This is a genomic window from Microbacterium sp. NPDC055599 (assembly GCF_053618975.1).
Window position 1 is genome coordinate 132618 of sequence record NZ_JBSHIM010000004.1, and the last position, 92500, is coordinate 225117.

The 92500-nt window shown below is 70.4% G+C and carries 82 protein-coding genes, 5 tRNA genes, 1 other RNA gene and 1 pseudogene (1 of these 89 running past the window's edge); 48 read left to right on the forward strand and 41 right to left on the reverse strand.

Going from position 1 to position 92500, the window contains the following annotated elements:
• Positions 1 to 1345, reverse strand: the 5' portion of a protein-coding gene (gene yczR, locus ACWGQ1_RS05170; RefSeq protein ID WP_452312482.1) for a MocR-like transcription factor YczR. 59 nt of this gene lie to the left of the window's left edge; only the first 1345 of its 1404 coding nucleotides appear in the window; its start codon is at positions 1343 to 1345; its stop codon lies beyond the left edge, outside the window.
• A 95-nt stretch (positions 1346 to 1440) separates the two neighbouring features.
• Here yczR and yczE point away from each other — a divergent pair, with 95 nt between their 5' ends.
• Positions 1441 to 2103 carry a membrane protein YczE gene (yczE, locus tag ACWGQ1_RS05175; RefSeq protein WP_452312483.1) on the forward strand — a complete coding sequence of 221 codons (663 nt, stop codon included), beginning with the start codon at positions 1441 to 1443 and terminating at the stop codon, positions 2101 to 2103.
• A 69-nt stretch (positions 2104 to 2172) separates the two neighbouring features.
• Here the strand turns inward: yczE and ACWGQ1_RS05180 are convergent, their stop codons facing one another.
• From ACWGQ1_RS05180 to aceE, 6 genes are all read right to left on the reverse strand, one after another.
• The gene (locus tag ACWGQ1_RS05180) at positions 2173 to 3411 is read right to left on the reverse strand and encodes a beta-ketoacyl-[acyl-carrier-protein] synthase family protein (protein ID WP_136030217.1); all 1239 of its coding nucleotides are present in this window, start codon (positions 3409 to 3411) and stop codon (positions 2173 to 2175) included.
• Between the two features lie 93 nt (positions 3412 to 3504).
• Positions 3505 to 3753, reverse strand: a complete 249-nt coding sequence (locus ACWGQ1_RS05185) for an acyl carrier protein (RefSeq protein ID WP_136030219.1) — start codon at positions 3751 to 3753, stop codon at positions 3505 to 3507.
• 69 nt (positions 3754 to 3822) lie between these two features.
• Positions 3823 to 4824 carry a beta-ketoacyl-ACP synthase III gene (locus tag ACWGQ1_RS05190; protein WP_136030221.1) on the reverse strand — a complete coding sequence of 334 codons (1002 nt, stop codon included), beginning with the start codon at positions 4822 to 4824 and terminating at the stop codon, positions 3823 to 3825.
• The gene (locus ACWGQ1_RS05195) at positions 4821 to 5741 is read right to left on the reverse strand and encodes an acyltransferase domain-containing protein (RefSeq protein ID WP_452312484.1); all 921 of its coding nucleotides are present in this window, start codon (positions 5739 to 5741) and stop codon (positions 4821 to 4823) included. Before ACWGQ1_RS05195 ends, ACWGQ1_RS05190 begins: the two co-directional genes overlap by 4 nt.
• 94 nt (positions 5742 to 5835) lie before the next feature.
• Positions 5836 to 7032, reverse strand: coding sequence for a PucR family transcriptional regulator (locus ACWGQ1_RS05200; RefSeq protein ID WP_136030264.1), 1197 nt, complete (start codon positions 7030 to 7032; stop codon positions 5836 to 5838).
• Between the two features lie 31 nt (positions 7033 to 7063).
• Complete coding sequence (gene aceE / locus ACWGQ1_RS05205; RefSeq protein ID WP_136030225.1) at positions 7064 to 9790, reverse strand: pyruvate dehydrogenase (acetyl-transferring), homodimeric type; 2727 nt, start codon at positions 9788 to 9790, stop codon at positions 7064 to 7066.
• A 153-nt stretch (positions 9791 to 9943) separates the two neighbouring features.
• On the opposite strand from aceE, the gene ACWGQ1_RS05210 reads away from it, so the two are divergent.
• The 3 genes from ACWGQ1_RS05210 to ACWGQ1_RS05220 all read left to right on the forward strand — a co-directional run bounded on the left by ACWGQ1_RS05210 (position 9944) and on the right by ACWGQ1_RS05220 (position 11949).
• A tRNA-Val gene (locus ACWGQ1_RS05210) sits at positions 9944 to 10016 on the forward strand.
• Between the two features lie 28 nt (positions 10017 to 10044).
• Positions 10045 to 10932 carry a TIGR01777 family oxidoreductase gene (locus ACWGQ1_RS05215; protein WP_136036163.1) on the forward strand — a complete coding sequence of 296 codons (888 nt, stop codon included), beginning with the start codon at positions 10045 to 10047 and terminating at the stop codon, positions 10930 to 10932.
• A gap of 63 nt (positions 10933 to 10995) precedes the next feature.
• Positions 10996 to 11949 carry an L-lactate dehydrogenase gene (locus ACWGQ1_RS05220; RefSeq protein ID WP_136036162.1) on the forward strand — a complete coding sequence of 318 codons (954 nt, stop codon included), beginning with the start codon at positions 10996 to 10998 and terminating at the stop codon, positions 11947 to 11949.
• 32 nt (positions 11950 to 11981) lie between these two features.
• Here the strand turns inward: ACWGQ1_RS05220 and ACWGQ1_RS05225 are convergent, their stop codons facing one another.
• Positions 11982 to 12746, reverse strand: coding sequence for an SDR family NAD(P)-dependent oxidoreductase (locus ACWGQ1_RS05225; protein WP_452312485.1), 765 nt, complete (start codon positions 12744 to 12746; stop codon positions 11982 to 11984).
• A 100-nt stretch (positions 12747 to 12846) separates the two neighbouring features.
• Between ACWGQ1_RS05225 and ACWGQ1_RS05230 the strand changes: the two genes are divergently transcribed.
• Entirely contained in the window at positions 12847 to 13683 is an 837-nt protein-coding gene (locus ACWGQ1_RS05230) for a helix-turn-helix transcriptional regulator (protein ID WP_136030234.1), read from the forward strand.
• Between the two features lie 12 nt (positions 13684 to 13695).
• Here ACWGQ1_RS05230 and ACWGQ1_RS05235 read toward each other — a convergent pair whose 3' ends face one another.
• Positions 13696 to 14535, reverse strand: coding sequence for an aldo/keto reductase (locus tag ACWGQ1_RS05235; protein ID WP_136046137.1), 840 nt, complete (start codon positions 14533 to 14535; stop codon positions 13696 to 13698).
• Between the two features lie 72 nt (positions 14536 to 14607).
• On the opposite strand from ACWGQ1_RS05235, the gene ACWGQ1_RS05240 reads away from it, so the two are divergent.
• The 6 genes from ACWGQ1_RS05240 (at position 14608) to rnpB (ending at position 18799) form a co-directional block, all read left to right on the forward strand.
• A complete protein-coding gene (locus ACWGQ1_RS05240) occupies positions 14608 to 15132 on the forward strand; it encodes a PadR family transcriptional regulator (protein ID WP_136036159.1) in 525 nt (174 codons plus the stop codon).
• Positions 15133 to 15157: 25 nt separating this feature from the next.
• Complete coding sequence (locus tag ACWGQ1_RS05245; RefSeq protein ID WP_452312486.1) at positions 15158 to 15535, forward strand: hypothetical protein; 378 nt, start codon at positions 15158 to 15160, stop codon at positions 15533 to 15535.
• Positions 15535 to 15915, forward strand: coding sequence for a YchJ family metal-binding protein (locus ACWGQ1_RS05250; protein ID WP_452312487.1), 381 nt, complete (start codon positions 15535 to 15537; stop codon positions 15913 to 15915). Before ACWGQ1_RS05245 ends, ACWGQ1_RS05250 begins: the two co-directional genes overlap by 1 nt.
• 36 nt (positions 15916 to 15951) lie before the next feature.
• Entirely contained in the window at positions 15952 to 16686 is a 735-nt protein-coding gene (locus ACWGQ1_RS05255) for a zinc ribbon domain-containing protein (RefSeq protein ID WP_136030244.1), read from the forward strand.
• 22 nt (positions 16687 to 16708) lie between these two features.
• Positions 16709 to 18409: a bifunctional 3'-5' exonuclease/DNA polymerase gene (locus tag ACWGQ1_RS05260; protein WP_452312488.1), complete on the forward strand. Its 1701-nt coding sequence runs from the start codon at positions 16709 to 16711 to the stop codon at positions 18407 to 18409.
• Between the two features lie 23 nt (positions 18410 to 18432).
• Positions 18433 to 18799: RNase P RNA component class A (gene rnpB / locus ACWGQ1_RS05265), an RNA gene on the forward strand.
• A gap of 58 nt (positions 18800 to 18857) precedes the next feature.
• On the opposite strand, the gene ppgK is transcribed toward rnpB, so the two are convergent.
• Entirely contained in the window at positions 18858 to 19604 is a 747-nt protein-coding gene (ppgK, locus tag ACWGQ1_RS05270) for a polyphosphate--glucose phosphotransferase (protein WP_136036155.1), read from the reverse strand.
• Between the two features lie 81 nt (positions 19605 to 19685).
• Between ppgK and ACWGQ1_RS05275 the strand changes: the two genes are divergently transcribed.
• Genes ACWGQ1_RS05275 through ACWGQ1_RS05290 form a run of 4 tightly spaced genes read left to right on the forward strand, consistent with a single transcriptional unit; the run spans position 19686 to position 25220 of the window.
• The gene (locus ACWGQ1_RS05275; protein ID WP_136030250.1) at positions 19686 to 19928 is read left to right on the forward strand and encodes an SPOR domain-containing protein; all 243 of its coding nucleotides are present in this window, start codon (positions 19686 to 19688) and stop codon (positions 19926 to 19928) included.
• Positions 19929 to 19930: 2 nt separating this feature from the next.
• A complete protein-coding gene (gene glnA, locus ACWGQ1_RS05280) occupies positions 19931 to 21268 on the forward strand; it encodes a type I glutamate--ammonia ligase (RefSeq protein WP_136030252.1) in 1338 nt (445 codons plus the stop codon).
• 8 nt (positions 21269 to 21276) lie between these two features.
• The gene (locus tag ACWGQ1_RS05285) at positions 21277 to 24252 is read left to right on the forward strand and encodes a bifunctional [glutamine synthetase] adenylyltransferase/[glutamine synthetase]-adenylyl-L-tyrosine phosphorylase (protein ID WP_452312489.1); all 2976 of its coding nucleotides are present in this window, start codon (positions 21277 to 21279) and stop codon (positions 24250 to 24252) included.
• 47 nt (positions 24253 to 24299) lie between these two features.
• Positions 24300 to 25220 (forward strand): diacylglycerol kinase family protein, encoded by a 921-nt coding sequence (locus ACWGQ1_RS05290; RefSeq protein ID WP_452312490.1) that lies wholly within the window; start codon positions 24300 to 24302, stop codon positions 25218 to 25220.
• On the opposite strand, the gene ACWGQ1_RS05295 is transcribed toward ACWGQ1_RS05290, so the two are convergent.
• The 3 genes from ACWGQ1_RS05295 to glnA (ACWGQ1_RS05305) all read right to left on the reverse strand — a co-directional run bounded on the left by ACWGQ1_RS05295 (position 25221) and on the right by glnA (ACWGQ1_RS05305) (position 29656).
• Positions 25221 to 26366, reverse strand: a complete 1146-nt coding sequence (locus ACWGQ1_RS05295) for an AI-2E family transporter (RefSeq protein WP_136030295.1) — start codon at positions 26364 to 26366, stop codon at positions 25221 to 25223.
• 96 nt (positions 26367 to 26462) lie between these two features.
• Positions 26463 to 28052, reverse strand: coding sequence for a protein kinase domain-containing protein (locus ACWGQ1_RS05300; protein ID WP_452312491.1), 1590 nt, complete (start codon positions 28050 to 28052; stop codon positions 26463 to 26465).
• A 179-nt stretch (positions 28053 to 28231) separates the two neighbouring features.
• The gene (gene glnA, locus ACWGQ1_RS05305) at positions 28232 to 29656 is read right to left on the reverse strand and encodes a type I glutamate--ammonia ligase (RefSeq protein ID WP_136030300.1); all 1425 of its coding nucleotides are present in this window, start codon (positions 29654 to 29656) and stop codon (positions 28232 to 28234) included.
• A 148-nt stretch (positions 29657 to 29804) separates the two neighbouring features.
• On the opposite strand from glnA (ACWGQ1_RS05305), the gene ACWGQ1_RS05310 reads away from it, so the two are divergent.
• The gene (locus ACWGQ1_RS05310) at positions 29805 to 30233 is read left to right on the forward strand and encodes an RDD family protein (protein ID WP_372490597.1); all 429 of its coding nucleotides are present in this window, start codon (positions 29805 to 29807) and stop codon (positions 30231 to 30233) included.
• Between the two features lie 24 nt (positions 30234 to 30257).
• Here the strand turns inward: ACWGQ1_RS05310 and ACWGQ1_RS05315 are convergent, their stop codons facing one another.
• Complete coding sequence (locus ACWGQ1_RS05315) at positions 30258 to 30746, reverse strand: ATP-dependent zinc protease family protein (RefSeq protein WP_136030302.1); 489 nt, start codon at positions 30744 to 30746, stop codon at positions 30258 to 30260.
• 18 nt (positions 30747 to 30764) lie between these two features.
• Here ACWGQ1_RS05315 and ACWGQ1_RS05320 point away from each other — a divergent pair, with 18 nt between their 5' ends.
• Positions 30765 to 31952 carry a RimK family alpha-L-glutamate ligase gene (locus ACWGQ1_RS05320; protein ID WP_136030304.1) on the forward strand — a complete coding sequence of 396 codons (1188 nt, stop codon included), beginning with the start codon at positions 30765 to 30767 and terminating at the stop codon, positions 31950 to 31952.
• A 50-nt stretch (positions 31953 to 32002) separates the two neighbouring features.
• On the opposite strand, the gene ACWGQ1_RS05325 is transcribed toward ACWGQ1_RS05320, so the two are convergent.
• Positions 32003 to 32713: a DUF4191 domain-containing protein gene (locus tag ACWGQ1_RS05325; RefSeq protein WP_136030306.1), complete on the reverse strand. Its 711-nt coding sequence runs from the start codon at positions 32711 to 32713 to the stop codon at positions 32003 to 32005.
• 160 nt (positions 32714 to 32873) lie between these two features.
• Here ACWGQ1_RS05325 and ACWGQ1_RS05330 point away from each other — a divergent pair, with 160 nt between their 5' ends.
• Positions 32874 to 34310 carry a hypothetical protein gene (locus ACWGQ1_RS05330; protein ID WP_452312492.1) on the forward strand — a complete coding sequence of 479 codons (1437 nt, stop codon included), beginning with the start codon at positions 32874 to 32876 and terminating at the stop codon, positions 34308 to 34310.
• An 8-nt stretch (positions 34311 to 34318) separates the two neighbouring features.
• On the opposite strand, the gene sucB is transcribed toward ACWGQ1_RS05330, so the two are convergent.
• The 3 genes from sucB to ACWGQ1_RS05345 form a co-directional block, all read right to left on the reverse strand.
• Positions 34319 to 36094: a 2-oxoglutarate dehydrogenase, E2 component, dihydrolipoamide succinyltransferase gene (sucB, locus tag ACWGQ1_RS05335; RefSeq protein WP_452312493.1), complete on the reverse strand. Its 1776-nt coding sequence runs from the start codon at positions 36092 to 36094 to the stop codon at positions 34319 to 34321.
• Between the two features lie 66 nt (positions 36095 to 36160).
• Positions 36161 to 37534, reverse strand: coding sequence for a dihydrolipoyl dehydrogenase (lpdA, locus tag ACWGQ1_RS05340; protein WP_247981745.1), 1374 nt, complete (start codon positions 37532 to 37534; stop codon positions 36161 to 36163).
• A gap of 5 nt (positions 37535 to 37539) precedes the next feature.
• Positions 37540 to 39015, reverse strand: coding sequence for a leucyl aminopeptidase (locus ACWGQ1_RS05345; RefSeq protein ID WP_136036090.1), 1476 nt, complete (start codon positions 39013 to 39015; stop codon positions 37540 to 37542).
• Positions 39016 to 39129: 114 nt separating this feature from the next.
• On the opposite strand from ACWGQ1_RS05345, the gene ACWGQ1_RS05350 reads away from it, so the two are divergent.
• The 3 genes from ACWGQ1_RS05350 to ACWGQ1_RS05360 all read left to right on the forward strand — a co-directional run bounded on the left by ACWGQ1_RS05350 (position 39130) and on the right by ACWGQ1_RS05360 (position 42170).
• On the forward strand, positions 39130 to 40071 hold the full coding sequence (locus ACWGQ1_RS05350) for a proteasome assembly chaperone family protein (protein ID WP_136033007.1): 942 nt from the start codon (positions 39130 to 39132) through the stop codon (positions 40069 to 40071).
• Between the two features lie 168 nt (positions 40072 to 40239).
• Complete coding sequence (locus ACWGQ1_RS05355; protein WP_136036091.1) at positions 40240 to 41478, forward strand: RNA polymerase sigma factor; 1239 nt, start codon at positions 40240 to 40242, stop codon at positions 41476 to 41478.
• On the forward strand, positions 41478 to 42170 hold the full coding sequence (locus ACWGQ1_RS05360; protein ID WP_452312494.1) for a coenzyme F420-0:L-glutamate ligase: 693 nt from the start codon (positions 41478 to 41480) through the stop codon (positions 42168 to 42170). The genes ACWGQ1_RS05355 and ACWGQ1_RS05360 overlap by 1 nt, the downstream gene beginning before the upstream one ends.
• A gap of 57 nt (positions 42171 to 42227) precedes the next feature.
• Here the strand turns inward: ACWGQ1_RS05360 and ACWGQ1_RS05365 are convergent, their stop codons facing one another.
• Complete coding sequence (locus tag ACWGQ1_RS05365) at positions 42228 to 43244, reverse strand: sugar-transfer associated ATP-grasp domain-containing protein (protein ID WP_452312495.1); 1017 nt, start codon at positions 43242 to 43244, stop codon at positions 42228 to 42230.
• Positions 43245 to 43326: 82 nt separating this feature from the next.
• On the opposite strand from ACWGQ1_RS05365, the gene ACWGQ1_RS05370 reads away from it, so the two are divergent.
• Positions 43327 to 44025 carry an alanine racemase gene (locus tag ACWGQ1_RS05370; protein ID WP_206251188.1) on the forward strand — a complete coding sequence of 233 codons (699 nt, stop codon included), beginning with the start codon at positions 43327 to 43329 and terminating at the stop codon, positions 44023 to 44025.
• Positions 44022 to 45062, forward strand: coding sequence for an alanine racemase (locus ACWGQ1_RS05375; RefSeq protein WP_452312496.1), 1041 nt, complete (start codon positions 44022 to 44024; stop codon positions 45060 to 45062). The genes ACWGQ1_RS05370 and ACWGQ1_RS05375 overlap by 4 nt, the downstream gene beginning before the upstream one ends.
• A gap of 32 nt (positions 45063 to 45094) precedes the next feature.
• Here ACWGQ1_RS05375 and ACWGQ1_RS05380 read toward each other — a convergent pair whose 3' ends face one another.
• Positions 45095 to 45313, reverse strand: coding sequence for a DUF7455 domain-containing protein (locus ACWGQ1_RS05380; RefSeq protein WP_136033021.1), 219 nt, complete (start codon positions 45311 to 45313; stop codon positions 45095 to 45097).
• A gap of 180 nt (positions 45314 to 45493) precedes the next feature.
• Here ACWGQ1_RS05380 and ACWGQ1_RS05385 point away from each other — a divergent pair, with 180 nt between their 5' ends.
• Complete coding sequence (locus tag ACWGQ1_RS05385; RefSeq protein ID WP_372490596.1) at positions 45494 to 47605, forward strand: DNA gyrase/topoisomerase IV subunit B; 2112 nt, start codon at positions 45494 to 45496, stop codon at positions 47603 to 47605.
• A gap of 54 nt (positions 47606 to 47659) precedes the next feature.
• Here the strand turns inward: ACWGQ1_RS05385 and ACWGQ1_RS05390 are convergent, their stop codons facing one another.
• Positions 47660 to 50101: a DNA topoisomerase (ATP-hydrolyzing) gene (locus ACWGQ1_RS05390; protein WP_452312497.1), complete on the reverse strand. Its 2442-nt coding sequence runs from the start codon at positions 50099 to 50101 to the stop codon at positions 47660 to 47662.
• Between the two features lie 44 nt (positions 50102 to 50145).
• Between ACWGQ1_RS05390 and ACWGQ1_RS05395 the strand changes: the two genes are divergently transcribed.
• Complete coding sequence (locus tag ACWGQ1_RS05395) at positions 50146 to 51267, forward strand: alkaline phosphatase family protein (protein WP_452312498.1); 1122 nt, start codon at positions 50146 to 50148, stop codon at positions 51265 to 51267.
• A 27-nt stretch (positions 51268 to 51294) separates the two neighbouring features.
• On the opposite strand, the gene sepH is transcribed toward ACWGQ1_RS05395, so the two are convergent.
• A complete protein-coding gene (gene sepH / locus ACWGQ1_RS05400; RefSeq protein WP_136045084.1) occupies positions 51295 to 52338 on the reverse strand; it encodes a septation protein SepH in 1044 nt (347 codons plus the stop codon).
• A gap of 199 nt (positions 52339 to 52537) precedes the next feature.
• Between sepH and ACWGQ1_RS05405 the strand changes: the two genes are divergently transcribed.
• A complete protein-coding gene (locus ACWGQ1_RS05405) occupies positions 52538 to 52831 on the forward strand; it encodes a DUF4193 domain-containing protein (RefSeq protein WP_025103572.1) in 294 nt (97 codons plus the stop codon).
• 71 nt (positions 52832 to 52902) lie between these two features.
• Here the strand turns inward: ACWGQ1_RS05405 and ACWGQ1_RS05410 are convergent, their stop codons facing one another.
• Positions 52903 to 53367: a DUF3093 domain-containing protein gene (locus ACWGQ1_RS05410; RefSeq protein ID WP_136036097.1), complete on the reverse strand. Its 465-nt coding sequence runs from the start codon at positions 53365 to 53367 to the stop codon at positions 52903 to 52905.
• A gap of 12 nt (positions 53368 to 53379) precedes the next feature.
• On the opposite strand from ACWGQ1_RS05410, the gene dut reads away from it, so the two are divergent.
• The 5 genes from dut (at position 53380) to dxs (ending at position 60253) form a co-directional block, all read left to right on the forward strand.
• Positions 53380 to 53850 (forward strand): dUTP diphosphatase, encoded by a 471-nt coding sequence (dut, locus tag ACWGQ1_RS05415; protein WP_247638829.1) that lies wholly within the window; start codon positions 53380 to 53382, stop codon positions 53848 to 53850.
• The gene (locus ACWGQ1_RS05420) at positions 53847 to 54434 is read left to right on the forward strand and encodes a DUF3710 domain-containing protein (protein ID WP_136033035.1); all 588 of its coding nucleotides are present in this window, start codon (positions 53847 to 53849) and stop codon (positions 54432 to 54434) included. The genes dut and ACWGQ1_RS05420 overlap by 4 nt, the downstream gene beginning before the upstream one ends.
• Positions 54431 to 55168 (forward strand): DUF3159 domain-containing protein, encoded by a 738-nt coding sequence (locus tag ACWGQ1_RS05425; RefSeq protein ID WP_136045086.1) that lies wholly within the window; start codon positions 54431 to 54433, stop codon positions 55166 to 55168. Before ACWGQ1_RS05420 ends, ACWGQ1_RS05425 begins: the two co-directional genes overlap by 4 nt.
• A gap of 153 nt (positions 55169 to 55321) precedes the next feature.
• Positions 55322 to 58156 (forward strand): aconitate hydratase, encoded by a 2835-nt coding sequence (locus tag ACWGQ1_RS05430; protein ID WP_136036099.1) that lies wholly within the window; start codon positions 55322 to 55324, stop codon positions 58154 to 58156.
• A gap of 156 nt (positions 58157 to 58312) precedes the next feature.
• Positions 58313 to 60253, forward strand: coding sequence for a 1-deoxy-D-xylulose-5-phosphate synthase (gene dxs / locus ACWGQ1_RS05435; protein ID WP_136036100.1), 1941 nt, complete (start codon positions 58313 to 58315; stop codon positions 60251 to 60253).
• Between the two features lie 19 nt (positions 60254 to 60272).
• On the opposite strand, the gene ACWGQ1_RS05440 is transcribed toward dxs, so the two are convergent.
• Together ACWGQ1_RS05440 and ACWGQ1_RS05445 are read right to left on the reverse strand one after the other, a co-directional pair.
• On the reverse strand, positions 60273 to 61730 hold the full coding sequence (locus tag ACWGQ1_RS05440; RefSeq protein WP_452312499.1) for an FAD-dependent oxidoreductase: 1458 nt from the start codon (positions 61728 to 61730) through the stop codon (positions 60273 to 60275).
• Positions 61727 to 62287, reverse strand: coding sequence for a TetR/AcrR family transcriptional regulator (locus ACWGQ1_RS05445; protein ID WP_247638827.1), 561 nt, complete (start codon positions 62285 to 62287; stop codon positions 61727 to 61729). Before ACWGQ1_RS05445 ends, ACWGQ1_RS05440 begins: the two co-directional genes overlap by 4 nt.
• 53 nt (positions 62288 to 62340) lie before the next feature.
• Between ACWGQ1_RS05445 and ACWGQ1_RS05450 the strand changes: the two genes are divergently transcribed.
• From ACWGQ1_RS05450 to ACWGQ1_RS05460, 3 genes are read left to right on the forward strand one after another with little or no spacing between them, the layout of a single operon-like run.
• Positions 62341 to 63969 carry an FAD-linked oxidase C-terminal domain-containing protein gene (locus ACWGQ1_RS05450; protein ID WP_452312500.1) on the forward strand — a complete coding sequence of 543 codons (1629 nt, stop codon included), beginning with the start codon at positions 62341 to 62343 and terminating at the stop codon, positions 63967 to 63969.
• Position 63970: 1 nt separating this feature from the next.
• Entirely contained in the window at positions 63971 to 64885 is a 915-nt protein-coding gene (locus ACWGQ1_RS05455) for a YegS/Rv2252/BmrU family lipid kinase (RefSeq protein ID WP_136033049.1), read from the forward strand.
• Positions 64875 to 66539, forward strand: coding sequence for a GMC oxidoreductase (locus tag ACWGQ1_RS05460; RefSeq protein ID WP_452312501.1), 1665 nt, complete (start codon positions 64875 to 64877; stop codon positions 66537 to 66539). The genes ACWGQ1_RS05455 and ACWGQ1_RS05460 overlap by 11 nt, the downstream gene beginning before the upstream one ends.
• On the opposite strand, the gene ACWGQ1_RS05465 is transcribed toward ACWGQ1_RS05460, so the two are convergent.
• The 4 genes from ACWGQ1_RS05465 to ACWGQ1_RS05480 form a co-directional block, all read right to left on the reverse strand.
• Positions 66540 to 68681: a 3-hydroxyacyl-CoA dehydrogenase NAD-binding domain-containing protein gene (locus ACWGQ1_RS05465; protein ID WP_136033054.1), complete on the reverse strand. Its 2142-nt coding sequence runs from the start codon at positions 68679 to 68681 to the stop codon at positions 66540 to 66542. It lies immediately after the preceding gene.
• Positions 68678 to 69883, reverse strand: a complete 1206-nt coding sequence (locus ACWGQ1_RS05470; RefSeq protein ID WP_136033056.1) for a thiolase family protein — start codon at positions 69881 to 69883, stop codon at positions 68678 to 68680. The genes ACWGQ1_RS05465 and ACWGQ1_RS05470 overlap by 4 nt, the downstream gene beginning before the upstream one ends.
• Before the next feature lie 75 nt (positions 69884 to 69958).
• On the reverse strand, positions 69959 to 71152 hold the full coding sequence (locus ACWGQ1_RS05475; RefSeq protein ID WP_452312502.1) for an HRDC domain-containing protein: 1194 nt from the start codon (positions 71150 to 71152) through the stop codon (positions 69959 to 69961).
• Positions 71145 to 71726 carry a DUF3000 domain-containing protein gene (locus ACWGQ1_RS05480; RefSeq protein WP_136033060.1) on the reverse strand — a complete coding sequence of 194 codons (582 nt, stop codon included), beginning with the start codon at positions 71724 to 71726 and terminating at the stop codon, positions 71145 to 71147. The genes ACWGQ1_RS05475 and ACWGQ1_RS05480 overlap by 8 nt, the downstream gene beginning before the upstream one ends.
• Before the next feature lie 25 nt (positions 71727 to 71751).
• On the opposite strand from ACWGQ1_RS05480, the gene ACWGQ1_RS05485 reads away from it, so the two are divergent.
• Positions 71752 to 72906: an alpha/beta fold hydrolase gene (locus ACWGQ1_RS05485; RefSeq protein ID WP_452312503.1), complete on the forward strand. Its 1155-nt coding sequence runs from the start codon at positions 71752 to 71754 to the stop codon at positions 72904 to 72906.
• Here ACWGQ1_RS05485 and ACWGQ1_RS05490 read toward each other — a convergent pair.
• Both ACWGQ1_RS05490 and ACWGQ1_RS05495 read right to left on the reverse strand, forming a co-directional pair.
• On the reverse strand, positions 72890 to 73321 hold the full coding sequence (locus tag ACWGQ1_RS05490) for a SufE family protein (protein ID WP_452312504.1): 432 nt from the start codon (positions 73319 to 73321) through the stop codon (positions 72890 to 72892). The genes ACWGQ1_RS05485 and ACWGQ1_RS05490 overlap by 17 nt on opposite strands.
• A gap of 19 nt (positions 73322 to 73340) precedes the next feature.
• On the reverse strand, positions 73341 to 74231 hold the full coding sequence (locus ACWGQ1_RS05495; protein WP_452312505.1) for a rhodanese-like domain-containing protein: 891 nt from the start codon (positions 74229 to 74231) through the stop codon (positions 73341 to 73343).
• 146 nt (positions 74232 to 74377) lie between these two features.
• Between ACWGQ1_RS05495 and zapE the strand changes: the two genes are divergently transcribed.
• The 4 genes from zapE (at position 74378) to ACWGQ1_RS05515 (ending at position 77881) form a co-directional block, all read left to right on the forward strand.
• Positions 74378 to 75409 (forward strand): cell division protein ZapE, encoded by a 1032-nt coding sequence (gene zapE / locus ACWGQ1_RS05500; protein WP_136045995.1) that lies wholly within the window; start codon positions 74378 to 74380, stop codon positions 75407 to 75409.
• Between the two features lie 135 nt (positions 75410 to 75544).
• Positions 75545 to 76783 carry an ammonium transporter gene (locus ACWGQ1_RS05505; protein ID WP_452312506.1) on the forward strand — a complete coding sequence of 413 codons (1239 nt, stop codon included), beginning with the start codon at positions 75545 to 75547 and terminating at the stop codon, positions 76781 to 76783.
• A gap of 19 nt (positions 76784 to 76802) precedes the next feature.
• Positions 76803 to 77402, forward strand: coding sequence for a type II toxin-antitoxin system PemK/MazF family toxin (locus tag ACWGQ1_RS05510; RefSeq protein WP_136033073.1), 600 nt, complete (start codon positions 76803 to 76805; stop codon positions 77400 to 77402).
• Positions 77403 to 77494: 92 nt separating this feature from the next.
• Positions 77495 to 77881: an SPW repeat domain-containing protein gene (locus ACWGQ1_RS05515; protein ID WP_136033075.1), complete on the forward strand. Its 387-nt coding sequence runs from the start codon at positions 77495 to 77497 to the stop codon at positions 77879 to 77881.
• Between the two features lie 74 nt (positions 77882 to 77955).
• Here ACWGQ1_RS05515 and ACWGQ1_RS05520 read toward each other — a convergent pair whose 3' ends face one another.
• The 3 genes from ACWGQ1_RS05520 to ACWGQ1_RS05530 form a co-directional block, all read right to left on the reverse strand.
• A complete protein-coding gene (locus ACWGQ1_RS05520; protein ID WP_452312507.1) occupies positions 77956 to 78513 on the reverse strand; it encodes a dihydrofolate reductase family protein in 558 nt (185 codons plus the stop codon).
• 17 nt (positions 78514 to 78530) lie between these two features.
• Positions 78531 to 78707, reverse strand: a complete 177-nt coding sequence (locus tag ACWGQ1_RS05525) for a hypothetical protein (RefSeq protein ID WP_452312508.1) — start codon at positions 78705 to 78707, stop codon at positions 78531 to 78533.
• A 111-nt stretch (positions 78708 to 78818) separates the two neighbouring features.
• Entirely contained in the window at positions 78819 to 79244 is a 426-nt protein-coding gene (locus tag ACWGQ1_RS05530; protein ID WP_136033078.1) for a GIY-YIG nuclease family protein, read from the reverse strand.
• A gap of 141 nt (positions 79245 to 79385) precedes the next feature.
• On the opposite strand from ACWGQ1_RS05530, the gene ACWGQ1_RS05535 reads away from it, so the two are divergent.
• Both ACWGQ1_RS05535 and ACWGQ1_RS05540 read left to right on the forward strand, forming a co-directional pair.
• On the forward strand, positions 79386 to 80351 hold the full coding sequence (locus ACWGQ1_RS05535; RefSeq protein WP_452312509.1) for a TIGR03885 family FMN-dependent LLM class oxidoreductase: 966 nt from the start codon (positions 79386 to 79388) through the stop codon (positions 80349 to 80351).
• Positions 80348 to 82012, forward strand: coding sequence for an alpha-amylase family glycosyl hydrolase (locus ACWGQ1_RS05540; RefSeq protein ID WP_452312510.1), 1665 nt, complete (start codon positions 80348 to 80350; stop codon positions 82010 to 82012). The genes ACWGQ1_RS05535 and ACWGQ1_RS05540 overlap by 4 nt, the downstream gene beginning before the upstream one ends.
• A 27-nt stretch (positions 82013 to 82039) precedes the next feature.
• On the opposite strand, the gene ACWGQ1_RS05545 is transcribed toward ACWGQ1_RS05540, so the two are convergent.
• Positions 82040 to 82115: transfer RNA gene (locus tag ACWGQ1_RS05545), tRNA-Val, on the reverse strand.
• Positions 82116 to 82266: 151 nt separating this feature from the next.
• Here ACWGQ1_RS05545 and ACWGQ1_RS05550 point away from each other — a divergent pair.
• The 3 genes from ACWGQ1_RS05550 to ACWGQ1_RS05560 all read left to right on the forward strand — a co-directional run bounded on the left by ACWGQ1_RS05550 (position 82267) and on the right by ACWGQ1_RS05560 (position 82563).
• Positions 82267 to 82339: transfer RNA gene (locus ACWGQ1_RS05550), tRNA-Gly, on the forward strand.
• A gap of 52 nt (positions 82340 to 82391) precedes the next feature.
• Positions 82392 to 82462: transfer RNA gene (locus tag ACWGQ1_RS05555), tRNA-Cys, on the forward strand.
• A 26-nt stretch (positions 82463 to 82488) separates the two neighbouring features.
• A tRNA-Val gene (locus tag ACWGQ1_RS05560) sits at positions 82489 to 82563 on the forward strand.
• A gap of 60 nt (positions 82564 to 82623) precedes the next feature.
• On the opposite strand, the gene ACWGQ1_RS05565 is transcribed toward ACWGQ1_RS05560, so the two are convergent.
• The 4 genes and pseudogenes from ACWGQ1_RS05565 to ACWGQ1_RS05580 all read right to left on the reverse strand — a co-directional run bounded on the left by ACWGQ1_RS05565 (position 82624) and on the right by ACWGQ1_RS05580 (position 86231).
• Positions 82624 to 83190, reverse strand: coding sequence for a hypothetical protein (locus ACWGQ1_RS05565; RefSeq protein ID WP_452312511.1), 567 nt, complete (start codon positions 83188 to 83190; stop codon positions 82624 to 82626).
• Positions 83191 to 83193: 3 nt separating this feature from the next.
• Positions 83194 to 84342 (reverse strand): annotated as a pseudogene (locus ACWGQ1_RS05570) (zinc-dependent alcohol dehydrogenase).
• A gap of 174 nt (positions 84343 to 84516) precedes the next feature.
• Entirely contained in the window at positions 84517 to 85857 is a 1341-nt protein-coding gene (locus ACWGQ1_RS05575; RefSeq protein ID WP_452312512.1) for an FAD-binding domain-containing protein, read from the reverse strand.
• Positions 85854 to 86231 carry a DoxX family protein gene (locus ACWGQ1_RS05580; protein ID WP_136033611.1) on the reverse strand — a complete coding sequence of 126 codons (378 nt, stop codon included), beginning with the start codon at positions 86229 to 86231 and terminating at the stop codon, positions 85854 to 85856. The genes ACWGQ1_RS05575 and ACWGQ1_RS05580 overlap by 4 nt, the downstream gene beginning before the upstream one ends.
• A gap of 84 nt (positions 86232 to 86315) precedes the next feature.
• Between ACWGQ1_RS05580 and ACWGQ1_RS05585 the strand changes: the two genes are divergently transcribed.
• The 3 genes from ACWGQ1_RS05585 to ACWGQ1_RS05595 all read left to right on the forward strand — a co-directional run bounded on the left by ACWGQ1_RS05585 (position 86316) and on the right by ACWGQ1_RS05595 (position 89264).
• The gene (locus ACWGQ1_RS05585; RefSeq protein WP_136033613.1) at positions 86316 to 86675 is read left to right on the forward strand and encodes a YnfA family protein; all 360 of its coding nucleotides are present in this window, start codon (positions 86316 to 86318) and stop codon (positions 86673 to 86675) included.
• 121 nt (positions 86676 to 86796) lie between these two features.
• Complete coding sequence (gene thrS / locus ACWGQ1_RS05590; RefSeq protein WP_206253369.1) at positions 86797 to 88722, forward strand: threonine--tRNA ligase; 1926 nt, start codon at positions 86797 to 86799, stop codon at positions 88720 to 88722.
• The gene (locus tag ACWGQ1_RS05595; protein WP_136033617.1) at positions 88719 to 89264 is read left to right on the forward strand and encodes an HIT family protein; all 546 of its coding nucleotides are present in this window, start codon (positions 88719 to 88721) and stop codon (positions 89262 to 89264) included. Before thrS ends, ACWGQ1_RS05595 begins: the two co-directional genes overlap by 4 nt.
• Before the next feature lie 3 nt (positions 89265 to 89267).
• On the opposite strand, the gene pdxY is transcribed toward ACWGQ1_RS05595, so the two are convergent.
• Both pdxY and ACWGQ1_RS05605 read right to left on the reverse strand, forming a co-directional pair.
• On the reverse strand, positions 89268 to 90119 hold the full coding sequence (gene pdxY / locus ACWGQ1_RS05600) for a pyridoxal kinase PdxY (RefSeq protein WP_452312513.1): 852 nt from the start codon (positions 90117 to 90119) through the stop codon (positions 89268 to 89270).
• A gap of 46 nt (positions 90120 to 90165) precedes the next feature.
• On the reverse strand, positions 90166 to 91473 hold the full coding sequence (locus ACWGQ1_RS05605) for an aminotransferase class I/II-fold pyridoxal phosphate-dependent enzyme (RefSeq protein ID WP_168387311.1): 1308 nt from the start codon (positions 91471 to 91473) through the stop codon (positions 90166 to 90168).
• A gap of 90 nt (positions 91474 to 91563) precedes the next feature.
• Between ACWGQ1_RS05605 and pdxS the strand changes: the two genes are divergently transcribed.
• Entirely contained in the window at positions 91564 to 92457 is an 894-nt protein-coding gene (pdxS, locus tag ACWGQ1_RS05610) for a pyridoxal 5'-phosphate synthase lyase subunit PdxS (RefSeq protein ID WP_136033624.1), read from the forward strand.
• Positions 92458 to 92500: the final 43 nt, after the last annotated feature.

Genomic DNA, 92500 nt, shown 5'->3' on the forward strand with positions numbered 1-92500 from the left:
CACCCCACGCCAGGGCGAGACGGGCCATCGCCTCCGCCGTGCGCTCCGGCGGAAGGGTGATCGGGATGCGGAGCCGGCGCTCCAGCACCCCGCCGGTCGTGAAGCGCGGCCCTGGGGGCAGGATCAGGCCCTGCTCGCGGGCGGCGAGCGACAACGCCGTCGAGACCGGCGCGCCCAGATCGATCCAGGCCGACAGGCCGCCCGGGGTGCGCGGCATCCGCACGCCGGGCAGGTGCGTGAGGCCCTCGGCGACGGCAGCGCGTCCCGCCGTGAGCCGGCTGCGCACGTGCGCGCCGAGTGCAGGCATGTCGCGCAGCAGCTCGACCGCGATGCACTGCTCGAGCAGCGCGGTGCCCAGCTCGAACGAGGGGCGGACGGCGAGCAGGCGCGCGATCACGGAACGCTCGGCCCGGATCCACCCGATGCGCATCCCGCCCCACGCGATCTTCGACATCGAACCGACGGTGATGACGTGCGGCCCCTCCGCGGCGAGGGGGACAGGAGCCCAGCCGCGGTCGATGTCGAGCTCGGCTGTGGTCTCGTCGACGATCAGATGGGTTCCCACGTGGCGCGCGGTGGCGGCGATGCGGGAGCGCTCCTCCTGCGGAAGGGTGGCACCGGTCGGGTTGTGGAAGTCGGGGATGAGATAGGCGACGTGGGGGCGCGCGCTGAGCAGCGTGTCCGTGACGTGGCGGGTGTCCCAGCCGTCCGTGTCGACCGGCGTGGGCACCAGGCGGTAGCCGTGCCGATGGAGGGCTTCGAGCGCGTGGGGGAAGGTGGGCTGTTCCACGAGTGCGCGTTCGCCCCGACGCCCGATCGCGGTGAGGATCAGGTTCACGGCGTTGAGCGCTCCGGACGTCACGATGATCTCGTCCGCGGTGGTGTCGGCCCCGCGTTCCGTGAAGCGCTGCGCGAGCGCCTCGCGCAGCTCCGGAAGCCCCTGCAGCGAGTAGCCGCTCGTGCCGCGCAGCGCCGCGAGTCGCGGGAGTGAGCGCACGGTCGCGTCGTACAGCCCGGGGGTGGAGTCCATCGAGGCGATGGAGAGGTCGATCGCGTCGCCGTCGCCGTCCTGTCCCGGCAGCGCGGGGCCGTGGGGGAGTGCGACCCGGGTGCTGCCGCCGTGGTGGCGCGTGACGTAGCCGTCCGCCTCCAGCAGGCCGTACACGCGCGTGATGGTCGAGCGGGAGCGGCGCAGCTCGACCGCGAGAGCACGCTCGCTGGGCAGTCGTTCCCCCACCGTGAGCCGGCCGTCGAGGATGAGCGCGGTGATCTGGCGGGCCAGGGCGGTGGCCGCGGCGCCGGCGACGCTGCGCGCTCCGAGCTGTTCCACGAGTCGTGAGGACATGACTCCAGCTTGCCGCAAAGTGGACTGCTATACGCAGGCCACTTTTGTCGCAGTGGTCTCGGCGACCGCGGCTCCCGTCGTTCCACGATGGAGAGATGCTCCTGCGCTCCATCCTCCTGCCCGTCCGCGCCACGAGCCCTCGCGACCTCGCGGAGCGCCTGGTCCAGCTCGTCATCGGACTGATGCTCTACGGCATCGCGCTGGCGTTCATGGTCCGCGGGGGCATCGGTGTGGCGCCGTGGGACGTGCTCGCGCTCGGTGTCGCGGGACGGAGCGGCCTCGGCTACGGCGCCGTCACCGTGCTGGTGTCGATCGTGGTCTTGCTGCTGTGGATCCCCCTGCGCCAGCGCGTCGGTCTCGGCACCCTGCTCAACGCCCTCCTGATCGGCCCCAGCGCCGATCTCGCACTGCTGGCACTGCCCTCCCCGCCGAACGTGTGGATCGGCGCGCCCATGTTCGTGTTCGGACTCGTGCTGCTGGCCTTCGCCACCGGGCTCTACATCGCCGCCGACTTCGGTCCCGGCCCGCGGGACGGACTGATGACGGGTCTTATCCGGACCACCGGATGGCCGGTCTGGCTCGCCAGGACCGTGATCGAGGGTTCGGTGCTCCTCATCGGATTCCTGCTGGGCGGCCCGGTGGGTGTGGGGACCGTGCTCTTCGCGTTCGGCGTCGGTCCGCTCATCGGCTGGTTCCTTCCCCGCATCGAGCGGCGCCGCAGGGCCCGGTCGCAGCGGCTCGCCGTCTCGAACGGCTGAGCCGGGTCCGTCGAGACAGGACGAGGCCCCCGGGACGTCCCGGGGGCCTCGTCGTGTCGTACGGGGTCGTCAGTCGGCGCTGCCCACCACGAGCACCGCGTTGTGTCCGCCGAAGCCGAAGGAGTTGCTGATCGCGATCTGCGGTCCGTCGCCCAGGGGCATCGGCTCTCCGGACAGGCGGAACGGGACCTCGGGGTCGGGCTCCGTCATGTTGATCGTCGGAGGGGCGACCCGATCGCGCAGCGCGAGGATCGAGAAGATCGCCTCCAGCGCGCCGGTGCCGCCGAGCAGGTGCCCGGTCGACGCCTTGGTGGCCGACACCGGGATCTCATCGATCCGGTCGCCGAAGACCTTCTTGAGCGCTGTGTACTCGTTCGGGTCGCCCACCGGCGTCGAGGTGGCGTGGGCATTGATGTGCGTGACCTGGTCGGCCGTGATGCCGGCCTCCTCGAGAGCCTGCGTGACCGCACGGGCCGCGCCGTTGCCCTCCGGGTCGTTGCCCGTGATGTGGTAGGCGTCGGCCGTGACGCCGCCGCCCAGGATGTAGCCGTAGATCTTGGCGCCGCGAGCCTTGGCGTGCTCTTCGGTCTCGAGGATCAGCGCGGCCGCTCCCTCGCCCATCACGAAGCCGTCGCGGTCGATCGCGCCCGGACGCGATGCGTGGGCCGGGTCGTCGTTGCGGCGGGAGAGGGCCTGCGCGGAGGCGAACGCCGCCATCGTGATGGGGTGGATCGCGGACTCGGTGCCGCCGGCGATCACGACGTCGGCGAGACCCTCCTGCAGGTGGTGGAAGGCGTGGATGAGTGACTCGGTGCTCGAGGCACAGGCGCTCACCACGGTCTGCGCGTAGGCGCGGGCCTCGAACTGCAGCGAGAGGTTGCCCGCGGCAGCGTTGGGCATGAGCATCGGGACCGTCAGCGGCATGACGCGGCGCGGTCCCTTCTCGCGCAGCGTGTCCCACGCGTCCAGCAGGGTCCACAGGCCGCCGATGCCGGTCGCGAAGTCGACGCCGAGGCGCTCGGGGGCGACCTCGGGGGAACCGGCGTCGGCCCAGGCCTCGCGTGCCGCGATCAACGCGAACTGCGAAGACGGGTCCAGACGCTTGGCCTCGTGGCGCGGCAGCACCTCTTCGGGGCGGACGATCGCCGAGGCGGCGAACGTGACGGGCAGCTCGTACTGCTGCACCCAGTCGTGCTCGATCGTGCGGGTGCCGGACACCCCGGCGAGGAGGTTGGTCCAGTTCTCGGGAGCCGTCCCGCCGATGGCGGACGTGGCGCCGATGCCGGTGACGACGATGCGCTTGGTCATGAAGGTGGTTCCTTGTCGAACGGGAGTCGTGCGGGAGATGGGCAGAGCGGAGGATGCCACGCCCCGCCGCAGCGGGGGTGGCATCCTGCCGTGTTACTCCTGGCCCGCGACGATGAAGTTGACCGCGTCGCCGACGGTCTTGAGGTTCTTGACCTCGTCGTCGGGAATGGTCACGCCGAACTTCTCCTCGGCGTTGACGACGATCGTCATCATCGAGATCGAGTCGATGTCGAGGTCGTCGGTGAACGACTTCTCCAGGGCGACCTCGGAGGCGTTGATGCCGGTCTCGTCGGTGATGAGCTCTGCGAGGCCGGAGAGGACCTCATCGTTGGTGAAAGCCATGGTGGTCTTCCTCTTTCTTACGGGGTGTATTAGGAACCGTGGAACAGTCTAGGGAAGGTCGGCGCGGACTCAGGGGAGGACGACGACCTGTGCGGCGAACACGAGACCGGCGCCGAAGCCGATCTGCAGCGCCAGCCCACCCGAAAGCTCGGGGTGTTCAGCCAGGAGGCGGTGGCTCGCGAGCGGGATGGAGGCGGCCGAGGTGTTGCCCGTCGTCTCGATGTCGCGGGCGATCGCCGTGGTCTCCGGCAGACCGAGCTGCTTGGCGAACTCGTCGATGATGCGCATGTTCGCCTGGTGAGGGATGAACGCGGCGAGGTCCTCCGCGGTCACGCCCGCCTTGTCCAGTGCCTCACGGGCGACCTTCACCATCTCCCACACCGCCCAGCGGAAGACGGTCGGGCCCTCCTGGCGCAGCGTGGGCCACGGCACCTCGCCGTCGCGGAACTCGGTGAGGGTGGCGTTCATGCCCACGGCGTCGGCCTTGGAGCCGTCCGAACCCCACACGGCGGGGGAGATGCCCGGCGTCTCGCTGGGGCCGATCAGTGCAGCGCCGGCACCGTCGCCGAGCAGGAACGAGATGCTGCGGTCGGTGGGGTCGACCACGTCGGACAGCTTCTCGGTGCCGATCACGAGAGCGTGGCGTGCCGTACCGGCCTTGATGAGCGCGTCGGCCTGCGCGATCGCGTACGCATACCCCGCACAGGCGGCGTTGATGTCGTAGGCGGCCGCCGGGTTCGCACCGACGCGGTCGGCGACGATCGCCGAGACCGAGGGCGTCTGCTTCGGGTTGCTGATCGTCGCGACGATCACGAGGTCGACCTGGTCGGCGGGGACGCCCGACTTCTCGATGGCCTCGGCGGCCGCGGCGGTGGCCAGGTCGATCGCATCCGTTCCCTTGTCGGCGCGCACGCGAGTCACGATGCCGGTGCGCTGGCGGATCCACTCGTCGCTCGAGTCGATCGGACCGATCAGGTCGTCGTTCGGGACGGCGTTCTCGCCGCGCGCGGCACCGTACGAGTAGATGCGGGTGTACGCGGGGCCGGTGAGCTGGGCGAGCGTGGCGCTCATGCGGCGTCTCCGTTCAGCAGCGCGACGGCTGCGTCGAGGTCTTCGGGGGTCTTGACGGCGACGGTCGGCACACCACGGAGCCCGCGCTTGGCGAGGCCGACGAGGGCGCCGGCGGGGGCGAGCTCGATGACCCCGGTGACGCCCGCCTCGGCGAACGACGCCATGCAGAGGTCCCAGCGCACCGGCGACGACACCTGGTCGACGAGATACGAGAGCGCCTGCGCGCCGTCGGAGACCACGGAGCCGTCGCGGTTGGTCCAGAGCGTGATGTCGGGGTCGACGGGGGACACGTCGGCCACCGCGTCGCGGAGCGCGGCGACCGCCGAGCCCATGTACGAGGTGTGGAACGCGCCGGCGACCTGCAGCGGCACCACGCGCGCGCCCTTCACCGGCTCCTCGGCCAGGGCGGCCAGTGCCGGCAGCGGTCCGGCGACGACGATCTGGCCGCCGCCGTTGTAGTTGGCGGGGGACAGGCCGAGCTCGGCCAGGCGGGCGAGCAGCGCGTCTTCGTCGCCGCCCAGCACCGCGCTCATGCCCGTGGGGGTCTGCGCGGCGGCATCGGCCATCGCGCGGCCGCGGATCCCCACCAGACGCATGCCGGTCGTCTCGTCGATCACCCCGCTGCCCACGAGGGCGGCGACCTCGCCGACCGAGTGACCGGCGATGCCGTCCGCACGGCGGCCGGACCGCTGCACGAGGGCGTCTCCGGCGAGGAGCGACGCGGCGACGATCAGCGGCTGCGCGATGCGCGTGTCACGGATGGTGTCGGCGTCGGACTCGGTGCCGTGGGTGCGGAGGTCGACCTCGGCCGCCTCGGAGAAGGAGGCGAGACGCTCCTCGGCGCCGTCGAGGTCGAGCCAGGGGGCGAGGAAACCGGGGGTCTGCGAGCCCTGTCCAGGGCAGACGACGACAATCACCCACCCAGTCTGCCAACGATTGCCGACGAGCGGTGGATGATCCATCACAAGATTGCGAGGATCCCTTGTGTGTGGCGCACAGGGCCCGGCGGCGTCACCGCGGCGGGCGCCGTGCGGACGGGCGGCGACGCACCTGCTCCGCGGCACCGATGGACCCGAGGATGAGGGCCGTCTGCAGGATGAGGGCCTCGCGCGGGCCCGTGGCGTCCCACCCGATCACCTCGCTCACGCGCTTGAGGCGGTAGCGCACGGTGTTCGGATGCACGAACAGCTCGCGCGCGGTCGCCTCCAGCGAGCGGCCGTTGTCGAGGTAGCTCCACAGCGTCGTCACCAGATCGGTCGAATGGGCCTGCAGTGGGCGGAAGATGCGTTCGACCAGCGTCTGCTTCGCGAGGGGGTCGCCCGCCAGAGCGCGCTCGGGGAGCAGGTCGTCGGCTTCCACCGGTCGCGGTGCGCTCCGCCAGGCGCGAGCCACCGCGAAGCCGGCGAGGGCCGCCCTGGCGCTCTGGCTCGCATCGACGAGGGCGGCGACCGCGGGTCCGAGCACGACGAAGCCGGGCCCGAACGACGGCTCGAGCCGGGCGGCGATCTCCTGGAAGCCCAGCTCCTCGTCCTCGCCCTCCTGTCCGGCCACGCGGGCACGGCCGAGCACCAGGACGAGCCGTGAGCCCTGAACGCCGATCAGCACGTCGACCGCGAGCTTCCGCGCCGTCCGACGCACGAGGTCCACATCGAACTGCGGAGGCGTCGTGCCGACCAGCACCGCGACCTCGCCGTGTCCGTGCCAGCCCAGGGCGGCGATGCGGCTCGGCAGCTCCTCGTCGGCCTCTCCCGTGAGGATCGAGTCCACCACGAGTGCCTCGAGGCGCGCATCCCACAGGCCGCGGGCCTCTGCGGCGCGGGCGTACACGTCGGCCGCGGCGAACGCGACGTCGCGCGAGTACAGCAGGATGGCCTCGCGGAGATGCTCACCCTTGCCGGCGACGCGCTCCTCGGTCACCTCCACCGTCACGCGGATCAGCTGGAGCGTCTGCTGCAGGCTCACGCTGCGCAGGAGCTCCCGTGGCGCGGCGGCGAAGATGTCCGCCGCGATCCACGGGGTCGAGGTGGGGTCGTCGTACCACTGGATGAACGAGGTGATGCCCGCCTGCGCCACCAGCCCGACCGCAGAACGGCGGGCCGGTGGCATGTCGGCGTACCACGGGAGCGTGTCCTCCAGCCGCTTGATCGTCACCGAGGCGATGTCACCGGAGATCCGGCGCAGCCAGGTGAGTGTCGCGGCCTTGTCCATGCCGGCGGCAGACGACGGTGTCACCGAAGGCTCAGCTTTCCCCGCCTGCGTTACCGCTGGTGCCGGCGTTCACATCGTGCAGACGGTACTTCTCGATGGCCTGCGCGGCGAGCGAACGGTCGACCGTGCCCTCCTCCGCGAGCGACTGCAGCGTGCGCACCACGATCGACGGACCGTCGATCTTGAAGAAGCGACGAGCAGCGGCACGCGTGTCGGAGAAGCCGAAACCGTCGGCGCCGAGCGTGGCGAAGCGGTTCGGCACCCACGGACGGATCTGGTCCTGGACGGCGTGCATGAAGTCGCTCACCGCCACGACCGGACCCTCGACGCCCTGCAGCTTCTGCGTGAGGTACGCCGTGCGCGGCTCCTGCTCGGGGTGGAGGAAGTTGTGCTCGTCGGCGGCGAGACCGTCGCGGCGCAGCTCCGTCCAGGAGGTGACCGACCACACGTCGGCGATCACGCCCCAGTCGTTCTTGAGCAGCTCCTGCGCCTCCATCGCCCACGGCAGTCCCACGCCCGACGCGAACAGCTGGGCGCGAGGCCCGTCGCCCTCGCCGACCGAGACGCGGTGGATGCCGCGGACGATGCCGTCGACGTCCACGTCCGCCGGCTCGGCGGGCTGCACCATCGGCTCGTTGTACACCGTGAGGTAGTACATGACGTTCGGGTCTTCGTGCTCGCCGCCGTACATGCGCTCCAGACCGGAGCGGACGATGTGCGCGATCTCGTAGCCGTAGGCCGGGTCGTAAGACACGGTAGCCGGGTTGGTCGCGGCCAGCAGGTGCGAGTGGCCGTCGGCGTGCTGGAGGCCCTCACCGGTCAGGGTGGTGCGTCCGGCGGTCGCGCCGATGATGAAGCCGCGTGCCATCTGGTCGCCCGCCGCCCACTGGGCGTCGCCCGTGCGCTGGAAGCCGAACATCGAGTAGAAGATGTAGATCGGGATCAGCGGCTCGCCGTGCGTGGCGTACGACGTGCCGGCCGCGGTGAAGGCCGCGAGGGCGCCCGCCTCGTTGATGCCGACGTGGACGATCTGGCCCTGCGGGCTCTCCTTGTAGGCGAGCAGCAGCTCCCGGTCGACCGACGTGTAGTGCTGACCGTTCGGGTTGTAGATCTTCGCGGTCGGGAAGTAGGCGTCCATGCCGAACGTGCGCGCCTCGTCGGGGATGATCGGCACGATGCGGTGACCGAACTCCTTCGAGCGCAGCAGGTCCTTCAGCAGGCGGACGAAGGCCATGGTGGTGGCGATCTCCTGCGTGCCCGAGCCCTTCTTCGGCAGCGCGTACGCGTTCTCCTCGGGGAGCGAGAGCCCCACGTGGGTCGAGCGGCGCTCCGGCAGGAAGCCGCCCAGCGCGCGACGGCGCTCCAGCATGTACTGGATCGTCTCGTCCTGCGGTCCCGGGTTGTAGTACGGGGGAAGGTACGGGTTCTCCTCGAGCTGCGCGTCCGTGATGGGGATGTGCATCGCGTCGCGGAACGTCTTGAGGTTGTCCAGCGTCATCTTCTTCATCTGGTGGGTCGCGTTGCGGCCCTCGAACTGCGGGCCGAGCCCGTAGCCCTTGACGGTCTTCGCGAGGATGACGGTCGGCTTGCCCTTGTGCTCGGTCGCGGCCTTGAACGCGGCGTAGACCTTGCGGTAGTCGTGGCCGCCGCGCTTGAGGTTCCAGATGTCGTCGTCGGAGTAGTCCTTGACGAGGGCGGCGGTGCGCTCGTCGCGCCCGAAGAAGTGCTCGCGGATGTACGCGCCCGACTCCGCCTTGTAGGTCTGGTAGTCGCCGTCGGGCGTGACGTTCATCAGGTTCAGCAGCGCGCCGTCGGTGTCGCGGGCGAGCAGGTCGTCCCACTCGCGGCCCCAGACGACCTTGATGACGTTCCAGCCGGCACCGCGGAAGAACGACTCCAGCTCCTGCACGATCTTGCCGTTGCCGCGCACGGGGCCGTCGAGACGCTGCAGGTTGCAGTTGACGACGAAGGTCAGGTTGTCGAGGCCCTCGTTCGCCGCGACCTGCAGCTGACCGCGGCTCTCGACCTCGTCCATCTCGCCGTCGCCCAGGAAGGCCCAGACGTGCGACTGCGAGGTGTCCTTGATGCCCCGGTTCTCCAGGTACTTGTTCGACATCGCCTGGTAGATCGCGTTGATCGGGCCGAGCCCCATCGACACGGTGGGGAACTGCCAGTACTCGGGCATCAGCCGCGGGTGCGGGTAGGAGGGGATGCCGTTCGGGGCGTGCGACTTCTCCTGGCGGAAGCCGTCGAGCTGGTCCTCGGTCAGACGACCCTCGAGGAACGAGCGGGCGTAGGTGCCGGGGGAGGCGTGACCCTGGATGAAGATCTGGTCGGCACCGCCGGGGTGGTCTGCACCCTTGAAGAAGTGGTTGAAGCCCACCTCGTACAGGGCGGCGGAGGAGGCGTACGTGGAGATGTGACCGCCGACACCGATGCCGGGACGCTGCGCCCGGTGCACCGTGATGGCCGCGTTCCAGCGGATCCAGGCGCGGTAGCGGCGCTCGATCTCCTCGTCGCCGGGGAACTCCGGCTCGTTCTCCGGCGCGATCGTGTTGATGTAGTCCGTGGTGGGGACCATCGGCACGTTCAGGTGCAGCTCCTTGGAGCGCTTGAGCAGGCTGAGCATGATCTCACGGCCGCGGCCGTGTCCCTTGGCATCCACCAGCTCATCGAGCGACTGCTGCCACTCGCCGGTCTCCTCCGGATCGCTGTCGAGGGGGCCCTGAGAGTACGGATCCTGGTCGTGGACGGTCACGGGGGAACCTTTCGTCAAGCTGGCAGGTCATGCCAAGGAAACGGGAAGCGACACGGGCAGCCTTGTCGGCCGTGCACAACGCGCGCCGACCTCAGCCTATCCCTCTTCCACGACGTGGGCGCGCATGCGCCGCCGGATAGACTGAGCGCACCAGGGCCTTTAGCTCAGCTGGTAGAGCGCCACGTTTACACCGTGGATGTCGTCGGTTCGATCCCGGCAGGGCCCACCGTCTCGAGGAGACCGGGGGAGCGACCATGGCGCGACGCATCGTCATCAGCGGGGCATCCGGCCTGATCGGCTCCGCCCTCGCGGCCTCGCTGCGAGGCGACGGGATCGAGGTCGACACGCTCGTGCGTCACCCGCCCCGGGAGGACGGCGAGCATCAGTGGATGCCCGGTGTGAGCTCCCTCAACCCCGACGTGCTCGCGGGTGCGGAGGCGGTCGTGGCCCTGGGCGGTGCCAGCGTCGGCCGGCTCCCGTGGACGCTGCGGTACCGCCGGGAGCTGGTGGAGTCCCGGCTCGATGCGACGCACACCCTCACGACGGCGCTGCGCTCGCTCGGCTCCGACGCTCCGGCGCTGGTCTCCGCGTCGGCCGTGGGCTACTACGGCTCCGCGCCGGGGGAGACCCTCACGGAGGACTCGCGGCCGGGCGACACGTTCCTCGCCGACCTCTGCGTGCGATGGGAGGCCGAGGCCAGACGGGTGGAGGACCTCACCCGGGTCGCGCTGCTGCGCACGGCCCCCGTGATCCATCGCCGCGGCGTCCTGCGGCCGCTGGTGCTGCTCACCCGGCTCGGGGTCGCGGGACCGCTGGGCCCTGGCACGCAGACGTGGCCCTGGATCTCGCTCGAGGACGAGGTGCGGGCGATCCGGCACACGCTCGACGCGAAGCTCACCGGTCCGGTGAACCTCGCGGGTCCGACGCCCGCCACCATGAACGACATCGGACGCGCCCTTGCCGCGCGGATGCATCGCCCGTACTGGCTTCGCGCTCCCCGCTGGGCGCTGCGCCTGGCGCTCGGGGACGCGGCCGACTCGCTCCTGCTGCCGGATGCCGATGTGCGCCCGGAGGTGCTCGAGCGCTCGGGGTTCCGGTTCACCCACCGGACCGCGGCGGATGCGGTGGCCGCGGCGGTCTGACCTGCGCGCTTTCGCACGGCTCGCCCCCTCCCGGAGCGGCGAGCCCGCTGTCAGTATGGGCGCATGGAGATCATCGAGAACTCGAAGCTCACGGTCGTGGGTGCGGGGAGCGTCGGCTCCAGCGTCGCGTACGCCGCACTGATCCGCGGCTCCGCCCGTCACGTCGCGCTCTATGACATCGCCACCGAGAAGGTCGAGGCCGAGGTGCTCGACCTCGCCCACGGGACCCAGTTCACCGGGTCGAGCGCGATCGTCGGCGGCAGCGACATCTCGGTCGCGGCCGGCTCGCACGTGGTGGTCATCACCGCCGGGGCCAAGCAGAACCCGGGGCAGACCCGCACCGAGCTGGCCGGGGTGAACGCGGGCATCATCCGGCGCATGATGCCCGACCTGCTCGCCGTCGCACCGAACGCGGTGTACGTCATCGTCACGAACCCGTGCGACGTGCTCACCGTGATCGCTCAGCAGGAGACGGGGCTGCCGCCGGAGCGGATCTTCGCCTCCGGCACGGTGCTCGACACGTCGCGTCTGCGATGGAAGCTCGCCGAGCGGGCGGGAGTGTCGACTGCGAGCGTGCACGCGCACATCATCGGCGAGCACGGGGACACGGAGTTCCCCCTGTGGTCCCGCGCCACGATCGGCACGGTGCCGATCCTGGAGTGGGAGACGCCAGGACACCCGCGGTTCACGCTGGAGGAGCTGGACGAGATCGCGGTGGAGGTGCGCGACGCCGCGTACAAGGTGATCCGCGGCAAGGGGGCGACCAACTACGCGATCGGGCTGTCGAGCGCGCGGATCGTGGAGGCCATCCTCCGCGACGAGCACGCCGTGATGCCGGTGAGCACGGTGCTGCGCGACTTCCATGGCCTGGACGGCGTCGCCCTGTCGGTGCCGTCGATCGTGAGCGCCGCCGGGGCCGAGCCGATCCGCGCCACCTCCTTCTCGGAGCGCGAGCTGGAGCAGCTGCGGCAGTCGGCCGATGCTCTCACCGCGGTCGCGGGGTCCCTGCAGGCGTGAACTGGGGGCGGTGCGCGGGCACCGCCCCGGCCTCAGCGGGCGTGACGATCGGTGCTGTTGAGCGCGGCGACGACGCGGGCGTAGTCCCCCCTCGCCTCGGCGTGGCGCAGGAACTTGACGCGCTCGACCTGCACCTCGGGCGCCTCCGGGTCGGTCTCGATGAGCGCCATGACCTCGTCGGCGAACTCGACGAGAGGCATCGCCGACTCGTCCTGCTCCTGCCCGGGCATGAGAGCGGTGCGCACCGCCGGCGGCTCCAGCTCGACGACGGAGATGCTCGTGCCGGCGAACTGCAGGCGGAGGGATTCGCTGAGCATGTGGATCGCGGCCTTGCTGGCGTTGTAGGTCGGCGTCGCCTTGAGCGGGACGAACGCGAGCCCGGACGTCACGGTCATGATCGTCGCGGCGGGCTGCGCGCGCAGGTGCTCGACGAACGCGGCGATCAGACGGATCGGCCCGAGGACGTTGGTGGTCACGATCTCCTCGGCGGTCGCGAGGAAGCCGTCGGGTGAGCGCCAGTCCTCGGCGCGCATGATGCCCGCCATGGTGACGAGCACGTTCAGCGCCGGATGCTCGGCGAGGACGGTGCGGGCGGCTGCCTGGATGCTGTCGGCGTCCGCGGTGTCGATCTGCACGGTGTGGATGCCGGGGTGCGCGTCGGCGATCGCGGTGAGCCGGTCGGCACGCCGCCCGCCGACGATCACGGTGTTCCCGCGTTCGTGGAGTCGGAGGGCCAGCGCGAGGCCGATGCCGCTGGTCGCGCCGGGGATGAAGATGGTGTTTCCGGTGATGTCCATGGTTCCAGCGTCGACGGCGGCGGCTGGTCGCTCCAGAGAGGGATCGTCCAGGGACCGCCGATCCCTGGTTCGGGTGCCGCGGCGGGGGGATACTTCAGGAATGGATCGTGATGCGCTGGCCGACTTCCTGCTGCGCCGCCGGGAGGCGTTGACGCCCGCCGACGTGGGGCTGCCCGCGGGAGCGCGCCGCCGAACCGCCGGTCTGCGGCGCGAGGAGGTGGCCCAGCTGGCCACGATGTCGACGGACTACTACGCACGCCTGGAGCAGCGGAGAGGACCACAGCCGAGCGTGCAGATCCTCGGCTCGCTCGCCAGGGCGCTGCGGCTGACCGAGGACGAGCGCGACTACCTGTTCCGGTTGAGCGGCCACAGCGCCCCGGATCGCGTCACGGCGACCGACTACGTGCGGCCGGGGATCCTCCGGGTGCTGGACCGGCTGCACGACACGCCGGCGTTCGTGGTGTCGGTGCTCGACGAGGTGCTCGTGCAGAACGACGCCTCCCGGGCGCTGATCGGCGATGCGGGAAGCCTGACCGGGATGGATCGCAGCGGGATCTACCGCTGGTTCGCCTCCCCGGAGACGGAGCGCCTCCGCTATCGCGAGGTCGATCACGTGCGGCAGTCGCGGTCTCTCGTGGCGACGCTCAGGGCCGCGCATGCGGTCCCCGGTGCGCGCTCCCGCGCCTGCGAGATGGTCACGGCCCTCTCGGCCATGAGCGACGAGTTCGTGCGGTTGTGGGAGGCGCACGAGGTGAGCCGTCGCTTCGAGCAGCACAAGGTGATGGTGCACCCGGAGCTCGGCGAGATCGAGGTCGACTGCCAGGCGCTGTTCACGGAGGACGAGTCGCAGGCGCTGATCGTGCTGACCGCGCCGCGGGGGAGCGAGGCGGCCGGCAAGCTGGAGTTCCTGCGGGTGCTGGGGACGCAGACCGTCTGAGCGCTCCCGCGGTCAGGACTCCTCGTGGACGGCGGGGTCCGCGTCGAAGAGCCGTCCGTCCGGGCGACCGAGTGCGGTGATCGCGGCCACCTCGGCGTCGTCGAGCACGATCTCCGCCGCGGCGAGGTTGTCGAGCTGGTGAGCGAGCGACGAGGCCTTGGGGATCGCCACGGTCCCCCGGGCGACGTGCCAGGCCAGCACCGCCTGCGCCGGTGCGATGTCGTGTGCGGCGGCGACCTCCCTGATCACGGGCTCGTCGAGCAGCGCCTTCGCCCGGCCGATCGGACTCCACGCCTCGGTGATGATCCCCTGGGCGCGGTGGTGGGCGAGCTGCTCCTCCTGGGGGAAGTACGGGTGCACCTCGATCTGGTTGACCACGGGGCGGACGCCGGTCTCCCTCTCGATGCGCTCCAGGTGCTCCGGCAGGAAGTTCGACACGCCGATCTGCCGCACGACGCCGCGGGACTGGGCCTCGACGAGCGCGGTCCACGCGGGGACGTACTCGTCCTGGTGCGGGTTCGGCCAGTGGATCAGGTGGAGATCGGTCGCATCGAGCCCGAGCCGGGAGCGGCTCTCCTCGATGCTGATCCGCGCCCGGTCGGCGGGGTGGTGTCGGCCGGGCAGCTTGGTGGTGACGATGATCTCGGCGCGCTCGACGTCGGCGGCGGCGACACCGCGCCCGACGGACCCCTCGTTCTCGTAGTTGAAGGCCGTGTCGATGAGGCGGTAGCCCGCGCCGATGGCCGCGGCGACGGCGTCGGCTCCCGCATCGCCGTCGAGGCGATAGGTGCCCAGCCCGATCGCGGGAAGGGTGAAGCCGTTGTGGGCGGTGACGGTGGGGATGGCGGGCATCGGTGCTCCTTCGGGTGGCTTGTGTTCAGCGTAGGCCTTGTCCGCAATATCCCTAAGAGGTATATCTGGAGCATGCAGTTCCTCATCCTCGGGATCCTTCTGGACGCTCCGCTCACGCTCTACGACGTGCACAAGCGGTTCCGCGCCGGGATCTCGCTCTTCTACGCCGCGAGCTTCGGAAGCATCCAGCGCGCCCTCCGTCAGCTCGAGTCGCAGGGCTGGGCACGCGTGGACGAGGCGGCCGCGAACGGTCGGGGAAGGAAGCTGTACCGCGTGACGGCGGAGGGGCGTCGGTCCTGGCACACGTGGATGACGTCGCCGCTCACCGGATCCGACCCCGAGCCCCTGATGCTCGCGCGGATCCACCTCCTGGGACACCTCCCGCCCGCGGAGCGTCCGCTGTGCGTCGAGGTCATCCGCACACGGATCGCGGAGGACCAGTCCCGGCTCGCCGCGCTGGCGGAGGAGCTCGATGCGACCGACGTGCCTGAGGCCGTGCGCGAGCTGTACCGCTTCCGTCGCGCGACCCTCGACTACGGTCTCCGCTCGCACGGGCTCGCGCTCTCCTGGCTCGACGATCTCGACCTGTCCGCATGACTCCCGACACCCTGGAGGTCTCCGCATGCTCGCCGTCGCTCTGACGGGCGCCCTCGTCCTTCTCGCGGCTCTGACGCTGTTCCAGGTCGCCCTCATCTTCGGCGCGCCGCTCGGCCGCTTCGCCTGGGGCGGTGCGCACCGCGTTCTGCCCGTGCGGCTCCGCGTCGGCAGCATCGTCTCGGTCGTCCTCTACGCCGGGTTCGCCGCACTGCTGCTGAGCCGTGCGGGAGTCATCGCCGGGGGTGAGCTGCCCGTCGTCGTCGTGTCGTGCTGGGTGCTGTTCGCGTACTTCGTGATCGGGATCCTGCTCAATGCGATCTCCCAGAGTCCCGCGGAACGGTGGACCATGACCCCGGTGTGCGTGATGCTGGCAGGCATGACCCTGATCGTCGCGCTCTCGTGATGTCGTCCGCACGCTGCCCCTGCGGCTCCGGCAACCCGTTCGACGAGTGCTGCGCGCCCCTTCTCGGAGGTGCGCCCGCTCCGACCGCTGAGCGGCTCATGCGCTCCCGCTACACCGCTTTCTCCCGGGAGGACGCCGCGTACCTGCTGCGCACCTGGCATCCGAGCACGCGGCCCCGCGACGTCGAGTTCGACCGGGGTCTGGAGTGGCGTCGGCTGCTGATCGTCGACCGCGTGGCCGGGGGACCGCTCGACCGCGACGGCGTCGTGGAGTTCGAGGCGTTCTGGCGGCACGGCGCCGAGCGCGGCTCCCTGCGCGAGCGCAGCCGATTCGTCCGCGAGGGCCGCATGTGGCTCTACGTCGACGGCGTCATCGGCTGAGGCCCGGACGACGGCCGACCGACTAGATTTGAGAGCGTGAACGCCACCCCGGAGAACCAGCGCACCCTGCTCGACATCGCGGACCTCGACCGGCGCATCGCGCAGGCCGAGCGCGCCCGCACCCAGCCGAGTCAGGCGGCGCGGATCACCGAGCTCGTCGCCGTCCGCCAGGAGCAGCTCCGCGAGCTCACGGTTCTCACCGGCGCGCGGGACGATGCGCGGGCCGAGCTCGCGCGGCTGGAGTCCGACGTGTCCCTGGCCGAACAGCGCCGGGACCGCGACACCGCGCGTCTGGCGGCGGCGACCAACGCGAAGGAGGCGCAGGCGCTCGAGCACGAGCTCGCCAGCCTGGCCAAGCGCCTGAGCGATCTGGAAGACGCGGAGCTCGACGTGATGGGGCGCGTGGAAGAGGCCGATGCCGCCGTCGCCGCTCAGCAGGCGCTGCTCGACACGACCACGACCGAGGGCACGGCCCTGACCGCGCAGGCGAAGGCCGACGTGGCGGCGGCCACCGAGCTCGGCGCTCAGCTGACGCGTGACCGGGAGGCCGTCGCCGGCTCGATCCCCGCCCCGCTGCTGGCGGAGTACGACCGCCGCGCGCAGAACAGCGCGGGGGCGGCGCTCCTCACCCGCGGCACCTGCGAGGGCTGCCGCATGATGCTCCCTGGCACCGACCTCAACGAGATCCGCCGAGCCCCGGAGGACGCCGTGGTCTCCTGCCCCGAGTGCGGCTGCATCCTCGTCCGCACCGAGGAGTCGGGGCTCTCGTGAGCGCATCCGTCGTGCACCGCCGATGACGGTGCCGGCGTCGGGCACGGAGCGCCGCATCGCCCTGATCGCGCTCGGGGCGGCCGAGTACGCGGCGGTCGAGCTCGACGAGCACGACCGGGAGAGCGGTCGGACGCTCGTGCCCGCGGGCGAACTCGCGTCCTGGGTCGCCGCGACGGAGGCGGAGGACGGCCCCCGGTGGATCCTGCGCTCGGCCGCCGAGGTGTACGCACTGCTGCTGCGGGAGGGAGTCCGCATCGGCCGCAGTCACGACCTGGTCCTGTGCCATGCGATCTTGCGGGACACCGCGACGGTGCCCGCGCCGCTGCCTCCGTCTGCCGCCTGGGAGCCGCGGCAGCCCGCCGACGCGACGCCCTCCCTGTTCGACGCGTTCGACGAGGAATCGGGGGAGACCGCGGTCGTCGCGGCCCTGGAGCAGTACCGCGCGCAACGCCGGGTGATCGCCGCCGCGCGGGACGGGCGGCTGACGCTCCTGTGCGCCGCCGAGTCCGCAGGTGGCCTGATCGCCGAGGAGATGCGCGCCGCCGGGTTGCCCTGGGACACGGCGGTGCACGACGCGATCCTCACCGAGACCCTCGGCGCCCGGCCCGCGGGCGGCGGTCTTCCCCGGCACATGGTGGAGCGTGCGGACGAGGTGCGAGCGCTCCTCGGCGATGCGACTCTCCACCTGGACAGCCAGCCCAAGCTGCTGCGCGCCCTGCATCGCGTCGGAGTGCAGGTCGAGTCCACGAGCAAGTGGGAGCTGTCGACGCAGGACCATCCCGTCGTCGAGCCGCTGCTGGCGTACAAGAAGCTGTCCCGGCTGCTGAGCGCGAACGGGTGGACGTGGCTGTCCGAGTGGGTGCACGAGGGGCGGTTCCGTCCGGTCTACATCCCCGGTGGCGTGGTCACGGGGCGCTGGGCCTCGGCCGGCGGGGGAGCGCTGCAGCTGCCGCGGAACCTGCGACCCGCCGTGCGGGCCGACCCCGGATGGACGCTGGTGGTCGCGGATGTCGCGCAGCTGGAGCCGCGGATGCTGGCGGCCATGGCGGCGGATGAAGCGATGGCCGAGGCGGCGCGCGGTGGCGACCTCTACGCGGGTGTCGTGGCGTCGGGCGCGGTCGCGACCCGTGAAGAGGCGAAGTACGCGGTGCTCGGGGCCATGTACGGCGCGACGAGCGGCGACAGCGGCCGTCTGGTGCCACGGTTGCGCCGCGTCTACCCGCGCGCCATGGCCCTCGTCGACGAGGCGGCGCGCACGGGAGAGGACGGCGGGATCGTCTCGACGTGGCTGGGCCGGTCCTCGCCGCGGCCGTCGGACGAGTGGATGCGGTTGCAGTCGGATGCGACGGCCGCGGAGGCCGATCCCGCCGTGGTGGCCCTCGCTCGTCGGCGAGCCCGGGACTGGGGACGCTTCACCCGCAACTTCGTGGTGCAGGGCACGGCGGCCGAGTGGTCGCTCATCTGGCTCGCCGAGATCCGACACCGGCTGCAGCAGCTGCCGCCCGTGTTCGGGGCCGCCGAGGCCTCCGGCCCGTTCGCCCGCGAGCCGCATCTGGCGTTCTTCCTGCACGACGAGATCGTCGTGCACACTCCGCGCGAGCACGCCGAGGCTGCTGCGGCTGCGGTGCGGGAGGCGGCGGAGGTCGCGACGACCCGCCTGTTCGGCACGTTCCCGATCGAGGTGCCGCTCGACCTGCGCATCGCGGATTCCGCGGAGAAGTGAGCGCCGTAGACTGGTGGGGCGAATGGGTCGGCTGGACGGTCGCGTGGCGGGTGACCGCACCGAGGAACGTCCGGGCTCCACAGGGCAGGGCGGTGGGTAACACCCACCCGGAGTGATCCGCGAGAAAGTGCCACAGAGAGCAGACCGCCCGTGATCCTCGGATCGCGGGTAAGGGTGAAAGGGTGGTGTAAGAGACCACCGGGGGCCGTGGTGACACGGCCCGCCAGGTAAACCTCGCCCGGAGCAAGGTCAGACAGAGGATGTTGACGCGGCCCGCCGAGTCCTCGGGTAGACCGCTGGAGCGGCACGGCAACGTGTCGCCGAGAGAGATGGCCGTCGAAGGGGCGAAGAACCCCGGAACAGAACCCGGCGTACAGGCCGGCCCATTCGCCCCACGAGGAAAGGCCCCGCAGATGCTCTGCGGGGCCTTCCACGAGTCGCGCTGGTGTCAGTCGCCGGCGAGTGACGCGGCGCCGATGATGCCCGAGTTGTTGCGGTGGATCGCCGGGACGATCGGGGTCTTGAGGTCGAGCAGCGGGAGGAAGTCGCCCGCGTTCTTCGACACCCCGCCGCCGACCACGAACAGGTCGGGGCTGAAGATGAACTCGATGTGGGAGTAGAACTCCTGCAGCCGCTCCGCCCACTCGGCCCAGCTGAGCCCTTCGCGCTCGCGGGCGGAGGTGGCCGCCCAGGTCTCCACCGACTCGAAGCCGCGGAAGTTGAGGTGGCCGAGCTCGGTGTTGGGCAGCAGCACGCCGTCGTAGAGGAAGGCCGAGCCGATCCCGGTTCCGAGAGTGGTGAGCAGCGTGAAGCCGATCACGTCGCGCGCGGCACCGTGGCGAGCCTCGGCCACACCCGCCGCGTCGGCGTCGTTCACGAACACGATGTTGCGGCCGAGCCCGTCGCGGAAGAACCGCTCCGCGTCGAAGTCGATCCACTTCTTGGACACGTTGGCGGCGGACAGGGTCTTGCCGCGCTTGACGATCGCCGGGAAGGCCACGCCGAGGGGGAGCGTCGACTCGTGCACGTCGAGGGTCTTGAGCACGGTCTGCACGGCGAGGAGCACGTCCTCCGGCGCCGCACCCTCCGGGGTGGGCACGCGTACCCGATCCGAGGCCATGGTGCCGTGTTCGAGGTCGACGATTCCCGCTTTGATACCCGTGCCGCCGATGTCGACGCCGATCGCTTTTGCCATGGCCGATAGCTTAGCGACCGCTGTGTGCGCCAGTAGGATCGATGACATCACCCGAACGACTCGCGGGAAGAAGGAGAAGCCATGACCGACGGCGATCACAAGTACTGGTACAACTCCGCCACTGGCGAGGTCGAGTTCGGCATGCTGTCGCCCTCGATCGACCGCGTCGGCCCCTTCGACACCGAGGCCGAGGCGCGTCGTGCGCCCGAGGTCCTCCAGGAGCGGTCGCGTGCCTGGGCCGAGGAGGAGGCCGCGGAGCAGGGCTGGGACGCGAAGCCGTCGAGCGGCTTCGGCTCCGACGCGAAGGGCCAGGGCGCAGAGTAGCCATGGACAAGCAGAGGGACTTCGTGCTTCGCACGATCGAGGAGCGCGGCGTCAAGTTCGTGCGGCTGTGGTTCACCGACGTGATCGGCACGCTGAAGTCGGTCGCGATCGCGCCGGCCGAGGTCGAGGGGGCGTTCGCGGAGGGCATCGGCTTCGACGGCTCGGCCATCGAGGGCCTCACCCGCACGTACGAGTCCGATCTGCTGGCGCAGCCCGACCCGACCACGTTCCAGACGCTGCCGTGGCGCGGGGAGATCGACCCGACGGCGCGCATGTTCTGCGACCTCACCACCCCGGACGGGCAGCCGGCGGTGGCGGATCCGCGTCACGTGCTCAAGCGTGCGCTCGCGAAGGCCGCTGACGCGGGCTTCACGTTCTACACGCACCCGGAGATCGAGTTCTACCTGCTCAAGTCCTCGTCGTTCGGGCCGGAGGGTCCGGTCCCGGTCGACTCCGCCGGGTACTTCGACAACGTGCCGGGCGGTACGGCCCATGACTTCCGGCGCCGCTCGGTGCGCATGCTCGAAGACCTCGGCATCTCGGTGGAGTTCAGCCACCACGAGGGCGGTCCCGGCCAGAACGAGATTGACCTGCGCTACGCCGACGCCCTCACCACGGCCGACAATGTCATGACGTTCCGCACCGTGATCAAGGAGGTGGCCATCGAGCAGGGCGTGTACGCCACGTTCATGCCGAAGCCGCTCAGCGGTCAGCCCGGCAGCGGCATGCACACGCACATGTCGCTGTTCGAGGGCGATCAGAACGCGTTCTACGAGGAGGGGGCGAAGTACCAGCTGTCCAAGACGGGCCGTCACTTCATCGCCGGGCTCCTGCGGCACGCGAACGAGATCTCCGCCGTGACCAACCAGTTCGTCAACTCGTACAAGCGGCTGTGGGGCGGCGACGAGGCCCCCAGCTTCATCACGTGGGGTCACAACAACCGTTCGGCGCTCGTCCGGGTGCCGATGTACAAGCCGAACAAGGGGCAGTCGTCGCGCGTGGAGTACCGCGCGCTCGACTCGGCCGCGAACCCCTATCTGGCTTACGCGCTCATGCTCGCCGCCGGCCTCAAGGGCATCGAGGAGGGGTACGAGCTGCCGCCGGAGGCCGAGGACAACGTGTGGGCGCTGAGCGACGCCGAGCGCCGTGCGCTGGGCTACTCCGCCCTGCCCGCGAGCCTCGACCACGCGCTGGAGTACATGGAGGAGTCCGAGCTCGTGGCCGAGACGCTGGGCGAGCAGGTGTTCAACTACGTGCTGCTCAACAAGCGCAAGGAGTGGGAGGCGTACCGCGGGCAGGTCACGCCGCTGGAGCTGAAGAACAACCTCGAGCTCCTCTGAGGCGCGGCATGGCCCGACCCGACGCCTCCGTCTCGCTCTCCGCGCTCGCACGGATCGGTTTCTCCGAGCTGTCCGAGGCCGCCGCGTCGCTGGCAGAGCTGGAGTCGTTGCTGGGCCGACCCCGTGCGGGGCTGCTCGACGGCATGGGCGCCGCAGACCCGGATGCCGCGGTGCGCGGTCTGCTCCGGGTGGCGCGCCGTGACCCGGAGGCGGTGCGGCCGCTCGTCGACGATGCGGAGGCCCGCCCCACGGTGTGGCGGGTGTTCGGCGCCTCGACCGGGCTCGCCGAGTTCTTCCTGCGCCACCCCGCACAGCTCTCCGTGCTCAGCGAGCCCGTGTCGGCGCTGTCATCGGCCGACGCGCTGCGCAGCCGCCTCCTCGCCGCCGTGGACGCCAGCGACGGTGTCGCGGCGGCGGGCGACGACGACGCGGTCGTGGCGGTGCGCGTGGCGTATCGGCGTGAGCTCGCCGCGATCGCCGCGTTCGACCTCGCGCACGAGCGCCCGGAGGACGCGGTGCCCGCGGTCGCCGCGGCGCTTGCCGACCTCGCCGGTGCGGCGCTGGAGGCGGCGCTGGCGGTAGCGCGGGCGCGGCTGCGCGCGAGCACCGGCCACGACGAGCTCGCCGCGACCCGGCTCGCGATCATCGGCATGGGCAAGGCCGGCGCGCGGGAGCTGAACTACGTCAGCGACGTCGACGTCATCTTCGTCGCGGGAACCGCCGATGACGCGGTCGTGTCGGAGGCACGGGCCATCGACATCGCGACGCGACTGGCGCGCGAGACGATGCGTGCCCTCAGCGCGATCGAGGTCGAGCCGCCCCTGTGGGAGGTCGATGCGGCGCTGCGGCCCGAGGGCAAGCAGGGGGCCCTGGTGCGCTCGCTCGCCTCGCACGCCGCCTACTACGACCGCTGGGCGAAGGGGTGGGAGTTCCAGGCGCTGCTGAAGGCACGGCCGCTCGCGGGCGACCCCGTGCTGGGTGCGGAGTACATCGCGGCCGTGCAGCCCCTCGTGTGGTCGAGCGCCGCGCGCGAGGAGTTCGTCGAGAACGTGCAGCGCATGCGCGAACGGGTCATGGAGCACATCGATCCGGAGGACGCGCCGTACCAGCTCAAGCTCGGCGCGGGCGGTCTGCGCGACATCGAGTTCACGGTTCAGCTCCTGCAGCTCGTGCACGGGCTGACCGACGAGACGCTGCGCACCCGCGGCACGCTGGAGAGCCTCGACGCCCTCGTCGACGGCGGGTACATCGGCCGGGCGGACGCGGCGACCTTCGCCGCCGACTACCGCGTGCTGCGGCTCATGGAGCACCGGTTGCAGTTGCGCGAGCTCTCCCGCACGCACCTGATGCCCCGCACGCCGGCCGGACGACGGTTCCTCGCCCGCGCGACCGGACTGGCCGACAGCGGCGACGCCATCTGGGCGCGCTGGGAGGCCGTGCGCCGCGAGGTGCGCGAGATCCACACGCGCCTGTTCTACCGCCCGCTGCTGAGCGCGGTCGCCGGTCTGCCGGAGGAGGAGCGCACGCTGTCGCTGGAGCAGGCGCACGACCGGCTCGCGGCGATCGGGTTCCGCGACCCGGCCGGGGCGCTGCGCCACATCGGTGCCCTGACGCGAGGGTTGAGCCGCAAGGCCACGATCCAGCGGCACCTGATGCCGATCATGGTGCGCTGGTTCGCCGACGGCAGCGACCCGGACTACGCGCTCCTGGCGTTCCGTCGCATCAGCGAGCGGCTGGGCGACACCTCGTGGTTCCTGCGGATGCTGCGGGATTCCTCCGGCGCGGCCGAGAGTCTCACGCGGCTGCTGTCGTCGTCCCGCTACATCGGGGAGCTGCTCGAGTGGATCCCGGAGTCCGTGGCCTGGCTCGACAGCACGGAGCGCCTGCGACCACGTGGCGCGGAGGCGCTGGACGAGGAGGCGCGGGCGATCCAGACGCGGCACGAGACGGTCGCGGACGCGCTGCGGGCGGTCAGGGCCCTGCGGCGGCGCGAGCTGCTGCGCACGGCCATGGGCGCGGTGCTCGACGTGCTCACGATCGAGGAGGTGGCGACGGCCCTCACCGACATCACCGCCGCGACGATCCAGGCCGGGCTGCGCGCGGTGATGCGTGAGGTCGTGCCGCCGGAGGACGCGGCGCTCGACTTCGCCGTGATCGCGATGGGCCGGTTCGGCGGTGGCGAGCTCGGGTTCGGCTCCGACGCGGACGTGCTGTACGTGTACGACGCGAACGGCGTGGATCCGCAGCGCGCCGAGAAGCTCGCCACGAAGATCGTGGCGGGTCTGCGCGAGCACCTCACCGACCACCGGCTGCCGCTGGAGCTCGACGCCGGACTGCGTCCGGAGGGGCGCAACGGTCCGCTGGTGCGCTCGTTCGACGCGTACACGGCGTACTACCGTCGCTGGTCGCTGTCGTGGGAGGCGCAGGCGCTGCTGCGCGCGCAGGGCGTCGCGGGGAGCGTCAAGCTGATCGCGCGGTTCACGGAGCTCGCCGATTCGATCCGCTACCCCGACACGGTCGACCTCCAGGGGCTGAGGGAGATCAAGCGCATCAAGGCGCGGGTCGAGGGGGAGCGGCTGCCGCAGGGCACGGATCCGCGACGGCACCTCAAGCTCGGACCGGGAACCCTGAGCGACGTGGAGTGGCTCGTGCAGCTGCTGCAGCTGCAGCATGCGGCGGAGGTGCCGGGACTCCGCACCACCTCGACACTGCGGGCGCTGGACGCGGCGGTCGCTGCCGGGCTCGTGGAGGAGGAGGACGCGGAGCGTCTGCGCGCCGCCTGGCTGCTGTCGAGCCGGCTCCGGTCGGCCATCACCCTGCTCACCGGACAGACCAGCGACGTGCTCCCGGCCGACCGCCGGCAGCTCGACGCGCTGGCGCGGCTGCTGGGCTACCCGAACCGCGCGGCCACGCAGCTCGAGGAGGACTACCTGGGTGTCACGCGCCGGGCTCGGCGGACCTTCGAGCACCTGTTCTACGGGTGACTGTCAACCGAGTTGCGGGAACGGCTCCGGTCGCCCAGGCTGAGCGCATGACGTCTTCTCCTCTGGCAGTGATCTGGAACCCCACGAAGTCGGACAGGGCGGTTCTCGAGGAGGCCGTCCGGCTCGCGTTCGGCGATGATGCGGAGGTCCGCTGGTGGGAGACCACCCCGGAGGACGCGGGCCGTGGCATGGCGGCGGAGGCGGTCGCGGAGGGCTGTGACCCGGTCATCGCGGTGGGCGGAGACGGGACCATCCGAGCGGTCGCGGAGGCCCTCGCGGAGACCGGGGTCGCCCTCGGCATCGTGCCGCAGGGCACCGGCAACCTCCTAGCCCGCAACCTCGGCATCCCCCTGGAGGGCGTCCTTCCCGCGCTGGAGCACGTCCGCGACAGCGAGCCGCGGAACATCGACCTCGGATGGGTCGAGATCGACGGGGAGGAGCACGCGTTCTCGGTCATGGTGGGCTTCGGCGTCGATGCCCAGATGCTGGTGGAGACCAATGACGACCTCAAGGACCGCGCGGGATGGCTCGCGTACGTCGAGGCGATGGGCCGGGCACTCGCCGGCACGGAGATGACCGACATCACGCTGCAGTTGGACGACGGTGAGCCGCAGGAGCTGCGTGGGCACACCCTCCTGATCGGAAACTGCGGCATGTTGCAGGGCGGTATCCGGCTGCTGCCCGACGCCCTCGTCGACGACGGGCTCCTCGACATGCTGCTGATCAGCGCCGACGGACCCCTCCAGTGGCTCGATACCGTCCGCTCCGTGGTGTGGGACAACGGCATCCGACGGATTCTCGGGAGTGTCGATCAGGCGGTGAGCACGGACTCCACCACGCACGTCTCCGCCGAGCGCATCGAGGTGCGCCTTGCGGCTCCGCAGAGGTTCGAGATCGACGGCGAGGAGGTCGGGGAGATCTCGTCGTTCGCGGTGCGCGTGCAGGCGGGCGCCGTCACCGTCCGCTGATCACGCGACCGTCACGGCCGGTGGTGTCTTCTTCCGGTCCTGTGTCGGGAACACCACCTTCTGCACGATGATGATGATGCTCGCCGCGATCGGGATGGCCACCAGCGCGCCGAGGATCCCGCCGAGCGCACCACCCGCGACGGCCGCGATCACCACGAGAGCCCCCGGAACGGCGACCGCGCGGCTCATGATGCGGGGCGACAGCACGTATGCCTCGATCTGCATGTACACGAGGTAGTAGATGATCGCGATGAGCGCGGTCGTGGGCGACTCGAACAGGCAGATCAGCGAGATGATGATCGATGCCGACAGGGTTCCGACGAGCGGGATCATCGAGCCGATGAAGGCGATGAGGGCCAGCAGCGCCGGCACCGGTGCGCCGATGATGCTGAGGAAGATCAGGCTGAGCACGCCGTTGGTCAGGGCGAGGCTCGCCTGACCGATCACGTAGCGACCGACCGCGCTCGAGACGTCCTCCAGGAGTTCGCTGAACGTGTCGCGCTGGTAGGCGGGCACGAAGCGAGCGGCGACACGCTTCATGCTGCGCAGCGACGCCATGAAGTACAGCGTCAGGATCAGGACGATGGTGACGCCGGTGATGCCTCCGGCGATCCCGGCGCCGACCGCGAAGACACCGCCGCCGATGTCGAAGAAGTTGTCGGGGTCCTGCACGAAGCCGAGCACGCCGTTGACGGCATCGGTGATGGTCGAGCCGAACTGGGCGCTCATGTCCTTGTACCAGTCCGTCTTCATGAAGTCCTCGATCATCTTCGGACCGTCTTTGATCAGGTTGGTGATCTGTTCGACGAGGATCGGGACGATGGCGAGGATGATCCCGGCGAACGCGAGGACGACGCCGGCGACGACGATCGCGACGGCGGCGGGACGGGGGAGCTTGCGCTCGATGCTGGTGACGATGGGGTCGAGTCCGAGCGCGAGGAAGATCGCGACGCCGATGTAGACCAGTACGGTCGCGAGCTGATTGACGATGCCGCCGATCGCGAGAGCGACCAGGACGCCCAGGGCTCCCAGCAGCCCGAACATGAACGGGTTCGCTCTCGCCCCTGCGACCACCGAGGTGGGGGAGCGGCGCTGGGCCGATACGGTCTGCGCCTCGTCGGTCGCGATGATTCTCCTGCGGCGCATGTCCCCTCCAACTGTGCGTGCTCGCACTCGATCTTGCTCCACACCGGGGCCCGGCGCGCTCAGCGACACCCGAGGGCGTGCGGCTGAACGCCGGGCCTAGTCGTCCGAGCCCTTGCCCTGCGAGCCCTTGCCCTTGTCACCCTTGCCCGGCGTCTCGACCGCGGCTCCATCATCCGTGGCCGGTGAGGCGGGCTGCTCGACAACCGTCGACGTGTCGACCTTCGTCTGGCTTGCGGAGCCCGGCTTTCCACCCGGGCCCGTCTCCTCGCCCTTGCCCTTCGCGCCCTCGTTCTGGTTACCCTTGCCCTTGTTCTGCTTCTCCGCCCCGTTCTGCGTCTCCTTGTCCGCTTGCTCGGTCGAGTGCTCGTCGTCGACAGACTCGACGGTGACGGACTCGGCGGGGGCCGGGGCGACAGCGGCGGGCATTTCGACCACGGAAGGCGGGGTGCTCTCCGTCGCGGTGGGCGCTTCGAAGGACGAGGCCCCGCGCAGCACGGCGCCGGAGCTCGCCACGGCTTGCGTGCCCTGGCCCGACAGCGACACCGCGATCGTGGTGACGGCTCCGATGGCGACGACGGCGGCGAAGAGCAGACTGTCGCGTCGCCGCGGTGTCCGGCGCGGTGCAGCGACCGCACGGGCGGCGAGCCGCCGCCGGGCCTGGGCACGGGTGAGCGGCCGAGCCGGAGCCGCGGGGGCGGGGAGCGGCGGCACGGGAGGGATGACCAGCGGGGCCACGGGCGCCGAGGATGCGGCGGGCGAGGGGATGCCGGGAACGGGCAGGACGCGCGTGGCGGCGGGCGCGACGACGGCGGGAAGGGGAGCGGTGGCGCGCTCGTCGGCCTCCGCGAGTGCTGCGCTCAACCGCCGCAGCTCGACCGCGACCTCGGCGGCGTGCGGCCGTTCGGCCGGGTCGATGCTCGTCATCGCGGTGAGCAGCCGCCCCCAGTCCTGTCCGAGCGACGCGGGAACGTCCGGCGCCAGGTGCAGGCGGGCGAGGGCGGTCTCGACGCTCAGGGTGGGCGCGAAGCCGGGTGTGCCGGTCAGTGCCTCCAGGAGCACAAGGCCCAGCGCGTAGATGTCGACCGACGGCCGTACCTCGCCGTTACGCAGCTGCTCGGGCGCCATGTACGTGAGGGTGCCGAGGACGATGCCCGGCGCGGTGACCCGCGACGTGTCGATCATGCACGCGATCCCGAAATCCGCGAGCTTCGCCGTCCACCGGTCGCTGCCCGACGCCGGCGGGGTGAGGAGAACGTTGGAGGGCTTGACGTCACGGTGCACGATGCCCGCCGCGTGAGCGGCATGGAGGGCGGAGGCGACGTCGGCACCGATGGTCGCGACCTCCTGGGGGGTCACGGCGGAGCGGGAGAGGCGGCTGCTGAGCGTGGGGCCGGGAACGAACTCCATCACCAGGTACATCGCCCGGCCGGGGTCGAGGCGGGCGTCGAGGAGCGTGACCAGGTTGGGGTGGTTGAGGGAGGCGAGCAGCGCCTTCTCGGAGTGCGCACGGTCCGTCGAGGTCACGGCATCGTCCGAGGTGCGGAAGATCTTGACCGCGACCGTGCGCTCCAGCGCGATGTCCTCGGCGCGGTACACGGTCGCCATGCCGCCGACGCCCACGGCATCGCCCAGCCGGTATCGGCTGTCGAGCAGAGCCTCGGTCGGCGTCGCCTCCTGCGTCCACATGGTGCAGCCTCCCCGTCGCCGGGTCGGGTAGCCCGGCGACTCTCTCACGCTAGGGCCCTGCACGATTCCCGTCTTCGGGCTTGACTCCGGGGCAGGGACCTGCAAGAGGGTGTGTGGAATGACCCCCGGACACGCGGAAGCGCCCGCCAGGAATCCCGGCGGGCGCTTCGCGGTGCGGGTCACACTCCGAAGTACAGCTCGTACTCGAACGGGTGCGGACGCTGCGCGATCGGCAGGATCTCGTTCTCGTACTTGTAGGAGATCCAGGTCTCGATGAGCTCCTCGGTGAACACGCCGCCCTCGAGGAGGAACTGGTGGTCGTTGCGGAGCGCCTCGAGCGAGTCGAGCAGCGAGTTCGGCACCTGCGGGATGTTCTTGGCCTCCTCGGGCGGAAGCTCGTAGAGGTCCTTATCGACCGGCTCGTGCGGCTCGATGCGGTTCTTGATGCCGTCGAGACCTGCCATGAGCTGCGCCGCGAAGGCGAGGTACGGGTTGCCGGAGGCGTCGGGAGCGCGGAACTCGATGCGCTTGGCCTTCGGGTTGGAGCCCGTGATCGGGATACGGATCGCGGCGGAGCGGTTGCCGGCCGAGTACACCAGGTTGACCGGAGCCTCGAAGCCCTTCACCAGACGGTGGTAGCTGTTCAGCGTCGGGTTCGTGAAGGCGAGCAGCGCGGGAGCGTGCGCCAGGATGCCGCCGATGTACCAGCGGGCGATGTCGCTGAGCTGGCCGTAGCCGGCCTCGTCGTAGAACAGCGGCTTGCCGTCGTTCCACAGCGACTGGTGCGTGTGCATGCCGGAGCCGTTGTCACCGTAGAGCGGCTTGGGCATGAAGGTGGCGACCTTGCCCCACTCCTCGGCCGTGTTCTTCACGATGTACTTGAACTTCAGGATGTCGTCCGCCGAGTGCACCATCGTGTCGAAGCGGTAGTTGATCTCCTGCTGGCCCGCCGTGCCGACCTCGTGGTGCGAGCGCTCGAGGATGAAGCCGGCCTCGATCAGCTTGAGCGTGATGTCGTCGCGCAGGTCGGCCGTCTTGTCGACCGGGCTCACGGGGAAGTAGCCGCCCTTGTACGGGGTCTTGTTGGCGAGGTTGCCGCCCTCCTCCTCGCGACCGGTGTTCCACGCGGCCTCCTCGGAGTCGACCTTGTAGAAGCTCTCGCCCGCCGTGACGGAGTAGCGCACGTCGTCGAAGATGTAGAACTCGGCCTCGGGCGCGAAGTACGCGGTGTCGGCGATGCCGGTCGACGCGAGGTACTTCTCGGCCTTCTTGGCGACCTGACGCGGGTCCTTCGAGTAGATCTCGCCGGTGCGCGGGTTGTAGATGTCGAAGATCATCACGAGGGTGCTCGCCTCGCGGAACGGGTCCATGTAGGCCGTCGTCACGTCGGGGATGAGCTGCATGTCCGACTCGTGGATGCTCGCGAAGCCGCGGATCGAGGAGCCGTCGAACAGCTGCCCGTCCGTGAAGAAGGCCTCGTCGACCGTCGCCGCAGGGATGTTGAAGTGCTGCTGCACGCCAGGGAGATCGGTGAACCGGATGTCAAGGAATTTGACGTCGTTCTCCTTGATGTAGGCCAGTACCTCGGACGAATCTTTGAACATGTAACGACTCCTGTGATGCGGATCGATGGCTTCGGGGCCACTCTGCACAGTACGGACGGGGGATTTCTCCACGGTATCCGCTTTGTTTCGAGCGTGTTACAGCGTGAGGGCGGAAGGCGCGGTTCCGACGGCTCGGTAGGCTGGTGTGGTGACGGATGCGGTGAACAGGTACCCCGGTGAACGACTCGGACTCCCGGAGTCGGGAACGGGAAGCATCGCCCGTCCCGGACGACGCATCGGCGCTCTCGTGATCGACTACGCGGCCGCCACGATCATCGCCACCGGCTTCCTCGGGTTCGACCAGTTCGCGCTGCCGTCCGAGGCGGGTCTGACGCAGTTCGCTCCGCTGCTGGTGTTCGCGGTCCTGCAGATCCTGTTCATCCCCACCGCGGGGGGTAGCCCGGGTCACCGCATCCTCGGCATGCGCCTGGTGCGTCTCGACGGCGCCTGGATCGGGCTGTGGCGGCCGGTCGTTCGCACGCTGCTGCTGCTCGTCGTGATCCCGGCGGTCGTCTGGGATGCGGATCAGCGCGGCCTGCACGACAAGGCGGTCGGCACCGTCCTCATCCGCGCCTGAGCCGCGTCGGGTCGCCCGCTTCCCTCAGGCGCGTCCCCGGTTGCGGCGGCGTGCCTCGCGCGGTGCCCTTCCACCGAGGAACGAGCGCGCGGGGTCCACGACGTAGCCGTGACGCAGGGCCTCGCGACCGATGAGCATGCGGAACCCCATCTCGTCCCGGTTGCTGAGGGTGACCTCGGCCAGCACCTCGCGGTCGACCAGGCGGATGATCAGTTGCACCACCAGACGCTCCTGCGCGTGCCCGGACGAGCTGCGCACGGCGCGGCGATCGTGCACAGGGCACTCGACGACGACCGCGTCGTCCTGGCTGTCCTGCCACGGGTTCACCCGGAAGCGGACCCACGCCTCGCCCTCACGCTCGAACTCGTGCACGTCGAACGCGTGCAGCGATGAGGTGCGCGCGCCGGTGTCGATCTTCGCCTTGATCCAGTCGACGCCGAGATCGGGCAGGCTGACCCACTCTCGCCACCCCGTGAGGGTGTTTGAATGGGTAGACCTACTCACCTGATACATCCTGGCAGGAAATCCCCCGTGAAGATCGCAGTGCTGTCCCGTGCGCCGCAGGCGTACTCCACCCAGCGCCTCCGGGCCGCCGCGCTGCAGCGGGGGCACAACGTCAAGGTGCTGAACACCCTTCGCTTCGCGATCGACCTCACCTCCGATGAACCCGACCTGCACTACCGGGGACGCCAGCTGAGCGACTACGACGCGATCCTGCCGCGCATCGGGAACTCGATCACCTACTTCGGTACGGCGGTGGTCCGCCAGTTCGAGCAGATGGACGTGTACACCCCGAACACCGCCAACGGCATCTCGAGCGCGCGCGACAAGCTCCGCGCCAACCAGATCCTCTCCCGGCACAACATCGCGATGCCGCCCACCGCTTTCGTGCGCAACCGCGCCGATGTGCGCCCGGCGATCGAGCGCGTCGGCGGTGCCCCGGTCGTGATCAAGCTGCTCGAGGGCACGCAGGGGATCGGCGTGATCCTCGCCCCACAGGTCAAGGTCGCCGAGGCGATCATCGAGACCCTGCACTCCACGAAGCAGAACGTGCTCATCCAGAAGTTCATCTCCGAGAGTCGTGGGCGCGACATCCGTGCGCTGGTCGTGGGCGACCGCGTCGTCGCGGCGATGCGGCGGTCGGCGGCCGGCGACGAGTTCCGCTCGAACGTGCACCGCGGCGGATCGGTGGAGGCGATCGAGCTCGACCCGGTGTACGAGCGGGCGGCCGTCCGTTCGGCGCAGATCATGGGGCTGAGGGTGGCGGGAGTGGACATGCTCGAGGGCGACGAGGGACCGCTCGTCATGGAGGTGAACTCCTCGCCGGGACTGCAGGGCATCGAGACGGCCACGAAGCTCGACGTCGCCGGCGCCATCATCGACTACATCGCCGGGCAGGTGGCGTTCCCCGAGATCGACGTGCGACAGCGCCTGACGGTGTCGACGGGGTACGGCGTGGCGGAGCTGATGGTGCACGGCGCCGCCGACCTGGTGGGGAAGACCCTGGGTGAAGCCGGACTGTGGGAGCGTGACATCACCGTGCTCACGTTGCACCGCGGGGTGAGCGTGATCCCGAACCCGCGCAAGCACGTCGTGCTGGAGGCGGACGACCGGTTGTTCTGCTTCGGCAAGCTCGAAGAGATGCGCTCGATGATCCCGGAGCGTCGTCGTCGCCGGGCGAAGGTGCGGCGCCTGCCGAAGCAGCCGCTGTCGGAGTGACGACGCGCGGCCGCCCTCCGAGGAGGACGGCCGCGCGTCGATCGTGCGGGTCAGCGCGGACGCTGCGGGCGCACCTTGGTGGGGTCGATGCCCTTCGGGATCGGCAGCGACGAGAGCGACTGCGACACGGAGTCGACGCGACGGATCACCGCGGCCATGGTGGCCTTGTCGATGGCCTTGGGAAGCTTCTTGATGGTCTTGGCGAGGTCGGCGATGGGTACCTCGTCCTCGCCGTGCCCGACGTAGAGCACGGTCACGGGGACACCGTGCGCGACGCGCTGCGCCTTGCTCCGCTCCTCGTTGACCAGGCGCGTGAGGCGGCCGCGGGCACCTTCGCCGACCACCACGATGCCGCCGCGACCGATCGTGCGGTACACGGCCTCCTGGGTCTTCGGGTTGATCCCCACCGGGGTCTCCGATGCCTGCCAGCGACGCCCGAGACTGGTGCTCAGCACGTGACCGGTCGCGCCGGGCATGCCGTCGATCTTGGTGTACATCGCCGAGGTCGACAGTCGCGTCATGAGGAACAGCGCGCCGAGCACGCCCAGCATGAGGCCGGTGATGCCCCAGAGCACGAGCGTCCACACCTGGAACGGCGGGATGAGGTAGCCGGCGACGAGGCCGAGCAGGATGCCGCCGACGAGGATGCCGGCCTGCGCCCAGGGGAGCCACGGGTAGGCCTCGCGCGTGAACCGGAAGAGGGACTTGATCTGGGAGAAGAACCCAGGACGCTTCTCGGGTTCGGGAGCACGCTTTGCCATGACATCCAGCCTACCGAGTCCCGGACCCTGACGATGTCGTCGTTCGCGCGGAGCGGAGCAGCACGAGGACTCGCTCTGCACAGCCAGCCGCAGCCGGCGGACCTTTCCGCTCACGCCGTGGATGGCTCCGGGCGCACGATCCCTCGGGTGAGATGGGCGCATGACCGACGCCCAGACGATCGAGACGGCCCCACCGCCCCTGCTGGCACGAGCGCACCGCACGCTGCGGATGCTGTCGTCGCCGGACACCCCCTCCGCGGGGGCGCTCGTCACCAGCGGCGACGGCGTGGCGGTGCGGTGTCCGAGCGAGGAGCTCGCGGGATGGGCGGGCTGGCACTTCGCGGGCGCACAGCACGTCGCCGGACCGCTGGACATCGTCCGACGTGCGGACGGCCACGATGTGCTGCTGCCCTGGTGCACCGATCGGTTGCAGGCGTTCATCGACCGACGGTCCGCCTCGGGGCAGCGGTTGCGTCAGGGTGAGGTGTGCACGGTGGCGGTGAGTCTGCTGCGCGGCATCGGTGAACTGGCGCGCGTGGGCAGCGGCGTCGAGGGTACGTGGTGGCTCACCGACGGCGGGCGACCCCTGTTCGTCATCGGTGAGGGGAGCGGGATCCGGTCCGCAGCGGCGACGATCGTCGAGACGCTCAGGGACTGCGAGACCGATCGAGCGCTGAGGCGTGTTCTCGACCGGGTGGGGGATGGACTGGGCGAACGACTGGAGCACCCCCGGGTTCCGCGGCGGCTTCTCGACGAGTGGGAGTGCGAGCTTCTCGCCCTCGTGTCCCCACGTCCCCTGGAGCATCAGACGACGAAGCCGGTGCGGGCGCGAGACCTCTCCCGCGTCGTCGAGCCCGCTGTGGGCGGGGTCGCCCCGACGCGGAGGAGCCTCGCGACGCGGAGGTCCGCGGTCCGTACCCCACGGACCACCCGGGCGAGAGTCCGCAGCGCCGTGCGGATGTTGCGGGAGAACATCGCGTCGCGGATCGCCGACGCCAGGGAGGCCGTCCGCGTGCGGCGGGCGACGAGCGGTAGGGGGCGGGATCGGGCCGCGGCTCCCCGCGCACCCCGTCGCCGACTGCTGTTGATCGCGGCAGCGGGTGCGGCCGTCGTGCTCGTGGGCGGGCTGATGTGGCCGAGCGGCGACGGCGGGAGCGACGCCCGAGGTGCCTCCACCGCGGCGGGGACGGCGCCGACGCCGACGTCGACCGGGGATGGTCGGGCGAAAGGCGGGTCATCGACGACAGGAGCCGAGCACGCGTCTGCTGCCCCCACGCCGCGCGTCGCGGAGGCGGGCGACCCCGCCGCCGCCGTCCCGACGCTCGTCTCCGCCGCTGAGGCCTGTCACTCCGCAGGGGACACGGAGTGCGTCGCCGCGATCGCGCCCGGTTCCGCAGGAACCGTCGACGCCGTGCGCGCGCTCAGCGGTGAGCTCACGGTCGAGCTGGTCGATGAGTACGGCGACGTCGCGGTCACCCGCGTCGCTCGGCCGGCGGAGGCGGACGCCGCGAGTCGCACCGCGATGGTCGTACTCGTGCGGCAGGACGACAAATGGCTGGTCCGCGACGTGTACGACGTCGCGGACCAGCCAGAATGATCGTTCGGTCAGGCGCCCAGCTGCGGGGCGAACTGCGCCGCTTCGAGGCGCGCCTTCACCGCACCGAGGAAGCGCGCCGCGTCGGCACCGTCGATGATGCGGTGATCGTACGACAGAGCGAGGTACACATACGAACGGACCGCGATCGCGTCGGTTCCGCCGACCTTGACGAGACCCGGACGCTTGACGACCGTGCCGGTGCCGAGGATGGCGGACTGCGGAAGGAACACGACGGGCGTGTCGAACAGCGCACCGCGGGAACCGGTGTTGGTCAGCGTGAAGGTTCCGCCGGCCAGCTCGTCCGGCTTCAGCTTGTTGTCGCGCGTGCGGGCCGCGAGGTCGGCGATCTCGTGAGCGATCTGAGCGATGTTCTTCGACGCGGCGTCGCGCAGCACCGGAGTGAGCAGCCCGCGCTCGGTGTCGACCGCGATCGAGACGTTCTCGGTGGCCGGGTAGACGATCTGCTCACCGTCGACCGTCGCGTTCACGATCGGGAAGGCCTGCAGCGCCTCGGCGGCGGCCAGCGCGAAGAACGGCAGGAACGAGAGCTTGTCGCCGGTCTTCTCGAGGAACGAGCCCTTGACGCTGTCGCGGTACTCCGCCAGCGCGGTGACGTCGACCTCCACGACCGTGGTGAGCTGCGCCGTCTGCTGCATGGACTCGACCGCGCGCTTGGCGAGCACCTTGCGCAGACGCGACATCGGCTGGGTCGTACCCCGCAGCGGGGAGACCTCGAGCGGTGCGGGAGCCGGAGCCGCATTCGTGGCGGCCGGAGCCTGCGATGCGGACTCGGCAGCCTTGAGCACATCCTCCTTGCGGATGCGTCCGCCGACACCGGTACCCGTCACGGAAGCGAGATCCACGCCCTGCTGTGCGGCCAGACGGCGCACCAGCGGGGTGACGTAGAGGTTGTCGTTCTCCGTCGGCAGCGAGAGCTTCGGAGCGGGCGCCTCGGTCGCTGCGGGAGCCGGTGCGGCCTGCGCCGGAGCAGGGGCAGCCGGTGCAGGGGCCGCGGCCGGAGCCTGGGGCTGGGCGGGAGCCGCCTGCGGTGCGGCCGGAGCCTCAGCGGGTGCCGGGGAGGCGGGCGCCTCGGGCGCGGCCTGCGGCGCGGCAGGTGCCTCGGTGGCGGCAGGCTGGGCAGCGCCGGAACCGACGCGGGCCAGGACGGCGCCGACCGCGATGGTCTCGTCCTCGGCCGCGACGATCTCCTGGAGCACGCCGGCGACGGGCGAGGGGATCTCCGTGTCGACCTTGTCCGTCGAGATCTCCAGAAGAGCCTCGTCGACCTCGACCGAGTCACCGACCTGCTTGAGCCAGCGGGTGACCGTTCCCTCGGTGACGCTCTCGCCGAGCTCGGGGAGCACGATGTCGGTGGCGTCACCGGACGGCGCAGCCTCGGCGGCGGGAGCGGGAGTCTCGGCCGCAGGAGCCTCGGCCGGAGCCGGCGCTTCAGCAGGAGTCTCGGTCACGGCAGGGGCCTCGGCAGGGGCGGCCTCCGCTTCGGGGGCGGCCGCAGCGGGCGCGTCGCCCGCCGGGGCTGCGGCGCTGCCGTCGCCGATGCGAGCGAGCAGGGCACCGACCTCGACGGTCTCGTCCTCGGCGACGAGGATCTCCTCGATCACGCCGGTGACCGGGGAGGGGATCTCGGTGTCGACCTTGTCGGTCGAGATCTCGAGCAGGCCCTCGTCCGCCTGGACGGTGTCTCCCACCTGCTTGAGCCAGCGGGTGACCGTACCCTCTGTGACGCTCTCACCGAGAGCGGGGAGGACCACGGATGTGCTCATGACTGAGTCTCCTTCAGAAGTTGTATGACGCTTGTCTAGCTTAGTGACTCGGGCACCGGTTGGTGCTCAGAGGGCGTGCAGGGGCTTTCCGGCCAGCGCGAGGAAGGCCTCGCCGAGCGCTTCGCTCTGCGTGGGGTGCGCATGGATGAGCGGAGCGATGTCCTCGGGGTGCGCCTCCCAGGCCACAGCGAGCTGACCCTCGGTGATGAGCTCGCCGACGCGGTCACCGATCAGATGCACGCCGAGCACCGGGCCGTTTTTCTGGCGGACGACCTTGACGAGGCCGCCCGTTCCGATGATCTCGCTCTTGCCGTTGCCGGCGAGGTTGTACTCGTAGGACGACACCGCGTCGGCGCCGTGCGCGGCCACGGCCGCCTCCTCGGTCAGCCCGACCGAGGCGACCTCGGGGCTGGAGTACGTGACCTTCGGGATCTGCACGTCGGGGACCGTCGCGGGGGAGAGGCCGGCGATGCGCTCGGCCACCGCGATGCCCTGCTGGAAGCCCCGGTGGGCGAGCTGGAGTCCTGGGATGATGTCGCCGACGGCCCACACCCCGGGAACCCCGGTGCGCAGTTCCTCGTCGACCGTGACGAATCCGCGGTCGAGGACGACGCCCGCCTCCTCGAAGCCCAGATCGGCCGTGGCGGGACCGCGACCGACTGCGACGAGCAGGTAGTCCGCGGTGAGCTCCGTGCCGTTCTCGAGGGTCACGCTGACGGACGTGTCGTCCTGGGTGGCCTGCTGGAACCGCACTCCGAGCGAGTACTGGATGCCGCGGCGCCGGAACGCGCGCTCGAGCCCCTTGCTCATCGCGATGTCCTCGTTCGGCACGAGGTGCGGCAGCGCCTCGACGATCGTGACCTCGACACCGAAGGAGCGCCAGACGCTCGCGAACTCCACGCCGATCACACCGCCGCCGAGCACGATGACGCGCTCGGGGATCACATCGAGCGCGAGCGCCTGCTCGCTGGTCAGGATGCGGCCGCCGATGTCGAGCCCTGGAAGCGTGCGGCTGTACGAGCCGGTGGCGAGCACGACGTCCGTCCCGACGTACACGTCGTCGCCGACGCTGACGCTCCGGTCTGCGTTGAGCCGTCCCGTCCCGGTGACCGTGGTGATGCCACGCGCCTTGACGAGGCCCTCGAGCCCCTTGTACTTCTTCGCGACGATGCCCTCGCGGTATGCCCGCACGCCCGCCGCGTCGATGCCGTCGAGGGTGGCCGAGATCCCCACCGCTGCGGCGTCGCGCACATGCTCCGCCACCTCCGCCGCGTGCAGCAGCGCTTTGGTCGGGATGCAGCCGCGGTGCAGACAGGTGCCTCCGACCTTGTCCTTCTCGATCAGCGCGACCGACTTGCCGAGTTCGCTGGCGCGCAGCGCGGCCGCGTAGCCGCCGCTGCCACCGCCGAGCACGACGATGTCGAAGGTGTGGGTTGTCATCGGTGTTATGCCTCCGTGTGGGATGCTGCTTCGGCGAAGGCGACGATCGATCGGACCATCGCCCCCGTTGGACCCTTCTCCGTGAAGCCGTACGGCGCACCGGCGTGTTCGCCAGAGCCCGCGATGTCGAGGTGCACCCAGGGGATGCGGGCGGCGTCCTCGGCGTCCGAGACCGGTCCGACGAAGCGTCGCAGGAACAGACCGGCGAACGAGGCGCCGCCCATCCGGTCGCCCATGTTCGCGTTCTGCAGGTCGGCGATCGGCGACTCGAGGGACTCCTCCATGTACGAGGGCAGCGGCATGTGCCAGGCGGGCTCTCCGGTCTGCTCCGCCGCGGCGAGGAACCGCGTCACCGTCTCGTCGTCGCCGAACACGCCCGTGTGCCGGTGTCCGAGGGCGGCGACGATCGCACCGGTCAGCGTCGCGACGTCGATGATGACGTCGGGGTGCTCTCGGCTGGCGGCGACCAGGCCGTCGGCGAGGACCAGGCGCCCTTCGGCGTCGGTGTTCTGCACCTCGACCGTCGTGCCGTCGAGGATGCGGATGACATCACCGGGGCGCAGGGCCCGGCCGGACGGCATGTTGTCGGTGATGCAGAGCCAGGCGGTGACGCGCACCGGGAGCCCGAGTCGGGCGATGGCGCGAAGGGCGGCCAGGGACGTCGCGGCCCCGGCCATGTCGAACTTCATGCCCACCATCGAGGCGGCCGGCTTGAGGGAGAGGCCACCGGTGTCGAACGTGATGCCCTTGCCGACCAGGGCGAGGTGCCGCACGGCGTCTGCGGGGGAGTAGTCGAGGCGGACCAGACGCGGCGGCCGGTCGGACCCCTGCCCGACCCCGAGGATTCCGCCGAAGCCCTGCTCCGCCAGCGCGGCCTCGTCGAAGATGTCGACGGTGACGTCGAGCTCGGCGACGCTGTCGGCCGCGCTCTGCGCGAGCTGCGCGGGGCTCTGCCACTCCGCGGGGACGTTCACCAGATCCTTGATCAGCGCGACGGCTTCGCCCAGGGTCTGCGCTCGGGTGATCGTCTCGTCGTCGAGGTCGGCGTGGACGGTGATCCGTTCGGCGCGCGCCTTGCCCTTCTCGGTGCGGTAGCCGTCGAAGCGGTGACCGCCGAGCACGGCCCCCTCGGCGGCGGCGGCGGCGTGGCCGTCGAGGCCGGAGGCGAGCCCGAGCGCGACGTGCGGGAACCCGGTCAGCGAGCGGAGGGCGACACCGGCGGCGCTGCGGATCGCGGCGTCGTCGATGCTCTTCCCTGCACCGACGACGGCGAACGGCAGGGTGGAGACGTCGGGCGCGTACACGCGGGCGAACGATCCGGCGGCACCGGTGAATCCGATGCCTTCGAGGACCTCGGCGAGGCCGGGGTAGGCCCCCAGCGACTCGGCCGAATCCGAGAGATCGGGAACGACGAGCACTGCGGCATCGGCAGCGCTTCCGGGGAACTGATCGGTGGTGTGCGAGAGCACGGGAAGCGTCATGCTCTCCATCCTAGGAGGACCTCTGCGACCGGGCGGCCCCGCGTGCCCCCGCGTGTTCGCTCTCAGCGAGACGGCCCGGGGCCCCTCGTCGGGACCTGCTCGTAGCATGGAGTCATGCCCTTCTCCGGAGAGATCCACGAACGCGTCGCGAACGCGCCGACGGTGCCGCACGGACTGCCCCTCGTCGTGCTCCTGACCGGCTTCACGGATGCCGGGAGCGCGGTGTCCGGACTGATCGACCACCTCCGCGAGTCCACATCGCCGCAGCCGCTCGTGATCTTCGACAACGATGTGCTCCTCGACTACCGGGCCCGCCGTCCGGTGATCTCCTTCGATCAGGACCACCTCACCGAGTTCCGGCCGCCTCGGCTGGAGCTCTCGCTCGCGACGGACGCCCTCGGTCGCCCGTTCCTCCTCCTCGCGGGCTACGAACCGGACTTCGCGTGGAACGCCTTCGCCGAGACCGTGCTCGACCTCGCCGCGGAGTACGAGGCATCCGGACTGCACTGGGTGCATTCGATCGCCATGCCCGTGCCGCATACCCGCCCCATCGGCACGACGGTGAGCGGCAACCGTCGTGACCTCGTGGTCTCGCACTCGGTGTGGCGCCCGCGTACGCAGGTGCCGGCGACCGCGGGGCATCTGCTGGAGTTCCGTTTCGCCGAGCGCGGCGAACGAGTGGTGGGCTTCGTGCTGCTCGTGCCTCACTACCTCGCCGAGACGGAGAACCCCGACGCGGTCAGCGCCGCGGCCGAGAAGCTCATGGCATCCACGGGACTGGTGCTCATGCTCGACGCCGTGCGCGAGCGCCGGGAGGACTACATCGCCAGGGTGGACGAGCAGGTCGCGGCGAACGACGAGCTGCAGCAGATGGTCCACAACCTGGAGCGCCGCTACGACGCCTACATGGCAGGCCGCGACCCCGAGGACGACAGCTACGACGAGGGCGGGTTCAGCGAGCGCGACCTGCCGAGCGCGGACGAGCTGGCGGCGGAGCTCGAGCGCTACCTGGCCACGCGACCGTCGGGCGACGAGGACAAGCCCGGCCGCGGCTGAGCAGGATCGACGCGAACTTCGCCGGATTGCATCCGGAGCGCCACACGTGTGCGATACTAGGAGTCCGACCCGTTGTCAATCGGCGTTTTCGAACTCCGGACTTGACAAGGGTCTTACTAGTGTCCGAAATGTCCCGGGGCCCGTGATCGGCTCCGTGAAAGGCGAAACGTGACTCCTGCCACGACGAAGAACACACGGACGAAGAAGGCCGCCGAAGAACCCACGCCCGACGAGGAGATCGAGGTCGAGAACCTCGACGAGGCAGCGCCCGCCAAGCGCGGTGCCGCCAAGCGCGGCGCGGCGAAGAAGAAGAAGTCGGAGGAGGTCGTCGAGGAAGACGACGCCGCGACCGATTCCGCCGAGGAGAGCGCGGGGGACGACGAGGAGGAGGACGCCAAGCCGGCGTTCACCGAGCCGCTGCCCACCGGCGCGATCGTCATCTCGTCGAACGACGACGAAGACGTCCCCGTCTACTCGACGCAGATCACCGGCGCCACGGCCGACCCCGTCAAGGACTACCTGAAGCAGATCGGAAAGGTCGCGCTGCTGAACGCGGCCGAAGAGGTCGAGCTCGCGATGCGCATCGAGGCGGGTCTGTTCGCCGAGGAGAAGCTGTCCGCGATGACCCCGGCCGAGAAGTCGAGTCAGCTGGGTCTCGACCTCCAGTGGGTCGCCCGCGACGGCCAGCGAGCCAAGAGCCACCTGCTCGGCGCGAACCTGCGGCTCGTCGTCTCGCTCGCCAAGCGGTACACCGGTCGCGGCATGCAGTTCCTCGACCTGATCCAGGAGGGCAACCTCGGTCTGATCCGCGCCGTCGAGAAGTTCGACTACACCAAGGGCTTCAAGTTCTCGACCTATGCGACCTGGTGGATCCGTCAGGCGATCACGCGCGCCATGGCCGACCAGGCCCGCACGATCCGCATCCCCGTGCACATGGTCGAGGTCATCAACAAGCTCGCCCGCGTGCAGCGGCAGATGCTGCAGGACCTGGGTCGTGAGCCCACCCCGGAGGAGCTGAGCCGCGAGCTCGACATGACCCCGGAGAAGGTCGTGGAGGTGCAGAAGTACGGCCGTGAGCCCATCTCCCTGCACACTCCGCTCGGTGAAGACGGCGACAGCGAGTTCGGTGACCTGATCGAGGACACCGAGGCGGTCGTCCCCGCCGATGCCGTGGGCTTCACGATGCTGCAGCGCCAGCTCGAGCAGCTGCTCGACTCGCTCTCGGAGCGGGAGGCGGGCGTGATCCGCATGCGCTTCGGCCTTGGCGACGGTCAGCCCAAGACGCTCGACCAGATCGGTGACACGTTCGGCGTGACGCGTGAGCGGATCCGTCAGATCGAGTCGAAGACGATGGCGAAGCTGCGCCACCCGAGCCGCTCGCAGTCGCTGCGGGACTACCTCGAGTGATGCAGGCGAACGAGGGCAAGGCGCTCGAGACCAGCGTCGACGGCACGAGCTACGCGCGCATCCCGTTGCGCACCCGCGTGGTGATGCCGGACGACGACCTCGACGCGGTCATCACCGAATACGCGAAGGACGCCGTGCAGCCGGGAGACCTGCTGTTCGTCACGGAGAAGATCGTGGCGATCACGCAGGGTCGGTCGTACAGCCTGGACGAGATCACGCCGCGCAAGCTCGCGCTGTTCCTCTCGAAGTACGTCACGCGCACGCCCTACGGCATCGGGCTCGGCATGCCCGAGACCATGGAGATGGCACTGCGGGAGTGCGGCACGCCGCGTATCCTGTTCGCCGCCGCCGTCTCGGCGGTCACCAAGGCGTTCGGACGAAAGGGTGACTTCTATCGCATCGCCGGGGACAAGGCGCGCGCGATCGATGGCCCCACCAAGCACACGATCCCGCCATACAACCAGGCCGTGGTGCTCGGCCCGAAGGACCCGGACGGCGTCGCAGCACGGCTCAAGGGCCTGCTCGGTGGGCAGGTGGAGGTCGCGGTGGTGGACATCAACGACCTCGGCGGCAACATCCTCGGATCGACGCTCGACAAGGCCGGCGAAGCCCGGCTGGTGAAGATCCTCGGCGACAATCCGCTCGGCCAGGGACTGGAGTCCACGCCGCTCGGCATCGTCCGCGCGGTCTGATCTGCTGGTTCGACGAGAACGCCCCCGGAGGAATCCGGGGGCGTTCTGTCGTGGTGGTCAGAACCCGATGACCTCGCGGTAGCGCGGCTTGTGGCCGGTGCGGATCCCGGTGACGCTGGGCTTGTTCTCGTACACGCCGGCGCCCCAGTTGCCCTCGACGAGCACGGGACCGTCCGGCGTGACGACGACGTCCCAGCCGACGTACTGCACCTCGGGCACGACCCTGGCCACGCGGTCGATGAAGGCTCGCGCCTCGTCCATGAAGGGCAGCTGGAAGTCCGCGATGCGGAAGCCCGAGTCCGGGTGCGTCTCGTGCACGTGGCCGTGCGAGTCGTACCCCGCGCCGACCGCGTGTCCGTTCTCGTCGAGCATCGTGTAGAAGCCCCCGAAAGTCATCTGATCACTCACGGCGCCCCGCCCGAACTTCTGAGCCATCGCGAGGATGTGCGCCTTCTCGCCGTCGAAGAACGCGGTGATGCGGGTCGTGTTCACGGTGCCAGGGCAGACGGCGGCGAGGTCGTCGTGCTGTCGGATGACCTCTTCGATGAGGAGCTCGCCGCGACTCAGCAGCCCGCGGTGGAAGGCATCCCAGTCGTCGATATCGGCCGCGTGGTACCGGTGCACACCGGTGCCCGCCTGGCCGACCGGCTCCTTGGTGACGATGGTCCCCAGGCGTTCCGTGAGCGCGCGCACCTCGGCGGCGTTGCCCTCTTCGACCACCAGCCACTCGCGATGTAGGTGCTCGGAGAACTTCCGGTTGAACTCGATCTTGTCCTGGAAGATCCACCGGAAGTCCGGGTGGTCGTACTTCTGGGAGAGCTGGTTCGACACGGGGTGCGTCATGTAGGTGTCGCGCTCGGCACGGGTGAGCATCGCGAAGTCGTAGTCGATGTAGTCCTGGAACCCCACGTTGTGCCGCGCGGCGGACCACAGCATGTCCACGACGATCGTCGGTACGGGCTTGTGGTGCTGTGCAGAGGCCTCCTTCGCTCGCTCGACGACGGAGCCGACGTCGATGCGACGGGCGCGGCCGAGGAGGTAGCGGATGCGGGGCGCGAGAGAAAGACGAGTCATGGAGCTCCGGGGGTTGGGGATGCCGTCCAGTCTACGGGGGAGTCACACCGGGATCCCGGAACACGAAGCTAGGCTGGATCACGTGTGTGACACGACCTCGAGTGCGCTTCCGCGGGCGCTGATCTCCCGCTCCGCCCTCACCGCCGCAGCGGTTGCGGCCGTCCGCGAGGGGGGAGTGCGAGCAGACCTGCGCCGCGACGCCTGGGGTCACGGGCTGCTCGCCGTGGCCCACGCCGTGACGGTGGCCGGTGCCCGCGAGGTGCGCGTGGACAGCGAGGGCGAGGTGGAGATGCTGCGGCTGGAGGGCATCGCGGGGGTCACCACGGGGGAACCGGACATCGACCCGTCGATCCTCTACGGCCTCCCCGGCAGCAATCACGACGCGACACCGGTCCTGCGGCTGACGGGACGCGTGATGTCGACCAAGCCGCTGCGCGCGGGCGACGCCGTCTCCTACGGCTACACGTTCCGCGCGTCGGGTGACACCACGGTCGCGCTCGTGACCGGAGGGTACGCCCAGGGCATCGTGCGCGCGCTCGGCAACGTCGCCCTGGTCGAGGTGGACGGCATCCTCCGCCCGATCGTCGGCCGCGTGGCCATGGACGTCTGCGTCGTCGATCTGGAGGGCACGGAGGCCCCGGTCGGCGCCGAGGTGACGTACTTCGGTGGCACCGGACCCGCCCGAGACGAGATCGTCCGATGGTCCTCGGCGACGGACATGTCCGCCGCGGAGCTGGTCGCCGTCGCCGGTTCGCATGCCGTGCGGGGGTGGGAGGCATGAGCCGCCCCGAGCTGCGGCTGAGCGCGCGGACGCTCCGCGACAACATCGCGGCGGTCACCTCCCGCCTCGACGGCTGCGAGCTCATGCTCGTGCTCAAGGACGACGCCTACGGCCACGGCCTCACCTGGACCGTGGAGACGGCCGTACAGGCGGGGGTGGCGTCGTTCGGAAGCTACGACGTGCGGGGCGGCCTCGACGTGCGACGGCTCGTTGGCCCTGAGGCGAGGGTGTTCGCGTGGGCCACCTCGACGGATGCGGAGATCGACGAGGCGCTGCTCCAGGGGATCGACCTCGGCGTGGGCACTGTGGAGTACCTGCACCGCATCATCGCGCGGGCCGAGGCGCTCGGGGCTGTCGCGCGCGTGCACCTGAAGATCGACACGGGCCTGCACCGCAACGGCGTGCTCCCGGAGGACTGGCCGGGGGCGATCGCGCAGGCTCGGGCTGCAGAGGCTGCCGGACTGCTGTACCTGGCGGGGATCTGGAGCCACATCGCGGAGGCGAGCGATCGCGAGGACGACGACGCGCAGGCCGTGTTCCTGGATGCGGTCCGCACGGCTGAGGCGACGGGCCCCACTCCCGCGGCTCTTCACCTCACCGCGTCCGCCGCGTCGTGGTGGCGCCCTGAGCTGCGCGGCACCGTCGCCCGCATCGGTGCGTTCTGCTACGGCATCCGCTCCGCGGACGGGCCCGAGCTGGAGGGTGTGCGCCCGGTCGCGCGACTGGTGGCGCCGGTCGCACGCGTGGACGAGGGGCGTGCGGTGATCGAGGTCGGTGCCTTCGACGGACTGCCGTCGACGCTCGTCGGGGCCCCGGTCGGCACGCCGGCCGGAGCACGCGCGCTCGCGCGGATCGACCCGTTCTCCGCGGAGGTCGAGGAATGGGAGGGACTGTCCGTCGGGGACGAGGTGACGATCTTCGGTCCCGGAGAGGCGGGCGAGTCGTCGGCCACAACCCTCGCGGAGCGGATCGACACGGTGGGTGAGGAGATCCTCACGCGGCTGAGCCCGCGGATCCGCCGCGTGCCGGTGGACTGAGCCGGCGGGTCCGGCTCACTCCACCCGCGCGGTCAGACCGTCTCGACCAGGCGAGCGGTCTCGTCGTGCCAGCTGGTGGCGACGCTGCGGAGCTTCTCCTCGTACTTGCGGCCGTGGTGGGCGCAGAACAGGAGCTCGGAGCCGTTGACCTCGGCGGCGATGTAGGCCTGCGCACCGCAGGAGTCGCACCGGTCCATCGCGGTCAGCCGGAACTCGACAGCGGAGGTCTCACGTTCGGTCGTTGCATTCATCTCGGGGCCTCCTCGGGTGTCGGCGTCCTTGTTGGTCGTGCTCAATACAACCACGCCCCGCCTGTGGGCATGCCCGGTTGTCGGCGTGTTTCGCTCAGCGCGTACGGGCCGGCGCCGACTGCCGACGCGTGGGGAGTGTCGGCCGAGTCCACGGTGCCCGCGCGAATAGACTCGGAGATTGTGAATGCCGAGTACTCCGCCCATCATCTCCAGGTGCTCGAAGGACTCGAGGCGGTCCGCAAACGACCGGGCATGTACATCGGCTCGAACGGTTCGCCCGGGCTCATGCACTGCCTGTGGGAGATCATCGACAACTCCGTCGACGAGGCCGTCGCCGGCAACGGGTCGCGCATCGACATCATCCTGCACGAGGACGGCAGCGTCGAGGTGCACGACCGAGGCCGCGGCATCCCGGTCGACGTCGAACCGCGCACCGGGCTGTCCGGCGTCGAGGTCGTCTACACCAAGCTGCACGCCGGCGGGAAGTTCGGCGGCGGCTCGTACGCCGCGTCCGGTGGACTGCACGGCGTCGGTGCCTCGGTGGTCAACGCCCTCTCCGAGCGTCTCGACGTCGAGGTCGATCGCGGCGGCAAGACCTATGCGATGTCGTTCCACCGCGGCGAGCCTGGCGTGTTCCGCGACTCCGGCGAGAAGCGGCCCGACGCGCCGTTCACGCCGTTCGAGGAGAAGAGCGAGCTGCGGGTCATCGGCAAGGCGCCGCGCGGCGTCACCGGCACGCGCGTGCGCTACTGGGCCGACCGGCAGATCTTCACGAAGGACGCCGCGTTCCAGCTGGCGGAGCTGGAGACGCGTGCGCGACAGACGGCGTTCCTGGTCCCGGGCCTCGAGATCGTGGTGCGCGACGAGCGCGCCGGTACGGCGCCCGTCGGCGACGACGGCGCTCCCGCCGGGCCGATCGAGACGTCGTACCTGTACGAGGGCGGCATCTCCGAGTTCGTCGACTACCTCGCCATCGACCCGCCGGTGACGGACACGTGGCGCATCCAGGGCGAGGGCACGTTCCGCGAGACGGTGCCCGTGCTGCAGGCGGACGGCCACATGGTCGCGACCGAGGTGGAGCGCGTCTGCGAAGTGGATGTCGCACTGCGCTGGGGCACGGGCTACGACACCCGCATCCGCTCGTTCGTCAACATCATCTCCACGCCCAAGGGCGGCACGCACCAGCAGGGCTTCGAGCAGGAGCTGCTGAAGGTTCTCCGCGCGCAGGTCGAGCAGAACGCCCGCCGGCTGAAGGTCGGCAACGACAAGCTGGAGAAGGACGACGTGCTGGCCGGGCTCACGGCCGTGCTCACCGTCAACGTGCCCGAACCGCAGTTCGAGGGCCAGACCAAGGAGGTGCTCGGCACGCCGGCGGTGCGGCAGATCGTCGCCCAGGTCATGCGCAAGGAGCTCCTGCAGCGCTTCACGTCGACGAAGCGCGACGACAAGAGCCAGGCCACGCAGCTCCTCGACAAGATCGTGTCCGAGATGAAGGCCAGGGTGTCCGCGCGGGCGCACAAGGAGACACAGCGCCGCAAGAACGCGCTGGAGTCGTCCACGCTCCCCACGAAGCTCGTCGACTGCCGCACCAACGACGTCGAACGCAGCGAGCTGTTCATCGTGGAGGGCGACTCCGCTCTCGGCACGGCGAAGAACGCGCGCAACAGCGAGTTCCAGGCACTCCTGCCCATCCGCGGAAAGATCCTCAACGTGCAGAAGGCCTCGGTCGGGGACATGCTCTCCAATGCGGAGTGCGCGTCGATCATCCAGGTGATCGGAGCGGGCTCCGGTCGCACGTTCGACATCGAGGCGGCGCGCTACGGGAAGATCATCCTGATGAGCGACGCCGACGTCGACGGCGCCCACATCCGCACCCTGCTGCTCACGCTGTTCTTCCGGTACATGCGACCACTGATCGAGCACGGCCGCGTGTTCGCCGCCGTTCCTCCGCTGCACCGCATCATCGTGATCAACCCGGGGTCCAAGCCGAACGAGACGATCTACACGTACACCGAGCAGGAGATGCACGCGCTGCTGGCGAAGCTCCGCAAGGCGGGCAAGCGGTGGCACGAGCCGATCCAGCGCTACAAGGGTCTCGGGGAGATGGACGCCGAGCAGCTCGCGAACACGACCATGGACCGCTCCGGGCGTCTGCTCCGTCGCGTCCGTATGGAGGACGCGGAGGCCGCCGGTCGCGTGTTCGAGCTGCTGATGGGCAACGAGGTCGCTCCGCGGCGCGAGTTCATCATCGACTCGGCCGACCGGCTGTCGCGCGAGTCCATCGACGCCTGACACGCAGCGGGGAGCCCGAAGCCCGGGCACCCCGCTCGACGGCTCTTCGCGCGCTCAGACGATCGTGCGCCCGATGCTGCCGATCACGCCGTCGATGGGCTGACCGGAGGCATCGCGTCGGGCGCCGGACTCCGGGAGCTTGCGGACGGCACCCGTCGGGTCGACCGCGAGCGGCGGGTTGGGACCGACCCACGCGACCGTCAGCCGGTCCTCGCCCTTCAGGAAGGCGTGGGCGCGCACCCCGCCGGTCGCTCGTCCCTTGGCGGGGTACTCCGCGAACGACGAGACCTTCGCGCGTCCTGGATCGGTTCCGGGCAGGATGCTCTCGGCACCCGACACGGTCGCCACGACCGCGTCGACCCCCGGTGCGACCACCCCGAAGAACAGCACCGTGGCGCCGGCCCCGAGCTTGATGCCGGCCATACCTCCGGCGGCAGCGCCCTGCGGTCGCACGCTCGCGGCAGCGAAGCGGAGCAGCTGCGCATCGGAGGTGAGGAACACGAGCTCGGCGTCGTCGGGGGACTCCGCCGCACCCACGACCGTGTCGCCGGGCTTGAGGCCGATCACCTCGAGCTCCGGGCGGACGGGGAGCGCCGACGGCACGATGCGCTTCACGACGCCCTGCGCGGTGCCCAGGGCGATCGGCGTGTCGCTGTCGAAGCGGACGAACCCGAGGATGCGCTCGCCCTTCGTGGTGATGCCGAGGTAGTCGCGCAGCGGGGCGCCGGCCGCCAGCTGGACGGAGCTCGCCGGAACCGACGGAAGGTCGACGGGGGAGAAGCGCACGACCCGTCCGCTGCTCGTGAGCGCACCGAGCTCGGCGCGCACCGTGGTCTCGACCGTGGCGAAGATGGCGTCGTGTTTGCTCCGGCGGGTGGGGGCCGTGAGCTCCTGGCCGTCGCCCAGGTCGACCCGGACGGCACGACCGGTGGTGGACAGCACGAGCGTGGTGGGCGCGTCGGCGATCTGCAGGTCGGCGGCCCCCTTGGCGGCGCGGGGCTTCGGCGGAGCCGCGTTGAGCAGCAGCGTGCGTCGCGGGGTCCCGTATGCCTCGGCCACGGCGTCGAGCTCGCGGGCGACGGCGGCGCGGAGCAGCGCGGGGCTGCCGAGCAGCTCTCGCAGGTCCGCGATCTCGGCGAGCAGCGCGTCGCGCTCGGTCTCCAGCTCGATGCGGGAGAACTTGGTCAGGCGCCGCAGCCGCAGCTCGAGGATGTACTCGGCCTGCGGCTCGCTGAGATCGAAGACCGAGCGCAGGCGGGTGCGCGCCTGTTCCGAGTCGTCGGAGGAGCGGATGACCTGGATGACCTCGTCGATGTCGAGGATCGCGATGAGGAGGCCCTCGACGAGGTGGAGACGTTCCTCGCGCCGGGCGAGGCGGTAGCGGCTGCGGCGGGTGATGACCTCGATGCGATGCCCGACGTAGACGCTCAGCATCTCCTTGAGGCCGAGGGTTCGCGGCTGCCCGTCCACCAGGGCGACGTTGTTGATGCTGAACGAGTCTTCCAGCGGTGTCAGCCGATACAGCTGTTCCAGGACCGCGTTCGGATCGAACCCAGTCTTCACGCCGATGGCCACGCGCAGTCCGTGGTTGCGGTCGGTGAGGTCGGTGACGTCGCTGATGCCCTGCAGCTTCTTGGCCTGGACGGCGTCCCGGATCTTCTCGATCAGTCGCTCCGGGCCGACCATATAGGGCAGCTCGGAGACGATGATGCCTGTGCGCCGGGGGCCGAGCGGCTCGATCGATGTCTTGCCGCGGACCTTCAGGGCGCCGCGGCCGGTGGTGTACGCGTCCTTCACGCCCTCGAGGCCCATCAGGATGCCGCCCGAGGGGAAGTCGGGGCCGGGCACGTACTCCATCAGCTCTTCCGTCGTGGCGTCCGGGTGCTCGAGGAGATGCACGGCTGCGGCGACGACCTCGATGAGGTTGTGCGGGGCCATGTTCGTCGCCATGCCGACGGCGATGCCGCTGGCGCCGTTGACCAACAGGTTCGGGAAGGCCGCGGGCAGCACGGCGGGCTGCTGGAATTGGCCGTCGTAGTTGGGGATGAAGTCGACGACGTCCTCGTCGAGGTTCTCCGTGAGGGAGAGTGCGGCGGCCGCGAGTCGCGCCTCGGTGTACCGGGCGGCCGCCGGGCCGTCGTCGAGTGAGCCGAAGTTACCATGCCCGTCGACGAGCGGCACGCGCAGCGCCCACTCCTGGGCGAGCCGCACGAGCGCGTCGTAGATGGCGGAGTCGCCGTGGGGGTGCAGCTTTCCCATCACCTCGCCGACGACGCGCGCGCTCTTGACGTGACCGCGGTCGGGGCGCAGACCCATCTCGGCCATCTGGAACAGGATGCGGCGCTGCACCGGCTTGAGCCCGTCCCGCGCGTCCGGAAGGGCGCGGGAGTAGATGACGGAGTACGCGTATTCGAGGAAGGAGCCCTGCATCTCGTGAGACAGATCGATGTCCTGGATGCGTTCGTCGACGGGCTCGGACGGCGGGGTTTTCGGCATGGACTTCCTGGGGGCGTACGGGAGCCTGTGTCAGACTGGCTCGGATGTCCCTCATGCTACCGTCCGCCTCGCCCAGCGCCCGGAGCGTCGTCGGGGTGGCGGGCGACCTGAGCGCCGCTCTCCGCGGCGAGTCGGAGCTGCTCCCGCGCGCGGAGTCGGTCGTGCTGGTGGTGGTCGACGGCCTGGGCGCGCTCGGTCTCCGCGGCCACTCCGGTCATGCGCGTACGCTCAGCGGGGCGATGACGAAGCGGGATGTCGCGCACAGCGTGTTCCCGTCGACGACGGCTGCCGCGCTGACCAGTATCGTGACGGGCGCGTGGCCTGGCGAGCACGGGCTGGTGGGGTACCGCGTCCTCGACCGCGAGCGTGACGTGCTCGTGAACCAGCTCAGCGGGTGGGAGAGCGACGGGCTCGACCCGCTCGCGTGGCAGCCGGTGCCGACCGTCTTCGAGCGGGAGGCTGCCGCGGGCCGAGAGACGTTCGCCGTGGGGCTCGCCGCGTACGCCACGAGCGGGTTCACGCGCGCGACGCTGCGCGGCGCGACCTTCGTCCCCGCGCTGACCCCGGAGGATCGGATTGAGGCGGCCTTCGCTCTCGCCCACGACCATCCGGGCTCCTTCGTCTACTGCTATCTGCCCGAGGTCGACAAGGCGGGGCACCGCTACGGGATCGCCTCCGCGGAGTGGGTCGCGGCGCTGGAGCGCATCGATGCCGCCCTGAGCGTTCGTGTGCCTCCGGGCGTCGGCGTCCTGGTGACCTCCGACCACGGCATGGTCGATGTCCCCGCCCATCGGCAGGCGGTCCTCGATGAATCGCACTTGCGCGGGGTGCGGCACCTGGGCGGCGAGCCGCGCATGCTGCACCTGTACCTGGAGCCGGCCGCCGACGAGAGCGCGGTGCTCTCCCGGCTGCGCACCGACCTGGAGGGCGCCGCCGATGTCGTGACGCGCGACGACGCCATCAGGGCCGGCCTGTTCGGTCCCGCGGTGACGGAGGCCGCGGCTGCCCGGGTGGGGGACGTGCTCGTGATCGCGCGCGGGTCCTGGGCGGTGTACGACGGCACCGCAGCGGATCAGCGCAATCGCGGCATGATCGGACAGCACGGTGCCATGACCGATGAGGAGACGCGGGTGCCGCTCATCCGTCTCGGTGCCTTCGCACGGTGACGCCGACGCCACCGCGGAGAGCGCGACTCACTCGTCGGTGCGCGCTCCGAAGACGATCTCGTCCCACGACGGCATGGCGTTGCGACGACGACGACGGCCGCCGCTCTCCGCCGGTTCGGCGGGGCTGCGCGGCGAGTCCGGTTCCGTCGTCTCCGGCTCGCTGACATCGTCGAAGGCCTCGAAGAGAGAGATCGGGCTCGACTCCTCGCGGCTCTCCTCGTGCTCCTCGAGCAGCGGTGACGTCTCGCGCTGACCCCGACGCCGTCGCAGGGCCTCCAGCAGGTCGGCGGTCTCGGCGCTCGGGGCGCTGGAGTCGGGGGCGCGGTTGATCGCCGCGTCCTGGACGGCGGGGGCGGAGCGCTCCGGCAGCGACGGCTCTTCGACCTCCGCCTCCGGGGTGGGCACGAGGCGCGGTCCGAAGGCACCGGAGTCGAAACGGCTGTCGTCCTTGTACGGCGACGTCGTCCGGTCGGCTTCCACTGCGCGGAGCCGGGGGATCAGTCCCTCGGGGAGCGAGCCCTGGCGGGAGAGCTGAGTGGCGTCGGCGTTGAGGGGCGAGAGCGCGCTGCGCCGGGGGTCGAAGCTCCACCGGGCGTCGTGATCGACGTCGTTGGCTGTGAACTCGAGCTTCACGATCCAGCCGGTGTCCTCCTTCCAGCTCGCCCAGCGCTCGGACGTCGCCGCGACCTCTGCGAGCTTGGCGCGCACGGCCGCGCCGAACGTCGGCTGGGCGTCCGGTTCGACCTCGCTGCCGATGAGCACGGGCACGGCGAGAGCCTGGCCGATGATGTGCTCGCGCTCGGCGAGCACCGGCCCCTCGAAGCGGACCACGTCGTCGACCGCGATACCGAGCAGCTCGGCGACCTCGGGTGCGGTGAGACCGGCGCGGATCTGCGCCTGGATGTCGCGCGGGCTCGCGGCGAGCTTCTGGGCGGTCGGTTCGGCCTGTCGGGTGGCGCGGCGGATCTCCCGCTGCAGCACGTCGTCGATGGGCAGCGCGAAGCGTTCGCCCGACTCGGTCGCGAGCACGAGGACTCCTGCTTCAGTGCCGACGATGGTGACGTTTTCCATGCGAATGCCCCTCTGATGGGTGTGCGTTCATGGTGTCACGGGGGAGGGGGCGGAACAGGGAATATCGCGGGCGTGCCGTGAGTTTGCCCTGTCGCATGCGGAGGCATTTGCGAAATGCCCCACCGTCATGCAAACTATGGCCGCCGATTACCCGACGGCACACCCGCCCACTCGCACCATGAAAGTGGAGATTCACCGCATGGCAACCGATTACGACGCTCCCCGAAAGAGTGAAGACGACTCCGAGTCGATCGAAGCCCTGAAGGAGCGTGTGCCGGACAAGCTGTCCGGCACGACGGGGGACGAGGACTCCGACAACCCCTCGAACTTCGACCTGCCGGGCGCGGACCTCTCCGACCTCGAGCTCGACGTCGTCGTGCTGCCCGCGCAGCAGGACGAGTTCACGTGCATGAGCTGCTTCCTCGTGAAGCACCGTTCGCAGCTCGACCACGAGGGACCCGACGGCCCCATCTGCAAGGAGTGCGCTGCCTGAGCAGTCCTCCGAGCGACGCATGACGCGCCCCCGACCATCCGGTCAGGGGCGCGCTGTCGTTGGCGGGTGGCTCAGCCTTTCGCGGCGCGGATCGCCGCAGCGAGGCGGTCGGGGGTGCGGGTCGAGATGGTCCACGCCACGACCGGATCCGCGTCGTCGAGGTTGGGCACCACGACCAGGCCGTCGATGCCGCCGCGGATGAGGTGCCACCCGCGGGCGGGGAGTCCGGGTCCTCTGGCGTGACGTGCGTCTGCTCCATCGAGCGCGAGCGGTTCGCCGAGGTGGGTCACGTCGATGTGCGCGCGACCGGCGCGGAGCACGCCGTCCTCGACCGAGACGACCGGGGCAAGACCGATGACCGCGAGGACGAGCGCGGCGGAGACCAGCGCGCCGAGGACGAGCGCGACCGTCGATCCGACCGGGACGAAGATGAGCGAGACCATCGGTCCGGCGAGAGCGACGGTGACGAGGAGCCAGAGGCTCGGTGCGAGCCGCTCCCGGTAGCGGGGACGTGCGGCGGTGGCGGGGTTCTGCATTAGCCTCATGGGGTGACCGATTCCGTTGATGTCCCCATTATCGCCGCAGTGGTCCCCGGCTATGCGCACCCGGGTGACGCGGGCGCCGATCTGGTCGCCGCGGAGGCCGTGCACCTGGAGCCGGGGGAGCGGGCTCTCGTCCCGACCGGCGTGCGCATCGCCCTCCCGGACGGCTACGCGGCCTTCGTCGTTCCGCGCAGTGGTCTCGCGGCGAAGCACGGGATCTCCATCGTCAATGCACCGGGCACCGTCGACGCCGGCTACCGGGGTGAGATCAAGGTGAGCCTGATCAACACGGACATCCACAGCGCGTACGATGTGGCCGTCGGCGATCGCATCGCCCAGCTCGTCGTGATGCCCGTGACCCGCGCCCGGTTCCTGCCGGTCGAGGAGCTCCCGGACAGCGTCAGGGGCGACGGGGGATTCGGATCGACCGGCTACCAGGCACAGGCCACCGCGAACGAAGCAGGACAGGCGAGATGAGCGACAACAACGCGACCCCCTCCAAGTCGGCGCCGGAGAACCGCGCCACGGAGGGTCCTTTCGACGACTCCGAGGCGAACCCGGTCCGCCCGTACATCGACCTCGGCGGGATCAAGATTCTTCCGCGCGAGGGCCTGAACCTGCGCCTCGAGGTCGAGGAGCAGTCCAAGCGCATCGTCGCCGTCGGTCTCGACTACGCGGAGTCCTCGTTGCAGGTGCAGCCGTTCGCGGCGCCCCGATCGGGCGGCCTGTGGGACGAGACCCGCGTGCAGCTGCGTGATCAGGTGAAGGCGCAGGGCGGACGGGTCGAGGAGCGGGAGGGCCCGCTGGGCAAGGAGCTGCTCGCCGAGGTCCCGGCCACGGCGGCCGAGGGCTCCGGCCTGCGTCTGGCACGCTTCATCGGCATCGACGGCCCGCGGTGGTTCCTGCGCGGTGTGATCGGCGGGGCGGCGGCGTCCGATCCCGAGGCGGCCGCGAAGGTGGAGGACCTGTTCCGTTCCATCGTCGTCGTGCGTGGCGGCGCCCCCATGCCCCCGCGTGACCTCATCCCCCTGAAGATGCCGGCGACCCCGGGCTCGGCGTGAGCTCCCCGGTTCCCGAGGAGCCGGAGCGCCCGCAGACCGCGTCGGAGATCCTGGGTGCCGCGCTGGGGGGAGCGGCCAGGAAGGCGGGCCTCGATCCCGCGCAGAGCGCGAGCACGCACACGGTCGTGTGGTCGGCGATGGGCGGCTGGCGCGGCATTGTCGAATCGGTGCTCCCGAGCCTCGCGTTCGTCATCCTCTTCACCCTCCGCCCGCAGCCGCTGATCCTTCCGCTCGGCGTCTCCGTCGGGCTTGCCGCGATCTTCACGATCGTGCGCCTGGTGCAGAAGTCGCCACCGTCCGCGGCGCTCGGCGGCCTGATCGCCGCGGTCGCCGCCGCAGGACTGGCGCTCTGGACCGGGCGCGGCGAGGACAACTTCGTCCCCGGGCTCATCACCAACGCCGTGTACGGATCGGCCATCCTCGTGTCGGCGCTCATCGGGTGGTCGGTCATCGGTCTGGCCGCCGGCTTCCTCATGGGCGAGGGCACCGCGTGGCGGACGGACCGCCGCAAGCGTCGCGCCTTCTTCTGGCTCGGCATCGCGTGGGCGGCCCTCTTCTTCGCGCGACTGGCCGTGCAGTTCCCCCTGTATCTCGCGGGCGACGTGACGGCGCTCGGAACGCTCAAGCTGGTGATGGGACTGCCGTTGTTCGCGCCGCTCATCGCGGTCACCTGGCTGGTGGTCCGTGCGCTGTATCCCCGCGCGCCTTCGCGCGAGGATGCCGCCGCGGCGTGATAGATTTATCTCGACATCAAGATAAATCGCAGGCTTTCGCCCACGCGTCGCGGGGAGCAGACTGGTTAGGTCCGCCTTCCTAGCCGCCGGGGTGCGCGGGCGAGCAAGATGGAGGCGCCTGTCGCTCCCATCCGAATAGAAGGAGACGGATTCGTGTCCACGGTGAACAGCTTCGGTGCCAAGAGCACCCTGACGGTCGGCAGCACCGACTACGAGATCTTCCGCATCGACACGGTGCCCGGTTTCGACAAGCTTCCCTTCAGCCTCAAGGTCCTGCTGGAGAACCTGCTTCGCACCGAGGATGGCGCGAACGTGACGAAGGCGCAGATCGAGGCGCTCGGCTCGTGGGATGCCACCGCCGAGCCGAACACCGAGATCCAGTTCACGCCGGCGCGCGTGGTCATGCAGGACTTCACCGGCGTGCCCTGCATCGTCGACCTCGCCACGATGCGCGAGGCAGTCACGGCGCTCGGCGGCGACGCCAACAAGATCAATCCGCTCTCGCCCGCCGAGATGGTGATCGACCACTCCGTCATCGCCGACCTCTTCGGGACCGAGAACGCGCTCGAGCGCAACGTCGAGATCGAGTACGAGCGCAACGGCGAGCGGTACCAGTTCCTGCGCTGGGGCCAGACGGCGTTCAGCGACTTCAAGGTCGTCCCGCCCGGCACCGGCATCGTCCACCAGGTGAACATCGAGCACCTGGCCAAGGTCATCTACGACCGCGAGGTCGGCGGCGTGCTGCGCGCGTACCCCGACACCTGCGTCGGCACCGATTCGCACACCACGATGGTGAACGGTCTCGGCGTGCTCGGCTGGGGCGTCGGCGGCATCGAGGCCGAGGCCGCGATGCTCGGCCAGCCCGTGTCGATGCTCATCCCGCGCGTCGTGGGCTTCAAGCTCTCGGGCGAGATCCCCGCCGGTGTGACCGCGACCGACGTCGTGCTCACCATCACCGACATGCTGCGCAAGCACGGCGTGGTCGGCAAGTTCGTCGAGTTCTACGGCGAGGGCGTCGCCTCGGTGCCGCTCGCGAACCGCGCCACGATCGGCAACATGTCGCCGGAGTTCGGCTCCACCGCCGCGATCTTCCCGATCGACGACGTCACGCTCGACTACCTGCGCCTCACCGGCCGCAGCGAGGAAGCCGTCGCGCTTGTCGAGGCGTACGCCAAGGAGCAGCAGCTCTGGCACGACGCGTCGCGCGAGCCCGTGTTCAGCGAGTACCTCGAGCTGGACCTCGGCACGGTCGTCCCGTCGATCGCCGGCCCGAAGCGTCCGCAGGACCGCATCCTGCTGTCCGAGGCCAAGTCGCAGTTCGAGCAGGACATCCTGGCCTACGCCTCGCCCTCGACCAGCGAGGACATCGTCGACCTCGAGTCGAAGCACTCGTTCCCCGCGTCCGACCCCGGGCAGGTCCCCGGCGAGGAGGAGCCGACCACGCGTCCGGTGCACATCAGCAGCGGCGCCCCGGTCAACGCCTCCAACCCGGTGCCGGTCACCACCCCGGACGGCGAGAAGTACATCCTCGACAACGGCGCTGTGACCCTCGCCGCCATCACGTCGTGCACGAACACGTCGAACCCGTCGGTCATGATCGCGGCCGGTCTGCTCGCACGCAAGGCGCGCGAGAAGGGCCTGAAGCAGAAGCCCTGGGTCAAGACGACGCTCGGCCCCGGATCGAAGGTCGTCACCGACTACTACGAGAAGTCCGGCCTCGACAAGGATCTCGAGGGCCTCGGCTTCTACACCGTCGGCTACGGCTGCACGATCTGCATCGGAAACTCCGGCCCGCTGATCGAGGAGGTGTCGGAGGCGATCAACTCGCACGACCTCGCCGTGACGGCCGTCCTCTCCGGCAACCGCAACTTCGAGGGCCGGATCAGCCCCGACGTGAAGATGAACTACCTGGCCAGCCCGCCGCTGGTCATCGCGTACGCCCTCGCCGGATCGATGCACTTCGACTTCGACACCGACGCGCTGGGTCAGGACGCCGACGGCAACGACGTGTTCCTCAAGGACATCTGGCCGTCGCCGGAAGAGGTGCAGGAGATCGTCGACTCGTCGATCTCGCGCGACCAGTTCATCAAGCAGTACGCCACGGTGTTCGACGGCGACGAGCGCTGGCGCAACCTGCCGACGCCCGACGACGACACGTTCCAGTGGGACGAGAACTCGACCTACGTGCGCAAGGCGCCGTACTTCGATGGCATGACGATGGAGCTCACCCCGGTGCAGGACATCCAGGGCGCGCGCGTCATGGCGACCCTGGGCGACTCGGTCACGACCGATCACATCTCGCCCGCCGGCAACATCAAGCCGGGCACCCCGGCGGCGCAGTACCTCACCGAGCACGGCGTGGACCGCAAGGACTTCAACTCCTTCGGCTCGCGCCGAGGCAACCACGAGGTGATGATCCGCGGCACGTTCGCGAACATCCGCCTGAAGAACCTCATGGTCTCGGCCGTCAACGACGGTCAGGTCGTCGAGGGCGGGTTCACGCGCGACTTCACCCAGCCGGGCGGTCCGCAGTCGTACATCTACGACGCGTGCATGAACTACGCCGAGCAGGGCACCCCGCTCGTCGTGTTCGGCGGCAAGGAGTACGGCTCCGGCTCGTCGCGCGACTGGGCGGCCAAGGGCACGAGCCTGCTGGGCGTCAAGGCCGTGATCACGGAGAGCTTCGAGCGCATCCACCGCTCCAACCTCATCGGCATGGGCGTCGTCCCGCTGCAGTTCCCGGCGGGCGAGAGCTGGGAGTCGCTGGGCCTCGACGGCACCGAGATCGTCTCGATCACGGGCCTCGAGGAGCTCAACAACGGCGTCACCCCGAAGACGGTCAAGGTCACCGCCACCCCGAGCGAGCACTCGCCCGAGGGCAAGCAGCCGATCGAGTTCGACGCGGTCGTCCGCATCGACACCCCCGGTGAGGCGGACTACTACCGCAACGGCGGCATCCTGCAGTACGTGCTGCGCTCGCTCGTCTGACGCGTCTCGCGGAGGGGCCCGGGTCTACGGACACGGGCCCCTTCGCCGTGTCAAGGGGGCGTCGTCCTCGGCGGCTTCTCCGACTCCGCGAGGTAGGATCGGTAGGCGCTCGCACCCGTGACGGGCGTCTCTGTCGAAGCCTGTGAGGAGGCGCAGATGCCCATTCTTCCGAGCATCTCTGGACCCCGCGACCTGGACCGCCTGTCGCCAGAGCAACTGGAAGAACTCGCCTCCGAGATCCGCACGTTCCTCGTCGAGAACGTCTCCCGTACCGGGGGCCACCTGGGGCCGAACCTCGGCGTCGTGGAGCTCACCATCGCCCTCCACCGCGTGTTCTCGTCTCCCGACGACCCCTTCATCTTCGACACCGGGCATCAGTCCTACGTGCACAAACTGCTCACAGGGCGCCAGGACTTCTCCGGACTGCGCGTGCGCGGCGGTCTGGCCGGCTACCCGCAGCGCGGCGAGAGCCCCCACGACGTGGTCGAGTCCTCCCACGCCTCGAGCTCGCTGAGCTGGGCAGACGGCGTGTCCCGCGCCCTCACCGCGACCGGACGCGCCGACCGCCATGTGGTCGCGGTCGTGGGCGACGGTGCGCTCACCGGCGGCATGACCTGGGAGGCGCTGAACAACATCTCCGACGACAACGACCGCAACCTGGTGATCGTCGTCAACGACAACGGCCGCTCCTACGCACCCACGATCGGCGGGATGTCGCGGTACCTGAACCGGGTCCGCACGGCGGCCGCGTACAAGGACCTCCACCACAAGTCGGACCGTCTGTTCCGCGCGTTCGGCCCCGTCGGCAGGGCCGTGTTCCGTGGGGTGCGGGGTGGCACGCACGGCTTCCTCTCCCGCTTCACGAACAACGAGGCCCTCTACTCGAACCTCGACATCAAGTACCTCGGCCCGGTGGACGGCCACGACCTCCCGGCCCTGCTGGAGACCCTGGAGCTCGCGAAGTCGTACGGCGCGCCCGTCATCGTGCACGCCATCACCGAGAAGGGGCGCGGGTACCAGCCCGCGCGCGACGACGACGCCGATCAGTTCCACGCGGTCGGGCGCATCGACCCCACGACCGGGGAGACGCTGTCTTCCGGCGGGCGCGGATGGACCGACGTGTTCTCCGACGCGCTGGTCGACGTGGGCGAACGGCGCTCCGACGTGATCGCGATCACCGCGGCGATGCTGCGGCCGACCGGACTGGCCCCCTTCGCCGAGCGCTTCCCGGATCGGGTGTACGACGTGGGCATCGCCGAGCAGCACGCCGTGGCCTCGGCGGCCGGACTCGCCTATGGCGGGCTGCACCCGGTGGTCGCGGTGTACGCGACCTTCATGGGCCGCGCCTTCGATCAGGTGCTCATGGACGTCGCGCTGCACCGTGCCGGCGTCACCTTCGTGCTCGACCGGGCCGGGGTCACCGGTCCCGACGGTCCGAGCCATCACGGCATGTGGGACCTCGCGATGCTGCAGATCGTGCCGCACATCCGCATCGCCGCGCCGCGCGACGGCGTGCGACTCACCGAGGCGCTGGACGAGGCGGTCGCCGTCGAGGACGCGCCCACCGTGATCCGGTTCCCGAAGGGGGAGGTCGCGCCCGACCTCCCGGCGATCGAGCGCCTCGCTGACGGAGTCGACGTGCTGGCCAGGGGGGAGAGCGAAGACGTGCTCATCGTCGCGATCGGCCCGTTCGCCGAGCTCGCCCTCGATGTGGCGGACCGCCTCCGCGCGCAGGGCATCGGTGCGACGGTGCTCGACCCGCGCTGGGCGATCCCGGTGCAGCCGTCGGTCGTCGAGCACGCCGCTCGTCATCGCCTGGTCATCACCCTGGAGGACGGCATCCGCGTCGGCGGCATCGGCACGCGCGTGCGCCAGGTGCTGCGCGAGGCCGGGATCGACACGGCCGTGGACGAGCTGGGGCTGCCCGACGAGTTCCTCGACCACGCGTCGCGCGACCAGATCCTCGCGGATGCGGGGCTCACCGCGTCGAAGATCGCCCAGGACGTGGTGGCGCAGGTGCTCGGGACGCGCATCCCCAAGGCGCGCCACGCGGGAGAGACCGGTACGATCGACCTCCCGCTGCACGAGCGCCACTGATCCGGGGCCCGCGGCGGGATCAGTCCAGATCGGCGAGGGTCTCCGTGACGATGTGCTCGACGGTCGGTCGTGCGCGCTCCGCGTCGGCGGCGACCAGCGCGAGGCGGCTGCGTCGTTCCAGGACGTCGTCCGAGGTCAGCGCGCCCTCGCACCGCACGGCGAACTCGACCGCGGCGCGTGAGAGTGCGGGCGGATCCGACGTGTCGTCCGGTGCACCCCACCGCGCGCCCGTGTCCTCCACGAGCCGCAGAGCCGCGGTGCTGCTGGGCGGTGCGTCGATCCCGCGGTGACGCAGGGCGAGGTCGACCGCGTCCTCGGCCATCCGACGGTAGGTCGTGAGCTTCCCGCCGAGCACCGACACGAACCCGCCGGGGGAGATGTGCACCAGGTGCCGCCGGGACACGTCCGCGGACGACGCGGCGCCGTTGTCCACCAGGGGCCGCAGCCCGGCGAACGCCCCGCGGACGTGGTCTCGCGTGAGGGGGATCGCCAGCAGTCGGTTCAGCGTGGCGAGCAGCGACGCGATCTCGGGCTCGGTGGGCGCGGCGACGCGCGGGACCGGCCCGGGGGCGTCCTCGTCGGTCAGTCCCACGATCACCCGCCCGTGGCGCTGCGGCAGCGCGAACACGTAGCGGCTGATCGAGCCCTCCCGGGGAACGGTCAACGCCGCGGTCGGGCGGCCCAGGTCGTCCGCGTCGAGCACGAGGTGCGTGCCGCGGCTCGGGCGCACGCGGATGCTGTCGTCGAGCGTTCCCGCCCAGACGCCGGTGGCGTTCACGACGGCCCGGGCGCGCAGCTCGAGCCGCTCGCCCGTGAGCGTGTCGACGACGGTCGCTCCACCGTCGTGCAGCTCCTCGGCCCGCACCCGTGTGAGGATGCGCGCGCCCCGCCCCGCCGCCGTCCGTGCGACAGCGACCACGAGCGCGGCGTCATCGACCAGCTGCCCGTCGAAGCCGAGCACGCCGCCGCGCAGGTCACGGCGACGCAGAGCGGGGAACAGCCGCTGGGCCTCGCGCGGCCCCACCAGTCGCGGCGGTGGCAGCACCCGACGCGGCGTCCTGGCGCGCAGTCGCAGCGCGTCGCCCATGGCCATGCCCATCGAACCGGCGGAGCGCTGGCGGAGCGTCACCCCTGCGGCGAACGGCAGCAGCTGCGGCAGCGGACGGATGAGGTGCGGCGCGATCACCGTCATCAGCAGGTGTCGTTCGAGCGCACTCTCGTTCGCGGTGGCGACATCCCCGGTGGCGAGATAGCGCAGTCCGCCGTGTACGAGCTTCGAGCTGAAGCGGCTCGTGCCGAACGCGAGGTCTTCGGCCTCGATCAGTGTGACGCGGAGTCCGCGTGAGGCGGCGTCGAGAGCCGCACCGACACCGGTGATGCCTCCACCGACCACCAGCACGTCGCAGGTCTCCTCCGCTCCCGCGGCGAGATCGCGTCGGCGGCGGGCGGCGTGGAGGGCGGTGGCGGGGTCGGTCACGGTCGCAGGTGCCCGTCTACGGCGGCGCGGAGCTCGCGCTCCCATGCGTCCTCGTCGATCAGGTCGGCCACGGTCGCGTGCGACAGCACGGCCGACTGGGCGATCAGGAGCAGCATCACGGCGATCTCCTCGGGCGCTCCGGCCCGCACGGACCCGTGCCTCTGGCCCCTTCCGATGGCCGCGGCGAGCCAGCCGAGGATGAGCCGTTGGCTCGACCCGACGCGCTGCAGCGTGTAGCGCGTGAAGGCCTCGGGCTCCTCGTCGAGCAGCCGGGCGTAGACGTCGTCGGCGCGGAACAGGGCCGTGAACGTCAGGATGTCGTCGACCAGGGCGGCTCGGGTGTCCGCGACCGCGGAGAAGCGTCCGATGAGGGTGCCGACGCGCCGCAGCAGAGCGGCGCGCACCACGTCGTCGGCGTCGCTCCAGGTGCGGTAGATCGTCGGACGGCTGAGTCCGGAGCGGCGCGCGAGCGCGGCGATCGTGACCCCGTGGATGCCGGTGCGCACGATGAGCTCGTCGGCCGCGTCGAGGACCCGCGTCTGCGTCGGTTCCCACACGGGTGGGACTCCGACAGGTTGACGTTCTTCCATGATGTGTCACACTGTAACGCATGCAGGACGAGATCGGCAGGGCCGCCGAACAGGAGCCCATGCGGTGGAACGGCTGGGGTGATCCGGCGAAGGCGAAGGAGCTTCCGCGCGCCGTGCGAGCCCTGATCCCGCTGCTGCTGGGGCGAGTGCGCCGCCCTGCGCCGCCGCCGTCGCTCGCGGAGGTGCGCGTCCGACCGAGCGCGCTCACCGACGACGACCGGGCGGCGTTCGCGGCCGTCGTCGGCGTCGACGGGGTGGACCACGCGGACGAGGCGAGGATCCGTCACGCCGGCGGGCGCTCCACCCCGGACCTGCTGCGGCGCCGCGAGCACGAGCAACGCGTGCCGGACGGGGTCGTGCTCCCCGCCGACCACGCTCAGGTCATGGCATGCCTCGCCGTGGCCGGGGAGCGCGACATCGCGGTGATCCCCTACGGCGGGGGCACGAGCGTGGTCGGCGCGCTCGATCCGGAGCGCGGGCCGCACCGCGCCGTGATCAGCCTGGATCTGCGCCGCCTGCGTGGCCTGCTGCGCGTCGATGCGCTCAGCGGCGAGGCGGTGTTCGCGGCCGGGACGACCGGCCCCGACGCCGAGGCGCAGCTGGCAGCGCACGGGCTCGAGCTGGGACACTACCCGCAGAGCTTCCGCTATGCGACCATCGGCGGCTTCGCGGCCGCGCGTTCGTCGGGCCAGAACTCCGCAGGGTACGGACGCTTCGACACCATGGTCACCGGGCTCCGGGTCGCGACACCGACGGGCGACCTCGAGCTCGGCCGGGCTCCCGGATCCGCCGCGGGACCCGACCTGATCCGGCTGTTCCTGGGGTCGGAGGGCATCTTCGGCGTCATCACCGAGGTCCGCGTGCGCGTGCACCCCGTGCCGGCCGAGCGGGTGTTCGAGTCATGGTCGTTTCCCGACTTCGCGCACGGGGTCGACGGACTCCGCCGCGTCGCGCAGCACGGCGCGGGTCCCACCGTGATCCGCCTGTCCGACGAGGCCGAGACCGCCGTCGGTCTCGCGCAGGTCGGCCGGATCGGGAAGGCGATCGCGCGCGGCGCCAGCGTCGTGACCGTGTACGAGGGCGATGACATCGACGCGCGGCGCGCCCGGACGACCGCGCTGCTGCGCGCGGCGGACGGGACGTCGTCGGGCGCAGGGGATGCGGAGGAGTGGGCGGCCGGCCGATTCGACGGGCCCTACCTGCGCGACTCCCTGCTCGACGCCGGTGTGTTCTGCGAGACCCTCGAGACCGCCACCACCTGGACGGGGCTCGCGACGCTGAAGGCCGCGGTCGAGACCGCCCTGCGCGAGGGCTTCCGCGACGCGGGTGCCCGGTCGACCGTGATGTGCCACGTCTCGCACGTGTACCCCACGGGGGCGTCGCTGTACTTCACCGTCCTGGCCGGGATCCGCAGCGATCCGCTCCCTGTGTGGACGACCGTCAAGGCACGCGTGAACGACGCGATCCTCGCGCACGGGGGCACCATCAGCCACCATCACGCGGTCGGACGGGATCACGCGCCCTGGCTGGCGCAGGAGCTCGGACCGGCCGGGATGCGGATCCTCACGGCGATCAAGCGCGAGCTCGACCCGCAGGCGCTCCTGAACCCGGGCGCCGTGATCCCCGCTGCCCTCCCGGCGGGGGACTGACGTGGGCCACATCGCGGTGCTGTCGAACCCCCGCGCGGGCAAGGGGCGCGGCCGCCGTCTGACCGAGCTCGCAGTGGCACACCTTCGACAGCGCGGCGCGAGCGTCAGACTCTACGCCGGGGACTCGGCGGCGGACACGACGGCGCTGGCGTCTGAAGCCCTCGTGGGCGGGCCGGACGGGCTCGTGGTGGTCGGCGGGGACGGCACGCTGTCGGGCATCCTCGATGTCGTGTGCGCCGCCGCCGTCCCGATCACCCTGGTGCCCGCCGGGACGGGCAACGACCTCGCCCGCGCGCTCGGCCTGCCGCGACACGACGCCGCCGCAGCCGTCGAACTCGCCCTCACCGGCACGCCCCGGGCGATCGACGTGGGTGAGGTTGAGACGCGCGCGGGTCGTGCCGCCTTCCTCACGGTCGTGGCGTTGGGCTTCGACGCGAGGGTGAGCGACCGCACCAACCGTCTGCGCTGGCCCTCCGGCGCCCTCCGGTACTACCTGGCCCTGCTCATCGAGCTCGTCCGGCTGCGGCCGCTCGACTTCACCGTCACGGTCGACGACGAACGGCCGATCACCGCCCGGGGGACTCTGGTGGCCATCGGGAACACGGCCAGCTACGGCGGAGGTATGCCGGTGTGCGTCGGCGCCCTGCCCGACGACGGGCGGCTCGACGTCGTCCGCGTCGCACCGCTCGGCCGCACCCGACTCGTGCGGCTGTTCCCCCTCCTGCTGCGCGGGGCCCACCTGGCCCGTCCCGAGGTGCAGCACACGGCAGCGCGCCGCGTCACGGTCGCCGCGCCCGGACTCGTGGTGTACGCCGACGGCGAGCGCCGGGGCGAGGACGTCTGCACCATCTCCGTGCGGACGGGTGCGCTGACGATGATGACCCCACCGAGCGAGGGAGACGCCCGTGTTCGATGAGGACGTCGTGGTCGTGGGGTCGGGTTTCGGCGGCTCGGTCGCGGCGCTGCGGCTGAGCGAGAAGGGCTACCGTGTCCGCGTGCTCGAGGCCGGGCGGCGCTTCGCCGACGACGACTTCGCGAAGACGAGCTGGAACGTGCGCCGGTACCTGTGGGCGCCCGCGCTCGGGTGCTTCGGCGTGCAGCGCATCCACCGCCTCCCGCACGTCATGATCCTCGCGGGAGCCGGTGTGGGCGGAGGCTCGCTCAACTACGCCAACACGCTCTACGAGCCGGGCCCCGCGTTCTTCGCCGACCCGCAGTGGGGCTCGATCCGTGACTGGCGGGCGGCGCTCGCTCCGCACTACGCCACCGCGAAGCGCATGCTCGGCGTGGTCGATGCGTATCCGCACAGCGGGCCGGTCGAACGGATCATGGCGGGAGCCGCGGACGACCTCGGCGTGGGGGAGAGCTTCCGCCGGGCACCCGTCGGGGTGTGGTTCGGCGAGCCGGGGCGCCGCGTGCCCGATCCGTACTTCGGCGGGGAGGGTCCCGACCGCACGGGGTGCACGCTCTGCGGCAACTGCATGGTGGGGTGCCGCGTCGGCGCGAAGAACACCCTGGTGAAGAACTACCTCGCGCTGGCGGAGCGACGCGGGGTCGCGATCGAGCCCCTCCGCACGGTCACCGAGGTGCGGGAGCTGGCGACGGGCGGCTTCGCGATCACGACCGTGCGCAGCGGGGCCTGGCTGCGGCGCCGGGCCCGCACCGTGACGGCGCGGGAGGTCGTCCTCGCCGCCGGCACCTGGGGCACGCAGCAGCTGCTGCACCGGATGAAGCACACCGGCGCGCTCCCTCGGATACCCGACGCCGTGGGGCGCCTGACCCGCACGAACTCCGAGGCGCTCGACGGCGCCGTGGCCGTGCGCGTTCCGGAGCAGCTTCAGCTCGCGCGGGGTGTGGCGATCACGACGTCCTTCCACGTGGACGAGCGCACCCACGTCGAGAACGTCCGCTACGGTCCGGGGTCGAACCTGATGGGAGCTCTGGCCACCGTGCTCGTGCCGGGGGAGAGGTCGCTGCCCGGACGCCTGGCAGCGCTCGTGCGGGGAATCCTCCGCGCACCGGTCACCGCGGTCCGGCTCGGGTCGCTCCGGCGGTGGAGCGAGCGCGGGATCATCGCCCTCGTCATGCAGACCGCCGACAACTCCCTCACGCTGTCGCTGCGGCGGCGGTTCGGGCGCTGGCGTCTGACCAGCGCGCAGGGGCACGGTGCGCCGAACCCGAGTCACCTGCCGGAGGCACACCGCGCGGCGCAGGCGATCGCGGCGCGGCTCGAGCAGGAGAGCGGGATCCGTGCCGAGGCGCGCGGGTCGTGGCCGGAGGTGTTCGGTATCCCGCTGACGGCGCACTTCCTCGGCGGGGCGGTCATCTCCTCGGCCCCCGAGACCGGCGTCGTGGACGAGTACCACCGCGTCTGGGGTCATCCCGGGCTGCACGTCGTGGACGGTGCTGCGGTCCCCGTGAACCCCGGTGTCAACCCGTCGCTCACCATCACCGCCCTGGCGGAACGGGCGATGTCGCACTGGCCGCGCCGCGGGGAGCCCGACGAGCGCCCTGCCCAGGACGCGACGACGGGGGCCGCGCGCTCGGCACGGCCCCCGTCGTCGGACTGATCAGCGGTTCTCGATGCCGCGGATCTGCGGCGTGTGGAACGAGCCGCCGAAGGCGCGTTCCGAAGCGCCCTCGCGGTCGAGGTAGGGCGAGGCGCCGCCGTCGATGAACGGCCAGCCTGCGCCGAGGATGAGGCACAGGTCGATGTCCTCCACCTCGGGCACGACGCCCTCGTCCAGCATCAGCTTGATCTCCGTCGCCAGGCCGTCCTGCACGCGCTGCAGGATGGTCGCCGCAGAGGCCGGACTCTTGCCGAGTGCGGGCTTGATGACCTTCTCGGCCTGCTTGCTCCAGCCGACCACCCGGCCGCCCTTGTCCTTCTCCACGACCTGGTCGAGCGCGGCGAGGGCGTGGAAGTTCTCGTTCGCGTAGAACCGGTCGGGGAAGGCGTGCACCATCGTGTCCTGCACGTGGGCGGCGACCTTCCATCCGACCAGGTCGATCAGCTGGAACGGCCCCATCGGCAGGCCGAGCGGCGCGAACGCCTTCTCCACCTCGGCGATCGGGGTGCCCTCGTAGACCGCGCGCGCAGCCTCGCCCATGACCTTGGCCAGCAGACGGTTCACCACGAAGCCGGGTGCGTCGGCGGTCAGGACCGCGTTCTTGCCCAGGTTCTTCGCGACCACGAACGCCGTGGACAGCGCGGCCTCGGAGGTGCTCGGAGTCTTGACGATCTCGATCAGCGGCATGACGGCGACCGGGTTGAAGAAGTGGAACCCGACCAGGCGCTCCGGGTGAGCGAGCGTCGCGCCGATCTCCTCGACCGAGAGCGAGGAGGTGTTCGTGGCGAGGATGGTGTCCTCCGCCACGATCTTCTCGATCTCGCCGAAGACCTGCTGCTTGACGCCGACCTCTTCGAAGACCGCCTCGATCACGAAGTCGCAGTCGGCGTACAGGCTCTTGTCGGTCGTGCCCGTGACCAGCGCGCGCAGCTTGTTGGCGGTGTCGGCGTCGAGGCGCCCCTTGCCCTCCAGCTTCCCGATCTCGTCGTGGATGTACGCCACGCCCTTGTCGACCCGCGCCTGATCGAGGTCGGTGATGAGGACGGGGACCTGGAGCTTGCGCACGAAGAGCAGCGCGAACTGGCTCGCCATGAGTCCGGCGCCGATGATGCCGACCTTGGTGACCTTCTTCGCGAGCGCCTTGTCGGGCGCGCCGACCGGGCGCTTGGCCCGCTTCTGCACGAGATCGAAGGCGTACATCGAGGCGGCGAACTGATCGCCGGTCACGAGCTCGGCCAGTGCCTCGTCCTCGCGGGCGAAGCCCTCGGCCTTGGTGCCGCTCTTGGCCTTGTCGAGCAGGTCGAGCGCCGCGTACGGCGACTTCGGCACGGTGCCGATCTTCGACTCGAGCATGCCGCGCGCCATCTTGATCGCGATCGGCCACTTGGTGAGCCGCTCGATCTTGCCCGGCTCGTTCTTGCGCTCCACCTTCTTGCCGCCGAGGACCGCGTCGGCCCAGGTCAGCGAGTTCTCGAGGTAGTTCGCGGCGGGGAAGATCGCGTCGAAGATGCCCAGGTCGAACGCCTGCTGCGGCTTCAGCATGCGGTTCTGCTTGAGCGGGTTCGAGATGACGACCTCGAGCGCGTTCTCGATGCCGATGAGGTTCGGCAGCAGGTAGGCGCCGCCCCAGCCGGGGATGATGCCGAGGAACACCTCGGGGAGCGCCACGGCGGCGGCCGAGGCGTCGACGGTGCGGTAGCTGGAGTTCAGCGCGATCTCCAGCCCTCCACCGAGCGCCAGACCGTTCACGAACGCGAACGACGGCACGCCGAGCTCACCGAGCTTGCCGAGCACCCGGTGCCCGAGCTGCGCGATGAGGCGGGCGTTGTCGCGCGAGCCGACCTTGCTGATGTCGGACAGGTCGGCGCCGGCGGCCAGGATGTACTGCTTGCCCGTGATGCCGACGGCCTGGATCTCCCCGGACGCCGCCCGTGCCTTCAGCGCGTCCAGCGTCTCGCCGAGTTCGGTGAGCGTGGCCGGCCCGAGCGTGTTCGGGCGCGTGTGGTCGCGGCCGTTGTCGAGGGTGATGAGGGCGAGGACCTTGCCGGAGGGGAGGCGGATGTCGCGCACGGGGGAGTGCGTGATCACCTCGCCCTCCGTCAGCGCCTGGATGGGCGAGAAGTCGACGTCGTCGTAGCTCACTTCTTCTTCTTTCCGTCGTAGTGCGGGTTCTCCCAGATGACCGAGCCGCCCTGACCGAGGCCGACGCACATCGCGGTCAGGCCGTAGCGGACGTCGGGACGCTCGGCGAACTGTGCGGCGAGCTGGATCATCAGTCGGACGCCGGAGGCCGCGAGGGGGTGTCCGAGCGCGATCGCCCCGCCCCACTGGTTGACGCGGGGGTCGTCGTCGGCGATGCCGAAGTGGTCGAGGAGCGAGATCACCTGGATCGCGAACGCCTCATTCAGCTCGAACAGCCCGATGTCGGAGATGTCGAGTCCGGCCTTCTTGAGCGCCTTCTCCGTGGACGGGATCGGGCCGATGCCCATGATCTCCGGCTGCACGCCCGCGAAGGCGAACGACACCATGCGCATCTTCGGCGCGAGACCGAGCTCCTTCACCGCACGCCCACCGGCGAGCAGCGACATGGTCGCGCCGTCGGTCAGCGGCGAGGACGTGCCCGCCGTGACGCGTCCGTGCGGACGGAACGGCGTCTTGAGTCCGGCGAGGTCCTCCATCGTGGTCTGCGGGCGACGGCCCTCGTCCTCGGTGGCCAGACCCCACGCGCCGTCGGCGCCCTTGATCGCGACGGGAACCAGGTCGGGCTGGATCTTGCCGGCGTCGTACGCCGCCTGCACCTTGTGCTGGCTCAGCATGCCGAAGCGGTCGGAGCGCTCCTTGGTGAGGTGCGGGAACCGGTCGAAGATGCGCTCCGCCGTGACACCCATGTTGAGCGCGCCAGGGTCGACCATCTTCTCGGCGACGAAGCGCGGGTTGGGGTCGGCGTTGGAGCCGATCGGGTGGTGGCCCATGTGCTCGACGCCACCCGCGAGGGCGAGGTCGTACATGCCGACGCCGATCGACGCGCCCATCGTGGTGACGCTGGTCATCGCGCCCGCGCACATGCGCTCCACCGCGAGTCCGGGCACCGTCTGGGGGAGACCGGCCAGGATCGCGACGGACCGGCCGAGCGTGAGCCCCTGGTCACCGGTCTGGCTGGTCGCCGCGATGGCGACATCGTCGATGCGGTCGGCCGGCACGGCGGCGTTGCGCTCCATCAGCCCGATGGTCGCCTTGACGGCGAGGTCATCCGCGCGGGTGTTCCAGTACATGCCTTTTTCGCCGGCGCGCCCGAACGGGGTGCGCACGCCATCGACGAAGAAGACGTCCGAGATCTCGGCCACTCTGCCTCCAGGTTTCTTGGGGTTGACCTCAGTCTAGGAAGCCGTGAAAACCGGGAGGAATCGGTTGGATCGAACCTACGAAGCGGTCGGGGAGGTGGTGTCGGGCGCTTGCGCCGCCTCTACAAAGGCGTCCGCGATCTTCTGTGCGGTCTGTTCAATCTGCCAGGGACGCGCACCGAGCGCGGCGAGGGCGTCGCCGATCTCCGCCGCGGTGGTGCCGGGGGAGTCCCAGCACACGCGGCGCAGGTAGTCGGGCGTGAGGAGATTCTCGGTGGGCATGCCCAGCTCCTCCGCCACCGCCTCGACCGCGGGGCGTGCGGCCTTCAACCGTGCGTCCGCCTCGGGGTTCCGATCGGACCAGGCGCGCGGCGGGGGAAGGGTGTCGCTGGGGACGCGCTCGCGCGGCAGCTGCTCGGCCGCGCGACCGTCGACGATGGCCTGCCACCAGCGGTCGAGCTGGGTGCGGCTCGCGCGACCCTGGAACTCCTTGATGCCGGCCAGCGCCTGCTTCGACGCGGGGTTGGCGAGCACGGCCGCCACGAGCGAGCGGTCGGGGACGAGCCTTCCGGGGGAGATGTCCTGCTGCTGCGCGTACATCTCCCGCGCCTCCCACAGGGCGCGGGCGACGGCGAGGTTACGGGCGCCGCGCACCTGGTGCAACCCGCTGAGGCGCCGCCACGGATCTTCGCGCGGGGCCTTGGGCGTGCGCGCCAGCGTGGCCGCGAACTCCTGGGCGGCGAAGTCGGTCTTGCCCTGCTCCTCGAGCTCGGCGACCAGGGCGTCGCGCACGTCCACCAGGTGCAGCACGTCGAGCGCGGCGTACTCGAGCCAGGCGGCGGGGAGCGGACGGGTCGACCAGTCAGCCGCCGAGTGCTCCTTCTTCAGCGTGATGCCCAGCGTGTCCTCCACCACCGCCGCGAGCCCGACGCGGTCGTGACCGAGCAGCCGCGCCGCCAGCTCCGTGTCGAAGATCGTGCGCGGCTCGAGGTGCAGCTCCCGCAGCGACGGCAGGTCCTGACTCGCGGCGTGCAGCACCCACTCCACATCGCCGATCGCGGTCTGCAGTGCGCCCATGTCACCGATCGCCGGAGGATCGAACAGGAAGACGCCGCTGTCGCGACGGAACACCTGCACCAGGTAGGCCCGCTGTGAGTAGCGGAAACCGGACGCCCGCTCGACGTCGACCGCCACGGGGCCTGAGCCCGCCACGAGCGCCGCGCACGCCGCCAGGAACTCCCCGGTGTCGGAGATCACGGAGTATTCAGTCACGTACAGCCTTTCGCGCGCCGATCACGGCGATGCCCTCGGAGCCCGGCGGAAGTCCCGCCAGCATGCCGACCAGCTCGGCCCACGCTTCGACGTGCGGTCGGAAGGGGCCATCCGGTGTCCAGGACGCCCGCAATTCTATCTGTGCCCCGTCGCCCTCGTCGGCCAGGCCGCCGAAACCCTTGGACAGCGTCTTGGTCGAGGTGCCCGACGGCGCGCGATAGACCGCGCCGCGCGAGTCGAGCGCGTCCACCAGCCACGACCACGTCACGTCGGCCAGCAGCGGGTCGGTGCCGATCTCCGTCTCCAGCGGCGCCTGCGCGAAGATCACGATGCGCCAGGCGCCGCCCCAGGCATCCGGCTCGTCGGGATCGTGGAGCAGGATGAACCGGCCGGTGCCGTACACGGAGTCGCCGTCCTCGCCGGGCCGCACATCGGCGGAGAGCGCGATCGCGAACGGGGCGAGGCCCTGCGGCGTCGGGATCTCGCGCACCGTGATGTCATCGCGGAACGCGGTCTCACGCAGTTCGGCGACGGCGCTGTCGAAGGGCGTCCCGGCCTCGGGATGTGCGGTCACGGCAACAGGCTAGAGTCGGAAGGCGATGAAGAGTCTCAGGCACGCCGCCCAGTTCATTGTCCCCGCGCTCCTCGCGCTGGGAGCCGCCGCCGGATTCCTGGTGCTCGCCGTCGCGCGACGCGTGGTCACCCCGATGCGCAAGGTGCCAGACACGGAGATCCTCGCGATCGACACCGGTGCGCAGACCATCGAGCTCGGTCGCACTCTCGACACCGAGCTGCCCGGGCGCTACGGGCTCTTCACCACCGGGACCTACGGCTACGTGAAGCTGGGGGCCGTGCTGAGCGCGGACAGCACGACGGTGCGTCGCAAGCTGCTCACCAAGATCGAGCCGGGCGCCAGCGTCGACCGCGGCGCCTCCTTCAGCGGTTCCTACTACACCTCTCCCAGCGAGCTGCACCTGCGGTGGGAGAACGTGCTGATCGGCTCGCCCGCCGGGCCGTGCCCCGCCTGGTTCTTCCCGGCGTCGTCGTCCACCTGGGTGATCCAGGTGCACGGCCGCGGCACGACCAGGTCGGAGTGCCTCCGCGCGGTGCCCGTGCTGCACGCCGCCGGGCTGCCGAACCTCGTGGTGTCGTACCGCAACGACGGCGAGGCACCGCGCACGCGGGCCGGCGCTTACGCCCTCGGGGCGTCCGAGTGGCGCGACGTCGACGCCGCCATCGCCTACGCGCTGCGCCACGGCGCCGAGCGTGTCGTGCTGATGGGCTGGTCCATGGGCGGCGCGGTGTCGCTGCAGGCCTCCGTGAGCTCGGGCAACCGGCACCGGATCGCCGGTGTCATCCTCGAGTCCCCAGTGGTCGACTGGCGCACGGTGCTGCGCTTCCAGGCGAAGCTCAACCGCGTCCGGCCCCCGCTGCCCGACCTGGCGATGAGCGCCCTGCAACTGCCGCTCACGGCGCGGTTGAGCGGCGCCGACGAGCCGATCCTGTTCGACCGGCTCGACATGGTCGCGCGCGCCGACGAGCTCGCCGCACCGATCCTGATCCTGCACAGCGACGACGACGGCTTCGTGCCCGTCGACGCGTCACGGGCGTTGCAGGAGGCGCGACCCGATCTGGTCACGATGCCGCGGTTCACCGTCGCCCGCCACACGAAGCTGTGGAACTACGATGAGCGGGGCTGGAGCACCGCGATCACGTCGTGGCTGGCGGACCAGGGTCTCAGCGCTTCTGCCTGACCTGGTTCTTGGCGCGCATGAGCATTCCCGTCATCCCGCCGATGCGCAGCGGCGACACCGCCCTCGTGAGCCCGATCGACTGCGGGTAGTCCTCGGGGATCGCCAGCACCTGGTCGGACGTGAGGCCCGTGATGCCCTGCACGAGGATGCTCGCGAAGCCGCGCGTGCTCGGCGCCTCCTCCGGTGCGGTCGCGTGCATCGTCACGATGTCGTCGTTCACCTCGACGTAGATGTACACGGGCGACTGGCACTCGGCGACGCGCTCGCACATCTCGGGGTGGTTCGCGACCTCCTCCGAGACGGGAGGCAGCTCGTCGGCGAACTCGAGGAGGAGCAGGAGACGGTCGGCCTCGGGAGTCTCCAGGAACCCGTCGCGGATCTCGGCGAGGGTGTCGGGCAGGTCGGTGGCGCTCATCCCCGCCATTGTCCCACGGTCAGACCGTGCCGGGCTCGGCTCCGGTGACGATCGGAACGCGCACCGCGCTGCCCCACTCGGTCCAGGAACCGTCGTAGTTGCGCACGTTCTCGAAGCCGAGGAGGTGCTTCAGCACGAACCAGGTGTGGCTCGACCGCTCTCCGATCCGGCAGTAGGCCACCACGTCGTCGCCGTCCTTCAGCCCGGCGCCGTCGCGGTAGATCGCCTCGAGCTCTGCGCGGCTCTTGAAGCCGCCGTCCTCCGCGACCGCCTTGGCCCACGGCACGCTCTGCGCGGTCGGGATGTGACCGGCGCGCAGCGTGCCCTCCTCCGGGTAGGCCGGGGCGGTGGTCCGCTCGCCGCTGTACTCCTCGGGGGAGCGGACGTCGATGAGCGGGTTGCCGAGGTGGGCGAGAACGTCCTCCTTGTAGGCGCGGATCACGGAGTCGTCGCGCTCCACCACCGGGTACTCGGTGGTCGGGCGCTCGGTGACCTCGCGGGTCAGCTCGCGCCCCTCCGCGATCCAGCGGTCACGGCCTCCGTCGAGCAGTCGCACGTCCTCGTGCCCGAAGAGCGAGAACACCCACAGCGCGTACGCCGCCCACCAGTTGTTCTTGTCGCCGTAGATCACGACCGTGTCGTCGCGGGCGATGCCCTTGCGGCTCAGCAGCGCCGCGAAGCCCTCGCCGTCGACGTAGTCCCTGACCACGGGGTCGTTCAGCTCCGTGTGCCAGTCGACCTTCACGGCACCGGGGATGTGGCCGGTCTCGTAGAGCAGCACATCCTCGTCCGACTCCACCACGACGAGCCCGGGAGCGCCGAGCCGCTCCGCCAGCCACTGCGTCGTCACGAGCCGTCCGGGCTCGGCATACTCGGCGAACTTGGAGGAGGAGTCGAACTCGATGGCCATGGGGTCTCCGTAGCGGGTGAGCGGGCGAGCGGTCGGGTAAGACGGCGTAGTGTTGATCCGTCTCTTTCGACGATAGATGCTCCCCGTGCCCCCGGCACCGGATCCGTAAGACTTCGACACAGGCCGCCGCCTGATTCAGGACCGTGATGACCGACCCGACCACCCGCACCGGCACCGTGCACCTCACCGACCGCACGCCCACCGTCACCGGGCCCGAGATGCTCGCGAGCCTGGTGCCGCCGCCCCAGTTCGACGAGGCCACGTTCGACAGCTACCGCGCCGACCCCGCGTATCCCTCGCAGGAGGAGGCGAAGCAGACGCTGCTGCGCTTCTCGGGCCGCGGCGCCCCGGTCAAGCGCGGGGGACTGTTCAGCAGGGCGAAGAAGGAGCCGGAGCTCAAGCCGGGCGTCTACCTCGACGGTGGCTTCGGTGTCGGCAAGACGCACCTGCTCGCGTCGATCTACCACGCGATGCCCGCCCGCCGGAAGTACTTCGGGTCGTTCATCGAGTACACGGCGCTCGTCGGGGCCCTCGGCTACAAGAACACGGTCGACCTGCTCAAGGGCGCCGATCTGCTGTGCATCGACGAGTTCGAGCTCGACGACCCGGGCGACACCATGGTCATGACGCGGCTGCTGGGCGAGCTGGTGCCCACCGGGACCAAGCTCGCCGCGACGTCGAACACGCCGCCGAACGCGCTGGGCGAGGGGCGCTTCGCCGCGCAGGACTTCCTGCGCGAGATCCACGCGATGTCCGACAGCTTCCAGACGCTGCGCATCGACGGTGTGGACTTCCGTCAGCGGGCGATCGACGGCCACGCGGTCGTCCGGGATGATGCGGCCTACGCGGCAGCGATCGACGGGGCCGAGGGGCCCGCGTCCGACGACGCGTTCGACGATCTGATCCGGCACCTCGCCCAGGTGCACCCCTCGCGGTACATCCGCCTCATCGACGGCCTCGCGCTGGTGGGCCTCCGCGGCGTGCGCCAGCTGACGGATCAGTCCGAGGCGCTGCGCTTCGTGGCGTTCGTCGACCGGGTGTACGACGCGCAGCTCCCCATCGTCGCGACCGGCCTGGGTCTGGACGCGGTGTTCTCCGACGAGATGCTCGCCGGCGGATATCGCAAGAAGTACCTGCGCGCCATCTCCCGCCTCAACGCCCTCACGCATTCTGCGTAAGCCCGAAGGGCCGCGTAACGCGATGTTCACACCGGAGCGCACGCTGTAACAGCGGGGAAACAAACCTCACGCATGGGCGAAACCGTGCGTGGTCACACTGAAGCTCTCAATTACTTCGGATGTGAGGTTTTCCTTATGGATGCTCCCGGCAACATCTCGTGGGCGATCACCGCGACGGCGCTCGTTCTGCTCATGACGCCCGGCGTCGCCTTCTTCTACGGCGGTCTCGTCAAGGCGAAGAGCGTCGTCAGCATGATGATGATGAGCTTCGGCTCCATCGGACTCGTCGCCGTGCTGTGGATTCTCTTCGGCTTCTCGATGAGCGCCGTCGACAGCCCGACCGCGTTCGCGGGCAACCCGTTCGCCGACTTCGGCCTGTCCAACCTGGCATCGGGCGAGGGATCGAACGTCGCGCTCCTGGGCGTCGCCTACGGTGCCACGTTCGCGATCATCACGGTCGCGCTGATCTCCGGCGCCATCGCCGACCGCGCCAAGTTCGGCAGCTGGCTGATCTTCGCGGGCGTGTTCGCCACGGTCGGCTACTTCCCGGTGGCGGCCTGGGTCTGGGGTGGCGGTTGGATCATGAACCTCGGCACGACGCTGTTCGGGGAGGACAGCGGCATCGGCGTCATCGACTACGCCGGTGGGACCGCGGTGCACATCAACGCGGGTGCGGCGGCTCTCGCCCTGGCGCTCGTGCTCGGCAAGCGCATCGGCTTCCAGAAGGGCATCCTCAAGCCGCACAACGTGCCGCTGACGCTGCTGGGCGCCGCGCTGCTGTGGTTCGGCTGGTTCGGATTCAACGCCGGCGCCGAGTGGCTCGCGGAGGACATGGGCGGCGTCGGGCTCATCGGCCTGAACACGCTCGGTGCGACGGCGGCGGCGATCCTCGGCTGGATCCTGATCGAGCGCATCAAGGACGGCAAGGCGACCTCGGTCGGCGCCGCCTCGGGTGCCGTGGCGGGTCTGGTCGCGATCACCCCGGCCTGCGCCAACCTCACGCCCGGCTGGTCGCTGCTGCTGGGCGCGGTCGCCGGTGTGGTGTGCGCCCTGGCCGTCGAGCTGAAGTTCCGCCTGGGCTTCGACGACTCGCTCGACGTCGTGGGCATCCACCTCGTCGGCGGCCTCATCGGCACCGTGTACCTCGGCTTCTTCGCCACCGCCACCGGCCTGTTCGTGGGCGGCGACGCCCGTCAGCTCGCGGTCCAGGTGATCGCCGCGCTCGGCGTGCTGATCTACTCCTTCGTGGTGGCCTTCGTGATCGGCTTCGCGATCCAGAAGACGATCGGCTTCCGTATCACGAGCGAGGACGAGATCGCCGGCGTCGACCAGGTTGTCCACGGCGAGGAGGGCTACGCGCTCGCGGACGCTTGATCGCGGTTAGGGTGACCGTGTGGGCAAGACCAACGGCATCCTGACGACACTCGCGGAGATCCTGCTCAAGGCGGTGAACTCCGGTCGGGCGTCTCGGACCACCTCCGGTCCGAGGCGCCCGACCGCGCGTCTGCGCACACCTGAGGAGCAGGCCGCCCGCCACGGCTCACCGCGACAGGCGGACACGCTCGATGCCGGGCGGACCGCCGGGACCGAGACGATCAGGATCGACCCCGCGCGGATCCGCGCGCTCCGCGTCGCCTACGCCCCGGCACGGGACGGGGCCCCCGACGCCGGCGAGGTCGTGTGGACGTGGGTGCCGTACGAGGAGGGGGACGGGCGGGGGAAGGACCGGCCGGTGCTCGTGATCGGGCGGCAGTCCGACGACCGTGTGTACGCCGTGCGGATGACCAGCCGTCCGCATGACGGCGACCGCGACTACCTCTCGATCGGCTCCGGCGCCTGGGACGCCCAGGGTCGCGAGTCGTGGGTGGACATCGAGCAGTTGTACAGCGTGCACGAGCGCGGGTTGCGGAGGGAGGCGGCTGCGCTCGACCGCCAGCGCTACGCCAGGGTCGCCTCGGCCCTGGCCGCCCGCTACGGGTGGGCGCGGGCCTGACGCGCGCACCGATCCGCGACATCCAATCCGATCGGGTGATGGCTGCGAACCCTTGGTGAGTCGCGCACAGCGGCGCCACACAAGGAGGAATCATGCGTTTCATCCCCACCAAGGTCCACGGAATCCTCGACTACGTCGTCGGGATCGCCCTGATCGCCGCACCCTGGCTGTTCGGCTTCGCGAGTGTCGGCGGTGCCGCCGTCGTCATCCCGATCGTCCTCGGCGTCGGGCTCATCGTCTACAGCCTGTTCACGAAGTACGAATGGGGTCCGTTCGGGCTCATCCCGATGCCCGTGCACCTGGTGTTCGACATCGTCGCGAGCCTGTTCCTGGCGCTCTCGCCGTGGCTGTTCGGTTTCGCCGACCAGCCCCTGAACGTCTGGCTTCCGCACGTGGTCGTGGGCGCGGCCGTGATCGTGGTCGTGCTGTTCTCGCAGCCGCAGCCGCAGACCACCCGGGGGCGCGCGGCGACCGCGTGACATCCCCGCGGAACGGCGGCGGGTGGTCAGCCAGACAGCGGCCGCCCGCCGTCTCCGTGCGCGCGGGACGCCGGTCAGCTCGCCGGCCGGTACCTGGTGACGACGGCGCCCGAGCGCAGCTCCCGGCGCTCCACGAGCTCGAGGCGCAACTGCTCCGTGAGCCCGCCGAGCAGCGGCGGTCCGTGTCCGGCGACGACCGGGTGCACCACGAACTCGTACTCGTCGATGAGTCCGTGCTGAGCCAGGGTCACGGGGAGGGTCACGCCGCCGACCGACAGTCGGGCGTGCTCCGTCTTGAGCCGTGCGACCTGTTCGGCGAGGTCACCGCGGAGGAGTTCGGCGTTCCAGTCGACGGCGTCGAGGCCGCTCGAGACCACGTACTTGCGCGCCCGGTCGATGGCCCTGGCGAACGGCACCTCCCACGGCCGCATCCACTCCGGCCACGTGCCGGAGGCGGGGCGGCGCCACGCGGACTCCATGAGTTCGTACGTCACCCGGCCGAACAGCATGGCGTCCGTCTCGCGCACCTGCGCGGTCCAGTAGCGCATCGACTCCTCGTCGGGCGGGAGGCCGGCCTCGTGGTGGCACGAGCCGTCGAGCGTCACGTTGATCGAGTAGCGCAGCGTCCCCATGGCTCCTCCGTCTCCGGTCAGGCGTCTTCGGCGTCGTCGTCCGCGGCGTGCTCGGCGACCTGCTCGGTGTCGACCTGCGCGGGCGGCAGATCCTGCAGGAACTCCCGGTCGGTGTTCGGGTCGCCGCTGCCGTCGCCCGCGAGGGGGTCCTGAGCGCTCAGGTCGTCGGCGGGGGTGTTCTCTCGTCCGGTCATGTCGGCTCCTCTCGTGCACGGGTCGCCGGTCGCGTCCCGCTGTCGGCATGCTCTCGCGATCGCCGCCCGGCGACCAGGCCCTGGTGCGGGAGCCGAGGCGGTGGTACGGGATCAGGCGCGGAGTGCCGTGCTCAGCCAGCGTGCGTAGAGCAGCCACGGCTCGCCCGCGTCGCGCAGCCCGGCGATGTGTGCGCGCACGCGAGGGGTGAGCGTGAACCACTCTCCGCCCTCGCGTTCCGCGGCGAACTCGCGGTGGCGCTGCTGCTCGAGGGCACGCCCGCCCTGCTCGAAGGCCAGCAGCTCGTGGTGCCGGATGCTCGCCAGGCGCTGCCGTGGCCGGCGGCTGGTGCCGATCTTGACCCGCTCGTCGAAGCGGAGGTAGTAGACGACGTCGATGCGGGGGAACGGGAGGTCGGGGTCAGGCGCATCACCGTAGCGCCATCCGCAGGCCGCGCAATGCAGGGCCCCGTCGATGCGGACTCCCGTGGGGTGACCGCAGAGGCCGCACGGGGAGGGGAGGGGACCGGGGGTGGGCACAGCGGCATCCTAAGGAGGGTGGCCGACACGCGGTCCACGGTCGCCCTCGCGCGCACCGACCGAGAACGAACGCTCCTGCCATCACCGAGCGTTCATGTCAAGCACGGCGCCCGGCGCGGCCGGAGTTGCCACACTCGCGATATGGCCTTCATCGGATTCCACGCGTCACACGAGCAGATCCCCCCGAGCGCGCTTCTCGACGCCGTCGTCGCCGCGGAAGCCGCAGGGTTCGACGGCGCGATGTGCTCCGACCATCTCGCGCCGTGGCTGCCGGAGCAGGGCGAGTCGGGATTCGCGGCGAGCTGGATCGCGGCGGCGCTGGCACGCACGAGCTTCTCGATCGGGATGGTGAACGCGCCGGGACAGCGGTATCACCCGGTGGTGATGGCGCAGGCGTTCGCGACGCTGGAGGAGATGTTCCCCTGGCGGTTCTGGGCGGCGCTGGGCAGCGGGGAGGCGATGAACGAGCATGTCACGGGCGACCCGTGGCCGAGCAAGGAGGTCCGCAACCGCCGGCTGCGGGAGAGCGTCGACGTGATCCGCCGGCTGCTGGACGGCGAGGAGGTCACGCACGACGGGCTCGTGCGCGTGCATCGGGCGCGGGTGTGGAGCCGTCCCACGCAGCCGCCGCCCCTGCTCGCAACCGCGGTGAGCGCGGAGACGGCGCGATGGGCGGCATCGTGGGCTCAGGGCCTGGCGACCGTGGCGCAGGAGCCCGCGGCGCTCGCCCGCGTGGTGGACGCGTACCGGTCGGGGGGCGGCGAGGGGCCGTGCGTCCTGCAGGTGCACGTCAGCTGGGCCGACACCGACGCCGAGGCGCTCGACCTCGCCCGCACGCAGTGGCGACAGGGGGTGCTCACGCCGCCGCTCGCGTGGAACATCGAGCAGCCGGAGGACTTCGACGCCGCGGTGGGCGCGGTCGACGAGAAGGCGCTGCGGTCGGCGGTACTGGTCGAGCACGATCCCGTGGCGCTCGCGGAACGGGTCGCCGCGCTCGCCCGGATCGGCTTCGACCGCGTGTACCTCCACCACGTCGGACAGGAGCAGTCCGGCTTTCTGGCCGCCGCGGCCGATGCGGCGCTGCCCCGGATGAAGGAGCTGCTGTGAAGATCACCGACACGAGCGACCTCTGGTGGAAGACCGCCGTCGTCTACTGCCTCGACGTGGAGACGTTCCTCGACACGAGCGGCGACGGGGTGGGCGACCTCCGGGGCCTCGCGCAGCGCATCGACTACCTCGCGCAGTTGGGGGTGACGTGCCTGTGGCTCATGCCGTTCTATCCCACCCCCGACCGCGATGACGGCTACGACGTGAGCGACTTCTACGGCGTCGATCCGCGCCTGGGCTCGCACGGCGATCTCGTGGAGGTGATCCGCACGGCGCGCGACCGCGGCATGCGCGTGATCGTCGACCTGGTCATCAACCACACCTCCGATCGGCATCCGTGGTTCCGCGCCGCGATCCGCAGTGTGGACTCGCCGTACCGCGACTACTTCGTGTGGCGAGACGACGCACCGCCGAAGGGCCAGAAGAACGCGGTGTTTCCCGGACAGGCCGACGGGATCTGGACGAAGGACGAGAAGTCGGGGCAGTGGTACCAGCACAGCTTCTACGAGCATCAGCCGGATCTGAACGTGGCCAATCCCCGCGTGCGCGACGAGATCGCGAAGGTGATCGGCTTCTGGTTGCAGCTCGGCATCTCCGGGTTCCGGGTCGACGCGGTGCCCTTCTTCCTGGAGATCCCGGCCGGAGCCGACATCCCCGACCCGCACGAACTCCTGCGGGATATGCGCCGCTTCCTCCAGCGGCGTTCGAGCGAGGCGATCCTCCTCGGCGAGGTGAACCTGCCCTACGACCAGCAGGTCGAGTACTTCGGCGGCACGGACGGCGACGAGCTCACGATGCAGTTCGACTTCGTGGCGATGCAGGCGCTGTACCTGTCGTTGGCGCGGCGCGATCCGGCGCCGCTCGTCGAGGCGCTCTCCTCGCGGCCGGCGTTGGGTCCCGAGGTGCAGTGGGCGAACTTCCTGCGCAACCACGACGAGCTCACGCTCGACAAGCTCAGCGACGCCGAGCGCCAGGAGGTGTTCGAGGCGTTCGCCCCGGACGAGCGGCAGCGGGTGTTCGGGCGTGGCATCACCCGCCGTCTGCCCCCGATGCTCGAGGGCGATCCCCGCCGGATCCGCATGGCGTACAGCCTGCTGTTCACGCTCCCCGGGACCCCCGTGCTGTTCTACGGGGAGGAGATCGGGATGGGGGAGAACATCGACATCGCCGGGCGGGAGTCCGTGCGCACCCCCATGCAGTGGTCGGCGGACCGGAACGGCGGGTTCTCGGACGCCGCCCCGTCCCGACTGGTGTCGAAGCCACCCGCAGACGGCTACGCGCCCGAGCACGTGAACGTCGCCGCGCAGCTGGAGGATCGCGGTTCGCTGCTGCACTTCCTCCGCGAGCTCACGTCGCGGTACCGGGTGTCACCGGAGCTGGGCTGGGGCGAGTTCGCGGTGATCGAGCAGCCGGTGGACGCGCTCCTCGTGCACTCGCTGCGGGCCGACGTCGGCCGGATGATCGCGGTGCATAACTTCGCCGAGCGTCCAGCCACGACGCGGTTCCGCCTCGCGGATGAACCCGCGGGGACGGCGCTGGTCGACCTGTTGGAGGCGCAGCGCATCACGCTCGACGACGATGGAGCCGTGGAGCTCGAGGTGCCGGCTTACGGCTACCGCTGGCTGCGCGTATCGCGACCGGGAGACGGACGAATCCTCTGACGGGCAGTGAGCCTGCGAAGGAGAATGTGGTGGGCGATACCGGACTCGAACCGATGACCTCTTCCGTGTGAAGGAAGCGCGCTACCAACTGCGCCAATCGCCCATACCCGCGGGGTACGTCAACCGATACTACCGGACGCTCGGAGCCTCCGATGACCACTCCGCGAGACACGCGCGAGATTCGGTCCGGGTTTGGCAGGCGGGGATTCATCGGCTAATGTTTCATGAGTGCCCGGGACAACCGGGAACGAAATGCGGATGTAGCGCAGTTGGTAGCGCACAACCTTGCCAAGGTTGGGGTCGCGAGTTCGAGTCTCGTCATCCGCTCGAGTGCAGTAGGTCTTCTCGAAGATCGGCAGCACGTGGGGTCAATCCACACGGTGGCGTGGCCGAGCGGCTAGGCACCGGCCTGCAAAGCCGTTTACACGGGTTCGAATCCCGTCGCCACCTCACCTGAAACTGAATAGCCCCAACGGGCGCGATTGGCGCAGCGGTAGCGCGCTTCCCTGACACGGAAGAGGTCACTGGTTCGATCCCAGTATCGCGCACCACCAAAAACCCCCGGGATCCCGGGGGTTTTTCGCGTTTCAGGGAAGCGCTCGACCGTCTGGTCAACCGCGGCGGAACGCCGTGCGTACGAGGGAGACCGTCATCACGACGGCGACGACCCAGGGCCCTGCCACGATGATCGGGTCGAGCCAGGTGTGCCGGACGTCGACCCGTCCCCGCCCGAACCGCGAGGTGAGCGGACGGTGCCGCGGCTCCGCGAGGATCCCGGTCTGCGTGATCGGGTTGTCGGGCCGCGGCGTTGCCAGGGATCGCACGTGCGCCCCGACGGCCTCGATGCGGTCGCCGATCACGAGCAGCAGCCAGCGCGTGTTCTTCGTCTCGCTGAAGTGGTCGTAGGCGAAGCGACGCACACTTCCGGAGATGCCGTGCAGCGGTTGCGCCGTACCGAACACCGGAGGCACCATCGCGTGCTCGATGGAGTGTTCCCGTCCCTCCCTGCCGGGCTGCGGATCCGGGCGCGTCCAGTGCGCACCCGTGTCGCCGTAATCCTCGAGCTGCTGCCACGTGCGGCGGTGCTCGGGGGGAAGGTCGGTGCCCCAGCCCGGGATGCGGTCGCGGAGCTCGTCCGCTGTCGGTGCCAGCGTCGGCTTGTGCGCTTCGTACGGCATGGCTCAGTCCTCTCCGATCGTGATGACGGGTTTGATGCAGTCGTCCAGCTTGCTGGAGAACAAGTGGTAGGCCTCGGCGATGTGCTCGAGCGGGAAGCGGTGCGTCAGGAGCTCGCTCGGCCGCACGTGACCAGCCTGGATGTGCTCGAGCAACCGCGGCCACTGCCGCAGGACCGGTGCCTGGTTGCCGCGGATCGTGAGGCCCTTGTTCATCGCGTCGCCGAGGCGCACAGCGGACACCAGCGGACCGTACGCGCCGATCAGCGACACCGTGCCGCCCTTGCGCACGGAGTCGATCGCCCAGTTCACGGCGACGGGGGAGCCGCCCTGCAGCTTGAGCTTGGCCGCCGTCACGTGCTGGAGGAGGTTGCCGTCCGCCTCCGCACCCACGGCGTCGATCGCCACGTCGGCACCCAGGTATCCGGTCGCCTTCTTCATGGCGAGCACGGGGTCGCCGACCTCGCCGATGTGCATCGTCTCGGCGAACGCGAAGTCCCTGGCCTTGTCGAGCCGGTAATCCAGGTGGTCGAGGACGATCACCCGGCCTGCGCCGAGGAACCAGGCCGAGCGGGCGGCGGCCAGACCCACGGGTCCGGCACCGAAGACCGCGACGGTGTCGCCCTCCGCGATGTCGCCGAGCTGCGCGCCGAAGTACCCGGTGGAGAACGCGTCGGTGAGCAGTAGCGCGTCCTCCGACGAGAGCCAGTCCGGCACGACGGAGGGTCCCACGTCGGCGAAGGGCACGCGCACGAACTCCGCCTGCCCGCCGTCATAGCCACCCGTCGTGTGGGATTAGCCGTAGATGCCGCCCACGGCCGTGGCATTGGGGTTCACGTTGTGGCAGTTCGAGAAGAGGCCGCGGGTGCAGAAGTAGCAGGAGCCGCACGCGATGTTGAACGGCACCATCACCCGGTCTCCGACCGAGAGGCTCTGCACTGAGGATCCGACCTCGTGCACGACGCCCACGATCTCGTGGCCGAACGTGTGCCCGATGCGGGTGTCCGGCATCATGCCGTGGTAAAGGTGCAGATCCGACCCGCAGATCGCGGCGTGCGTGACACGCACGATCGCGTCGTTCGGGTGCTCGATCCGCGGTTCCGGTTTCTCAGCGACCTGGACCTTGTACGGTCCGCGGTACGTCATGGCGCGCATAGCTGTTCCTCTCGTTCGACGATCGGTGGGGTGCAGGCGGCCGGACGAGCGTCGTGCCGTGATGTCACCGGAGTGACGAGCATGGGGACCTCCGAGCTGCGGTGAGGTGCCGACGCTAGGTCGGCGGTTCTCACCGACGCAGACCGTTGACGATCGTGCGAGCGAGGAGTAGCTTCACGCCCCCGCGCGCTTGACCTCGTCGTACGCCGCGAGTGCGGCCTTGCGGGTCTCGGCCAGGTCGACGATCGGCGCGGTCGGGGCATCGGGGGCCCACCGCGCGACGTACTCTCCGTCCCCGTCGAACTTCTTCGCCTGCAGCTCCGGGTTGAACACACGGAAGTACGGGGCCGCGTCCGCCCCGGACCCCGCGACCCACTGCCAGTTGAAGGCGTTGTTGGCGCCGTCTGCATCGACCAGCGTGTCCCAGAACCACTCCTCGCCGAGCCGCCAGTCGATCAGCAGGTTCTTGATAAGGAAGGACGCGGTCACCATCCGCACCCGGTTGTGCATGTACCCGGTGTGCCACAGCTCGCGCATCCCCGCGTCGACGAGGGGGATCCCGGTCTCGCCGTGCTGCCAGGCATCCAGCTGCCGCGGGTCGAGTCCCGGCCAGGGGAACGCATCGAACTCGGGCCGGAGGTTCTTCGTGGCCAGATCGGGGAAGTGGTAGAGCGTGTGCCAGGCGAACTCGCGCCAGCCGAGCTCGGACAGGAACCGTGCAGAGCCCTCGACCCGGGTCGCCTCGGCCCACACGGTGAACGGGCTCAGCTCGCCCCAGCGCAGCCGGGGGGAGAGCAGGGAGGTCGCACCGGCGGCCGGCGCGTCTCTGGCCGCGTCGTACGCCGGGAGATCGTGGTCGAGGAAGTGTCGCAGCCGCCGTCGTGCTGCCGGCTCGCCCGGCTCCCAGGTGTCGCGGAGACCGCCCGCCCAATCCGGTGTCGTGGGCAGCAGCTCCCAATCACCCGGGGCATCGGAGCGCGGCGGTCGCGCCACCCCGTCGAGTTCGCGCGGCTCCGGCAGGGGAGCACGGGGCGCGGGCAGTGCGCGGCAGGCGCGCCAGAACGGGGTGAAGACGGAGTAGTGCGTGCCGCTGCCCGTGGTGACGGTCCACGGCTCGTGCAGCAGGGAGCCCGCGAACGACTCCACCGTCAGGCCCTGATCGCGCAGCGAGCTCTTCAGCGCCGCGTCGATCTCCCGCTCCGGTCGCCCGTATCGACGGTTCCAGTAGACGGCGCCCGCCCCGCTCTCCGCGACGACCTCGCGCACCACGCGCTCGGCCGGGCCGCGCCGCAACACGAGCCGGGCGCCCTTCTCGCGCAGCCGCTCGTCGAGGGAGACCAGCGAGTGATGCAGCCACCACTTCGCCGCACCTCCGAGCGGGCGGATCCCCGGCGACTCCTCGTCGAGCACGAACAGCGCGATCACGGGCGCGTCCCGATCCATCGCGGCACGCAGCGCCGGGTGGTCGGCGAGGCGGAGGTCGTCGCGGAACCAGACGATCGAGGGGGAGGTCATCGCGTTGCCCACAGAGCCCAGGCGATCAGGGCCGGTTGCAGGAAGAGACGGCCGAACCGACGCGCGTCCGTGTCGAGCCCCGGAGTGGAGCGTCCGGTGCGCCACTGATGCCAGTTGCCGGGGAAGACCGCGGCGAAGAACCCCGCCGTCGCCCAGCCGATCCGGCGGCGCTCCCGCGGCAGCGCGATCAGCCCCGCGGCGAGCGCGACCTCGACGGCGCCCGACGCGATCACGATGGCATCCTTGTCCATCCGCGTCGCCTCGGTCGCCCAGTCGGGCACCACCACCCGGAAGCCGCGCGTCTGCGTGAAGTGCAGCACGCCGACGGCGCCGAGGGCGAGAGCGAGGATCCAGCGGGCGATCGTCCGGGTCATGGGGCCACGCTACCGTCCGGTCCGGCGGTTGCGGCGCCCCGTCGTTCGCGAAGCCGTCCTCGTGTGTCCTGACACACTGAGGTGGTGACCGTCTTCCGCATCGTCGTGCTGTTCGTCCTCGCCGCCGTCGCCGAGATCGGCGGTGCCTGGCTCATCTGGCAGGCCGTCAAGGAGGACCGCGGTTGGCTCTTCGCGGTCCTGGGGGTCATGGCGCTGGGGGCGTACGGCTTCGTCGCGGCGCTCCAGCCCGACGCGAACTTCGGCAGGGTGCTCGCCGCGTACGGCGGGATCTTCATCGCCGGATCCCTCGCCTGGGGCATCATCGTCGACGGTTTCCGTCCCACGGTCTGGGACTGGGTCGGGTCGGCGGTCGCGCTCGTGGGCGCGGCGATCATCATCCTCGCCCCGGCGGCCGCGTCCTCCTCGGCCGAGCCGGTGGCCTGACGGTCGGCGGCCCCCGGCCATACGAGTAGCCTAGATCCAGACCCAGATGGAGTGATCAGTGCCTGAAAACGCCCAGCCGACCGACGGCTTCGCCCTGTTCTCTGACCGAAACGTCGTCGCGATGCGCGTCAACGGCGAGCTCAAGGACCTCGCCACGACCCTGACCGGCACCGAGCAGGTCGAGCCGGTCACGATCGACAGCCCCGACGGCCTGAACATCCTGCGCCACTCGGCCGCGCACGTGCTCGCGCAGGCCGTGCAGCGCATCAACCCGCAGGCGAACCTCGGCATCGGCCCGCCCATCACCGACGGGTTCTACTACGACTTCGGCGTCGACACCCCGTTCACGCCGGAGGACATCAAGGCCATCACGAAGGAGATGCAGCGCATCGTCCGCGAGGGCCAGCGCTTCGTGCGTCGTGTCGTGACCGATGACGAGGCGCGCGCGGAGCTCGCCGACGAGCCGTTCAAGCTCGAGCTGATCGGGCTCAAGGGCGGCAAGGAGGCGGCCGAGGGCGCGTCGGTCGAGGTGGGCGAGGGCGAGCTCACGATCTACGACAACACGACCCGCGACGGCGAGGTCGTCTGGAAGGACCTCTGCCGCGGGCCGCATCTGCCCAACACGCGCATGATCGGCAACGGCTGGGACCTCACGCGCATCGCCGCCGCGTACTGGCGCGGCAGCGAGAAGAACCCGCAGCTGCAGCGCATCTACGGCACCGCCTGGCCCACGAAGGACGAGCTGCGCGCGTACCAGCACCGGCTGGAGGAGGCCGCCAAGCGCGACCACCGGCGACTCGGCAAGGAGCTCGACCTGTTCTCCTTCCCCGAGGAGATCGGGTCGGGCCTGAGCGTCTGGCATCCGCGCGGCGGCGTGGTGCGCGGCGAGATGGAGCAGCACGCGCGCAAGCGGCACATCGAGGGCGGCTACACCTACGTGTACACGCCGCACATCTCCAAGGAAGACCTCTTCCTCACCTCGAACCACCTCGTCACCTACAAGGACGGCATGTTCCCGCCCATCGTCATGGACGAGGAGCGCGACGAGAACGGCGAGATCACCAAGCAGGGCCAGGACTACTACCTGAAGCCCATGAACTGCCCGATGCACATCCTCATCTACAAGGAGCGCGCGCGCAGCTATCGCGACCTCCCGCTGCGGTTCGCGGAGAACGGCACGGTCTACCGCAACGAACTCTCCGGGGCCCTGCACGGCCTCACGCGGGTGCGCGGCTTCACGCAGGACGACTCGCACCTGTTCGTCACACCCGACCAGCTGGAGGAGGAGGTCGGCAAGGTCCTCGAGTTCATCCTCTCGATGCTCCGCGACTTCGGCCTCACCGACTTCGAGCTCGAGCTGTCGATGAAGGACGACGAGAAGTCGAAGTGGATCGGCTCGGACGAGTTCTGGGAGTCGTCCACCGACGCCCTGCGCCGCGTGGCCGTGGCCTCCGGTCTCAAGCTCACCGAGGTGCCGGGCGAGGCGGCGTTCTACGGGCCCAAGATCGACCTGAAGACGCGCGATGCGATCGGCCGTACGTGGCAGCTGTCCACGGTGCAGGTCGACCCCAACCTGCCCGAGCGCTTCGACCTCGAGTTCATGGACAAGGACGGCCAGAAGAAGCGTCCGATCATGATCCACCGGGCGCTGTTCGGCTCGATCGAGCGGTTCTTCGCGATCCTCCTCGAGCACTATGCGGGCGACTTCCCGGTGTGGCTGTCGCCGGTACAGGTCGTGGGGATCCCGGTCGCGGACGACTTCGCCGACTATCTGGGTGAGGTGATCGACACGCTCCGCTCCCGCGGTGTGCGTGCCGAGCTCGACACCTCCGACGACCGCATGCAGAAGAAGATCCGCACGCACACGACCGGCAAGGTCCCGCTGCTGCTGATCGCCGGGGAGCAGGACCGAGCCGCCGGCACCGTCTCCTTCCGCTACCGCGACGGCTCGCAGGAGAACGGCGTGCCGATCGCGCAGGCGGTCGACCGCATCCGCGCTGCCATCGACAGCCACGCCCTGGTGCAGACGGCCGGGGACCTGGCATGACCGAGGGGGAGCAGTCGCTGGAGGATGCAGGTCGCCTCGCCGGCGTGCCCGACGAGTTCCAGCGGCTGTGGACCCCCCACCGGATGGCCTACATCCAGGCGGGACCGGAGCCCCTGCGCGAGGAGTGCCCGTTCTGCGAGGCGCCGAAGTACCCCGACGCCGAGCGGCTCATCGTGGCACGGGGCACGACCGCGTACGTGCTGCTGAACCTGTTCCCGTACAACTCGGGGCACCTGCTGGTGTGCCCGTACCGTCACATCGCGACGTACGACCAGGCGAGTCCGGAAGAGGTGGCCGAGATCGGCGCGCTCACCCAGACGGCCATGCGGGTGCTGCGCGAGGTCTCCGGATGCGACGGCTTCAACCTGGGCATGAACCAGGGGGCGGTGGCGGGAGCCGGCGTGGACGCGCATCTGCACCAGCACGTGGTGCCGCGGTGGCGCTCCGACGCGAACTTCTTCCCGATCATCGCGAAGACGAAGGCGCTCCCGCAGCTCCTCGGCGAAGTGCGGGAGGCCGTCGCCCACGCGTGGCCGGAGTGACCGTCAGCGCACCTGCCGTGCGGTGAACTGCATGCGCGGGTGCGCGTAGAACTCCTGCGCCTCGATGAGCTGCAGCTCGCGCTCACCCGAGTCGAGCGTCGCCTGCAGCAGGTCGTACACGCTGGAGGCGGTGCGCTCGAGCGCGGTCTTGGCGCTGCCGGTCTCGACGTAGTGCGCCGTGAACAGGGCGGCGGTCACGTCACCGGAGCCGTTCGCCTTCATGGGGAGGTGCGGCGTCTGGACGAGCCAGGCACCGTCGCCGTCGACCGCGAGCATCTCGATGGTCCCCTCCTCGCGGTCGGGCCGCTCGACGCTCGTCACGAGCACCGTGCGGGGGCCCATGGCGCGGGCGAGGTCGACCGAGGCGAGCGTGGACTCGAGCGTGTCGGGTTCGGTCTCGGTGAGGAACCCGAGCTCGAACTGGTTGGGGGTGATGATGTCCGCCACCGGGACGACGCGCTCGCGCAGCAGGATCGGGATCGCGGGGGCGACGAAGCAGCCCGACTTCGCGTTGCCCATGACCGGGTCGCACGCGTAGACCGCGTCGGGGTTGGCGGCCTTGACGCGCGCGACCGCATCGATGATCACGTCACCGATGCCCTCGCCTCCCTGGTAGCCGCTCAGGACGGCGTCGATCTGCCCGAACACTCCGCGGTCCTCGATGCCGGTGATGACCTCGCGCACGTCGGCGGGGTCGATCAGCGGTCCGCGCCAGGCGCCGTAGCCGGTGTGGTTGGAGAAGTTCACGGTGTAGACGGGCAGCACCTCGACGCCGATGCGCTGCAGCGGGAACACCGCGGCGGAGTTGCCCACGTGCCCGAATGCCACGGCGGACTGGATGGAGAGGATCTTCATGAACGAGCGCTTTCGGTCAGGGCGGGCCGGTGCCCGCGACGGGTGGTCATCGCGCGGCCGCGACGAGGTCGGCGACGAGCGTGTCGGCTTCCGCGTCGGTGAGGTCGTGGACGGTGAGACGGAGGTGGTGGGACGGATCGGCGCGGTCGTCGAGGGAGAACTCGTCACCCGTGCGGGCGAGCCACCCCCGCCGCATCAGGTGCTCGGCGACCTCGCGCGCGGGCCGGGGGAGTCGCACCCAGAGGCTCAGCCCGTCTGGCGCGGCGACGTCGATGCCGTGCGCGCGCAGGCGTGCCGCGAACGCGGCGTTGCGCTCCGCGTAGTGCGCACCGGCGGTCGCGACGGTCGTCATCGCATCCTCGTCGGTCAGCTGTGCCAGGGCGAGGCGCTGCAGCAGGTGGCTCACCCACGTGGTGCCGGGGCTGAGTCGCATCGCGAGACGTTCTGCGGTGTCGGGGTCGGTCGCCGCGATCGCGAGGCACATGTCGGGTCCGAGGAACTTCGACACCGAGCGCACGAGGGCGAAGCGCCGATGGTCCTCGCTGATCAAGGACTCGTACGGGCGCTGCGACAGCAGCGAGAAGTGGTCGTCCTCGATGATCAGGACGTACGGGTGATCGGCGAGGACACCGCGCAGCTCGGCGGCGCGCTGGGCCGTGAGACCCACGCCGGTGGGGTTCTGCGCCCGCGGTGTGCAGATCACGGCCCGCACGCCGGCGTCGAGAGCTGCCCGCAGTCCGTCGACCGTCATTCCCTGGTCGTCGACGGGGACCGGGACGGCCCGATAGCCGCCGAGCCGCACCGTGTGGATGCTGGCGAGGAAGCACGGATCCTCGAGCGCCACGGCGTCGTCGCGCATGAGCGCTTGGGCGAGCAGCCGCTCCACCGCATCGACCGCTCCGCTCGTCACAGTGATCCGGAAGTCCGCGTCCGGGAGGTCGGCCGCCATCCACCGGCGCGCCCACTCCTCCAGCCCCGGGTCGATCACGGGTTCGCCGTAGAGCACGGGACGGCTCGCGATCGTCATCAGCGCGGCCGACGGGTCGGGGATGCGCGCGGGGTCGGGGTTGCCGGTGCCGATGTCGCGGAGCACGGTGTCGGCCGCGTAGCCCTCCTGTGCCACGGCCTCGATCCCCGCGACCGTGGTGCCGGCGCGTCCGCGCGACAGGACGAGTCCCGCCTGGGCGAGCTGGCGGTACGCGGCGACGGCGGTGTTGCGGTTGACGCCGAGGGTGGCGGCGAGCTCGCGCACCGGCGGGAGGAGGGCTCCGGGCAGCAGGATCCCGCGGTCGCGCAGGGCGCGCACGCTGTCGGCGATCTCCGCCGCGGTGCTGCCTGTGATCCGGTCGCTCATGATCCTCCTCCGCGATTCTAAGTGGGATCGGACAGTGCTACGTTTGATCTAGATCAAACCCGATTACGGATCATCCGACAGGAGCTCCCCATGTCCGAGCAGAACACCACCGGATCGTCGCGCGTCAAGCGCGGTCTCGCCGAGATGCTCAAGGGCGGCGTCATCATGGACGTCGTGACCGCCGAGCAGGCGAAGATCGCCGAGGACGCGGGCGCCGTCGCCGTCATGGCGCTCGAGCGCGTGCCGGCCGACATCCGCGCGCAGGGCGGCGTCTCGCGCATGAGCGACCCGGACATGATCGACAGCATCATCGATGCCGTGTCGATCCCGGTGATGGCGAAGGCGCGCATCGGTCACTTCGTCGAGGCGCAGGTGCTGCAGGAGCTCGGTGTCGACTACATCGACGAGTCCGAGGTGCTCTCGCCGGCCGACTACGTGAACCACATCGACAAGTTCGGCTTCACGGTGCCCTTCGTGTGCGGCGCCACGAACCTCGGCGAAGCGCTGCGACGCATCAACGAGGGGGCGGCGATGATCCGCTCGAAGGGCGAGGCCGGAACGGGCGACGTGTCCGAGGCGATGAAGCACATCCGCAAGATCCGCGGGGAGATCGCTGCGCTCACGGCTCTCCCGAAGGATGAGCTGTTCGTCGCCGCGAAGGAGCTGCAGGCGCCGTACGAGCTGGTCGCCGAGATCGCCGAGACGGGCACGCTCCCCGTCGTGCTGTTCGTGGCCGGCGGCGTCGCGACCCCCGCGGACGCCGCGATGATGATGCAGCTCGGGGCGGACGGCGTGTTCGTCGGCTCCGGCATCTTCAAGTCGGGCAACCCCGCCGAGCGCGCGAAGGCGATCGTGAAGGCCACGACGTTCTTCGACGACCCGAAGGTGATCGCCGAGGTGTCCCGCGGGCTCGGCGAGGCGATGGTCGGCATCAACGTCAGCGACCTGCCGGCGCCGCACCGGCTCGCCGAGCGTGGCTGGTAGCCCGCGGGTCGGCGTGCTCGCGCTGCAGGGCGATGTGCGCGAG

Bases quoted from the DNA above. Each gene is read 5' to 3' on its own strand.
- yczE (WP_452312483.1), top strand. From the start codon at position 1,441: ATGCTCCTGCGCTCCATCCTCCTGCCCGTCCGCGCCACGAGCCCTCGC.
- ACWGQ1_RS05180 (WP_136030217.1), bottom strand. From the start codon at position 3,411: ATGACCAAGCGCATCGTCGTCACCGGCATCGGCGCCACGTCCGCCATC.
- ACWGQ1_RS05185 (WP_136030219.1), bottom strand. From the start codon at position 3,753: ATGGCTTTCACCAACGATGAGGTCCTCTCCGGCCTCGCAGAGCTCATC.
- ACWGQ1_RS05190 (WP_136030221.1), bottom strand. From the start codon at position 4,824: ATGAGCGCCACGCTCGCCCAGCTCACCGGCCCCGCGTACACCCGCATC.
- ACWGQ1_RS05200 (WP_136030264.1), bottom strand. From the start codon at position 7,032: ATGGACAAGGCCGCGACACTCACCTGGCTGCGCCGGATCTCCGGTGAC.
- ACWGQ1_RS05215 (WP_136036163.1), top strand. From the start codon at position 10,045: ATGGCGCGACGCATCGTCATCAGCGGGGCATCCGGCCTGATCGGCTCC.
- ACWGQ1_RS05220 (WP_136036162.1), top strand. From the start codon at position 10,996: ATGGAGATCATCGAGAACTCGAAGCTCACGGTCGTGGGTGCGGGGAGC.
- ACWGQ1_RS05225 (WP_452312485.1), bottom strand. From the start codon at position 12,746: ATGGACATCACCGGAAACACCATCTTCATCCCCGGCGCGACCAGCGGC.
- ACWGQ1_RS05230 (WP_136030234.1), top strand. From the start codon at position 12,847: ATGGATCGTGATGCGCTGGCCGACTTCCTGCTGCGCCGCCGGGAGGCG.
- ACWGQ1_RS05235 (WP_136046137.1), bottom strand. From the start codon at position 14,535: ATGCCCGCCATCCCCACCGTCACCGCCCACAACGGCTTCACCCTTCCC.
- ACWGQ1_RS05240 (WP_136036159.1), top strand. From the start codon at position 14,608: ATGCAGTTCCTCATCCTCGGGATCCTTCTGGACGCTCCGCTCACGCTC.
- ACWGQ1_RS05245 (WP_452312486.1), top strand. From the start codon at position 15,158: ATGCTCGCCGTCGCTCTGACGGGCGCCCTCGTCCTTCTCGCGGCTCTG.
- ACWGQ1_RS05250 (WP_452312487.1), top strand. From the start codon at position 15,535: ATGTCGTCCGCACGCTGCCCCTGCGGCTCCGGCAACCCGTTCGACGAG.
- ACWGQ1_RS05260 (WP_452312488.1), top strand. From the start codon at position 16,709: ATGACGGTGCCGGCGTCGGGCACGGAGCGCCGCATCGCCCTGATCGCG.
- ppgK (WP_136036155.1), bottom strand. From the start codon at position 19,604: ATGGCAAAAGCGATCGGCGTCGACATCGGCGGCACGGGTATCAAAGCG.
- ACWGQ1_RS05275 (WP_136030250.1), top strand. From the start codon at position 19,686: ATGACCGACGGCGATCACAAGTACTGGTACAACTCCGCCACTGGCGAG.
- glnA (WP_136030252.1), top strand. From the start codon at position 19,931: ATGGACAAGCAGAGGGACTTCGTGCTTCGCACGATCGAGGAGCGCGGC.
- ACWGQ1_RS05285 (WP_452312489.1), top strand. From the start codon at position 21,277: ATGGCCCGACCCGACGCCTCCGTCTCGCTCTCCGCGCTCGCACGGATC.
- ACWGQ1_RS05290 (WP_452312490.1), top strand. From the start codon at position 24,300: ATGACGTCTTCTCCTCTGGCAGTGATCTGGAACCCCACGAAGTCGGAC.
- ACWGQ1_RS05295 (WP_136030295.1), bottom strand. From the start codon at position 26,366: ATGCGCCGCAGGAGAATCATCGCGACCGACGAGGCGCAGACCGTATCG.
- ACWGQ1_RS05300 (WP_452312491.1), bottom strand. From the start codon at position 28,052: ATGTGGACGCAGGAGGCGACGCCGACCGAGGCTCTGCTCGACAGCCGA.
- glnA (WP_136030300.1), bottom strand. From the start codon at position 29,656: ATGTTCAAAGATTCGTCCGAGGTACTGGCCTACATCAAGGAGAACGAC.
- ACWGQ1_RS05315 (WP_136030302.1), bottom strand. From the start codon at position 30,746: ATGTATCAGGTGAGTAGGTCTACCCATTCAAACACCCTCACGGGGTGG.
- ACWGQ1_RS05325 (WP_136030306.1), bottom strand. From the start codon at position 32,713: ATGGCAAAGCGTGCTCCCGAACCCGAGAAGCGTCCTGGGTTCTTCTCC.
- ACWGQ1_RS05330 (WP_452312492.1), top strand. From the start codon at position 32,874: ATGACCGACGCCCAGACGATCGAGACGGCCCCACCGCCCCTGCTGGCA.
- sucB (WP_452312493.1), bottom strand. From the start codon at position 36,094: ATGAGCACATCCGTGGTCCTCCCCGCTCTCGGTGAGAGCGTCACAGAG.
- lpdA (WP_247981745.1), bottom strand. From the start codon at position 37,534: ATGACAACCCACACCTTCGACATCGTCGTGCTCGGCGGTGGCAGCGGC.
- ACWGQ1_RS05345 (WP_136036090.1), bottom strand. From the start codon at position 39,015: ATGACGCTTCCCGTGCTCTCGCACACCACCGATCAGTTCCCCGGAAGC.
- ACWGQ1_RS05350 (WP_136033007.1), top strand. From the start codon at position 39,130: ATGCCCTTCTCCGGAGAGATCCACGAACGCGTCGCGAACGCGCCGACG.
- ACWGQ1_RS05360 (WP_452312494.1), top strand. From the start codon at position 41,478: ATGCAGGCGAACGAGGGCAAGGCGCTCGAGACCAGCGTCGACGGCACG.
- ACWGQ1_RS05365 (WP_452312495.1), bottom strand. From the start codon at position 43,244: ATGACTCGTCTTTCTCTCGCGCCCCGCATCCGCTACCTCCTCGGCCGC.
- ACWGQ1_RS05375 (WP_452312496.1), top strand. From the start codon at position 44,022: ATGAGCCGCCCCGAGCTGCGGCTGAGCGCGCGGACGCTCCGCGACAAC.
- ACWGQ1_RS05380 (WP_136033021.1), bottom strand. From the start codon at position 45,313: ATGAATGCAACGACCGAACGTGAGACCTCCGCTGTCGAGTTCCGGCTG.
- ACWGQ1_RS05390 (WP_452312497.1), bottom strand. From the start codon at position 50,101: ATGCCGAAAACCCCGCCGTCCGAGCCCGTCGACGAACGCATCCAGGAC.
- ACWGQ1_RS05395 (WP_452312498.1), top strand. From the start codon at position 50,146: ATGTCCCTCATGCTACCGTCCGCCTCGCCCAGCGCCCGGAGCGTCGTC.
- sepH (WP_136045084.1), bottom strand. From the start codon at position 52,338: ATGGAAAACGTCACCATCGTCGGCACTGAAGCAGGAGTCCTCGTGCTC.
- ACWGQ1_RS05405 (WP_025103572.1), top strand. From the start codon at position 52,538: ATGGCAACCGATTACGACGCTCCCCGAAAGAGTGAAGACGACTCCGAG.
- ACWGQ1_RS05410 (WP_136036097.1), bottom strand. From the start codon at position 53,367: ATGCAGAACCCCGCCACCGCCGCACGTCCCCGCTACCGGGAGCGGCTC.
- ACWGQ1_RS05420 (WP_136033035.1), top strand. From the start codon at position 53,847: ATGAGCGACAACAACGCGACCCCCTCCAAGTCGGCGCCGGAGAACCGC.
- dxs (WP_136036100.1), top strand. From the start codon at position 58,313: ATGCCCATTCTTCCGAGCATCTCTGGACCCCGCGACCTGGACCGCCTG.
- ACWGQ1_RS05450 (WP_452312500.1), top strand. From the start codon at position 62,341: ATGCAGGACGAGATCGGCAGGGCCGCCGAACAGGAGCCCATGCGGTGG.
- ACWGQ1_RS05485 (WP_452312503.1), top strand. From the start codon at position 71,752: ATGAAGAGTCTCAGGCACGCCGCCCAGTTCATTGTCCCCGCGCTCCTC.
- ACWGQ1_RS05490 (WP_452312504.1), bottom strand. From the start codon at position 73,321: ATGAGCGCCACCGACCTGCCCGACACCCTCGCCGAGATCCGCGACGGG.
- ACWGQ1_RS05495 (WP_452312505.1), bottom strand. From the start codon at position 74,231: ATGGCCATCGAGTTCGACTCCTCCTCCAAGTTCGCCGAGTATGCCGAG.
- zapE (WP_136045995.1), top strand. From the start codon at position 74,378: ATGACCGACCCGACCACCCGCACCGGCACCGTGCACCTCACCGACCGC.
- ACWGQ1_RS05505 (WP_452312506.1), top strand. From the start codon at position 75,545: ATGGATGCTCCCGGCAACATCTCGTGGGCGATCACCGCGACGGCGCTC.
- ACWGQ1_RS05515 (WP_136033075.1), top strand. From the start codon at position 77,495: ATGCGTTTCATCCCCACCAAGGTCCACGGAATCCTCGACTACGTCGTC.
- ACWGQ1_RS05520 (WP_452312507.1), bottom strand. From the start codon at position 78,513: ATGGGGACGCTGCGCTACTCGATCAACGTGACGCTCGACGGCTCGTGC.
- ACWGQ1_RS05525 (WP_452312508.1), bottom strand. From the start codon at position 78,707: ATGACCGGACGAGAGAACACCCCCGCCGACGACCTGAGCGCTCAGGAC.
- ACWGQ1_RS05535 (WP_452312509.1), top strand. From the start codon at position 79,386: ATGGCCTTCATCGGATTCCACGCGTCACACGAGCAGATCCCCCCGAGC.
- ACWGQ1_RS05565 (WP_452312511.1), bottom strand. From the start codon at position 83,190: ATGCCGTACGAAGCGCACAAGCCGACGCTGGCACCGACAGCGGACGAG.
- ACWGQ1_RS05575 (WP_452312512.1), bottom strand. From the start codon at position 85,857: ATGACCTCCCCCTCGATCGTCTGGTTCCGCGACGACCTCCGCCTCGCC.
- ACWGQ1_RS05580 (WP_136033611.1), bottom strand. From the start codon at position 86,231: ATGACCCGGACGATCGCCCGCTGGATCCTCGCTCTCGCCCTCGGCGCC.
- thrS (WP_206253369.1), top strand. From the start codon at position 86,797: ATGCGCGTCAACGGCGAGCTCAAGGACCTCGCCACGACCCTGACCGGC.
- ACWGQ1_RS05595 (WP_136033617.1), top strand. From the start codon at position 88,719: ATGACCGAGGGGGAGCAGTCGCTGGAGGATGCAGGTCGCCTCGCCGGC.
- pdxY (WP_452312513.1), bottom strand. From the start codon at position 90,119: ATGAAGATCCTCTCCATCCAGTCCGCCGTGGCATTCGGGCACGTGGGC.
- ACWGQ1_RS05605 (WP_168387311.1), bottom strand. From the start codon at position 91,473: ATGAGCGACCGGATCACAGGCAGCACCGCGGCGGAGATCGCCGACAGC.
- pdxS (WP_136033624.1), top strand. From the start codon at position 91,564: ATGTCCGAGCAGAACACCACCGGATCGTCGCGCGTCAAGCGCGGTCTC.